At 39.9% G+C, this 115,343-nt stretch carries 122 protein-coding genes and 1 tRNA gene (2 of these 123 only partly in view); 29 read left to right on the forward strand and 94 right to left on the reverse strand.

Annotation, left to right across the window (positions count from 1 at the left end; genetic code table 11):
* From ftsA to CR194_RS08655, 20 genes are all read right to left on the reverse strand, one after another.
* Positions 1-1,271, reverse strand: the 5' portion of a protein-coding gene (ftsA, locus tag CR194_RS08560) for a cell division protein FtsA (protein WP_110609263.1). 19 nt of this gene lie to the left of the window's left edge; the window shows 1,271 of its 1,290 coding nt (coding positions 1-1,271); the start codon lies at positions 1,269-1,271; its stop codon lies off the left edge, out of view.
* A gap of 152 nt (positions 1,272-1,423) precedes the next feature.
* A complete protein-coding gene (locus CR194_RS08565; RefSeq protein WP_110609264.1) occupies positions 1,424-1,774 on the reverse strand; it encodes a small basic family protein in 351 nt (116 codons plus the stop codon).
* A gap of 1 nt (position 1,775) precedes the next feature.
* Positions 1,776-2,474 (reverse strand): DUF881 domain-containing protein, encoded by a 699-nt coding sequence (locus CR194_RS08570; RefSeq protein WP_110609265.1) that lies wholly within the window; start codon positions 2,472-2,474, stop codon positions 1,776-1,778.
* Entirely contained in the window at positions 2,471-3,190 is a 720-nt protein-coding gene (locus tag CR194_RS08575) for a DUF881 domain-containing protein (protein WP_199228150.1), read from the reverse strand. The genes CR194_RS08570 and CR194_RS08575 overlap by 4 nt, the downstream gene beginning before the upstream one ends.
* Positions 3,168-3,953 carry a cell division protein FtsQ/DivIB gene (locus CR194_RS08580; RefSeq protein WP_110609267.1) on the reverse strand — a complete coding sequence of 262 codons (786 nt, stop codon included), beginning with the start codon at positions 3,951-3,953 and terminating at the stop codon, positions 3,168-3,170. The genes CR194_RS08575 and CR194_RS08580 overlap by 23 nt, the downstream gene beginning before the upstream one ends.
* A 136-nt stretch (positions 3,954-4,089) precedes the next feature.
* A complete protein-coding gene (murB, locus tag CR194_RS08585; protein ID WP_110609268.1) occupies positions 4,090-5,004 on the reverse strand; it encodes a UDP-N-acetylmuramate dehydrogenase in 915 nt (304 codons plus the stop codon).
* Positions 5,001-6,113 (reverse strand): undecaprenyldiphospho-muramoylpentapeptide beta-N-acetylglucosaminyltransferase, encoded by a 1,113-nt coding sequence (gene murG, locus CR194_RS08590; protein WP_110609269.1) that lies wholly within the window; start codon positions 6,111-6,113, stop codon positions 5,001-5,003. The genes murB and murG overlap by 4 nt, the downstream gene beginning before the upstream one ends.
* Before the next feature lie 188 nt (positions 6,114-6,301).
* Positions 6,302-7,399, reverse strand: a complete 1,098-nt coding sequence (gene spoVE, locus CR194_RS08595; protein ID WP_110609270.1) for a stage V sporulation protein E — start codon at positions 7,397-7,399, stop codon at positions 6,302-6,304.
* 81 nt (positions 7,400-7,480) lie between these two features.
* On the reverse strand, positions 7,481-8,845 hold the full coding sequence (murD, locus tag CR194_RS08600) for a UDP-N-acetylmuramoyl-L-alanine--D-glutamate ligase (RefSeq protein WP_110609271.1): 1,365 nt from the start codon (positions 8,843-8,845) through the stop codon (positions 7,481-7,483).
* Positions 8,842-9,819 (reverse strand): phospho-N-acetylmuramoyl-pentapeptide-transferase, encoded by a 978-nt coding sequence (mraY, locus tag CR194_RS08605; protein WP_110609272.1) that lies wholly within the window; start codon positions 9,817-9,819, stop codon positions 8,842-8,844. The genes murD and mraY overlap by 4 nt, the downstream gene beginning before the upstream one ends.
* Positions 9,820-9,834: 15 nt before the next feature.
* On the reverse strand, positions 9,835-11,172 hold the full coding sequence (locus CR194_RS08610) for a Mur ligase family protein (protein WP_158282210.1): 1,338 nt from the start codon (positions 11,170-11,172) through the stop codon (positions 9,835-9,837).
* Between the two features lie 13 nt (positions 11,173-11,185).
* Positions 11,186-12,652: a UDP-N-acetylmuramoyl-L-alanyl-D-glutamate--2,6-diaminopimelate ligase gene (locus CR194_RS08615; RefSeq protein ID WP_110609274.1), complete on the reverse strand. Its 1,467-nt coding sequence runs from the start codon at positions 12,650-12,652 to the stop codon at positions 11,186-11,188.
* Positions 12,653-12,726: 74 nt separating this feature from the next.
* Positions 12,727-14,658, reverse strand: coding sequence for a stage V sporulation protein D (locus CR194_RS08620; RefSeq protein WP_110609275.1), 1,932 nt, complete (start codon positions 14,656-14,658; stop codon positions 12,727-12,729).
* A gap of 101 nt (positions 14,659-14,759) precedes the next feature.
* Positions 14,760-16,973, reverse strand: a complete 2,214-nt coding sequence (locus CR194_RS08625) for a penicillin-binding protein (RefSeq protein WP_110609276.1) — start codon at positions 16,971-16,973, stop codon at positions 14,760-14,762.
* A 112-nt stretch (positions 16,974-17,085) separates the two neighbouring features.
* The gene (gene ftsL / locus CR194_RS08630) at positions 17,086-17,457 is read right to left on the reverse strand and encodes a cell division protein FtsL (RefSeq protein WP_110609277.1); all 372 of its coding nucleotides are present in this window, start codon (positions 17,455-17,457) and stop codon (positions 17,086-17,088) included.
* A complete protein-coding gene (gene rsmH / locus CR194_RS08635) occupies positions 17,454-18,407 on the reverse strand; it encodes a 16S rRNA (cytosine(1402)-N(4))-methyltransferase RsmH (RefSeq protein WP_110609950.1) in 954 nt (317 codons plus the stop codon). The genes ftsL and rsmH overlap by 4 nt, the downstream gene beginning before the upstream one ends.
* A 71-nt stretch (positions 18,408-18,478) precedes the next feature.
* Positions 18,479-18,910, reverse strand: a complete 432-nt coding sequence (gene mraZ / locus CR194_RS08640) for a division/cell wall cluster transcriptional repressor MraZ (protein ID WP_110609278.1) — start codon at positions 18,908-18,910, stop codon at positions 18,479-18,481.
* A 637-nt stretch (positions 18,911-19,547) separates the two neighbouring features.
* Positions 19,548-21,182 carry a bacillithiol biosynthesis cysteine-adding enzyme BshC gene (gene bshC / locus CR194_RS08645; RefSeq protein ID WP_110609279.1) on the reverse strand — a complete coding sequence of 545 codons (1,635 nt, stop codon included), beginning with the start codon at positions 21,180-21,182 and terminating at the stop codon, positions 19,548-19,550.
* Between the two features lie 120 nt (positions 21,183-21,302).
* Positions 21,303-21,686 carry a DUF3397 domain-containing protein gene (locus CR194_RS08650; RefSeq protein ID WP_233254285.1) on the reverse strand — a complete coding sequence of 128 codons (384 nt, stop codon included), beginning with the start codon at positions 21,684-21,686 and terminating at the stop codon, positions 21,303-21,305.
* Positions 21,679-22,575, reverse strand: coding sequence for a 2-dehydropantoate 2-reductase (locus CR194_RS08655; protein WP_110609281.1), 897 nt, complete (start codon positions 22,573-22,575; stop codon positions 21,679-21,681). The genes CR194_RS08650 and CR194_RS08655 overlap by 8 nt, the downstream gene beginning before the upstream one ends.
* A 194-nt stretch (positions 22,576-22,769) precedes the next feature.
* Here CR194_RS08655 and CR194_RS08660 point away from each other — a divergent pair, with 194 nt between their 5' ends.
* A complete protein-coding gene (locus CR194_RS08660; protein ID WP_110609282.1) occupies positions 22,770-23,246 on the forward strand; it encodes an N-acetyltransferase in 477 nt (158 codons plus the stop codon).
* A 161-nt stretch (positions 23,247-23,407) separates the two neighbouring features.
* Here the strand turns inward: CR194_RS08660 and CR194_RS20685 are convergent, their stop codons facing one another.
* The 5 genes from CR194_RS20685 to CR194_RS08685 form a co-directional block, all read right to left on the reverse strand.
* The gene (locus CR194_RS20685; protein ID WP_110609283.1) at positions 23,408-23,956 is read right to left on the reverse strand and encodes an RsfA family transcriptional regulator; all 549 of its coding nucleotides are present in this window, start codon (positions 23,954-23,956) and stop codon (positions 23,408-23,410) included.
* Between the two features lie 105 nt (positions 23,957-24,061).
* Positions 24,062-24,808, reverse strand: coding sequence for an enoyl-CoA hydratase/isomerase family protein (locus CR194_RS08670; protein ID WP_110609284.1), 747 nt, complete (start codon positions 24,806-24,808; stop codon positions 24,062-24,064).
* Between the two features lie 272 nt (positions 24,809-25,080).
* On the reverse strand, positions 25,081-26,745 hold the full coding sequence (locus CR194_RS08675) for an outer membrane protein assembly factor BamB family protein (RefSeq protein WP_110609285.1): 1,665 nt from the start codon (positions 26,743-26,745) through the stop codon (positions 25,081-25,083).
* 270 nt (positions 26,746-27,015) lie between these two features.
* A complete protein-coding gene (gene rpmF, locus CR194_RS08680) occupies positions 27,016-27,189 on the reverse strand; it encodes a 50S ribosomal protein L32 (protein WP_110609286.1) in 174 nt (57 codons plus the stop codon).
* 55 nt (positions 27,190-27,244) lie between these two features.
* Positions 27,245-27,754 (reverse strand): YceD family protein, encoded by a 510-nt coding sequence (locus CR194_RS08685; RefSeq protein ID WP_110609287.1) that lies wholly within the window; start codon positions 27,752-27,754, stop codon positions 27,245-27,247.
* Between the two features lie 255 nt (positions 27,755-28,009).
* Here CR194_RS08685 and CR194_RS08690 point away from each other — a divergent pair, with 255 nt between their 5' ends.
* The gene (locus tag CR194_RS08690; RefSeq protein ID WP_110609288.1) at positions 28,010-29,245 is read left to right on the forward strand and encodes a nucleotidyltransferase; all 1,236 of its coding nucleotides are present in this window, start codon (positions 28,010-28,012) and stop codon (positions 29,243-29,245) included.
* Positions 29,246-29,511: 266 nt separating this feature from the next.
* Here the strand turns inward: CR194_RS08690 and CR194_RS08695 are convergent, their stop codons facing one another.
* Together CR194_RS08695 and CR194_RS08700 are read right to left on the reverse strand one after the other, a co-directional pair.
* The gene (locus CR194_RS08695) at positions 29,512-30,555 is read right to left on the reverse strand and encodes a SepM family pheromone-processing serine protease (RefSeq protein ID WP_110609289.1); all 1,044 of its coding nucleotides are present in this window, start codon (positions 30,553-30,555) and stop codon (positions 29,512-29,514) included.
* A complete protein-coding gene (locus tag CR194_RS08700; protein WP_110609951.1) occupies positions 30,527-31,339 on the reverse strand; it encodes a patatin-like phospholipase family protein in 813 nt (270 codons plus the stop codon). The genes CR194_RS08695 and CR194_RS08700 overlap by 29 nt, the downstream gene beginning before the upstream one ends.
* 235 nt (positions 31,340-31,574) lie before the next feature.
* Between CR194_RS08700 and ylbJ the strand changes: the two genes are divergently transcribed.
* Positions 31,575-32,792: a sporulation integral membrane protein YlbJ gene (gene ylbJ, locus CR194_RS08705; protein WP_110609290.1), complete on the forward strand. Its 1,218-nt coding sequence runs from the start codon at positions 31,575-31,577 to the stop codon at positions 32,790-32,792.
* 59 nt (positions 32,793-32,851) lie between these two features.
* Here ylbJ and coaD read toward each other — a convergent pair whose 3' ends face one another.
* From coaD to CR194_RS08750, 9 genes are all read right to left on the reverse strand, one after another.
* Positions 32,852-33,331 (reverse strand): pantetheine-phosphate adenylyltransferase, encoded by a 480-nt coding sequence (gene coaD / locus CR194_RS08710; RefSeq protein WP_110609291.1) that lies wholly within the window; start codon positions 33,329-33,331, stop codon positions 32,852-32,854.
* A complete protein-coding gene (gene rsmD / locus CR194_RS08715; protein ID WP_110609292.1) occupies positions 33,331-33,897 on the reverse strand; it encodes a 16S rRNA (guanine(966)-N(2))-methyltransferase RsmD in 567 nt (188 codons plus the stop codon). The genes coaD and rsmD overlap by 1 nt, the downstream gene beginning before the upstream one ends.
* Before the next feature lie 278 nt (positions 33,898-34,175).
* On the reverse strand, positions 34,176-35,345 hold the full coding sequence (locus tag CR194_RS08720) for an MFS transporter (protein WP_233254286.1): 1,170 nt from the start codon (positions 35,343-35,345) through the stop codon (positions 34,176-34,178).
* A gap of 503 nt (positions 35,346-35,848) precedes the next feature.
* Positions 35,849-36,124 carry a YlbG family protein gene (locus CR194_RS08725; protein ID WP_110609294.1) on the reverse strand — a complete coding sequence of 92 codons (276 nt, stop codon included), beginning with the start codon at positions 36,122-36,124 and terminating at the stop codon, positions 35,849-35,851.
* A gap of 60 nt (positions 36,125-36,184) precedes the next feature.
* Positions 36,185-36,628, reverse strand: a complete 444-nt coding sequence (locus CR194_RS08730) for a YlbF family regulator (RefSeq protein WP_110609295.1) — start codon at positions 36,626-36,628, stop codon at positions 36,185-36,187.
* A gap of 182 nt (positions 36,629-36,810) precedes the next feature.
* The gene (locus tag CR194_RS08735; RefSeq protein ID WP_110609296.1) at positions 36,811-37,047 is read right to left on the reverse strand and encodes a YlbE-like family protein; all 237 of its coding nucleotides are present in this window, start codon (positions 37,045-37,047) and stop codon (positions 36,811-36,813) included.
* 16 nt (positions 37,048-37,063) lie between these two features.
* The gene (gene ylbD, locus CR194_RS08740; RefSeq protein ID WP_158282211.1) at positions 37,064-37,453 is read right to left on the reverse strand and encodes a spore coat protein YlbD; all 390 of its coding nucleotides are present in this window, start codon (positions 37,451-37,453) and stop codon (positions 37,064-37,066) included.
* Between the two features lie 97 nt (positions 37,454-37,550).
* Positions 37,551-38,651, reverse strand: a complete 1,101-nt coding sequence (locus CR194_RS08745) for a CAP domain-containing protein (protein WP_158282212.1) — start codon at positions 38,649-38,651, stop codon at positions 37,551-37,553.
* 137 nt (positions 38,652-38,788) lie between these two features.
* Positions 38,789-39,217, reverse strand: coding sequence for a CBS domain-containing protein (locus CR194_RS08750; RefSeq protein WP_110609299.1), 429 nt, complete (start codon positions 39,215-39,217; stop codon positions 38,789-38,791).
* Positions 39,218-39,620: 403 nt separating this feature from the next.
* On the opposite strand from CR194_RS08750, the gene CR194_RS08755 reads away from it, so the two are divergent.
* Together CR194_RS08755 and ytvI are read left to right on the forward strand one after the other, a co-directional pair.
* The gene (locus CR194_RS08755) at positions 39,621-39,974 is read left to right on the forward strand and encodes a YugN family protein (protein ID WP_110609300.1); all 354 of its coding nucleotides are present in this window, start codon (positions 39,621-39,623) and stop codon (positions 39,972-39,974) included.
* A gap of 297 nt (positions 39,975-40,271) precedes the next feature.
* A complete protein-coding gene (gene ytvI / locus CR194_RS08760) occupies positions 40,272-41,330 on the forward strand; it encodes a sporulation integral membrane protein YtvI (RefSeq protein ID WP_110609301.1) in 1,059 nt (352 codons plus the stop codon).
* A gap of 176 nt (positions 41,331-41,506) precedes the next feature.
* On the opposite strand, the gene CR194_RS08765 is transcribed toward ytvI, so the two are convergent.
* The 6 genes from CR194_RS08765 to cyoE all read right to left on the reverse strand — a co-directional run bounded on the left by CR194_RS08765 (position 41,507) and on the right by cyoE (position 47,038).
* A complete protein-coding gene (locus CR194_RS08765; protein ID WP_110609302.1) occupies positions 41,507-41,968 on the reverse strand; it encodes a DUF420 domain-containing protein in 462 nt (153 codons plus the stop codon).
* A 227-nt stretch (positions 41,969-42,195) separates the two neighbouring features.
* Positions 42,196-42,543, reverse strand: a complete 348-nt coding sequence (locus tag CR194_RS08770; protein WP_110609303.1) for a cytochrome C oxidase subunit IV family protein — start codon at positions 42,541-42,543, stop codon at positions 42,196-42,198.
* A gap of 4 nt (positions 42,544-42,547) precedes the next feature.
* The gene (locus CR194_RS08775; RefSeq protein WP_110609304.1) at positions 42,548-43,168 is read right to left on the reverse strand and encodes a cytochrome (ubi)quinol oxidase subunit III; all 621 of its coding nucleotides are present in this window, start codon (positions 43,166-43,168) and stop codon (positions 42,548-42,550) included.
* 2 nt (positions 43,169-43,170) lie between these two features.
* Positions 43,171-44,925 (reverse strand): cytochrome c oxidase subunit I, encoded by a 1,755-nt coding sequence (locus CR194_RS08780; protein ID WP_408640758.1) that lies wholly within the window; start codon positions 44,923-44,925, stop codon positions 43,171-43,173.
* A gap of 101 nt (positions 44,926-45,026) precedes the next feature.
* The gene (gene coxB, locus CR194_RS08785; RefSeq protein ID WP_110609306.1) at positions 45,027-46,076 is read right to left on the reverse strand and encodes a cytochrome c oxidase subunit II; all 1,050 of its coding nucleotides are present in this window, start codon (positions 46,074-46,076) and stop codon (positions 45,027-45,029) included.
* 38 nt (positions 46,077-46,114) lie between these two features.
* Positions 46,115-47,038, reverse strand: a complete 924-nt coding sequence (gene cyoE / locus CR194_RS08790; protein ID WP_110609952.1) for a heme o synthase — start codon at positions 47,036-47,038, stop codon at positions 46,115-46,117.
* Between the two features lie 514 nt (positions 47,039-47,552).
* On the opposite strand from cyoE, the gene CR194_RS08795 reads away from it, so the two are divergent.
* Positions 47,553-48,449, forward strand: coding sequence for a COX15/CtaA family protein (locus CR194_RS08795; RefSeq protein ID WP_110609307.1), 897 nt, complete (start codon positions 47,553-47,555; stop codon positions 48,447-48,449).
* Positions 48,450-48,494: 45 nt separating this feature from the next.
* On the opposite strand, the gene CR194_RS08800 is transcribed toward CR194_RS08795, so the two are convergent.
* The 3 genes from CR194_RS08800 to glsA all read right to left on the reverse strand — a co-directional run bounded on the left by CR194_RS08800 (position 48,495) and on the right by glsA (position 50,841).
* Entirely contained in the window at positions 48,495-48,968 is a 474-nt protein-coding gene (locus tag CR194_RS08800; protein ID WP_110609308.1) for a Dps family protein, read from the reverse strand.
* A gap of 526 nt (positions 48,969-49,494) precedes the next feature.
* A complete protein-coding gene (locus tag CR194_RS08805; protein WP_110609309.1) occupies positions 49,495-49,779 on the reverse strand; it encodes a YlaN family protein in 285 nt (94 codons plus the stop codon).
* A gap of 129 nt (positions 49,780-49,908) precedes the next feature.
* Positions 49,909-50,841, reverse strand: coding sequence for a glutaminase A (glsA, locus tag CR194_RS08810; protein ID WP_110609310.1), 933 nt, complete (start codon positions 50,839-50,841; stop codon positions 49,909-49,911).
* A gap of 93 nt (positions 50,842-50,934) precedes the next feature.
* Between glsA and CR194_RS08815 the strand changes: the two genes are divergently transcribed.
* Entirely contained in the window at positions 50,935-51,432 is a 498-nt protein-coding gene (locus tag CR194_RS08815; RefSeq protein ID WP_110609311.1) for a peptidyl-prolyl cis-trans isomerase, read from the forward strand.
* A gap of 169 nt (positions 51,433-51,601) precedes the next feature.
* Here CR194_RS08815 and CR194_RS08820 read toward each other — a convergent pair whose 3' ends face one another.
* Entirely contained in the window at positions 51,602-52,915 is a 1,314-nt protein-coding gene (locus CR194_RS08820; protein ID WP_110609312.1) for a PhoH family protein, read from the reverse strand.
* A gap of 130 nt (positions 52,916-53,045) precedes the next feature.
* Here CR194_RS08820 and CR194_RS08825 point away from each other — a divergent pair, with 130 nt between their 5' ends.
* On the forward strand, positions 53,046-53,633 hold the full coding sequence (locus tag CR194_RS08825) for a YhcN/YlaJ family sporulation lipoprotein (RefSeq protein ID WP_110609313.1): 588 nt from the start codon (positions 53,046-53,048) through the stop codon (positions 53,631-53,633).
* Between the two features lie 125 nt (positions 53,634-53,758).
* On the opposite strand, the gene CR194_RS08830 is transcribed toward CR194_RS08825, so the two are convergent.
* Entirely contained in the window at positions 53,759-54,211 is a 453-nt protein-coding gene (locus CR194_RS08830) for a pyridoxamine 5'-phosphate oxidase family protein (RefSeq protein WP_110609314.1), read from the reverse strand.
* A 240-nt stretch (positions 54,212-54,451) separates the two neighbouring features.
* On the opposite strand from CR194_RS08830, the gene CR194_RS08835 reads away from it, so the two are divergent.
* Entirely contained in the window at positions 54,452-54,655 is a 204-nt protein-coding gene (locus tag CR194_RS08835) for a YlaI family protein (protein ID WP_110609315.1), read from the forward strand.
* 69 nt (positions 54,656-54,724) lie between these two features.
* Here CR194_RS08835 and CR194_RS08840 read toward each other — a convergent pair whose 3' ends face one another.
* The gene (locus CR194_RS08840; protein WP_110609316.1) at positions 54,725-55,069 is read right to left on the reverse strand and encodes a YlaH-like family protein; all 345 of its coding nucleotides are present in this window, start codon (positions 55,067-55,069) and stop codon (positions 54,725-54,727) included.
* Between the two features lie 251 nt (positions 55,070-55,320).
* On the opposite strand from CR194_RS08840, the gene CR194_RS08845 reads away from it, so the two are divergent.
* Positions 55,321-55,500, forward strand: a complete 180-nt coding sequence (locus tag CR194_RS08845) for a DUF5325 family protein (protein ID WP_110609317.1) — start codon at positions 55,321-55,323, stop codon at positions 55,498-55,500.
* A 136-nt stretch (positions 55,501-55,636) separates the two neighbouring features.
* On the opposite strand, the gene CR194_RS08850 is transcribed toward CR194_RS08845, so the two are convergent.
* Both CR194_RS08850 and CR194_RS08855 read right to left on the reverse strand, forming a co-directional pair.
* Positions 55,637-56,437 (reverse strand): inositol monophosphatase family protein, encoded by an 801-nt coding sequence (locus CR194_RS08850; protein WP_233254287.1) that lies wholly within the window; start codon positions 56,435-56,437, stop codon positions 55,637-55,639.
* A 193-nt stretch (positions 56,438-56,630) separates the two neighbouring features.
* Positions 56,631-56,819 carry a hypothetical protein gene (locus CR194_RS08855; protein WP_110609319.1) on the reverse strand — a complete coding sequence of 63 codons (189 nt, stop codon included), beginning with the start codon at positions 56,817-56,819 and terminating at the stop codon, positions 56,631-56,633.
* A gap of 253 nt (positions 56,820-57,072) precedes the next feature.
* Here CR194_RS08855 and CR194_RS08860 point away from each other — a divergent pair, with 253 nt between their 5' ends.
* Entirely contained in the window at positions 57,073-57,717 is a 645-nt protein-coding gene (locus CR194_RS08860; RefSeq protein WP_110609320.1) for a YktB family protein, read from the forward strand.
* A gap of 109 nt (positions 57,718-57,826) precedes the next feature.
* Here CR194_RS08860 and CR194_RS08865 read toward each other — a convergent pair whose 3' ends face one another.
* Positions 57,827-58,111 carry a UPF0223 family protein gene (locus CR194_RS08865; RefSeq protein ID WP_110609321.1) on the reverse strand — a complete coding sequence of 95 codons (285 nt, stop codon included), beginning with the start codon at positions 58,109-58,111 and terminating at the stop codon, positions 57,827-57,829.
* A 131-nt stretch (positions 58,112-58,242) separates the two neighbouring features.
* Between CR194_RS08865 and CR194_RS08870 the strand changes: the two genes are divergently transcribed.
* The gene (locus tag CR194_RS08870; protein WP_110609322.1) at positions 58,243-59,730 is read left to right on the forward strand and encodes an aminotransferase class I/II-fold pyridoxal phosphate-dependent enzyme; all 1,488 of its coding nucleotides are present in this window, start codon (positions 58,243-58,245) and stop codon (positions 59,728-59,730) included.
* Positions 59,731-60,090: 360 nt separating this feature from the next.
* Here the strand turns inward: CR194_RS08870 and CR194_RS08875 are convergent, their stop codons facing one another.
* From CR194_RS08875 to CR194_RS08890, 4 genes are all read right to left on the reverse strand, one after another.
* Positions 60,091-60,387: a DUF3055 domain-containing protein gene (locus CR194_RS08875; protein ID WP_110609323.1), complete on the reverse strand. Its 297-nt coding sequence runs from the start codon at positions 60,385-60,387 to the stop codon at positions 60,091-60,093.
* 120 nt (positions 60,388-60,507) lie between these two features.
* Positions 60,508-60,942, reverse strand: coding sequence for a hypothetical protein (locus CR194_RS08880; RefSeq protein ID WP_110609324.1), 435 nt, complete (start codon positions 60,940-60,942; stop codon positions 60,508-60,510).
* Between the two features lie 208 nt (positions 60,943-61,150).
* Entirely contained in the window at positions 61,151-62,278 is a 1,128-nt protein-coding gene (locus CR194_RS08885; RefSeq protein ID WP_110609325.1) for a M23 family metallopeptidase, read from the reverse strand.
* Positions 62,279-62,304: 26 nt separating this feature from the next.
* Positions 62,305-63,222: a polysaccharide deacetylase family protein gene (locus CR194_RS08890; protein ID WP_110609326.1), complete on the reverse strand. Its 918-nt coding sequence runs from the start codon at positions 63,220-63,222 to the stop codon at positions 62,305-62,307.
* Between the two features lie 288 nt (positions 63,223-63,510).
* On the opposite strand from CR194_RS08890, the gene CR194_RS08895 reads away from it, so the two are divergent.
* Complete coding sequence (locus CR194_RS08895) at positions 63,511-65,043, forward strand: glycine betaine uptake BCCT transporter (protein ID WP_110609327.1); 1,533 nt, start codon at positions 63,511-63,513, stop codon at positions 65,041-65,043.
* Between the two features lie 425 nt (positions 65,044-65,468).
* On the forward strand, positions 65,469-65,873 hold the full coding sequence (locus tag CR194_RS08900; protein WP_110609328.1) for a hypothetical protein: 405 nt from the start codon (positions 65,469-65,471) through the stop codon (positions 65,871-65,873).
* Positions 65,874-66,382: 509 nt separating this feature from the next.
* On the opposite strand, the gene lpdA is transcribed toward CR194_RS08900, so the two are convergent.
* From lpdA to CR194_RS08925, 5 genes are all read right to left on the reverse strand, one after another.
* Positions 66,383-67,792 (reverse strand): dihydrolipoyl dehydrogenase, encoded by a 1,410-nt coding sequence (gene lpdA, locus CR194_RS08905; protein ID WP_110609329.1) that lies wholly within the window; start codon positions 67,790-67,792, stop codon positions 66,383-66,385.
* A gap of 3 nt (positions 67,793-67,795) precedes the next feature.
* Positions 67,796-69,106 (reverse strand): dihydrolipoamide acetyltransferase family protein, encoded by a 1,311-nt coding sequence (locus CR194_RS08910; protein WP_110609330.1) that lies wholly within the window; start codon positions 69,104-69,106, stop codon positions 67,796-67,798.
* An 87-nt stretch (positions 69,107-69,193) separates the two neighbouring features.
* Positions 69,194-70,171 carry an alpha-ketoacid dehydrogenase subunit beta gene (locus CR194_RS08915; RefSeq protein WP_110609331.1) on the reverse strand — a complete coding sequence of 326 codons (978 nt, stop codon included), beginning with the start codon at positions 70,169-70,171 and terminating at the stop codon, positions 69,194-69,196.
* Between the two features lie 3 nt (positions 70,172-70,174).
* On the reverse strand, positions 70,175-71,263 hold the full coding sequence (gene pdhA / locus CR194_RS08920; protein ID WP_110609332.1) for a pyruvate dehydrogenase (acetyl-transferring) E1 component subunit alpha: 1,089 nt from the start codon (positions 71,261-71,263) through the stop codon (positions 70,175-70,177).
* A 471-nt stretch (positions 71,264-71,734) separates the two neighbouring features.
* A complete protein-coding gene (locus tag CR194_RS08925; RefSeq protein ID WP_158282214.1) occupies positions 71,735-72,382 on the reverse strand; it encodes a YkyA family protein in 648 nt (215 codons plus the stop codon).
* Between the two features lie 222 nt (positions 72,383-72,604).
* Between CR194_RS08925 and CR194_RS20690 the strand changes: the two genes are divergently transcribed.
* The 5 genes from CR194_RS20690 to CR194_RS08950 all read left to right on the forward strand — a co-directional run bounded on the left by CR194_RS20690 (position 72,605) and on the right by CR194_RS08950 (position 76,938).
* Entirely contained in the window at positions 72,605-72,787 is a 183-nt protein-coding gene (locus tag CR194_RS20690; protein ID WP_110609334.1) for a YjcZ family sporulation protein, read from the forward strand.
* A 131-nt stretch (positions 72,788-72,918) separates the two neighbouring features.
* Positions 72,919-73,500 carry a peptide deformylase gene (gene def / locus CR194_RS08935; RefSeq protein WP_110609335.1) on the forward strand — a complete coding sequence of 194 codons (582 nt, stop codon included), beginning with the start codon at positions 72,919-72,921 and terminating at the stop codon, positions 73,498-73,500.
* Positions 73,501-73,925: 425 nt separating this feature from the next.
* The gene (locus CR194_RS08940) at positions 73,926-74,138 is read left to right on the forward strand and encodes a DNA-dependent RNA polymerase subunit epsilon (RefSeq protein ID WP_110609336.1); all 213 of its coding nucleotides are present in this window, start codon (positions 73,926-73,928) and stop codon (positions 74,136-74,138) included.
* A gap of 3 nt (positions 74,139-74,141) precedes the next feature.
* Positions 74,142-75,806 carry a ribonuclease J1 gene (gene rnjA, locus CR194_RS08945; protein WP_110609337.1) on the forward strand — a complete coding sequence of 555 codons (1,665 nt, stop codon included), beginning with the start codon at positions 74,142-74,144 and terminating at the stop codon, positions 75,804-75,806.
* 172 nt (positions 75,807-75,978) lie between these two features.
* Positions 75,979-76,938, forward strand: coding sequence for a DUF4349 domain-containing protein (locus tag CR194_RS08950; protein ID WP_158282215.1), 960 nt, complete (start codon positions 75,979-75,981; stop codon positions 76,936-76,938).
* 305 nt (positions 76,939-77,243) lie between these two features.
* Here CR194_RS08950 and CR194_RS08955 read toward each other — a convergent pair whose 3' ends face one another.
* Both CR194_RS08955 and CR194_RS08960 read right to left on the reverse strand, forming a co-directional pair.
* Positions 77,244-77,909, reverse strand: a complete 666-nt coding sequence (locus CR194_RS08955; protein ID WP_110609339.1) for a potassium channel family protein — start codon at positions 77,907-77,909, stop codon at positions 77,244-77,246.
* A 613-nt stretch (positions 77,910-78,522) separates the two neighbouring features.
* Positions 78,523-79,074 carry a peroxiredoxin gene (locus CR194_RS08960; protein ID WP_110609340.1) on the reverse strand — a complete coding sequence of 184 codons (552 nt, stop codon included), beginning with the start codon at positions 79,072-79,074 and terminating at the stop codon, positions 78,523-78,525.
* Between the two features lie 210 nt (positions 79,075-79,284).
* Here CR194_RS08960 and CR194_RS08965 point away from each other — a divergent pair, with 210 nt between their 5' ends.
* Positions 79,285-80,124, forward strand: coding sequence for a mechanosensitive ion channel family protein (locus CR194_RS08965; RefSeq protein ID WP_110609341.1), 840 nt, complete (start codon positions 79,285-79,287; stop codon positions 80,122-80,124).
* Positions 80,125-80,207: 83 nt separating this feature from the next.
* On the opposite strand, the gene CR194_RS08970 is transcribed toward CR194_RS08965, so the two are convergent.
* The 17 genes from CR194_RS08970 to CR194_RS09050 form a co-directional block, all read right to left on the reverse strand.
* Positions 80,208-80,456: a YkuS family protein gene (locus CR194_RS08970; protein WP_110609342.1), complete on the reverse strand. Its 249-nt coding sequence runs from the start codon at positions 80,454-80,456 to the stop codon at positions 80,208-80,210.
* Positions 80,457-80,943: 487 nt separating this feature from the next.
* Complete coding sequence (locus tag CR194_RS08975) at positions 80,944-82,068, reverse strand: metal ABC transporter solute-binding protein, Zn/Mn family (RefSeq protein ID WP_110609343.1); 1,125 nt, start codon at positions 82,066-82,068, stop codon at positions 80,944-80,946.
* Between the two features lie 117 nt (positions 82,069-82,185).
* Positions 82,186-83,040: an urease accessory protein UreD gene (locus CR194_RS08980; protein WP_233254288.1), complete on the reverse strand. Its 855-nt coding sequence runs from the start codon at positions 83,038-83,040 to the stop codon at positions 82,186-82,188.
* Positions 82,998-83,612 (reverse strand): urease accessory protein UreG, encoded by a 615-nt coding sequence (ureG, locus tag CR194_RS08985; RefSeq protein ID WP_110609345.1) that lies wholly within the window; start codon positions 83,610-83,612, stop codon positions 82,998-83,000. Before ureG ends, CR194_RS08980 begins: the two co-directional genes overlap by 43 nt.
* 113 nt (positions 83,613-83,725) lie before the next feature.
* Complete coding sequence (locus tag CR194_RS08990; protein ID WP_199228151.1) at positions 83,726-84,412, reverse strand: urease accessory protein UreF; 687 nt, start codon at positions 84,410-84,412, stop codon at positions 83,726-83,728.
* Positions 84,405-84,851, reverse strand: a complete 447-nt coding sequence (gene ureE, locus CR194_RS08995; RefSeq protein WP_110609346.1) for an urease accessory protein UreE — start codon at positions 84,849-84,851, stop codon at positions 84,405-84,407. Before ureE ends, CR194_RS08990 begins: the two co-directional genes overlap by 8 nt.
* An 11-nt stretch (positions 84,852-84,862) precedes the next feature.
* On the reverse strand, positions 84,863-86,572 hold the full coding sequence (gene ureC / locus CR194_RS09000; protein ID WP_110609347.1) for an urease subunit alpha: 1,710 nt from the start codon (positions 86,570-86,572) through the stop codon (positions 84,863-84,865).
* Positions 86,562-86,894 carry an urease subunit beta gene (locus CR194_RS09005; RefSeq protein ID WP_110609348.1) on the reverse strand — a complete coding sequence of 111 codons (333 nt, stop codon included), beginning with the start codon at positions 86,892-86,894 and terminating at the stop codon, positions 86,562-86,564. Before CR194_RS09005 ends, ureC begins: the two co-directional genes overlap by 11 nt.
* A 15-nt stretch (positions 86,895-86,909) precedes the next feature.
* Complete coding sequence (locus tag CR194_RS09010; protein WP_110609349.1) at positions 86,910-87,212, reverse strand: urease subunit gamma; 303 nt, start codon at positions 87,210-87,212, stop codon at positions 86,910-86,912.
* Between the two features lie 250 nt (positions 87,213-87,462).
* Positions 87,463-87,702: a hypothetical protein gene (locus tag CR194_RS09015; protein WP_110609350.1), complete on the reverse strand. Its 240-nt coding sequence runs from the start codon at positions 87,700-87,702 to the stop codon at positions 87,463-87,465.
* A 3-nt stretch (positions 87,703-87,705) separates the two neighbouring features.
* Positions 87,706-89,256: a sodium:solute symporter family protein gene (locus tag CR194_RS09020; protein WP_110609351.1), complete on the reverse strand. Its 1,551-nt coding sequence runs from the start codon at positions 89,254-89,256 to the stop codon at positions 87,706-87,708.
* A 620-nt stretch (positions 89,257-89,876) separates the two neighbouring features.
* Positions 89,877-91,013 carry an N-acetyldiaminopimelate deacetylase gene (locus CR194_RS09025; protein ID WP_110609954.1) on the reverse strand — a complete coding sequence of 379 codons (1,137 nt, stop codon included), beginning with the start codon at positions 91,011-91,013 and terminating at the stop codon, positions 89,877-89,879.
* A 5-nt stretch (positions 91,014-91,018) separates the two neighbouring features.
* On the reverse strand, positions 91,019-91,735 hold the full coding sequence (dapD, locus tag CR194_RS09030) for a 2,3,4,5-tetrahydropyridine-2,6-dicarboxylate N-acetyltransferase (protein WP_110609352.1): 717 nt from the start codon (positions 91,733-91,735) through the stop codon (positions 91,019-91,021).
* 141 nt (positions 91,736-91,876) lie between these two features.
* The gene (locus CR194_RS09035; RefSeq protein WP_110609353.1) at positions 91,877-92,467 is read right to left on the reverse strand and encodes a hypothetical protein; all 591 of its coding nucleotides are present in this window, start codon (positions 92,465-92,467) and stop codon (positions 91,877-91,879) included.
* Between the two features lie 317 nt (positions 92,468-92,784).
* Positions 92,785-93,837, reverse strand: a complete 1,053-nt coding sequence (locus CR194_RS09040) for an HD-GYP domain-containing protein (protein ID WP_110609354.1) — start codon at positions 93,835-93,837, stop codon at positions 92,785-92,787.
* 18 nt (positions 93,838-93,855) lie between these two features.
* Entirely contained in the window at positions 93,856-94,101 is a 246-nt protein-coding gene (locus tag CR194_RS09045; protein WP_158282216.1) for a glutaredoxin family protein, read from the reverse strand.
* A 111-nt stretch (positions 94,102-94,212) separates the two neighbouring features.
* Entirely contained in the window at positions 94,213-95,307 is a 1,095-nt protein-coding gene (locus CR194_RS09050; protein ID WP_110609356.1) for a mechanosensitive ion channel family protein, read from the reverse strand.
* Positions 95,308-95,631: 324 nt separating this feature from the next.
* Between CR194_RS09050 and CR194_RS09055 the strand changes: the two genes are divergently transcribed.
* A complete protein-coding gene (locus tag CR194_RS09055; protein WP_110609357.1) occupies positions 95,632-96,288 on the forward strand; it encodes a potassium channel family protein in 657 nt (218 codons plus the stop codon).
* Between the two features lie 236 nt (positions 96,289-96,524).
* Positions 96,525-97,217 carry an ATP-binding cassette domain-containing protein gene (locus tag CR194_RS09060; protein WP_110609358.1) on the forward strand — a complete coding sequence of 231 codons (693 nt, stop codon included), beginning with the start codon at positions 96,525-96,527 and terminating at the stop codon, positions 97,215-97,217.
* A gap of 366 nt (positions 97,218-97,583) precedes the next feature.
* On the opposite strand, the gene CR194_RS09065 is transcribed toward CR194_RS09060, so the two are convergent.
* The gene (locus CR194_RS09065) at positions 97,584-98,141 is read right to left on the reverse strand and encodes a hypothetical protein (RefSeq protein ID WP_233254289.1); all 558 of its coding nucleotides are present in this window, start codon (positions 98,139-98,141) and stop codon (positions 97,584-97,586) included.
* A gap of 855 nt (positions 98,142-98,996) precedes the next feature.
* Between CR194_RS09065 and CR194_RS09070 the strand changes: the two genes are divergently transcribed.
* Positions 98,997-99,437, forward strand: a complete 441-nt coding sequence (locus tag CR194_RS09070) for an Hsp20/alpha crystallin family protein (RefSeq protein WP_110609360.1) — start codon at positions 98,997-98,999, stop codon at positions 99,435-99,437.
* Between the two features lie 3 nt (positions 99,438-99,440).
* On the forward strand, positions 99,441-99,776 hold the full coding sequence (locus tag CR194_RS09075) for a YppG family protein (protein WP_110609361.1): 336 nt from the start codon (positions 99,441-99,443) through the stop codon (positions 99,774-99,776).
* A 34-nt stretch (positions 99,777-99,810) separates the two neighbouring features.
* Here the strand turns inward: CR194_RS09075 and CR194_RS09080 are convergent, their stop codons facing one another.
* Positions 99,811-100,437, reverse strand: a complete 627-nt coding sequence (locus tag CR194_RS09080; RefSeq protein ID WP_110609362.1) for a hypothetical protein — start codon at positions 100,435-100,437, stop codon at positions 99,811-99,813.
* 49 nt (positions 100,438-100,486) lie between these two features.
* Here CR194_RS09080 and nfsA point away from each other — a divergent pair, with 49 nt between their 5' ends.
* Together nfsA and CR194_RS09090 are read left to right on the forward strand one after the other, a co-directional pair.
* Positions 100,487-101,236, forward strand: coding sequence for an oxygen-insensitive NADPH nitroreductase (gene nfsA / locus CR194_RS09085; protein WP_110609363.1), 750 nt, complete (start codon positions 100,487-100,489; stop codon positions 101,234-101,236).
* Between the two features lie 556 nt (positions 101,237-101,792).
* Entirely contained in the window at positions 101,793-102,257 is a 465-nt protein-coding gene (locus CR194_RS09090) for an S-ribosylhomocysteine lyase (RefSeq protein ID WP_110609364.1), read from the forward strand.
* A gap of 47 nt (positions 102,258-102,304) precedes the next feature.
* On the opposite strand, the gene CR194_RS09095 is transcribed toward CR194_RS09090, so the two are convergent.
* Complete coding sequence (locus tag CR194_RS09095) at positions 102,305-102,730, reverse strand: GNAT family N-acetyltransferase (protein WP_110609365.1); 426 nt, start codon at positions 102,728-102,730, stop codon at positions 102,305-102,307.
* A complete protein-coding gene (locus CR194_RS09100; protein ID WP_110609366.1) occupies positions 102,727-103,245 on the reverse strand; it encodes a YjcG family protein in 519 nt (172 codons plus the stop codon). Before CR194_RS09100 ends, CR194_RS09095 begins: the two co-directional genes overlap by 4 nt.
* A gap of 244 nt (positions 103,246-103,489) precedes the next feature.
* Here CR194_RS09100 and CR194_RS09105 point away from each other — a divergent pair, with 244 nt between their 5' ends.
* From CR194_RS09105 to CR194_RS09115, 3 genes are all read left to right on the forward strand, one after another.
* On the forward strand, positions 103,490-104,050 hold the full coding sequence (locus tag CR194_RS09105; RefSeq protein ID WP_110609367.1) for a phosphatidylglycerophosphatase A family protein: 561 nt from the start codon (positions 103,490-103,492) through the stop codon (positions 104,048-104,050).
* Between the two features lie 130 nt (positions 104,051-104,180).
* A complete protein-coding gene (locus CR194_RS09110) occupies positions 104,181-104,360 on the forward strand; it encodes a hypothetical protein (protein ID WP_110609368.1) in 180 nt (59 codons plus the stop codon).
* Positions 104,361-104,478: 118 nt separating this feature from the next.
* Positions 104,479-104,553: transfer RNA gene (locus CR194_RS09115), tRNA-Val, on the forward strand.
* A 323-nt stretch (positions 104,554-104,876) separates the two neighbouring features.
* Here the strand turns inward: CR194_RS09115 and CR194_RS09120 are convergent.
* From CR194_RS09120 to CR194_RS09170, 11 genes are all read right to left on the reverse strand, one after another.
* Positions 104,877-105,821, reverse strand: coding sequence for an AEC family transporter (locus CR194_RS09120; RefSeq protein ID WP_110609369.1), 945 nt, complete (start codon positions 105,819-105,821; stop codon positions 104,877-104,879).
* Positions 105,822-105,970: 149 nt separating this feature from the next.
* Positions 105,971-106,618, reverse strand: a complete 648-nt coding sequence (locus tag CR194_RS09125) for a GntR family transcriptional regulator (protein WP_110609370.1) — start codon at positions 106,616-106,618, stop codon at positions 105,971-105,973.
* A 451-nt stretch (positions 106,619-107,069) separates the two neighbouring features.
* Positions 107,070-107,873 (reverse strand): carboxymuconolactone decarboxylase family protein, encoded by an 804-nt coding sequence (locus CR194_RS09130; protein WP_158282217.1) that lies wholly within the window; start codon positions 107,871-107,873, stop codon positions 107,070-107,072.
* Positions 107,874-107,937: 64 nt separating this feature from the next.
* The gene (locus CR194_RS09135; protein WP_110609372.1) at positions 107,938-108,732 is read right to left on the reverse strand and encodes an N-acyl homoserine lactonase family protein; all 795 of its coding nucleotides are present in this window, start codon (positions 108,730-108,732) and stop codon (positions 107,938-107,940) included.
* Positions 108,733-108,761: 29 nt separating this feature from the next.
* Complete coding sequence (locus CR194_RS09140) at positions 108,762-109,511, reverse strand: SDR family NAD(P)-dependent oxidoreductase (RefSeq protein ID WP_110609373.1); 750 nt, start codon at positions 109,509-109,511, stop codon at positions 108,762-108,764.
* Positions 109,512-109,538: 27 nt separating this feature from the next.
* Positions 109,539-110,855: a TRAP transporter large permease gene (locus tag CR194_RS09145; RefSeq protein WP_110609374.1), complete on the reverse strand. Its 1,317-nt coding sequence runs from the start codon at positions 110,853-110,855 to the stop codon at positions 109,539-109,541.
* 58 nt (positions 110,856-110,913) lie between these two features.
* On the reverse strand, positions 110,914-111,471 hold the full coding sequence (locus tag CR194_RS09150; protein ID WP_110609375.1) for a TRAP transporter small permease: 558 nt from the start codon (positions 111,469-111,471) through the stop codon (positions 110,914-110,916).
* Positions 111,472-111,556: 85 nt separating this feature from the next.
* Complete coding sequence (gene dctP, locus CR194_RS09155; RefSeq protein ID WP_158282218.1) at positions 111,557-112,663, reverse strand: TRAP transporter substrate-binding protein DctP; 1,107 nt, start codon at positions 112,661-112,663, stop codon at positions 111,557-111,559.
* 98 nt (positions 112,664-112,761) lie between these two features.
* A complete protein-coding gene (locus tag CR194_RS09160; protein WP_110609377.1) occupies positions 112,762-114,177 on the reverse strand; it encodes an aldehyde dehydrogenase family protein in 1,416 nt (471 codons plus the stop codon).
* A 24-nt stretch (positions 114,178-114,201) separates the two neighbouring features.
* Complete coding sequence (locus tag CR194_RS09165; protein WP_110609378.1) at positions 114,202-115,113, reverse strand: NAD(P)-dependent oxidoreductase; 912 nt, start codon at positions 115,111-115,113, stop codon at positions 114,202-114,204.
* Between the two features lie 29 nt (positions 115,114-115,142).
* Positions 115,143-115,343, reverse strand: the 3' portion of a protein-coding gene (locus CR194_RS09170) for a carboxymuconolactone decarboxylase family protein (protein WP_199228152.1). 174 nt of this gene lie beyond the right edge of the window; the window shows 201 of its 375 coding nt (coding positions 175-375); its start codon lies beyond the right edge, outside the window — the gene reads right to left on this strand; it ends in the stop codon at positions 115,143-115,145.

A 115,343-nucleotide genomic window follows, 5' to 3' on the forward strand; every position in this document is an offset into this window, starting at 1 on the left:
AACATATTCGATACTTTCTTTTTCACGCCAGGACTATCTTTAGACTCTTTTTGTTGCTTCGGCTTTTCTTTCCGCTCTTTACGTGGTTCTGCTTTCCCTTCATTGATCGGTTCTAATCCGGTTTCAATTTCTTTTCCTTGAATGCGAACGTTTCGATGTGCGAAAGTAATGAGTCCTACCCCGTTTGTATACTGAGGTTCTCGTACCCCTATATAATCAGGAATAGCTACTCGAACATTTTTTTGAAGGACGTCCCTTGCTAGCTCAAGGACACCCGGCATTTTAGCAATACCACCAGTCAGTACGAAACCGCCTGATAAATCGCGATAACCTAATCGATACACTTCTTTTAAAACTAGCGCGAACATTTCCTCTAAACGTGGCTCAATAATGTTTGCCAGTTGCCATTGAGAGAATTCTTGATTTTGATCACTGCCAATCTCCGAAACTTGGAAAGTCTCATCATCGGAGGCATGATTTACAAAAGCATGTCCATGTGTTGTTTTTACCTTTTCAGCTTCATCTGTGGACGTGCGGAATCCAACGGATATATCGTTGGTGATGTGGTCTCCGCCAACCTGAATCTGGCTCGTCCCTTGTAATGATCCGCCCTCAAACACTGAGACAGTTGTGGAACCTCCTCCCAAATCAACGAGGGCCACTCCTAGACTCCGTTCATCTTTAGATAACGCAACGGATCCCGCAGCCAGAGGTTGTAACACAATGTCTGCCACATGTAGTCCTGCTTTCTCTACACAACGAAGCAAGTTATGTAACATTGTCTTAGATCCAGTGATGATGGTCCCTTCCATTTCAAGACGAACACCGATCATCCCTCTTGGATCATTAATTTCGTCTAAGCCATCGACAATAAATTGTCTTGGAATAACATCAATGATCTCTCTTTCAGGTGGAATGGAAATCACTTGAGCCGCATCAATGACTCTCGTAATATCTTCATCTCCTATTTCCCGGTCGTCACTGGAAACAGCCACGACACCATGACAAGGCTGAAGTTGAATGTGATTCCCTGTTACTCCCACAATCACATGCTTAATACTCAATCCAATCATTCGTTCCGCCTTTTCAACAGCTTTCTTAATTGATTGAACCGTTTCATCAATATCAACAATGGAACCTTTCTTTATTCCTTCAGAGCTAGACTCACCTACTCCGATAATATTTAAAGAACCATTCGTCATTTCACCGATAATGACCCGAACGGATGATGTACCGATGTCTAATGTTACATATGTATCATGATTATTCATTGGCTGGCACCTCCTTTAAAACATACAGTAATAAATTCATACACGCAAAAGCGTTCTTTTCCATTATGGATAGTATTCAACATAGGTTGCTCATTCCCTCTTTTTAAATTGTTTAAAAATCGAGAATCCTTCCACACAATCAAGGTAACTCTTTATTTCGCACGTTTTGTTGTCCATTTAGTCAGCAATATTCGTCGAATGATGGCTATATTGTGAAACAGCCTAACCCCAAATGCAAAAACTGCTGCTAAATACAAGTCTACACCAAGATGCACACCGAGAAAAGCTAAACTAGCTGCTAGGAAGATATTTGTGAAAAAACCTGTGATAAAAACATTCTCATCAAATGTTTTTTCCAATTGAGCTCGTGTTCCACCTACTAGTGTATCAAGAGCCGCCAATACTGCAATAGATAAGTAACTGGCATATTCTTCCGAAATACGTAGATCAGTAAAAAAACCTAATAATAATCCTAGTAAGAGTCCTACAACGGGCAACCACATATTAGGACTCCTCCTGCACAGGTTCCATAAAACGAACCCGGTAATTTTTCTCGTAAGCTGGCAAGGTGACCTCGTCCATAGGCGTAGAAGAAAAGCGCATGTTTTCATAAATGAAAAGTTCATTGGACTGTGAAGACATCATCGCATGATGGATCAATTCTGGATCATCGGCAATCACTTTAATTTCAATTGGAAAGTAACTCAACCAATTGCCATTGACTAACGTTCGTCCATTTGCTTCACGAATGGCAGTGGTTGAAACAATGCGTTCATTTCCGATTGCTATATGCTGCGCACCTTGGATATTCAATTCATTAATTAGTAACCGAAGAAGATAGGCAGGAACAGTTTGAATAGCTCCGCCTGAGTAATTCTCATCAAAAAAGATATTCACTTCAATGAGTAACCCCGGCCCGCTTACTTCTGTTAATCCAGCTTGGTGTTCCAACTCTTCCATCACTTCTGCCATAACTCCCTCAACATCCTCAGTTTGTTCCAGCTGATACAAGATTTCCAAATGCCTGTCCAACTCTTGATTAAGTTCTTGTTGCCTTTCTTTTTCCGTCATTAAAGCCTGCCTAAGTTCACCCATATTTCTCGTATCACGGGAAGAAGGTTCACTCAATGATTGAAATTGAACGGCCACCATGAAGCCAATCACAGTTGTCACACATGCAAATACTAACATTCTATTTTTCATGTGTCTTCCACTCTCTCAGAAAAACGAGGATTTAACATAATTTCACTTAGCTTTTCAATTCTAACTTGAACATTTTCATTTACTAGCTGATCTTTCACGCCGCCAATCAGATTCAGTGATTCATCTAACATTTCTTGATCACCTATCGCCGTTACTTCAAAGGGAGCAAAGGATACTTCACCATCCACTTCAATAACTGGGCCCACACAATGGATATAACTCTGGTGATTAATCCGATGGCCATTAATAGCTACAGCTTCTGCTCCAGCAATAAATAGTTCGTCGACCACCTGTTGAATGTGATGTTCGTGCACGATATAATTATTTGGATTTTCATCTCCGAGAACATAGTCAGCATCTTCTAGCGTGATTTGAATACCTTCCCCTTTTACAGCAACTTCTCCTGTGACCATCCTCAACCTATCAATGTCTTCAACCATATTAAAGTAAGTAAGTTCTTGATTTGAAATGTCTTCCTCAATACCTTTAATACGATTTTGAACTTCTCTTATATCATCCGTCAGTTCTCTGTTAAGTTGCTGTTCATACAGAACATCATTACGCAATTTCTCTTCCTCTTCCCATTGAGACTCAGACAGATATCTTTCATTTCTATCCGTTTCCTTTGCATACTGGAAGCTAAAAGAGATCAAAAAACCACTTAATAACATGACCAATGAAAAAATGACATAATTACCCTTCACTCTCAAGGTCATCTTCCTCCTCGTTTATTTCGAAGCTTTCGAAATAAGGGTTCATGCGCATATGAACAATTCCCGCCTCATCAGGGTCCAATTGTTCAACAACTGAAGGGTAAGAAGAAATTCTATCAGCAAAATTGCTAACGGTTGAGCTGACAATAAAACCGTCGTTCATTAAAATTGTCAGTCGAGACGAATCATTTTCCACAGGGTCCAAAAAGATGTCAGACATTCGTTGACGAATTTCAGATGGTGTTTGACCTAGTTGAGTAACCATTCTTGTGCGAATATCTTCGTCTTCAAAATCTCGAAGAATCGGTGCATCATAGGGGGTGATCCCTTCAGTACCATCTTCGGAATATATTTCCCCTGTTTCTAAGACGGGAAAATAGGAATCTCCATTATGGAAATAAGCAATTCTCTCATACTCATTGATGTCCAACACGATCGTGTTCATCCATTGTCTTGAAACGTCCACCCCGTCAATTGCCTGATGCTGAGAAACCCGCTCAATCACTTCACTTTCGCCGATATTCCACATACTCACTTCATTAAGGAGTTGTGATTCTTCAATGATCCAATCTGATGAAGCGTAGGCATTTCCTTGTACTTCCACTTGTTGAACCTGGCTAAAGGAGCTTTGGAAATAAATGATTAACAACATCAACGTAAAGAAGACTGATACATACAGGATGAGACGCCGATTCGTCCGTTGTTTTCTTCGTTCTTTTAGCTTAGGTATTCTCTCTTCAATTTCCACTACTTTTCTTTCTTTCATGAGTCTTTCCTCCATTGTATAGCAAGGGATCGAACGAGAAAACAGGCATTTTCATAAAACGTCAAAAAGTGACATTTATCCTGTATAGCTTTATGCAGGTATAGTTATAAGTTCCCGGATCCGGTTACCAAACGGGTCAACCAATATATTCAACCTCTGTCTCCATACTGACACCATATTCTCTTAATGCCAATTGTTTGATCTCAGAGATCAACGTTACTATATCTTTCGCCGTAGCCTCACCGGTATTCACGATGAAATTTGCATGCTTTTCCGATACTTTTGCGCCACCTACTGAGTAGCCTTTCAAGCCGAGATCTTCGATAACTTTACCTGCGTGTAACGGTAATGGATTTCGAAACACACTGCCGCAGCATGGATCTTTCCATGGTTGAGTATCTTTTCGATAAGCTTTATTCTTTTGTAACCTTTCGCGAATCTCTGCTGAATCTCCTCTTTTAAAGCGAAATTGAGCTGCAAGACAGATGCCTTGATTTTTTTGTAAGATAGAAGTCCGGTAACCGAAACCAAGTTCTTCATTTTCTATCCAGCGAAATTCTCCAGATGGCATCAGAACGTAAGCTTTAGTGAGAATATTTGATATATCTGTCTGATGAGCTCCGGCGTTCATGAACACCGCACCTCCAACAGATCCAGGGATTCCTCCGGCAAACTCCAATCCTGAGTACCCTTTTTTACTTATGATCGTAGCTAGCTTGATTAGTGAATATCCTGCTTCAACTGTCACTAAATCGCCTTCTTGGTGAAATTCAGTTAAATTATCACCTAATTTAATCACTACCCCATCAATTCCTTGATCAGATATGAGGACATTTGATCCTTTTCCTAAGGCAAACCACGGAAGAGACCTTTTCCTTATTTCTTCTAAACCTATCTTCAAATCCTTCACAGAACTGGGTTCATAGAATACTTTTGCAGGACCGCCAACTTTCCAAGTTGTATGATTCTTAAGCGGTTCGTTCAATCGAACACGACCTGCTTGATGTGACTCAATTACAGATTTTAGCTCATTTAGGACTGACTCCGTCACGAGGCTCCACCTCTTACTTCTTTTATGAGTTTAGCCATGTCTTCCGCTGCATCGGGTTTTCCTAATTTTAACGCGGCATCCTTCATAGCTGACCATGCTTGATCGTTTTCTAAAATCGTATCGATTTCATTCATTAATTTATCAGGAGTGGTGTCTTTTTCAAGAACAACCTTTGCTGCTGCCTCTTTTTCTAGAGAGCGGGCGTTCTTCTCTTGATGATTGTTCGTTACATAAGGGCTAGGAATGAGAATTGAAGGTAGCCCTAACGCTGTGATTTCAGCTAATGTAGTCGCGCCGGCCCGTGCAACTAGAAGATCAACTTCATGTAACACCGCTGGCATGTCATGGATATATGGTACACAGACTAGCTGATCGATAGCTTCTTCTTGTTGCTCAATTTTCTCTTTGACTTTTTCATAATGAGCGTCTCCTGTAACATACAAACATTGATAATTTTTTGTTTTCCAATGATGTAGAGTTTCCATAATCGCATCATTAATTGGCTTGGCTCCTCGACTCCCACCTACAACTAGCACGGTTTTCTTTTCAGGTGATAAGCCTAACTCTTGTAGACGAGGTTTCCCTTTTGGATGAACCATTTTCACCACTTCACTGGCCCGAGGATTCCCAGTCATCACTATTTTATCCTTAGGAAAATAGTGAGCAGAGTCTGGAAATGAAATCGCTACCTTTGATGCATATTTAGCTAAAAACTTATTTGTCAAACCTGGCACGCTGTTTTGTTCGTGAATGATCGTAGGGATGTTCAGTTTTGCCGCAGCATAAACAACAGGCCCGCACACATATCCCCCTGTACCAATGACTACATCTGGTTTGAATTCTTTAATATATGTTTTCGATTGCTTTACAGCTCTTAGAAATCGGACAACGGTTTTCACGTTATCTAATGATACCTTTCGTTTGAAACCTGATATTTTGACCGTTTTTAATGGAATTCCTTCTTTTGGTACAATGGTCGATTCAAGTCCATTTTCCGTTCCTATATATAAACATTCCACAGAATCATCTTGTTTTACTAAATGACGGATTAATGCAATGGCCGGATAAATGTGTCCACCGGTCCCTCCGCCTGATACTAATATTTTCATAATTTCCTCCTCATGTGCAGCTTACGCTATCATTTCTATTTTAACCCAATATAACCGGAATTTTAAGTCATTATTGAATGTTTCTTCTTGATTATTCAATATATCTCCATTTTATACTATGTAATCAAGTCAATTTTGCTTGTAAATGCTTGAAAGTAGCACCTACAGATGTAGATGCTACTTTCCTATTAGCGAATATGGCGACTGATGTTTAATAAGACTCCGATCGTGGTCAGCATTAATGTTAATGAGGAGCCACCATAACTCAGCATCGGAAGCGTAATACCTGTAACAGGCATCAGACCAATGACCACCCCAATATTGATCATCACTTGAATGGCGATCATTCCTATTATCCCTGTAGCAAACAAAGTGCCATATAGGTCAGGAGCGTGAATGGCAATTCGCAACCCTCTCCATAATAAGATGGCAAAACAGACGAGAACGAATGTCCCACCGACAAACCCTAATTCTTCCGCTAATATGGCAAAAATAAAATCAGTTTGAGGCTCAGGTAAATAAAAATATTTTTGTCGACTGTGACCTAACCCTAATCCAAGAATTCCTCCAGGAGCAATGGCAAACAACGATTGAATAATTTGAAATCCGCTTCCTAAAGGGTCTTGCCAAGGATCCATAAAAGAACTGATCCGTTCGAGACGGTAAGGAGCTGAGGCAATCAGCCCGACAAAACCGGCAACACCTACCCCACCTAACCAAAGAAAATGGGAAATTCTCGCCCCTGCTACGAAAATTAACAACACACAAGTCATGACCATCACGGCCCCTGTGCCTAAGTCCGGTTGGAGCATGATTAAACCGAAAGCCACAAAAACTAAACTGAACACTGGAAGTAACCCTTTCTTCCAAGTGGTGATATACTTCTGATTCTCAGAAATATATTTAGCAAGGAACAAGATCATGGCAAGCTTCATGAATTCAGAAGGCTGAATAGAAAAAGCGCCAACTCCAAGCCAGCTTTGAGCGCCCCCTCTCACTAAACCTACTCCTGGAATTAACACGATCACAAGCAAGGCAAAGCATACAATCAATATGATATTTGCTAATCGTTTTAATCTCCAATAGTCAACTTGCACCATAACGAACATCGAAATGAATCCTACTACAACAAAAATTAATTGGCGTTTCAAAAAAAAGTAAGGATCTTGAAAACGATACTCTGCCCAAACTGCGCTGGCGCTGTAAACCATCGTGCTGCCGATTATGACAAGTATGAGTGTCACGACAAACAGGAGAAAATCAGGGGTCGTTCTTACTTTAGGCAATAGACACACCTCGATTCGTCATCACCCTCATAGAGGGTATCTATTACCTATTTCTATGATCAAATTGGACAAACATACCTTCTAATTCTCTTTTGTTATTTCTTCAACCATCCGTACAAATGTCTCTCCGCGCTGCTCAAAGGTTTTGAATTGATCCCAAGAAGCACATGCAGGAGAAAGTAAGATTACATCGTTTGGTTTAGAAGATTCGTAAGCCTTTTTTGTAGCCTCTTCTAACGTATCAACAGTCATGGCCTTTGGAACCCCTGCTTGTTTAGCCGTTTCTGCTAATTTATCTTTCGTTTCTCCATATGTAACAATGACCGATACATGTTTAGCCAGCGACGGAATCAAATCGTCAAACGACAAACCACGGTCTAATCCGCCAGCAATTAAGACGATCGGCTCTTTAAAAGCATTTAGCGCCGTAATGGTTGCCGGAACATTTGTAGCCTTGGAATTATTGTAAAATCTTCTCTGATCCGATTCTGAAACAAATTGAAGCCGGTGCTCCACACCTGAAAACGTCTTTAACACGTGACGAACTTGCTTCACATCTGCACCAGCTAACAAAGCTCCTGCTGCAGCGGCCAATGCATTAGAAATATTATGCTCCCCAGGTAAAGACATTTCGTCTACTTTTATAAGCTTTTCATTAAACACAGTTAGCCAACCATCCACGATGCAAGCTCCATGGGACAGCTGTTTTTTCGTGGAGAAAGGAACTAATGTAGCTCGTCCACTTTTCACCACATCGGAGACAACAGCATCATCAGCATTATAGATAAGATAATCGCTGTCTGATTGGTTTTTGAAAATATTTTTCTTAGCTTTAATATATTCTTCCATCGACCCGTGATAGTCTAAATGGGCTTCTACAAAATTCAATAAAATCGCTATTTTCGGCGTGAAGGTATCAATGCCCATTAATTGAAAGCTGGATAACTCAACAACCATTTCATGTTGAGCAGTTGCGTGTTGTGCTACACCACAAGCTACTTCGCCTATGTTTCCTGCTAAAAGAGGTTCTTTCTCTCCGCCTTTTAACATGTGGCCAACATAAGTTGTCGTCGTCGTCTTTCCATTAGAGCCTGTGATCCCAATCATATCAGCCTCTGATATAAGGTAGGCAAGTTCCACTTCTGTAAAAACAGGAATTTGTAAATTCATTGCTTTTTCCACTAACGGGTGATCATATCTGATCCCTGGATTCTTAATGAGATAATCCAGAGAATCATCAACAAGGTCTTCGGGATGAGAACCACAAACAACCCTTATTCCCATTTCATCTAATTTCTGTGCTTGACCGTTCCCTTCAAAGGGGCTTCGATCATTCACCGTTACGTTAGCCCCTAAGCGATGTAATAACATCGCTGACTCTGTTCCACTTTTAGCAAGACCTAAGACTAAAACTTTTTTATCAGTAAATTTTTTGATCATTTTCATGAAATCCACACCTCTAAGTACACACCTGTGACGGCGAAAATAATTCCGATAAGCCAAAACGTTACGACGACGCGCCATTCACTCCAGCCGGAAAGTTCATAGTGATGATGAAGAGGGCTCATTTTGAATACTCTCTTTCCTCTTGTTTTAAACGAAATGACCTGAATAATGACTGAGAGAGTTTCAATTACGAAGACACCGCCAATCACAACTAACAGCAACTCCATTTTAGTTAAGATGGCAATCATCGCCAAAGCTCCACCTATAGCTAATGATCCCGTATCTCCCATGAATACTTTAGCAGGATGAGCGTTAAATACGAGAAATCCTAGTACGGCTCCTACAACGGCAATGGAAAACAGGGAGACTGTCATCATTCCTGTAAAGTAAGCAAGGATTGCGAATGACCCGAAAGCAATCGCAGCCGTTCCTGCTACGAGTCCGTCTAGTCCATCGGTTAAATTAACCGCGTTACTTGCTCCCACAAGCATCACGATAATTAATGGGAAGTAAAACCAGCCGAAATCAACAGATAACGCGGTCCCCGGTATGTGAATGTCTGTAGAAAGACCGGTTTGAACCAAGACAAAGTATACAACGGCCGAAATGGCCACTTGGCCTAAAAATTTCTGTTTCGATGTGAGTCCTAAGTTTCTCTTTTTCACAACTTTGATATAGTCATCTAAAAAACCGAGTAAGCCAAAACCAACAGTCACAAGAAGAAGCAACCATATTTCAACGCCAACGGAATGGAATTGACTGGCCATGACTAATGAAGATAATACAATTGAGAGAATAATCACAAGTCCACCCATCGTTGGTGTACCTGTTTTCTTTTTGTGAGATTCTGGTCCTTCATCGCGAATGCTCTGACCGAATTTCAATTTCCTTAAAAAAGGGATAAATATGGGTGACAAAAACACCGTTAATAAAAATGATAGTAATAATGTGAATAATAATCCTTGTTCCAACATGAAAGGAACTCCCTCCTACCGACTGTTCAACTCTGTAATGATTTGTTCTAATAAATCTCGATTTGCACCTCTGTACATAATTAAACTAGATGATTCGATGGCTTCAATGAATGTATCAATTGCTTGTGCATGATTCACGAAGTGCTCGCTACTTAGTGTATCGTCATCGATTCTTTTTAATGCCTCTGTTACCCAAAAAGCTTTTTCTCCAATGGTGATCACATCCGTAATCGGCTGATCAAGGAGTGTGGCAAACGTTTCGTGCAAGGTTTTGTCTAAAGGATTCGCTTGAAAACCTTCATCGACGATAATCATTCGCCGTTTGAAATTGTGTAAATGCTTTAGCATGCCTAATGAATATTCCACGTCGCTCTCTTCTACATGGTCGTGGTCGAATAAAACAACAGAGTCCTTTGCCATCCCAATTTGGTCTAAAGCGAGATCTTCTAGGCTGAGGGATTTCAACGCTGAATAAATCTGTTCAGCTCCTATACCTAAATGAATAGCCATACCAATGACAGCTGTTACTTGTTTTACGTGCTGACTGAGCAATAGAGGAATCTCAAATTCCATAAAGATCCCTTCCACTTGAAAGGTGACTGATGGATCTTTCTCTTGAATGTTCTTAACTTTAAACAAGTTGTTCTCATTGAAACCATACATCATCGTATCGGTCTTCCACTCTCGGTGAAATTCAGGTCGGTCGCCGTCAAGCACAATCGTACTGCTCGCTTTCATACCTTCTTCGATAGAGATGGCAAGGGAATCTTTAGCCGATGAATGATCAAATTCGCTGATGATCACAAAACTAGGTTGAAGTAATTGACTCACTTGCGTAATGGATGCTTTTGAACTGGCTGATACTGTGCACAATAAAGCATCCGTTTCCCTTGGCATAGACAAAATCGTTTCTACCACACTGATTTCATCTCCTCTTGAATGATGAGATTCATGAATGGTATAAGAACTTGATAAGACTCGGGCTAAGATTTTTTTAGTCGCTAACCTCGTATAATCTCCTGTCACAGCCACCGTAGCAGGATCCACTTCGAATAGATACTGAGCAGCCATTTGCCGCACAGCTACTTCAGGATCATCAACGAAGAATACAGGGAAACCCTCTGGCAAAGTGCTAGGTAAAGGCATTTCCATCTTCCAAAAGGAAGCGATCGCTCCGTTTTCAATAGCTGCTTCGATTAATTGGTGGCCATCATAGCGTTGCCCTTGAACAGGAACAAAAATTTCCCCTGGTTTCATGCGATTAGCGTCTGAACAGACACCGAGCGCTGTAAAAGTGAAAGAAAAGGACCCTTCGATTCGTTTACAAACAGATTTAATAAGTTGGTTATCCAAGTGGCCAAGCATATTAAGACCGCTCCTTTATCGCTTCTTTAGCAATGAGACGATCATCAAAATCATACGTATGATCCCCAATGATTTGATACGTTTCGTGTCCTTTTCCAGCAATCAAAATCACTTCATTTTCTTCTGCCTGTTGTACAGCTTTATATATAGCTTCTTTTCGGCTGTTAATCACTTGATACTCGTCACCAGTCATCCCTTTTTCCATATCGCTTAAAATGGATAAAGGATCTTCAGATCTCGGATTATCTGATGTTAAATAAACATAGTCTGAAAGCTCTTCAGCAATCGCTGCCATTTGCGGTCGTTTAGAGCGATCGCGATCACCGCCACAACCAACCACTACCGACACTTTCCCTTTTGCAAATTCCTTGATCGTCTCAAGGACATTTTTCAGACTATCAGGTGTATGGGCATAATCAACAATAACATGAAAAGGAGCCTCTGCTTCCACTTTTTCAAAACGCCCCGAGACACCAGGGATGTCAGCCAAGCTTTGTTGAATAGAGGACATTGGCACTCCAGAAGCATACGTGGCAGCAGCCGCCGCCAGTGCGTTATAAACAGAAAATCGTCCAGTCATTTGTAAATGAATGTCGTACTGTTCACTGCCAAGTTGTAGCGTGAAATCGGCTCCGTTCTCGTGAATCTTCACATCAACCGCCCTGAAATCGGCTTGCTCTCCCATCCCGTATGTAAGAACTGGAACGGCCGTCATCGTCTCTAGTTGAGAGAAATAAGGATCATCCAAATTTAACACAGCTACATTCTGATTAGATGCTGAGAAGCTGCTTCCTAATTGAGCAAAGAGAAGTCCTTTCGCCTGAGCATACTTTTCCATCGTCTTGTGATAATCTAAATGGTCTTGTGAAAGGTTCGTGAACACCCCAATATTGAATTCCGTCCCGTGCACTCTACCTAGTTCAAGGGCATGAGAAGAAACCTCCATGGTGACAGCTTCTACTCCTGCTTCCACCATGTGAGCATACTCTTTTTGGAGGACAAGGGATTCTGGCGTAGTATTGGCTACGGCAATCTCCTTCCCTTTGTACTTCATGTACATCGTTCCGATAATGGCTGTTTCCACTTGGTGGTCGCTCATGATTTTATGGATCACGTGAGTCGTAGTAGTCTTCCCATTCGTGCCTGTAATTCCAATCATATGAAGATTGGAACTTGGTAATTGGTAAAAGTGAGCCGATAAAATAGCCATCGTCCGCTTGGCGTCCCGCACTTTAATCATTGGAACATCTAGTGGAAGTTCTTTCTCGACGACCAAGGCTACCGCTCCGGCTTGAATCGCCTTCTCAGCGTAATCGTGGCCATCAACGGTAAACCCTGGTATACAGAAAAAAAGACAGCCTTTCTCCACTTTTCGGGAATCCATTTCCAAACTTTCAATAAAAGGGTTTTCTTCTCCAATATATTTAAACGTCGGTAACACTTCTGTAAGTTTTTTTAACTGTTCCATCTAAAATCCCTCTTTCGTTTCTTGCTGAAATCATTGAAAACATGAAGTTTGCATTTCTCTGTTTCATTTTACTGTTAGTCACTTCGTTTGTCACCCATATAAATTCGAATAGTTGAACCTGCTTGAATGCGCACGCCAGGTTCTGGTGATTGTATAATTACTTCTTCCCCTTCTCCTTCTACATCTAACTTTAATTCATAGTAAGATTCATGAATATCTCGAATGGTCCTGCCGATAAGATCTGGCACTTCCACAATTGGTATATCGCTCCAAGTCTCTTCTTTCTCGATCTGTTCATCTCTTCTCGGTACGTCCATCGCCCTTAAGGAGTCTTCAATAATATTTCCAACGATTGGCGCTGCCACGACCCCACCAAACTGAACAGTTCCTTTTGGGTTATCTACAGCCACGTAGACAACGATTTCTGGATCATCTGCTGGGGCAAATCCGATAAAGGAGACAATATGGTTATTTTCTAAGTATCTCCCGCCTACTGCCTTTTGAGCAGTCCCTGTCTTTCCGCCCACTCTATACCCATCCACAAAAGCCCCCCGACCAGTTCCCTTTGCAACGACGTGCTCCAGTGCTGAACGAATTTCAGCGGATGTTTGTTCAGAGATGACTTGGTTTTTTAAAACAGGTTCGTTCGCAACCAATACTTCGTCGGTTAGTGGATCGATCCACTCTTTCGCCAAAAATGGCTGATATAACTTTCCACCATTAATGGCCGCTGCTACAGCTGCCACTTGTTGGATCGGCGTAACAGATACCCCTTGACCAAAAGCGGTTGTGGCAAGTTCAAGAGGACCTACGGCATCGATATCAAATAAAATCCCTTTCGCTTCTCCTTGCAAGTCAATTCCTGTTTCTTGACCGAAACCGAAATCATCAATGTACTTAAATAAGGTATCTTTTCCTAGTCTCTCTCCTAGAACAACAAATCCCGGGTTACACGAATTTTGGACGACCTCTAAAAAAGATTGTGACCCGTGGCCGCCTTTTTTCCAGCAGCGAAGTCGGTGTCCTGACACTTCGATGAAGCCTGGATCATGAAAATGATCTTGTTCAAGATCGACTTTTCCCTCTTCAAGTGCCGCAGCTAATGTAATTATTTTAAAGGTAGATCCAGGTTCATACTGACTCCAGATCGGTTTGTTTTGGTTGTATATTTCAGGAGGGACTTCTTGAAATTTCTCAGGATCAAACCCAGGTCTTGAAGACATCCCAAGTATTTCTCCTGTTTTCGGGTTCATAGCTATAGCCATGGCACCATCAGGATTATACATGGCCTCTGCTTCATCCAGTTCCCGTTCAATGATGGTTTGAATCGAGGAATCGACCGTTAATTTCAAGTGATTTCCATCAATAGGAGGGGTGTACCTGTCTGCTAAATTTGGCATCCTTCTCCCTTTTGCATCAGAATAAAAGGACACATGGCCCCGGTCTCCCTTTAATAAATCATCATAAAAAAGCTCCAGTCCCGTTAACCCTTGGTTATCAATGCCTGCAAAACCTAATACGTGTGATAAATAATTCCCTTGCGGATAATGTCGACGATAATCCTCGGCTACATAAACACCTTCGATATTAAGTGCACGAATTTCATTAGCTAAATCATTTGATATTTTTCTACCCTCGGGATTTATTCGGACGATGGATTCATTTTTTGTCAGTTTTTCATATGCTTTTTCTGTAGAAATCGTTAAAACATTAGCTAGTTTCTCTGAGGCATCAACAGGATCTACAATTTGCCTTGGAGCGACTAAGACAGAAGGTGCTGTCACATTTGTAGCTAAAATTTCACCGTGCCGATCTAAGATTTCTCCTCGTTTTGCTTCAAAAGGAATATTTCTCCCCCAAGAATCTTCCGCTTTCGCAGAAATGTCATCCCCCATCACAACCTGCACATACCATAATCGTCCGATCATAATTAAGAATAAACAGACGCCGACGATCAATGTATATACGAGTCTTTTCCTCACTGTTACATAAGACACTCGTTTCATTATGGACCTCCTCATAAAGACAATATGGGTTGGTTCACATATATGAAAAAAATGGACAGGTTAGAACCTGCCCATTCTTACAAGTGTCTAGTCGTTAACCATTAATCCATGAAGAACTCTTCTTCCTCTTCTTCTTCATATAGTTCGGAATCATCTACTTCTTCTTCTTCCTCTTCTCCCTCTTCAGAAATTTCCTCATCCTCCAAAGACAGTTCAACAATCATTCGATTTAAATTGCTCATGTCACTCCCAGGCGAAGGTCGCTGCTTCTGAACAAAGCCTACACCATTCACGTCCATACGAATGCCGGTTACTTCACCTAACAGATAAACATTTCTAGCTGACCAATTTGACAGATCCGGTACAAGGGGGGACTCATCATCTGTAAGCAGAATGACTTTTTCTCCATGAATCACCTCTGCCCCTTCAGAGTGAGATTGACGAATAATCTCGTCACCTTCGCCAATTACAGTCACTTTTAAGCCTTCTTCTGTCAGAAAATCACTCACTTCTTCTGGAGATTCGCCTTGATAATCTTCAAGCTCAATCACGTTCTGAACAGACGATACCTCGTCTTCATCAGAAGGAGCAATATTCAAATATTGAAGACTTTGCTCCATCACCTGACGGAAAATCATAGCGACGGGCTCTGACCCTACTTGGTGTGGTTCCAAATCAGGTCTGTCAACGGCTACATAAACGATCACTTCAGGGTCGTCTGCAGGAGCCATACCTAAGAAAGAATAAATAAAGTTCCCATGACCAGTCATATAGCCACCAGAATCTCTAGGTATTTGCGCTGTTCCTGTTTTCCCGGCGACGTCAAATCCTTCTATAGCAAATGGTCGTCCCGTCCCTTCATCAGCACTAACAACCGTTTCTAGAATATCCAATACTTCATTAGCTGTGTCTTCAGAAATTGGCTCACCATTCACTGTAGGTTCACCTTTGTAATTCACATCGCCTGAATCAGAATCAACAATTCGATCGATTACAAATGGCTTCATCATTTTTCCGCCATTTGCAATAGCTGTTGCTGCTTGAATTTGTTGAATAGGAGTAATCGCTGACCCTTGTCCAAAAGCAGTTGTCGCTGCATCAATCGTATATTGTTCTGCAATTAATCCTTTGCTTTCATTAGGAAGATCAATCCCCGTTTCATCCCGGAATCCAAAAGCACTCACGTAATTATAGAGCCTTTCTGGACCTAAATGTTCTAGAGCTATTTTAGAGAACGCCACATTTGAGGATCGCTGAACACCTTCATTATAAGTGATGTCTCCCCATCCTCTTCCTTCATTATGGTCGTTAACCGTCCGGTCGATTACTTCATATGAACCAGATTCAAAGGTATCATCTCCTCGATAGACCCCTTCTTCTATTGCCGCGGCCAAGGTGAATACTTTCATCGTGGAACCAGGTTCAAACCTTGAGGTAACGCTGAAATTTGTATAATTTTCGATGGACTCATATTGATTAGGGTTAAAGCTCGGCCGATTACTCATCCCGAGAATTTCTCCCGTCTTTGCATTCGCAACAATGGCCATCATTCTTTCAGGGTTATATTCCTCATCTACTTGGCTCATCGTTTGTTCTAGTGCCATTTGGATGCGAGAATCAATCGTTAAAAACACGTCGTTCCCGTTTTCAGGTTCTGTAATGAATTCTTCAGCATTGACGAGTCTGCGGTTACGCCCATCTTTTTGGTACGTAATTTCTCCATTCGTCTCTTTCAAGTAGTCATCTAAACTACTTTCCAAGCCCATTCTAGCTACTGACATATCCCGTTCTGTATAACCTATTATATGAGAAGCAAAGGTTTGTTTTGGATAGTATCGCCTAGGGTCTTCACGAAAGAGAATTCCGTCAATCTCAAGATCTTCCACTTCACGTCTTTTTTCATAGCTGATGTTTTTTGCTTTCGCACCTAACTCAACCTGAACCGCATCCCGAGATAATTGATTCTCTAGAGTATCAACATCAATATCTAACACAGGACCTAACTTTTCAGCTGCTTCCTTAGGATCTGTCACATAGCTGTCAAAACGGTCATCCAAGATCGCCGTAATAGTATAGGAAGTAATTTCTTCCGCAAGAACATCCCCATTTCGGTCGTGAATCGATCCTCTATGCCCCTCAATCGTGCGTGACTGAGACCACCTTGTTTCAAGAAGCTCTTCTAAATTTGTCCCTTGTACTTCTTTTGCTGCTTGGATATAAACAAACCGGGAAAAGAGCACCACGATGACTACGGTTATAATAGCCATAAATATAAGTGCCCGTGATGTAACCCGCTTATTTTTAACTTCTTCCATCGATTCTGTCCCCCTCTCTTCTACTAGAAAGGCTCTGTCCTTGTTCAATGTTGAGTGACAAATGTCATGACTCAACACCGACCAAGCCCAGAGCCTTTACAAAAAGGAACGATTAATCATTGCCATGAATGACTTTTACGCTATTATCGTTCAATTCCATCCCTAAATCATTTTGAGCAATATGCAGAATTCTTTCAGGGTCCGACAGTTCCTTCACTTGTAAAGACAGACCGCCATTAATACTTTCTTGCTGAGTGATTTCCGTTTCCGTTTGTTGCATCTCATGATTCAATGAATACATTGTGGCGTAATTTGACAGGATGAGATAGAGCACAAATACCAATGCCATCATAGCCATGGAATAAATGAGCTTTTCCCCTTTTGTAATTCCGCCTTTGAAGACCCGCTCTTGAATGGACTTCGTTTCCCTCTGCCGTTCAGGTTCGAAAGAGTGGTGCATTCTTTTTTCTACTAATGGACTCATCTTTGTCCCTCCCCATGTTCATTTTTTTCAGCGATCCTGAGCTTTGCAGAGTGTGCTCTATTGTTTTCTTCTAGTTCTTGTTCATTAGCTAATATTGGCTTCCGGGACACCAATGTTAATTCCGGTTGAAATTCTTTTGGGATCACAGGTAGTCCCTTTGGTAATTCAGGTAAACTGCTTTTTTTCTTGAACACTTGTTTGCAAATTCGGTCTTCAAGCGAGTGAAAGGTAATCACAGCAATTCTTCCACCTGGCTTTGTTAATTCGATCGCATCTTCTATGGCTTGCTTGAAAACGTTCAGTTCATCGTTCACTGCGATGCGAATGGCTTGGAACGTCCGTTTAGCGGGGTGTCCACCCTTCCTCCTAGCAGGAGCAGGAATGGCATCTTTAATGATTTCCACAAGTTGATACGTCGTTTCAATCGGCGTCTCTTCACGATATTTTTCGATTTTCCGTGCGATTTGCTTTGCAAATTTTTCTTCCCCGTACTTAGAAATAATTTCCATTATTTTGTGGAAATCCCACTGATTCACTACTTCATAAGCTGTCAAGTTCTGCGATTGATCCATACGCATATCTAGTGGAGCGTCGTATCGATAACTAAATCCCCGCTCCGGTTCATCGAATTGAGGAGATGAAACACCTAAATCAAAAATAAAGCCATCCACTTCAGTGATTTCCAACTTTTCCAATTCAGTTTTTATGTTGCGAAAATTATTATGTACAAACTGAATGTTGGCAGAAAAAGCGGCTAATCTTTGTTTAGCGAAATTCAATGCTTTCTCATCTTGATCAAAGGCAATGAGCCTTCCTTCAGAAGAAAGTTCTTGTAAAATTCGTTCACTATGTCCCCCACCACCAAGAGTACAATCCACATAAATCCCGTTCGGCTTGATAGCAAGACCTTTAACGGTTTCTTCTTTTAATACTGTCTCGTGTTCGAACAACAATTTCCCTCCTTTCCATTCTGCCATATTATAGTACCCTTCCCTTTATCCGAAGCCTGTCCCACGGTCATCTATAGTTCAAAATCCACGATGCCTTCAGCAATTTCAGCAAAAGATTCTTCTGATTCTGCAAAATACTCTTCCCAAATCGATTTGCTCCATATTTCAACTCGGTTAGATACACCGATAATGACACACTCTTTTTCCAATTTGGCATAAGAGCGAAGAGTTGAAGCTATATTTACTCTCCCCTGTTTATCCAATTCACATTCTGCTGCCCCAGAAAAGAAAAATCTCGTAAATGCCCGTGCATCTTTTTTAGTAAAAGGTAAGGTTTTTAATTTTTGTTCAAGTTGCTTCCACTCTGATTCTGGATAAACAAATAAACACTTATCCATCCCTCTAGTAACAACGAAAGTGGATCCTAGTTCTTCACGGAATTTAGCAGGGACAATCATCCTGCCTTTATCATCAATATTGTGATGATGCTCTCCCATGAACATAAGGATCCCCCCTCTCCACTTTCTATCACTAATTTACCACATCCCTCCACTTTAAACCACTTAGTTTTTTAAAAAAGATTGAAAACTTGTGGGTAAGTCCATTTCCATAGGAAATAAATGATCAATTTATAGATTTATCCACAATTCTAAAGAGGTATCTAGTTTAGTTCCCCACTATTTTGTAGAGAAGATCTTAAACAGGACACAACAACCCTCAGACGGACTACAAAACCATTAAAAACGGTTAAGCAACAATAAAAAAGAGACATGCGGACTACAGCACCTCTCAAACTGACTACAGAACCTACCAAACGGACTACCGCTCGCCTCAAACCGGCTACAGGATGGCCTACGGGCTACAGCACCTCTCAAACCGACTACAGAACCTACCAAACTGACTACAACTCGCCTCAAACCAGCTACAGGATGGCCTACGGACTACAGCACCTCTCAAACCGACTACAGAACCTACCAAACGGACTACCGCTCGCCTCAAACCGGCTACAGGATGGCCTACGGACTACAGCACCTCTCAAACCGACTACAGAACCTACCAAACTGACTACAGCTCGCCTCAAACCGACTACAACTCAAAAATCGTAACCTAAATAAAAAAAACCGCTGCTCACCGCAGCGGTTATAAATAAATATAGACATGACTTCCAGCCACTTGATCTAATGACGATTCTAAAATACTCTCAAACGATTTTTGGGCTAGATCTTCTCCGTATAAGTTAAGAAATGGATAGATATTTAGATATCTTTCCTGCCAATTTCCATGGGGACTTATTTCTATTTCAATTTGGTCTAGACGACGAAGGTGGGTTTCATTTTTACGCATAAGGTAATCATGAACATTTTTTTCAAAAGTCTTTAACTCTCCGTCGACCTTCGCTTTAAACTGTTCATTAAGCGGGGTCATGCCTTTACCCAATGGTGTCAGCTCCGAAGTCACTTTATTCAACCAGTCTTTTAATTCTTTTTCGGCTTCCGTTAAGACTTTATGTTCATCTACTGTTTTATCTGCTTCGATTAAGCTTTGTTTGACGCTTTCTACACCATTCACCGTAATGCTCTTAAGGTCCAAGTCATATTTCACCAAGCTTTTCTCGGATTTCCTTGTGATGAAAGTCAAGTGAAGTCGAGGACGAACGATGGGCATACACCGATCAAAACAATGAAATACTTCTTTCAAAACTCCCCAATATTTCAATTCGCCAGGTCCAGCAATAAAAGTATGAACAGGTAAGAGAAGGTCTTGCATGACCGGTCTAGTTACAACATTATTACTTAACTGCAACCTGCCCTGTCTCACTTCTTCTACCAGCTCTTTTTCAGTCCATGCCCGCTGACCTTGTTTTTCCTGATAACCCGTTTTCGTTCGCTCTAATAGAAACCGTTGATCTCCTTCGTGAAAAAAGAGGTGAGCGTTACTTTCTTCAATCGATATTGGTTCACCCAGTCCATTTTCTTTGAATTGAGCGGCTTGACTGAGAAAAGCAGAAGTAAAGGAACCATTCTTTTCAACCATGTCAGTAAAGTAGGGGGTTTCGATACTTCTTATGTTCGGATCATGGGCATCCATGAGAACTAAATCCGTCTCTTTAAACAAGCGGTGTAAAATTTTCGCGCACCACTCGGTATACGTAATCTCGTCATTGATATCGTCTATTAAGTCATCATACAACTTTTTCGTAAAGCCCGTTTCATACAGAAACTGAAAAGCCTCTTTCAAAGCCTTTTTCGCTTCTGAAGTATTAATATATCGTTCAGACGCGGAAGTCTTAACGTCATTCCGCTCAGAAATCCGTATTTTTTTTGAGTGATCCCCATCATAAAAATAGGTATGGTTCACTTCATCAATATCGTGATCTTCTCCTGCTATCCAGAAAATAGGAATGACCGGAACTTGTAACTGGCTTTCCAAATTTTTAGCCTCTAAAAGAATAGAGATGATTTTATGAACCGTGTAAAGTGGTCCTGTAAGCATGCCCGCTTGCTGGCCGCCTACAACCGTGACACTTTTAGGATCCTTTAGTCTTTCGATTTGCTGATACGCTCGCTCAGATGGATGAAATTTCTTATTGAAAGCGTGCAAAGCTTCGATCACTTTTTCCCGTTCAAACGTCTTGGACATCAATTCTTTATAACGGGATGCGCTATCTTTATCGGTTAAATCATAATCATAAAAGGATAAAACCGATGGATCATGGTGGATGTATTTATGTATAAACGAATCATTCTCGTAGGGAAACTGCACATTTAGCTGCATATCGATTCAACCTTTCTTTTCTAAACCGGCTGTCTGAGTAAAGTTATTTCGCATACCTAAGAAATTCTGTTTTATTATAACAGAATCTCTGTATTCAACCAATGAAGTTGACTTAATCGGCTAGGACAAGAAAATACGAAAAACCAATCCGTAAACGACAAGGAGTCCATAAGAGAAAAAGAAAATCACAAATTGAAATCGCCAAACGCCTTTTAACACTCTTTTCATTTGAATGTCTTCATACCGTTTCCAATGATAAATAGTGAAGATCACGGCAGACATCAAGAAGAATAGAGCAATATACCAGCCCATCTCGAAATTCCAAATTTCCAAAACGAGAAAATAAACAGAAATGATAAACAAAATCGCCGAACTATCTACGGCCTTCTTCAAAGAATATTGTTTCTTTTTCGTTATTTTCACTGTGACAATGTACACTAAATACAGGCCTAACAAAGGTACAGTCACAAAAGTGGCAACAAACATAGCAGCAAATTCAAGCATTCTCATTTTCTCCTTCTATGTGTTTCACTTCATCATGAAGCTCTTGTATTTTCGGACAGGTTTTCCCGCTCTTTTTGGCCCGATTCAGAATATAGCCTGTTATAGCATCAGCTTCTGTTATGCTCTCTGCTTTCCGATCACTCAGCATCGAAGATTGATTCTCCCTTGTTTGTTGAATAATTCCCATGACATCTTCCCAGGCATTCTCTTCAAAACCTAGAACACTAGCGCCTTCTTTGAAAATGGCATAAACTTCTCTTTTTAATCGTGAATCTTTTAGAAGTTCCCCATTTTTCACTTGGTAAATAAACGTTAACGGATTAATCACTAGATTGACTAATAATTTCTTTTCCATCATACGAGTTGTATCATCGGACCATTCTATTGAAAATGGATCATCACCGGTCAGGAGCTCAAGAAGCAATGGCTGCCACTCTTTTTTCCCGCCTACGATGATTTTACCAATTCCGGTGTGCTTCACTTCAACTGGAGACGTTTTCATTGCTCCGTGTGTGACCACCCCTACGAAGAGAGGGTTGTGGAAGGTCTGTTCGATTGTTTCCATATGCCCCATCCCGTTTTGCAAAAATAACATAGGAGTGTCTGGTGGAACCTTCCCTTTTAAATCGTTCATCACACTAGGAAGTTGAGGTTGCTTAACCGTGACCATGATCAAATCTGCCCAGTTCATGTCAGATAAGTGTATGGGAGAGGCAGCTACTCTGCAGGCTAACGTTTCCTCTTCTCTTTTGTAAGAGAGGCCTTTTAACAGAATCTGTTCAGCCTGCTCTTTCGTTCTAGTAACTAACTGAATCTCGTGTCCAGCTTTTTGCAAATACCCAGATGTTAGCAATCCAATCGCTCCAGCACCTATGACCGTAATCTTCACATCCCCACCCCTTCAAAGGACTTTCTCTGTCCATATTTTAGCATAAGTTAATAATATTCTGACACAAATTCAAAAGAATACGTTTTCATTTTTTGTTTTTTTCAACTATAATGTTTATAGAACATTCCATCAATTACATGTGAATGGTTCAAGTAATAGTACAGATGACTTATGAACTCCGGAGGGGATTTTAAATGGACTCGCATGAAGTAGTACGCTTAAAAGTAAATTTCAAAACATTAGAAGAATTCGAGAATTTCAGAGAATACGGCCAACAAGAACTCTCAATGAAAGAAGACTTAGAAGCAAACATTGTTGAAAATGATAGTGAATCACCCTTTTATGGCATTTATTTCGGAAAAAAATTAGTAGGAAGAATGAGTCTCTATCGAACGGACAAAAAATTTGACCGTTATTTTGACCCGCCACAAGACTACTTGGAATTATGGAAGTTAGAAGTTCTTCCTGGTTATCAAGGAAAAGGCATAGGGAAAGCTCTAGTTGATTACTCTAAAACTGAAGGTCTCCCAGTGAAAACAAACGCAAGACAACGTTCGGATGATTTTTGGTTGAAACAAGGATTTGAACCACTTACTTACCAAACAGATCGAGATAAAGGAGAAAATCCTTACGTTTGGCTGCCTAAAGGAGTATCCGAACAGAAAGATTAAATATTCTTCGCCCACAATAAAAAAAGAGTGGCGTGGAAAGACAACAAGTCTTCCCGCACACTCTTTTTTCATGTTGTACACTATAAATGTAAAACCTGACAAGATGTGAAGTCCAGCTTTTTAACTGTTTTCATTTTGTCTTCGCTTCTGTAATAAACCATTTATGGATGAGTTATTTTTTCTTTTTTGGATGCTCGTTGGAGGGCATGAATCATCAATTGATAATCTTCCCTCACATCGTGGTATGCCTCTTTTACTTCTTCCAGCTCTTTCTTCAGTTCTTCATTTTCTTGCTGAAGCTTGTTAACAGACTCATGAATGGTGCCATCCCTCACGTGGAGTTTTTCTTTTTGCTTTGTCAAGAACATAATCATCTGATCAAACCAAGCTTCTTCTTCATCCATAGAAATCTTCATTCCTGCGATCGTAGAAGGATATCCTTCTGATCCCTTTTGACCAGGGTCGGTCCTAACCTGATGTCTTTTCGCTTCTTTTCTCGCTTTCTTTGCTAACTGAATCGCCGCTTGGTATTTTTTTCTTATAGATGAATTCCACCTGAATCCACATGCCGCTGAAGTGCGTGACAACCTTTCAGCCACCTCTTCAAAGGCAGCTAATTGCGTTCCGCCTTCTCGAATGTGCCTTAACACTGTTTCTGCCAGCAATAGATCTTCATCTTGATTCCATGCATCTTGTCTAATCAATGCCACTCGTTCCCCCTTTCCCTCTCACCCTTTCTATCGTCATCTAATATGTATGCAAGTAGTAGGAAAGATAGACATAATTAAAAGACTAGAAACACACTTATGGTGAATCTATCGCCTAGACTTGAATTTTGCAACTGCTTCATGATGGGCACTGCTTTCCCACAGAATCGCACATCGATCTACCTCTTCATCCATAGCAGCGAATAGCTGTTGCTGTTGCATCTCAGAAAATAAATTCTTTTTATATGATTTCACAACGTTCTTATGCTGAAGCAAGTTTTCACACCAATCGATCACACCTTGCTCATTATCTACCTCTTCATGCACAAATTTAAGTGAAAGCAATTCATTTAAACGATAGATAGATCCAGAACTGAGCATTTGTAATGCATGATGATACCCGACCCTTCTTTGTAATAAAGAGGACCCTCCCCAGCCTGTAGTGATCGCTAACTTTGCTTGAACAAAGCCTGCTTTCCCTTTGCTGTTAGCTAAGGTAAAGTCTGTGGCGCAGGCAATTTCAGCACCACCTCCTATGGCTGGACCATCCAAGTAAGAGACCGTCACCGCCTGCAAAGCGACAATTTTCTTTAACACTCCACACATAGGCAAAAGCATTTTTTTAGCTTCTTCTGCAGTTTGCAAACTGTGAAAGGCATGTAAATCGCCACCACTGCAAAAGGCACCGCCTTCTCCACCAATCCAAACAACGGATACTTCATCGTTCGCAGCTATTTCATCTAAATGGTGATTCATTTGCTCAATGACCTCAAAATCCACCGCATTTTTATACTCTGGACGGTTTAATGTTAGTTTAGCAATTTGATTATCTAAGTAGGTTAACTTGACTTTCATGATCACCCTCCTAATTTCTGTATAGAACCTCGCACAGGCCCCTTGGCTCTGCCCTCATCTTACCAAAACTTATCCACAGTTTAAAAATCTGTAGCTTCCTAAACAATGAAAAAGCTAAACAATTGCTCGGATGGAAGCCAATTCATGTATGGCGTGACTAAGTGAATGTGTAACTAAGAATCGAAAGAATAGAAAGCAACTACGCACAACCGCAGTTGCTTTCCTTTTTCTCTATTACTATTTTCTCATCTATTCAAATACTTCCACTTTCTCTATTTAATCTTCACGTGATGAATCAGTCCACCTCGGCTTGCAAAGATGATACTATCATTATAAATAGCCGGCGAGGCTTCTATGTTGTAATCGAAATTCTTCGTAGTCAACACTTTTCCTGTAACGCCATCGATGATATGTACACTACCCGCAGAGTCCGCTTGGACAAGGTATCCATTACCCTCATCATCATATACATCTACTGCCGAACTCCAGGCATACTGCTCCATATCCCAGCTCCACACCTCTTCACCTGTCTTTCGATCCAATGCCACCATGATTCCCTCATTAGCACTTCTATGGCGAGCAACCGTGAACACAATTAAATTTTCCATGTTTCCCTTACCTAAAACTGGTGTTGCCAGAACGCCTCCATTCACATCTGGATTATAAAATGCTGGATAGCTCTTTTTCCATATTACTTCCCCAGTAAGCCCATGAATTTTTCTGAGATAAGCATGACCATTTTCACCTACAATATCCACTTCAGAACCAGTGTATAGATGGGGCACATCCTCTACCACATCGACAACGATAGATGCGTCAGTATCATCTAATAATGGAAGCCCCCATATCGGATGGTTGTTCTTTAAATTTATTGATAGTATAGAACCTCCATTATCAGCAAAATATGCAATGTTTTTAAAGATCGCTACAGAGTTCTCTACTCCTTGATGATCATTTCCCTCAACTTTATAACGCATGTTGCTGATTGCGGGATCAATTGCAATTGTTCCTTGCTCTTTATTGAAGTCAGTGTTTAAAGCAATATTGTAGAATACGCCGTTTTCGCCGCCTACGACTAACGAGTCGGAATGTCTATTTATCAATGCAGATCCATCAAAAGCCCCCCAATTACGATAAGCAAATTCATCTCGACCAGGGATATAATGAAGTAACTGGCTGTCTATCAAACTAAATATGTAAAAACCGAATTTTTCATGTTGCGGAACCCCATCTCCAAGATATAAAAGGGGATAGCCACGACTATCGATCGACAACGAGCCTTTAATCGGATTTTTAACCGCAATAGGATCCCTCGTTTCTTCTCCTGTTTCTAAATCTAAAAAATACACATGTCCATCAAGAGATCCTTGAATGACTTCTACAAAATCATCCTTTTCTTTGAATTTTTCATCTATATTCATTAGTTGTTTTATTTCGTTATCCCATTTGACAATTGCTGGTTGGCCCGTCCAACCGGCACCTCCACCCCAATCAGGATTAACCCCAGTCCTATAATTCCACTGCTCCTCTAACTCCATTTCCGTAGCACTTATCAATCCATAAGAAGGTGAATCACGTAATGGCCCACCTCTGAACGTTAGAACGCCTTCTACCTCCGTATAAACTTCTGGAAACATACTATCCTCAGGAGTTCGTTGTTCAAGTTCCTTTTCTCCATTGATATCAAAATGAATGTTTTCGTGATGATATTCTTCTATATGTAATGCTTCATAAAGTTCTTCTATAGGTTCTTCAATTTGACCTTCTGCATCTTCTTTCGGTAGTTCGTCTAAACCTTTCTCCACAACCACATTTCTACTTTCCTTCTTATCCACATTTTCTTTATTATTCTCGGAAACGACTACACCTTCAAAATTACTACATGCTCCTCCTATTAAAATCCATGTACAAACAAGTAATAAACTATATTTTTTCACATAACATCATCCTTAAAACACCAATTTTCATCAATGTATCATAAGTATAATGGAAAAATTGTTATAATTTAACATGTGTTACTGTGAAAGTTTTAGCTGTTTTTGTAGAATGAACGAACACAGTTTAGTTCTTTAAAATGGAAAAGCTCTCCACCATAATGAAAGGCAGAGAGCAATACTTACATATACGACGATCTTAGCCACACCTCAAAAATCTATCATCTCTTAAGCAATAAAAAAAACAGGAAGGCTGCCCTCCCTGTTTCGTGACTATTTGCTTGCTACATCGCGTCCTTTATAAGATCCGCACGCTTTACATACGCGGTGTGAAAGCTTCATTTCACCACATTCAGGACATTCAACCATTCCAGGTACACGCAATTTAATGTGCGCACGACGTTGATTCTTCTTTGTTTTACTCGTTTTTCTAAATGGTACTGCCATGAGTCCCACCTCCTTGATGATCATTAAAAATCAGCGAATCCCGGATTCAGGACTGCTATTCTTTGTGAAAAAATTTTTCCAACTCTTTCAAACGAGGATCAACCTTTTCCGTTGTTTCTTCGTCTTTGTCGACTCGTTCCCAGCCTTTTCCAGACGCAGGAGCGGGTCCCTCGTCCTTATCGCTGAAAACACGCATAGGCTTTTCAAGCAAAATGCGTTCTTGAACATAAGGCATCAAATCAACCGTGTCATTCTCTAATTCGTGAACTTCATCATCCTCTTCAAAGGTAGCCCACTCATCTAACTGAAACATTTCAGTGGCATTTATAGAAAAAGGATACTCCACGTCATTCAACGTCCGAGCACAAGGCAACGTCATAGTTCCACTTATTTCAAGCTGAAACGTAACAGCTTGCTTAGTGAAATAAGCGTCACCAGTCACTCTTACAGGAGTAATTTCACGAATTTCACGGTCTAATTCTTTCACTTTACTCATGTCGACCGATTCGTCAATGTGCATTCCCTTTTGTTTAAAGGCAATCAACTGCTGTACCGACCATTTCATTTCAATTCACCTCAAGACAACAAATGTTATTATATCTTTCAAAAAAAGGTTTGTCAAGAAAATCTCTTTACATTTATTATTCTCATTCCTTGATTCCAAACGCGTTAAACCCGTTTAAGAGAATAAGCCAAATAAAGAAAAATCTCATACAAATGTAGATTACCACACTCTAGGTTTCAATGCTAAAGATGAAAACCAAGGAAAACTGTGGTATTTTTTTCATAGTACACAAATTAGAGAGAAGGTGCCACAGTTATGAAAGTTCTAGGCTTAATTGTAGAGTACAATCCTTTTCATCATGGACATTTATATCATTTACAACAATCCATAAAAAAAACCAGAGCTGATGTCGTCATTGCTGTCATGAGCGGTCCTTTTTTGCAAAGGGGAGAGCCTGCCATCGTAGATAAATGGTCGCGAACGCGGATGGCTTTGCAAGGAGGCGTTGATCTCGTGATCGAACTACCAACGATCTATGCAACGCAAAAGGCAGAACTATTTGCTGACGGGGCTGTATCTATTTTACAAGACCTATCTGTAACAGATATCTGTTTCGGGAGTGAAAACGGTGAGATTGAACCTTTTAAGCAAGCGGTGGAATGGTTTAATCATAACGAAGGGAAACTAAATGATCGAATTCAACTACATTTAAAACAAGGAAAAAGCTATCCAAGAGCCTTCTCTGAAGCTTATCAATCATTATCCGCAACGGATCAACTGTTAGACCTTAGCCAGCCGAACAATATCCTTGGCTTTCATTATGTGCAATCCGCGATGAAGCGTGGGTCTATCATAAACGTCCATACAATAACAAGAACAGGTTCAGGCTACCATGATCAAACATTGTCCGACACAAGCATCGCTAGTGCGACAGCCATTCGGGGGACGATGCTAAATGAAGACAAGGGTATTGAAGATGTAAGTGCTTATATCCCTTCCTATACTAAAGACGAATTAGCCAATTATTATTCAGCTAAAGGTTCCTTTCATAGTTGGGAGAGTTATTTCCCTTTTTTACAATACAAATTAATGTCTATTAGTTCTGAGGAACTGAACAAGATCTATGAGTGTGAAGAAGGGTTAGAACACAGATTGAAACGAGAGATCGTTCAATCTCATACTTTCGAAGAGTTTATCGACAAACTAAAGACGAAACGCTATACGAGAACTCGATTGCAGAGACTTCTCACTCATGTCTATTTACAATCGTCCAAGTCATTTGTTAGACAGACGCTAGCTGAGAAAAAACCACCTTATTTACGTGTGTTAGGGATGTCTAATAACGGACGTAAATATCTGTCGTCAATCAAAAAAGATCGAACCATTCCTGTCATTTCAAGAGCAAGCGAGTCGAATCATCCTGCTATGGAAAAAGATGTGATAGCCAGTCAACTGCATGGGTTGATTCATCATCCAACGAAAAGTACATTCATGGATGAGTACAAAGCCATCCCCATCCAATTTGACGAAGAGAAACAAGTATTTCGTTGAGGAGTCATTTCAATACATCGATATGTAAGAAACGAGCGTGCCTCAAAAGTAAAACTTTTTGGGGCACCCTTTAATTTAGCCATTCTATATTCCTCTTGATTCCTCTCGTATTTGTCCTGTTCCGTTAGGTCATACTGCGTAGGTGCTGCGCTGGTAGCACCTGCCTAGGACCATCCGTCCTGCGATCGTCTTGTCCCAACCGCAAGAACCGTCCCCATGGTTATGCTAAAATCCCCCGTGCTTCGCAAGCACAGGGGATTCACGTTTTATGAGAGACTCTCTAAATAATCCAAAGCATCTTGAAAGGTATTCACAGGGACGATGTCCATCTCTGTGCCGATAGACTCTGCCGTCTCAGCAGCACTGGAATAATTAGAACCTTCCACGCCTAGCTCGTCCGGAACGAAGAAAATATCTGCACCTGCTTCATGAGAAGCATATACTTTTTGTTTCACACCGCCAATGCGACCAACATTCCCTTCTTCATCAATCGAGCCGGTGCCAGCTATAGCCCGCCCCTTCGTGATATCTTCTTCTAGCAACTGATTGTATATTTCAAGGGAAAACATCAGTCCCGCTGAAGGACCACCTATTTGATCTGTGTTAATTTCAACATCAGGATCGTGGACTAATTCTCGATCAGTTACAGGGTTAGCAATGCCTACTCCACCCCGATCGCCATCTGGATCAATATCTTCTGGGAAGGGCTCTACAGTAATCGAGACTTGTTCTACCTCATCTTCACGCTCATAGGTGATTTCCACTTCATCCCCTATACCATACTCTCCTAGAAGGGAAAATAATTTATTAGCTTCCAGAACTTCTTCCCCATCAACTGCGATAATCCGATCGCCCATTTCTAATTTTCCCTCTGCATCCATATCAGGAATGATCGACGTGACAAACACACCATAATTCTCAAAATAAGCTTCCTTGTCCGCATGATGATAGGCAACAAGGACGGCAAGCTCTTGGGAACCTGTCATCATCATCATTTGACGATGGTTATATTCTTCGTCTGTTTCTCCTTCTGGACGTATTTGGTCTTCAGGAATTAATTCTCGTCGGTCACTAAACATGGACCATAAATAGTTCACCGTATTTGCTTTTCCCATTCGAATCGTTGTAAGCATAAACGTTCCCTCATAAGCATTTCGATCTTCTACCTCTATGACATCACTGAGGACTTTGGCATCCCCTGGCACGGTAAAATAATAAGGCAATTGAATGAAATTAACTGCGATAAGTATGGAGAATAAAATCACCCACTTTATCAGCGATCTATTTGAACGTTTCGGGGTTTCCCTCATTAGTTGGCTCCTTCCAATCACGAATAAGTTGCAATATTGTAGGGGTCACTTTTTCAGCTTCCCGCTTCCCTTGTTCGATGATTTCCTTCGCTTCAGTAAATTGTGTTGCTGTGTATTCTGTTAAAATCGGTCTGATCATTAAATCTGACTGCATTTCCCGGTAAATCATCATTTCCTTTTCCATAATATCCATGCTTTGCATGATCACATCGTAGATAGATGTTATTTGAGGAGACGAGTTAAAATAGGATACATCCACACCGAAAACCAGATCGGCCCCCATCTCTTTAACGACAGAAACAGGGACACGGTCGATCACTCCTCCATCTACATATAAGCGGTCGTCTATTTTTTCAGGAACGAAGATTCCAGGGATCGCAATACTTGCCCGGACAGACTGAGCGATATCCCCTGTACTGAAAACCACTTTTTTTCCTTTAATCAAATCTGTAGCGACGATATGAACAGGAGGCGATAGATCTTCTAACTTTTTTCCTTGAACGAGCATATGAATAAATTGCTTTGCCTTTACCCCTTTAATAAATCCCATCTTCGGGACGGTAAAATCAAAGATGTATTTTCTTCTAAAATGAAGTGCCAGCCTTTCTAATGTGTCTGGAGAATAACCACTGGAATACAAAACACCCACTAAAGCTCCCATACTACTTCCAGCTATATAATCAATCGGGATTTTCGCCTCAGTCCACGCTTTAAGAACTCCAATATGAGCATACCCTCTAGAACCTCCCGAACCTAAAGCTAATCCTATTTTAGGCCTCATCACATCTCCCCCACTATTTCCAAGCTGATAATTTACAGGTCTAAAATGACTCATTTCAGTATATTTATTTATGGACAAGTGTATGAAATCAACTTTCCCTCTTTTATATATAGAGGAGAAAAAAGAGTTCATTCATCCCTTCCTGTAATTTATTTCATCCTTTTTAGATAAATAACTATTCATCATGAGGTATTTTTCAATGCTTGTGCATGATAATTTGAACTAAAGGAGTCATCACATGTCTCGAATTGATCTGTTCAGAACGTTTCTTTACGGCGTTTCTGCTACATTTATAGCGATATGTTTCATGCTCTTTCCTAAAGAAGCTTATGAAGCTTCTTCTAGAGGCATGACGGTCTGGTGGGAAGTCGTGTTCCCATCTTTACTACCCTTTTTTATTTTATCAGATTTCCTGATTCGATTCGGAGTGGTTTCGTTTATCGGTACATTGTTCGAGCCCTTAATGAGGCCCCTGTTTCGCGTCCCTGGCTCTGGCGGGTTTGTTTGGGCGATGGGTTTGGCATCAGGCTTTCCTTCCGGTGCGAAATACACGACTCGCCTGTGGGAAGAGGGACATATAACGAAAATTGAAGGAGAACGTCTCGTTTCCTTCAGTAATGCCTCAAACCCTTTGTTTATATTTGGTGCTATTGCTGTCGGTTTTTTTCAGAATGCCGCCCTCGGCTTGTTATTGGCCACGGCTCATTATGCAGGGAACTTAATCGTTGGTTTGATCATGCGTTTTCACGGATCTAAACTGGATGAGACTACCACCAACCAGAACAAATCCATATCCATGAAGAAAGCCATTAAAAAAATGCATAAGGACCGCATGAAACAACACGAACCTTTAGGCAAAATGATGGGAGATGCCGTTCAATCATCCATTCATACGTTATTGATGATTGGTGGGTTTATGATCTTTTTCGCCGTATTAAATCAAATTTTAGAGATGATTCACTTTTCTTTGGTATTTCAATTTATCATTTCTATTATACTCAATTGGATGGAAATGCCCAAAGAATTAAGCCCTGGAATCATTGCAGGATTGTTTGAAATCACGATCGGCAGTCAGCGAATCAGCGATGTTTACCAGGCCTCTTTGTTGCAACAAGCAGTGATTACAAGCTTCATCTTGGCATTTAACGGGTTCAGTGTCCAAGCGCAAGTAGCTAGCATCCTAGCCAAGACAAATATAAGATTCTTACCTTTTTTCGTCGCTCGGTGTCTTCACGGTTGCATATCGGCGATCTTAACGCTAATTCTTTTTCAACCTCTGTATACTGATCGAATCCTGGATTCAACTCTTCCTGCAAGTCAACAACCGAGAAACGAAGAGTCTCTCCAAGCTTTTTTGGTTCATATGTATGAGTGGCTTACGACTTATGGTAGTACGATTACGCTCGTATGTCTCTCTGCGTGGATTGTCTTATCATTAACAAAAAAGCTTAATTAGACTGTGAAGGGTAGCGTGAACGTTCTCTACGACTAGAAAGAGGTTCTATCATTTACCTACTATCTGAATTTCGCTTTCAATGCTATCTCTACCTCTGGGGGAACCAAGTCATGAACTGGCGCACCGTATCTTGCCACTTCTTTTACAATGCTTGAACTTAAATAGGAGTATTTATTGTTTGTCATCACAAAAAAGGTTTCAATATTTTCATCAAGTTTCCGGTTGATCGCAGCCATTTGCAATTCATATTCGAAGTCCGAAACGGCACGTAATCCTTTGATAATAGCATTCGCTTTTTTCTCTTTCACATAATCAATTAACAACCCGTCGAAACTGTCAATCTCAACGTTTTCAAGAGATTTCGTGGACTCTTTTAACAATTGAATCCGTTCTTCAACAGTAAATAAAGGTTGCTTTTTTTGATTATTTAACACAGAGACAATGACTTTATCGAACACATTGGCCCCGCGAGTAATAATATCGACATGACCTAACGTGACAGGATCAAAACTACCTGGTACCACTGCAATACTTGCCATTACAATTCCTCCTTTGGACGATTAGTTAAAATGGTTACCGTTGTATCCCCATAAGACTCTTCACGATCAAGTGAATACGAAGTACCATGGTCTGATAGTGAAAGTTTGGATGTATGCTCTAGTACAATGACCCCTCCATCCACTAACAGATCATGTTCATCGATGAAAGAAATTTCCTGTTTTAATTGCTGTTTCGCATAAGGAGGATCAAGAAAGATGAGATCAAACTTTCTCTCTTTTCTATGAATAGCTTTCAAGGCTCTTTGTGCATCGGTTCTAAATACTTCCCCTTTGGATTCTAGTTTGGCTATCTTTAAGTTTAAGTGTATCGTTTCTATTGCTTTTTTATCCCGATCCACAAAAACAGCCTGGTCCATCCCCCGACTGAGTGACTCTATTCCCATCGCTCCACTTCCAGCATATAAGTCGAGCATGACTCCTCCTTGGAAATAGGGTCCGATCATGTTGAAAATAGACTCCTTCACCTTGTCTGAAGTCGGTCTTGTCGTGTTGCCTGGCACACTTTTTAATGTTAGGCCTTTTTTATCTCCACTAATTATTCGCATAAACCTCACCTATCTACTGATTATCGTTGTTCTATCTTATCATAATGGAAAATGATGAAAAAATGAACTCTAGCTGCTTCAACCAAATAAATCATTCGATCAAAGTATAAACTTTCCACATACGTTCATAATAAAGGTAGCAACATGATAATCCATGTTGTGGACAACCGCGGAGAAGACTTACGTTTCCCCATAAGTTCTTCCTCCGGTTTCTCCTCTCCCATTGCTTTGGCTGATCGGGTTTACCGGTCTGCGTAAAAGCAGCCTGTAGTAAATTACTACAGGTTCTTTCTTTTTATATGGACAAAAGGAATCACTTTCCACCAAACGATCGCCACATTCATACATAACAAGACAGTGGAAACGACAAACAAACTGCGAATCCCAAACCCTCCTGCTAACCAACCACCGGCAACTGGTCCTATCATCGTTCCTAAATACATCGCGCTATTAGAAAATCCATACGTTCGACTCTCCATGCCTTCAGGAGAAACATGACGAATTAACGTGTTAATGGAGGGCAGTAAACCACCTAGAGACAACCCTAGTAAAAATCGCAACCCTACAAGTTGCCAGTAATCTTGCACAAAGGCTTGAGGTAACGTCACTAAAGTGGCAAATATCAATGAAATTAACAAGACCTTCTCTGCACCTTTACGATCACTTAATCGACCTAGAATGGGACTTGAAGACATGTTCGCAAATCCCATCACCGACATGACCAACCCAGCATAGAAGGCAACATTTTGACCAGGGGAGAGTTCTTGTACGAAAATGGACAGGAGTGGATTGATTCCGATTAGCGCGCATTGAACAATAAATAAAACGACAAACAAGGAGAAAACAGGCTTGTTGGAGATAATCTTCCTAAAATCTTGTCTTTGTGTTGTCGGCTTTTCGTTGTCTTTTTTTTCAAAGTCTTCATGAACAAAAAACAAAACGATGAGAGCCGCAAATAAAATGGCTATTCCTGTTACATAAAAGATCATCCGAAATCCAATCAGGTCAGCCATGAATCCTCCAAACAGCGGGCCGAAAATACCGCCAGCAACAGCTGAAGCTTGGAGTAAGCCTAGAGCTTGCCCAACTTGCTTCTTCGGTGTCGTAATCGAAATTAACCCGATAGAAGCAGGAATAAAACCAGAGATAATCCCGTTCAAAAACCTTAAAATTAACAGAGACCATGGACCCGTTGCAAATCCCGTTAAAATGATGACAATGGCCATACCAAAACCTGACCGGAGAACCATCAATTTTCGTCCATGCCGATCGGCCAACTTTCCCCAGAAAGGAGAGAAAAGGAAAGCGGATAAAAAGTTAATCCCGAAAATAACCCCGGTCCACCTGCTTATATTGTCATTTCCTGATACTCCTAATTCTTGTAAGTACAAAGGTAAAAAAGGAATAATCATGGTCATGGAACCCATCACAAAAAATTGACAAATCATGAGTATGTATAAATTTTTCTTCCACTTCTTCACTTCTATCCTCTTCTTTCTATAATGCAAACAAAACTGATAAAAATAGTGGCTGGCGTGGATATTAAACAGGAAGTACTCTCATTGTTTTCAAGTGCTATCTACTCGAAAACGGAGTTTAGATCGCTAGTTGGCGACGTTCAATCCTTTTTCCATTCGTGAACGTAACTAAACTCCCTAGTTAACGACGTTTACCCCTTTTTCTCTTTGCGAACGTAGCTAAACTCCCTAGTTAGCGACATTCACCCCTTTTTCTCTTTGCAAACGTAGCTAAACTCCGTAGTTAGCGACGTTCACCCCTTTTTCTCTTTGCGTACGTAGCTAAACCCCCTAGTTGACGACGTTCACCCCTTTTTCTCTTTGCAAACGTAGCTAAACTCCGTAGTTAGCGACGTTCACCCCTTTTTCTTTTTGCGAACAACTTGTCCGGATAACAAATCTAAAAAGAAAAACCTTCAGAGGTACTCTGAAGGCTAAATTCCCATTTTATAATCGTCCTTCTTCGCCTTTTGAGGCACTGAATTTTGATATTCTGTCTTGATCCAAGGACGCATAGACATAGATACTTTCTTCACAAAATGAAAAGACTGCAATTTATTCATTGTTTCTTCTGCTCGTTCTTCATCACAGTAAAGAATGACATACTTCATTTTTTTAGATACGTAATGGATGTTGCCGAAACGTTTAATTTGTTTCACTTGTTTCAATGATTGAACCCAAACGGCTAATCCGACACGACCTCTAACCATAGAAAATTCTCCTTTACTAGCACTTTAGTAATAACATTTATGCAAGGATATAGCTTCAAGTTAGCCGCATCCACAACTGCCGCCTGAACCACATCCACCAGCACATCCACTGGATTGGTCAAAAAATGGATTGCCAGTAGGTACTTTTATTTCAGTAGAAACACTATGGGCAATAATTGCACTTACTTCATTGAGCATACTCTCTAATTCTTTTTCACTCGCCTTATATTCAGCAATCAACGGGTGTGTATCAACCTTTCGTTTATATTCACGGACTTCAGAAGTAATTTTACGAAAATCAGGGTGATACTTCCCAAATCTTTGCACTTCCTCATATTGTTCTTTTAATCCGCTAAAATGTCTTAGCATGGATTGAGCTTCACTATTTTGCTGTACCTGTTTTTTTATTTCTATATAGTTAATGAAAACATCCGAAGAAAGGATGATTTCGCTAAAATCATGGGACTCTTGGAGAATATTTACATCAGTCATAGTTGTCACCATCTTTTAACACCTCCACTGTATAAGTATACCACGAATCACCATGGGAACGAAACTTCGGAAAGCGAATAAACTCACACTAATTTAGTCTCTTCGGTGTTCGTCGGTAACCTGGACGATCAGCAAAGCCCTCTTGGGAGATCCCCTTTTAAGTATTTTTTTTCAAAATAAAACAGGCGACGAAACTATGTTTCGTTCACCTGTCTCATCATTTCAATCATCATCATCGCCAGATTCATATTTTTATGAATCTGTTCCATTCTTTGTGGTAACGTCTTCCCGAAATACACATTTGCTTCTTGAACCATTTGCTTTAATAGATCTGGATCTCTCCCTAATTTTCGATACCAAGCAGGATGTAATCTCAAGTATTGGTGAAGCTCGGACTTGGAACGAATCACTTCATAAACTTCGGGTCGCATAGACTCCCTCCTCTAACTAATCTTCCCAAAATGAGAAAGGAGACTGCTGTTCAGGTCTTGGAGGCGGTTCTGGTGTTTGCTGTTGCTTGAATTGACTTACCAACTCCTGAATAGACCCTACAACGGTACTGAACTGAGCCAAATGATGTTGTACATCATTTAAATTCATTTTCTTTAGCATACCTAAGAGATCAACGTCACCCGCTTTATCTTCCGTTTCGCCTTCCGTCTCCTTCTCTTCACCAGTCCCTTCTTCCTCGCCACTGGGTTTGTATGATTCCCAGATGTCGTCTTCTTCTCCAAACAACATCCACTCTTCAAATAAATCTTGCAACGTCTTATCACCTGAATTCACGTCTCTTAATACATAAGGGTTTTCTTTCACAAAAATTTTAAACTTCTTCACATCCGGATGTAAGGATTGACTCACTTCCTTCACCTCTCTCATATCACTGCCATTTACTACATCATAATTAAATGGAGAGAAAGGTGTGCGCCTATTTTTATCTGGGTGTAATAAAATTTTGTGTGTAATAATCTTCGTAAACCCCAGCCCCTAAATGAGTCAGATCTTCACTTAAGAGGTTAACTCTATGCCCTTCGCTGTTCAACCATCCTTCTACAGCAGCAATGCCATCCACGTACCTTGCTGCGATGTTTTCAGCAGCCATTCTATAAGATACATCATCACTCTCTAACCGGTCTTTAAGTTCCCCGTGATTGGGAGAAGTATGAGAAAAGTATTCATTGTCAAACATATCTTTGCTATGATAATAGGCTGTTTCTGCCGCCTCGCTATGCCAGCTCAAGAGATCCAATTCATGTCTTTCTCTAATCTTATTACTTAAATCAAAAATTTGTCTTGCTTGGCTTTCATCCCATTCCTCTTTTTCTTCACCAGTTAACTGTTCTTTTTCGGGAAGCTCCCCCGTGTATTGCAAGGAATACGGTCTATGTGTAAGAAGGACTTCATCATTCAAATACCTTACTGAAGATAATTGGTTCGTAAACGTGTCAAAATATAACTGCGCCCACACCCCATCTTCTATTTGAACAAGTGGCCTTGATCGGAGTTCTGTCTCTGTTAGTGTAAACGTATAGGATGAGAGACCCTGTGTCACCGTTTGTTCCGAATCAAAAGAGTAAATGTCAGAAACTGTCTCATACTCTTCATTTATTCCCATATCTTTTAACTGGACAGCTTCACTATTAGTGAAAGCTGTAACGACTCCCTCTTCTGATATACCAAATTGTTTGTACCTATCTTCAAATTGATACACATGCCAGTCATATCCATAGGGAGTAACGTCCACTCGATCCGGGTCGCCTAAATCATCGACAAGCTTCTCTTCCTCTTGACCGATCCATTCATGTAAATCTCCCTCTGAACTACGGAAGACTTCATTGCTCTCGTTTTCATCCGTATTCTCTTCTTCTTCCTCATCCGGAGCTAGAAATTCTGATTCTGCCTCGAAGTTCGGCTCCAGTGTCAGTTGAAGTTCAGGTCTATCCTCTGTGGACAGCTCATCTAACAAATCATATCCTATATAAGCTACGCTTAAAAAGACGATAAATGTAATTAAAAATGCGAGGAACGGCTTCATTCCCGTCACCCCTTTCCTATATGATGATACTCCATTCAAATTCATCTTACCTGTTTTCAAAGAAAAATGAAAAGAGAAGACCTTATTCATACGTTCGAAGGCCTTCTCATGATGCTTTATTTAATTATAGACTGAATTTAATGGTGGTATTCAGGACGTTCTGATATTTCTGTTAAAGCAATCGCTGCATTATGCTCCGTTGACGTGTGAATAGCCAAATCACCTAATGAGACGATCCCGACTAACTGGTTCCCTTCAACTACGGGCAACCGTCTGATTTGATTTTCTGCCATCAGTTTCGCAGCTTCACCTACCTCCATATCAGGAGTGGCTGTAAATAGGTGATCACTCATGAGCTCTTCTAATGAAGAAGAGTTAGGGCGTTTTTCAGCTACACCTCTCACAACAATATCACGATCTGTAATCATCCCTAGCAGTTGACGTTCCTGGCAAATAGGTATTGCCCCTACATTTTGTTCTTTCATTTTCACGGCCGCTTCATAGACGTTGTCTACTGGAGAACACGTATCTACTGTTTCGGTCATGATATCTTTTAATGTGGTCATCGTTAATTCCTCCTTTTCAGATTCATTTATATCCTTTCCTTTAAACCCAGAAAATATTTTTCCATGTTTTAACGTGGTATCGTTGCAACGGGAGTGAATTCGTAATATTATAAGGAAGAGTTAATAAATTCTCCATGGATTCGGAGTATTTATTTAATAACTTTAGCGGAATTTCTAACGAGATGAATCTTTTTGAACAAAACCATTTAAACATGCCATTCTTTCTTAATTATTTCTCTGTATAACCTGTTGTTGATGATCTAACCGTTCTTACATTGATCATGTTAGTTTTGTCAAAAGTAAAATGTTTTACTAAAACATATAGAAAAAACCATTTCTCATCAATTACAGCGTCTTACAGACAAAAAACAAAAGAAAGATCGATTTCTAGGAGGTAATAATTATGAAGTTTCAAGAATCTGGACTGGAAAGTCTAATCATTGAATTCCAAGTTTTAGAAGAAATTATGGAAGAAGCAGGGTTTCATAACCAATACGATTATGAGCGTATCACGTTTGATTATAAAATGATTGATCAAGTTCATGATGATGTTTATTATTTGCGCGTTCCTGCTCACGTGGAAGACGGTGAAATTCCTTCGCCTCACGCAACAGTTAAGATGATGGTTCCATATGTAGGAAAACATTACTACCCGCATGGTGTCGAATATGACGAAGAATTTCCGAAAAAGGTCATCGATAAGTGTAATAAAAAAATCGAACTTATTTTCGAGAAAATTAAAAGCGAAGCCATTTAATTTCAAACATTTCTACATAGAAGGATGAAAATCTTGGCTTGATGCTCTTCACTCCAAGAGGCTTACTGTCCGTAAATACGGATAAAAGATTGTCTTGACAATCATCCGCTTTCGATACAGTCAATTTAGGCCTCATTTAGCCTAGTGTCTCTATCGAAAGCTTTTTTTTACACCTTTTTATTTGATACTACTCTACCTTTCTAAAGTGACGTATGTTCATCAATCATAAAAAATTTTCCTACTATAAATGATTTAGCTGCGTCGTCATTCATAACGAAACGAGAAAGGGGCATTCCGTTGACACCACAGACAAAAAAGAAATATTTCTACATAGCTTTAGGGATTTTAGTTACTGCCCTGTTCATCTATTTCGTTTTACCTGTATCTATCCCACTTATTTTAGCGCTAATCACAGCATTATTTTTATCGCCAGTAGTCAATGGTTTAGTGAATAAGGCAAAGCTTTCCCGAAGTCTAGCAGTATTTATCATCTTTATCTCATTCTTGCTATTGATTGCTCTCGTTGGATATTTTACGTTTACGAGAGCCTTGACACAATTGAATTCATTCGTAGAAAATCTACCTATGACCATCAATGAAATCAATCTCGCTTGGATGTCTTTATTAGAAAATTTGCGTCTTCAGTTCGATCAGTATTCTGCAGATATTGTGAAGGAAATTGATGCAGCTGTAACAACTCAGCTATTGGAAATGAGAGACCGATTGCAAAACATCAATATTATAGGTTACGCTACGAGTATTTTAGTCAGAATACCATCCTATATTGTTTCTTTTCTTGTGTATTTAATTGCATTGTATTTGTTCCTTCTAGATTTACCTAGACTAAAGACGAAATTATTTACATACATGTCTGAAGAAACAGCTAAGAAAGTTAGTTTTATGTCGGGTAGATTGTCATATGTGATATTCGGATTTTTCAAAGCTCAGTTCCTTGTCAGTATTATCATCTTTATCGTCACTTTCATCGGACTATGGTTTATCGCACCAGAAGTAGCGTTAATCATGTCCATCTTCATTTGGTTAATTGACTTCATTCCAATTATCGGCTCGATCGCCGTCCTTGGTCCGTGGGCAGGCTACCATTTAATCGCAGGAAATACGGCCTTGGCTGTTCAACTATTAGTATTAGCAGCCGTGCTATTAACAATTAGAAGAACCGTAGAACCGAAAGTAATGGGACACCATATCGGTTTATCTCCTTTAGCCACACTGATCTCACTATACATTGGTTTAATGCTCTTAGGCGCCGTAGGGTTCATCGTCGGACCACTTGCTGTCATTCTATTTACAAGCGCGCGCGAAGCAGGAATCATTAAAATGAATGTCAAAATTTAACAAGCGTTCAATATACAAAGAAAAGACAACTCCTACCCTGTAATCGGTGTAGGAGTTGTCTTTTCTAAATTCCGCTTAGAATGACGTGAATTGTTTTAATTGCAGCATGGAACCGATTGACCCCACAGAGTACAGAAAAACCTTCGCCCATAAACGAAGGTTTTTCTCAATTACACTTAAATTGTCCCTAGAATGGCTCGAAATAACTGCGTTGTTTCTCCTGGAGGATAAATGATGTACAACAAGAAGTAAACGGCGATCCCAGTCGTCGCAGAAATAAACCATATAATCGATGTGTAAGGTCCTAATTTACGATGGATCGATAGATTATTCTTGTATCCTGAGACCAACTGAATGATCCCTAGAACAGCCGCAATCGTTGCCATGGAAATATGAAACAGTAGAAAAATTCGATAATACGTCTCCACATCTTCAGGCCCTCCGAAGGCCGTACTGCCAATAAAAAATGTTTTAGATAAATATGTAGCAAAGAAAACTGAGGCAAGAACGGCTGCCCAAAACATCACTTTTCTATGAGCATCTATCTTCCTCTTTGCGATCAAATACCATCCTACCGCAACAAATATGGCACTCAGCGCAATAAAAACGGTACTTATAAATGGCAAAAACGTAGCCATATTTCCCACTCCCTCTATTATCTTTAGCTTTGTAAGAGATTCACTAAAAGTGAAGGAAAAGCTCCCCTTGATTCACATAAGATTTCCCTCAAAGCTACTCCCCCGAAAAATTTAGTCAATTCATGATAATACGTTCAATGTGAAACAATCACACAAACCACATTATATATGAAAACAAAAGCTCATTTCAAGAAAAAGTACCTCCTTAGTGGGAGGTACTTTTTAACTTAATATTTAACTACACCTATTAAGAGCATCAATGTCGCAACAGTTAAAGCTGCCACGAATAATCCAGACCAAATCATAACATTGACCCAGCCTGTGCCTTTCGCATTCATGTGCATGAAGAAATAAAGCTGAAGAATCACTTGCACACTCGCTAAAATCAAAATAAATGGAATGGCAAATCCGCTTGGCACAGCATCACTTGCTATGGACAAAAATGCCATTGAAGTAATGAAGATCATAAACACAAAAGAGATAAGCTGCGTTCTCATCTCATTTTTCAGTTTTCGTTCTGTACTTTTTGATGGTTTCCCTTGAAGAGGAGCACTAGGATCTACATGAGAGCTCATTTGATCAACCTCCTATTCCTAATAGATATACAACAGTGAAGATAAACACCCATACAACATCAATAAAGTGCCAATATAGTACTGCTGTATAAAATTTAGGTGCATTCGTTAACGTTAATCCTGATTTTCTGTAACGAATTAACAAGACAGTAATCCATGATACACCGAAAGCTACGTGGGCTCCGTGAGTACCAACGAGTGTGTAAAAAGATGAAGCAAATGCACTCGTGGTAAAACCTAACCCTAGATGATAGTACTCATAGAATTCGTAAATTTCAAATCCTAGGAACGCAACCCCTAAAAGGACGGTTGCCCACATCCACATGAGAAGTCCTTTGTAATTCCCTCGCTTCATGTTAATAACTGCGAACACACTCGTTAAACTACTTGTTAAAAGGATCATTGTCATAATGAACACGAGGTCCAAGTGGAACAGATCGCTTGGTCCCGGACCGTCGACAACCCCATCACGAAGTCCTAAATACGTACCGAACAAACTACCAAACAGGACGGTTTCCCCACCAAGGAAAAACCAGAATCCTAAATATTTATTTCTGCCTTCCAGTGTCGCCTTCTCCGGATTCGGAGGAAGGGTGTGTTGTTCTACCGCTTGATGATCAGCCATAATTAACCCTCCTCCTTGTCACGTTTAATTGCTTCAACTGGGATATGATATCCATGATCCTCTTTAATAGATCGAACGAACATGGCACCAAAAGTGATCGCAAACCCTACAATTGTCAGAGGATGAACTAAATAAATCAATCCGAATGCTGCAACGACAAGACCTAATGACATAACTACCGGTAAGATCGTTCCGTTCGGCATATGAATGTCTTCTAAAGGTTCCGCAGCTTTCATTTTTCCATCACCTTCGTACTTCTCATGCCAGTAAGCGTCTAACTCACGAACTAACGGAGTTTGCGCAAAGTTGTACTCAGGAACTGGTGTTGGTGTCGTCCATTCTAATGTACGACCATCCCATGGATCTGCCACGTTTGTGCGATTCTTAGTGGAAACGAAAATACACACAAGTAGCAAGATAAAGGCGACTGTCATAAGGAAAGCACCCATTGTACTAATAAAGTTCATACTATCTAACCCTTGACCTGGAAGGTATGAAGCCACACGACGAGGCATACCCATCAAGCCTAAGAAATGCTGAACAAAGAACGTTAAATGGAAACCGATTAAGAATAACCAGAAGAACCATTTTCCTAACGTTTCGTTTAAACGATAACCGAACATTTTTGGCCACCAGTAGAATGTACCGGAAAAGAGACCAAATACTACCCCTCCAATAATAACGTAGTGGAAGTGGGCTACAACGAAGTACGTATCATGGAACTGATAGTTCGCAGCACTTGTTGCAAGCATAACACCTGTTACCCCACCCATAACGAAGGAAGGAAGAAACCCTAAGGCAAATAAATTGGCTGTTGTAAATTGAATACGTCCGCCCCATAGGGTTAACAGCCAGTTGAATATCTTGATCCCTGTCGGAACGGCAATCGCCATCGTTGCAACAGCGAAAATTGCGTTAGCTACTGGACCCATACCTACTGTAAACATGTGGTGAGCCCAAACCATGAATCCTAAGAAACCAATGATTAACGTAGCGAATACCATCGCGGAGTAACCAAATAATCTCTTTTTAGCAAATGTTGCCAGGACTTCTGAAAAGATCCCGAAAGCAGGAAGTATTAAAATATAAACTTCAGGGTGACCAAATATCCAGAATAAATGTTGCCAGATAATGACATTTCCGCCGAAGTCAACGGCAAAATACGTTGCTCCAAAAAGTCTTTCTAACATTAATAATAATAATCCAATTGTTAAAGCTGGGAATGCGAATAAAATTAACATGGAAGCCACGAAAGAACTCCACGTAAATAATGGCATTCTCATCATGCTCATTCCTGGTGCTCTCATATTAATAATCGTTACGAGGAAGTTAATCCCCCCAATAAGAGTACCTGCGCCACCGATTTGTAGACCTAGAACATAATAATCTAGACCGTGACCTGGAGATTCACTAGACAACGGAACATATGCTGTCCAACCGGCATCTGGAGCGCCTCCGACAAACCAACTGACATTCAGTAAGATTCCTCCGAATAAAAACAGCCAGAAACCTAAAGCGTTTAAGAAAGGAAATGCTACGTCACGTGCTCCAATTTGGAGCGGAATGATAAAGTTCATAAAACCAAATAAGAGAGGCATGGCTGCTAAGAAAATCATTGTCGTTCCATGCATCGTTAATAATTCATTAAAAGTTTGCGCCTGAACAAATGTAAATTCAGGAAACATGAGCTGAATACGCATTAATATTGCTTCCAAGCCACCCAAGGCGAAGAAAAATGCTCCCCCGGCCAAATACATAATCCCAATTTTCTTGTGATCGACCGTGGTCAGCCAGTCCCAAATAACATTTTTAGACTGAGCCTTTTCATAAGACACGTGTTCATACCCCCTTTTACTACCTATTCTTCTTCAAGTATTTTTAATTCGTTGAGATATTCAATAAGTGCAGCCATTTCTTCATCATTAATTGCCTCATGATCAAAGTTAGGCATTTCATTGCCAGGCTTGTATTCTTGTGTATCTCGTAACCATGCTTCTAAATTCTCGTCAGTAGGATCCATATAACCTGCGAGAACTTCTCTTTCCCCATAGTTCGTTAAGTTAGGTCCGATATTTCCGCCATCATCTCCAACAGCATGACAACTAATACAACTTTGTTCGAAAACACCGCGACCATCAACAGCTACTTCGCCTTCTGGCTCTGTCACATTGGATGGTGGTTCAGCCATGTTACTAGCCCATGTTTCAAAAGTATCTGGATCAACGGCAATGACTTTAAAGTCCATTAACCAGTGGGAAGGTCCACAAAGTTCTGTACATTTCCCCATGTAAACACCTTCTTCAGGTGCTTCGAACCACATATCATTTTGAATGCCTGGAACATTATCTTGCTTACCAGCTAAGGCTGGAACCCAGAATGAATGCTGAACATCACTTGATTGAAGTTCAATAATAATCCTTGTATCTGTCGGGATATACATATCTTGCCCTGCTGTGATGTCATAGTCAGGATATGTGAACTCCCACCAGAATTGGTGAGCCATAACTTCCACTACTACGTGGTCCATCTCTCCATCTTCACTTTCTTCTCCCTCTTCATTAACACTCACATCTGCAAGCGTGAACGTGTCCATCACGTTCGGAATCGCTAACATTAACAAGAGCAAGATCGGAATTGTCGTCCAAATTGTTTCTAACGTTCGATTCCCGTGCACTTGTTTTGGAATATGAGTATCGCCTGGACGTTCTCTGAATCGATAAAGAACAAAAATGTAAATTGCAAATACGATAACAAGAACGAAGATCATAATATACAAGCTGAGCTGGATTAAGGAATATTGCATTTCTGCAACCGGACCTTGTGGATCAAGAGCAGATAAATTCTGCACTCCACAACCAGACATCAGCAAGATGAGAGATAATGGAAGTAACCGCCATAAATACTTCATCTCGTCACAAACCCCTCTTTCTGTACTGAATATATTTTTTAAAACATGTGAACGATAACCATAAGCACAAACATAACTGTTAGATAGTTAAGCGAATAGATAAACATATGTTTGGCCCATTTTAAATCATCTTTCATTTTCAAACCGGCTAAACCAAGAACTAGCCAGCCTCCTCCTAATAAAATAGCAGCTGTTGTATAAACGACACCGAAATCGGCCACAAATAACGATACAGGAATTAATGCAGCGATATACCAAATGATTTGGCGTTTCGTAAGTGCAAACCCTGCTACGACAGGAAGCATTGGTATTCCAGCCGCTTTATATTCATCCGCCCGCTTCATAGCAAGTGCCAAGAAGTGAGGTGGCTGCCATACAAACATGATTAAGAACAGAGCCCATGCAAATGGGTGTAATCCTGGATCTATAGCTGCCCAACCAATAAGCGGAGGAACTGCTCCAGCAAAACTGCCGACAATCGTATTTAGTGTTGTCGTTCTCTTCGTCCACATCGTATATAAAACGACATACGTGATCAGCCCAGCAACCCCTATCACTGCGGCTACGAAGGTGGTCATTGCAAGAAACGCTGTACCGCCTATGGATAAAGCCAAGCCATACGTAAGCGTTTGTTTCCCCGTCAACTGACCATTCACTGTAGGGCGTTCTTTCGTTCGCTCCATTAAGTGGTCAATATCGCGGTCAATGTAATTATTTAACGCACACCCACCAGCTATAATCAATGCTGAGCCAAGTAAAGCTAGAAAAGCATTTAAAGGGTCAGCCCCTAAAGTCGTACCTGTATAATAAGCTGCCAAATATAACCCTGCAAAAGTGGTAATTAAATTTGACATGACGATCCCCGTTTTGGAAATGGCAAGATACTCCCGCCAACTTGCTTGTTTGCTTTCTTCGACTGCATCCACATGTTCGAACGTATTCACTGATGAAATTGTGGTCATTTTACTCAATTCGTTCACCCCCCTAATGTGATCATCTTTCCATAATCAAACCATGTTTCTTTATTTAAGTCTAACCTTTTGCACCTAAATCTTTAGAAAAATAAGTAAAGGATTAGTAGAGAAAATACTATTCTCTGAAAACTTCAACAAAAGAAACGAAAGTTGATAAAGAATAAACTTAAGTCATCCATTCACATTATAAAGCAAGATTCAGTGATTTTCATCACATTTTTTTGATAAGTTCTCCTAACCTTTACTTTTAGTGAGAAAAAAGTCGAAATCCACCTTTGCACTGTAGCTATATTATATAATAGATGTTGAATCGATTGAAAGTAATTTTTCTGGAAGTCCCCATAAGATCTGGCAAACAAGTTCCGTTGACTTTTTTACAAAGAATTCATAAAATGAAGGTCGAGTTCTTATTTCGCAAAGGATAGGTAGATAATTTTTTAAAATAACTTTATTATACATTTTAAAGTAAAATGTATTTAAATAGGAGAAAGACGGTGGAACGATGCTTCGATTTCTAAAAATATTTGGTGTAATGACAACGTTCGGAATGCTCGTTGTGATTATTCAAGGGGCTCTCGTCACGCAGACAGGATCAGGAGATGCTTGCGGCGCAGAGTGGCCTCTATGCTATGGACAACTCATTCCTGAGGATCCTACGATTCAGACATTGATAGAATATACCCATCGTCTCGTATCAGCGATCTTAGGACTTATGGTCATCATACACGCCGTTTGGAGTTGGATTTCTCTTCGCCAGATGAAAGAAACGAAATTATTTTCTATTTTAGCCGTAGCATTTATTATTTTCCAAGGTCTATTAGGGGCAGCGGCCGTTGTTTGGGGACAATCGGATGCGGTCATGGCGCTTCACTTTGGGTTCTCATTAATCTCATTTACAAGTGTATTATTGTTGACGATCCTCGCCTTCGAATACGGTAAAGATAAATCTTACACTGCACCATCGATGACTTCAGGAATGAGAAAATATTTTTATTTCACATTAGCTTACGTTTATGCTGTTGTATATACAGGCGCTTATGTGAAACATACAGAATCTGGCGCTGCTTGTGGTGGTTGGCCTCTTTGCAACGGCCAACTGATTCCCGAGTTAGAAGGAAGAACGCTGATTCAATTTGGCCATCGGGTGGCTGCAGGGGTTCTTTTCTTAGTCATTATTGGATCGTTATTTATGATTTTGAAGAACTACAGAGGTGAAAAAACTCTTGCTTATTCTGTGATTATTAGTTCGATATTTATTACTTTGCAAGTTATAAGTGGAGCGTTTGTTATTTTCACTGGTTTCACATTAAATGCTACACTCACTCATGCCTTCCTTGTAAGTCTTTTGTTCGGTTCTATCAGTTACACAGCGTTACTAGCATACCGTTCCCAAAAATAGCACGCATAGAAAAAGCTGGCCTTTTATAGGCCAGCTTTTTCTGATTTATTTACCTAAGAATGCCCGAAGCATCCATGTATGTTTTTCAACCGATTGACGAATTTCAATTAGCATGTCCGCTGTAGTTTCATCATCTGCATCCTCTTCTAAAGCTTCCACATCTTCTTTTAACTCTTTAGCTAGTTGATCAAAGTCACTGATCAACGCTCTCACCATTTCCTCTGAATTTTTGTCCCCTTCTGCTTCTGCAATCGTCGATTGATTAAGGTATTCCTTCATCGTTGCGACCGGCTTCCCTTTTAATGCCAGAAGGCGTTCTGCAAGCTCATCAATATGACCTGCCGCTTCGTTGTAGAGCTCTTCAAATTTCTCGTGTAACGTGAAGAAATGTGGTCCTTTTACATACCAATGATAGTTGTGCAACTTTACAAACAACACGTTCCAGTTTGATACTTGACGATTAAGAATTTTTGCTGTCTTCTCATGTGCCAATTCGATCAACTCCCTAAGTAAGTTCATTTCTAGTGCGTTCTATACAGTGGAAAAGGGATCCCCCTAGACCCTCCTCCAACATAAATTATAGCGAAAGGATTGGAGAATTCCAAGAGAATGAGCATATTGTCACAGGACCGACAAATTCGATTGAGCATAGAAAGCATTCACAAGAGGGTAATAGTTTTTGATAATTAGAAACACAAGGAGAACAGGACTAGGGGTTCTCTCTATGGCGGTTGCGAAAATTGTCGAATATTGTTATGCGAACGAATACTGAGGCTATACAGCGTAACTTCAACTCTCTACGAAATGAACTTCGAACCTATATAAACGAATTGGCGTTCTATACGATTGAACTACGATTCTATATGAACTAATTGTCCTTCTATAAGATCCAGATCCGATTCTATCAGACCTATGTTTCTAATTTCAGCATAGAACTATGAAATTTGTGCATAGACTCTCTATTTCACCTCTCCCAAACTAACATTACGCTCAACACAAAAAAACCAAGCACACAGGAATCTGCGCGCTTGGAAAGGAACTATTTTTACTTTCTGTTCATAGAAGCTTCATGGAGAGATGATAATTCCTTTTCCAATTGCCCTAACAGTTTCTTGCCATCCTCTTCATTAACAAGGTTTAATCGAATAGCAAAGTCAATTTCTCGTGATAAACCGAACATTTGAGTATCTAAAACCTCTTCATAAAGCGGACATTGAGGCATCGTTAGATTGGTCATCTGAACTTCAATAAGCTTTAATATTTTTTCCGCATCTTCTTTAAGAAGGGCATAAGCTTTCTCGCTTTGTTCGGATAGGGTTTCAATTGACATGCGAATCCCTCCTGTTCATCTATATGTCACTCTGTCTATACTTGAAATAACTAATTCTTCATATCATTGTATCTCTTCTTATATTATCTGTTCTGTTAAAAAAATGCAACAGATCGTTTAGAATCACGTTTAAAAGATACTTAAATTATATCGTTGTGATAACGTTTCTAGTAATTTCATGCCGGCAATACTATTTCCCTTCTGATCTAAAGCAGGACCGTAAATACCAATTCCCGGTCCATAAGGTACAGCCGCCATGATTCCCCCTGAAACACCACTTTTAGAAGGAACGCCTACTTTAATGGCAAATTCACCAGAAGCATTATACATGCCACAGGTAACCATAAATGTTTTGATGATTCGTGCGATATGAAGAGGGATGATTGGACGTTCGGAAGAAACATGGCGTCCTTCATTAGCAATGACATAAGCCATTTTAGCTAAATCATCACAACTAACTTCGATCGCACACTGTTTCGTGTACAATTCCAAGAGAAGTTCAATATTCCCGTCTACGACATCATGCTGTTTTAGAAAATAAGCAAGAGATCGATTCAAATAAGCCGTATCGTATTCCGATTGAGCAATCTTCTCATTATATTGAATCGAAGTGTTCCCCGTCAATTCATGAATAAATGATAGAAGCCTCCCTAGTTTCTCATCAACTGTGCTCCCTTGGATCATATTAGTCACTGCTAAAGCTCCGGCATTAATCATTGGATTTAGCGGCTTTGACGGACTGTGGGTTTCCAGTTTAATAATTGAATTAAACGGATCTCCTGTAGGCTCTTTCCCCACTTTGGCAAACACCCCCTCCTCTCCAATATCCATGAGTGCAAGGGCCAAGGTGATAACCTTGGATATACTTTGAAGTGTAAACATTTCCTGCGTATCTCCAGCAGACGCACAAGTTGATCCTCCTTCATAAATCGCTAAGGAAAGGGTTTCGGGATTAGCGTCACTGAGTGCAGGAATATAATCTGCGACCTTCCCGTATTTCGTAAAGTGAAGGGCTTCTTTAACCATGACATTTAACGCTTCTGAATCTCGACAAATACTCATAAACTTACCTCCAAATAGATCTCATCCGTTCAATTAATGACAAACATCTTTTTCACCTCTATACTGTAATGGAAAGGAGAGTGAAAGTAAACGATGTCATCTATGATTGTTTCCATTAGAGGTTTAGTTAAACACCCGATTACTCTAGATCCTGGGGTGTGGATTTTCGATGATCGGAAGGTAGATTTGAATACATATTTTCTTGAGGAAAGAGAAGAAGGATATGATCCTTCCTTCGAGCAAATGGGCCGCGCGTGGGACCAACAGCGACAAATGGGGGCCAAACCCCAGTCTAACGGCAATCGAATCCACGTGGACAAGAAAGACTTAACAGAGAAATCTCTTGGAGTTCCATTAGCCCCCTTTTTAGAGAACGCATCTCCACTGTCTCATAGTGAGAGTGTACGTTTCGTGCGCCATGGTGAGTATGAAGATTTTAGTTGTTCCTTAGAAGAAGCAAAAAAATCCATTTTAGGCTTCTCCCATAAAGGCAAGCCATTGAAAGAAAATGGACCGATTCACTTTTATTATGACGACGGTTCAAACTATGATCATCCCGTCACTCATATTGAATCAATTATTGTTGAGTAATAGAGCGGTGTCCAAAAGTCAGACTTTTGGACACTTTTTTCAATCGCTTTTTTACTTTTGCTTAATAAATATTTCTTTACTTGTATTCAAAAGAAATGTCCCAGCTCGACTTTTCCTTAGAGAGACGCGCTTACTCCCTCAAAGTATTTTGTTAAAACAGAGTCGGCGTTTATAGTAAATCCGCAGCTAATTGAGCCAACCCCGAACGTTCTCCCTTTTCCAACTTAATGTGTCCTGATTCAGATAAGTGCTTGAATCTTTCTGTCACATACGTCAGTCCATTCGTATACTCATCCAAATATGGGTGATCAATTTGCTTAGGATCTCCCATTAACACAATTTTACTTCCCTCTCCTACTCTTGTCAGAATCGTCTTCACTTCATGTTTCGTTAAATTCTGTGCTTCATCAATTATGATAAATTGGTCCGGAATGCTTCGCCCTCTAATATACGTTAAAGCTTCTACTTGAATGGATGACATTCCCGCGAGAATTTGTTCTAATTCAGCCGCTTTATTTGTGTTGAACAGAAATTCCAAATTATCATAAATCGGTTGCATCCACGGACGAAGTTTTTCTTCTTTTTCTCCTGGAAGATATCCGATATCTTTTCCCATTGGAATGACTGGCCTTGCAACTAACAATTTTTTGTATCGATTTAAATCCTCCGTCTGGTAAAGACCCGCAGCTAATGAGAGCAACGTTTTCCCTGTACCTGCTTTCCCTACCATCGTCACTAGAGGAATATCTTCACGAGTTAATAATTCCAGAGCCATTTTTTGCTGAACATTTCTTGGTTTGATCCCCCAAGTCGCTTCGAATTGATTAACAAATAATTGAAGATGGGTCCCTTTGAGGTTCATCACCGCCAACGCTGATCGAGTACCATTAGAACTATCTTTGAAAATGTAAAAATGATTTGGATATTTGTGTTTCGTTTGGATATTATCTATCGGGATCTGTTTCTTTTCGAAGAGCTCATCCATTTTCTCAGGTTCAAGCCAACTCTCTTCATACCCTTGATACATTCGGTCAAATTGGACAATTCGATCAGATAGAAAATCTTCTGAACGTAATCCAAGAGCATCGGCTTTCACTCTTAATAGAGCGTCTTTACTAACGAGGACGACAGAACGGGTCTTCTCTAAACTTAAATTAAGTGCGACGGCAAGGATTCGATTATCATTTGTTAATTCAAAGAAATGTTTTTTCATTTGATCAAACGTTCGATGATTTAACTCTACGACTAATGATCCTCCATTAGGTAGTTTAACTCCTTCGTGTAGCAACCCTTTGCCTCGCAGGTCATCTAACAAACGAGCTACCTCCCTAGCATTTCTACCAATTTCATCCATATACCGTTTTTTTGAATCTATTTCTTCCAGCACAACGGCAGGAATAATCACCTCATTTTCTTCAAAAGAATAAATTGCCAAAGGATCTTGCAACAGGACATTCGTATCGAGAATGTAAGTTTTAGCCAATTGGTTCCCTCCCAATAATAAATATATTCAAGCTGGAACGTGGGGATGATTATATTCTATTCAAACAAGTATATTCATGATCACGATAACAAAGACTAAATCTAAATATTATAGAGAGTGAGGGTGACAAATGAGCAAAAATGTTGTTATGACTATATTATTAAGCAGCTTAATCATAGCAGGGTGTCAGACAAATGGAGACAATGGAAACTCCTCCAATACAATAGAAGGACAAACGACCGATGGTTCACGTCAAGAGCTTCAGTCATTCAACGAAGTGGCAGATCATTTAGCAGAACTTGCTGTCAGAGTCCCGGAAGTAAATCATGCAACAGCAGTTGTGTTAGGACCTTACGGAATCGTTGGGATTAATGTTGATGGGGATCTAGATCAATCCCATGTAGGCTCCATTAAATACCAAGTAGCCGAAACCTTAGCAGATGATCCCTATGGGGCCAACGCTGCTATAACAGCTGATCCTGATGTCGTGAATAGAATAGCAGACATGCAACGAGAAGTAAGAGACGGACAGCCTTTAGACGCGATAGCAGATGAATTCGCGGCTATTTTTGGACGAATCCTTCCTGTTGTCCCAACGGACGAACATTTGACTGAAGACCCACTAGAATCAAATAGTAAAGATCCTTCAAATGAAAACCGCAAAGAGCTTGAAGATACTCAGCGGAAACAAAGCAAAGGAAAAGTGGGCACACACTAGAGAGCTTTGTTTGAAATGATGGCGTTTAAAACGTCATCGTTGATTTATAAATGTGCATATGAACGATCCTAAATAGTAAAAAAAACGATGCTTACATGTCAAAAACATGCAAAGCATCGTTTTAATTATTTTTTCATTGCGCTCATCACTTGATTATCTAACTTCTCGGCCGCTTCTTTGTCGTAAGTTTTCTCATATTTTGGCTCTGTCGTAATTCTTGCGCCATAAAACATGACATCACGAACTTCTGCGACTGAAATTTCGATTAGTGCTAATTTCAGAGGAACATCTTCCATTTTTTCACTCAATACCTTTGCCTCTCCTGTAATGGAGTATGTTGAACCAGCCCCAACTACAGTCAAAGTAACAAGGGGTTGTTTCTTTAGGTTTTCTACAATACGTGACCGATTGTCTACGGAGAACCTCACATGTGTTTCGTCTGATGCATATACCCATGAAATGGCATTCACATTTGGCCCACCTGTTTCGTGATCAACCGTTGCAATGGTAACGTAGCGTTCTTCTCTTAAAAGTGGCAGGAGCTCTTCTGTTAATGTTGTTTCAACTTGATTAGCCATTTGTCTAAACGCCTCCTTTTTCATCCTTACAGTTATACTATACCTATATTTCGTATATCTTAAAACCATTCTAACAAAATTGGAGCGTTTTTGTTGGAAAAGTTTCCTTATAGATTGTCATACCACGGACAAGGAACCTTATACCATGAAATAGATTCCGAAAGGTCTATTAAAAAAGGGTTACCACTCATGTTATACTGAATAAGAACGATCGAATCTATTATATTGAAGAGGTGCGCTATGAGAGTAAAATGTGTGATTTGCGACGTTGTAGAATCAATAGACAATGATTTACCCTTAGCAAAGAAACTTCGAAACAGACCTATACACACTTATATGTGTGAAACTTGCCATAGCAGGATTGAAGACCGAACAATGGAACGGAAAGACACAGGAAAATTCAAAGAAAACAAACCACAAGAAGAAACAGACGACTATATTTAGCATTTTTGGCTAAATCATCAAAAAAGGCTGCCTCTAAAAGTAATTTTAGAGGCAGCCTTTTCTTTGTTATCAGCCATTTTCTTCATTTGCTTCTTCTCGTTTATGTCGGCGAAGTTGTAATTTATAAACACCTAAAACCAATGCTGCAATAAACAACGATTCAATAATCGGTAACGTTAAAGCTAACAGAGTAATAAACATATTCCCAAAAAACATGACCGCATAAATTACAACATTTTTAAGTAAAGGAAGCTTTCGGGCGAATCCTAAATTAAAGACTAAAATACTTAACGCATTGATGATTACGTACATAATCCAAAAAGCCATTACAAAATTATTCGGGTCTGTCGCGCCTAGCCACTGGGCAAGGGGGGACATATCAGGTGCGGGTGTTGCGGTACTGGCAAAAAACATTTACGTCACTCCTACATATGTATAAATTCATGTCAAAATCATTCACGACTATTATTGATAGAAAGGTATTAGCCTTAAAGTGTCTGAATTCAAGCGCCTACTTTGCATTAATATAGAGCTTAGAATCGAACTAAAAGTAACTTTAACGTTCCGATTATAGCACACGTTGAAGGTGATTTGAAATAAGATCGATTTTTTCTTTTTTTGTTAAGCGTTTTCCGTTACACTAGTAATCAAGGAGGAGATGAAATATGAAATCATTCGACATACCCCTTTTCATCTTTGCTATGCTCGGCACAATTGGAATGATGGGGATTGGAATTTCATTTGCTCAAACAAGTTTCCTGATGTTTTTCAGTTTCCTTGTTTTGACTCTCGGTGCTGTGTTTGCAGGATTTAAAAGAAAAAAACTTAAACAGCAAATGAACTAACGTACACTAGATAGATCAGTGACTACTAAACAAAGGGTTCCTAAAGTTATGCTTTAGGAACCCTTTGTTGATTTAATTAAGTTGACCAACAACTAACCTATAGTCCGCTAATATGTTCTAGAAAGCCATTTCACAACTATTGTTTGTTATCCTGGTTATAAATCGTGTTTATTATTTCATCATGAATCCAAGGATTTGCCGCAATAAGTGTATCTTTTTCAAGGAAATTCAGTGCTTCTCCCCTGAAATTCGTTGCTTTTCCTCCTACTTCTTGAAGCAATGCGTATCCCCCGGCAATATCCCAAGGGGCAAGATTAAAGCTGATATAAGCATCTAGTCGCCCAGAAGCTACGTAAGCCATTTCCAGCGCTGCGACACCGTAAGAACGAATCCCTCTTGAAGAATGAACAAGCTTTTCTAGCCGTCTGTCTTTTAGCATCCAGCCTGCATTAAAACTCAATATCGATTCATTCAGAGCATTTTTCGGCAGTTTTGGAAGAGGTTCCCCGTTTAAATAAGCTCCATTACCTTTAAATGAAGAGAATAACTCGTCTCTCATGACATCATAAACGAATCCTATGATGGGTTCGCCCTCTAGGAAGATTCCAATTGAAATGGCAAAATTGCTTTCCTGGTGGACGAAATTAATCGTTCCATCAATAGGATCTAAAATCCACACAATTCCTGAAAGATCTTTGATTTGTTCAAATGATCCCTCTTCTCCCATTAATCTGTGAGTTGGGAACGTTTCTGATAACTTTTCGAGAAAAAACGCCTCGACATTTTTATCTACATCGGTCACTAGGTCGTGCTGATGAGCTTTCGTATTTACCGCGAAAGAGCCTTTCATTTCTTTCTTTATGTATAAAGCAGCTTCACGAATCCATTCTTCAGCTTGCTGTTTTACTTTCTCTAAAGTTTCCACTTCTTTAGTCACAGTGATCATCCCCTCATTGAGCTCATTATGTATTTTAAGGTATATCATAATTGATGTGAAATCTGCAAATATATGTCCTTAACTGCTCTGAAAATAAGCAGCTGACGTTACCATTGCTTCTTTTATAATTAAGCAACGTAAGGCCGAACCAAAAAAAGTGAACCTCGATAAAGGTCCACTGGAAATTATTTTTTTATGCTTCTAATCGAAGCCATTCGTTTCTTAATTTATCTAGTTTTGTTTTACTGACAATGACTTGGTCCTGTTCATTGGCTTGAATAGCATCGAATAATGTTTGGAGTTCGTAGTCAATCTCCAGTTTCAAGACTGGGATACGTTTCTCCCCATCTCTTCTTTTAAGTGTTTGAATGACCTTCTCCATGTTCCGCACCCCTTTTCTCTCAAGTATCTGTCTTTTCCTAGAACAGACCAACAATCCTGAATAATGAAATTAGTAGTTACCACTACAATATGTTATTTATCCGAATTTTGCAACTATTTTTAATTGTTACTTTTATTATACCTCGTTTCTCATGTTTTAAAACCTAATTGAGAAGACAAAATTCATCTTTCTTTTTAAAAATGGTCATATTTGATAAACTATTGAGGAATATGAGGAAGGAGTACGAGAACAAATGAAATTTACTGGTTTTTCTTCAGAAGATTTTGATGTATTTGCTGTAGAAGGTTTGGATGAGCGTATGGAGGCTCTCAAACAGACGATTCGTCCAAAATTAGAAGGGTTAGGTGAGCATTTCGCCTCTAGATTATCAGATAAGACAAATGAAGATATGTACCACCATGTCGCCAAACACGCTAGACGGAAAGTGAATCCTCCTGACGACACATGGGTAGCTTTCGCTAACAGTAAACGAGGCTATAAGAAGTTGCCTCATTTCCAAATAGGTCTTTTCGGAAGCCATGTCTTTGTATGGTTTGCCGTCATTTATGAGTCTCCAGTGAAGGAAGAATTAGGTCAAGTGTTCAAAGACCAATTAACCGACATAAAAAAACAAGTACCGGAATCTTTCTCGTGGTCTGTTGATCACACGAAGCCAGAAGTGATTCCACATAATAATATTTCTAATGAAAAATTAGAAGAAATGTTTGAACGTCTCTCAACAATCAAGAAAGCTGAGTTGCTGTGTGGTCTCCAAATCGATTCAGACGATCCCCTATTAAAAGATGGCGATAAGTTAGTGAATAAAATTGAGGAAGTATTTGATACATTAATGCCTTTATACGAAACATCTATGCGCATTTACGAAGAAAAGGCTTAACTAAAAGGCGGTTTCTTCGAAAAAGACACATTCGATTTCAACATCGAATGTGTCTTTATTCATGTCCGCCCTTCTAAAGCGGAATTGCTACTTTCTTTACGGCATTTACTTATCTAGATGACATTTTGATTTTTTTAGAATGTTGGCTTTCTCTTGCTTCTTTAACCACATGATAAGGTGATTGTGTTGTCTGCTCTTGATAATCTTTAAAGTGTTGTTTCTCCTCAGACTTTGAAGGGACAATTTTTTTGAATTGTTGATACCTCTTTAGTAACAAATCTCGGTCCACTCCCTTTCCGTAAGCTTGATCTATTGCTTCATAGAAATGAACCACGTCAACAATTTCTTCCTTCGTCCAATCCATTGTGATTGGAATGTTTATATCATTCTTCATGCCTGCCTCCTTGAATAATTTCTTTCAAAGTTTGAATCTTTCTGTTATACTTCATTTTGTTTAAACTCGGAATACTACTATTCTTAATGCTATTTACCAAGAAGATTTTATCATAATTAGAGGTGAATTTGTTGTCTTATAAAGAACGTCAAGTAAAAACCCCCTTATTCGATGGGCTCTTAAAGCATTCTCGCTCATCACCTGTACAATTTCATATTCCTGGTCACAAACATGGAGAAGGGATGGACCCTGAATTCAGAGAATTTATTGGACCGAACGCCTTGTCTATCGACTTAATAAATATTGCTCCCTTAGATGATCTACACCATCCTCATGGAATGATCAAAGATGCCCAAAATTTAGCTGCCGAAGCCTTTGGCGCTGATCATACATTTTTTTCGGTGCAAGGAACGAGCGGGGCCATTATGACAATGATTATGTCCGTCTGTGGTCCTGGAGAGAAAATACTTGTGCCTAGAAATGTTCACAAATCCATTATGTCAGCGATCATTTTCGCCGGTGCTACACCCATCTTCATTCATCCTGAATTAGATGATACATTGGGAATCTCTCACGGAATTACAGTGCAATCTGTGGAGAAAGCACTGCAAACGCACCCTGATGCGAAAGGATTACTCGTTATTAATCCAACCTACTTCGGAGTTTCTGCTAATTTAGAAGAAATTGTGAAGATTGCTCATTCATTTGATATTCCCGTTCTTGTAGATGAAGCGCACGGTGTTCACATTCATTTCAATGACAACTTGCCACTATCAGCAATGCAAGCCGGTGCAGATTTAGCTGCCACGAGTGTTCATAAACTAGGTGGTTCTTTAACGCAAAGCTCCGTCTTGAATTTGCAAGGGGATCGGGTCTCGTATTTGCGAGTGCAAAGTATTATCAGTATGCTGACCACCACATCTACATCGTATATCCTGTTAGCCTCTCTTGACGCTGCCAGACGGCATTTAGCGATGAACGGAAAGGAATTACTTGATCAAGCTATCGATTTAGCCGAAGACGCCAGAGTCGAGCTTAATCAAATTCCAGGTATTCGCTGTCCTGGAAAGACTATTTTAGATGAGAAAGCAATTTACGACATGGATCCCACAAAACTGATTATTTCCATCAAAGAATTAAACATTACTGGGTACGAAGTTGAAAAATGGCTTCGAAACCATGCAAATATAGAAGTTGAACTGTCTGACTTGTACAATATTCTCTGCATCATTACGATGGGTGACACGAAAGAAACCATTCAGAAACTCATTGATGCTCTAAGTGAACTGTCAAGAGAATATTATCGATCTAATCAAGAAACAAAGCCAGCCATTCAAGTGCAAGTACCAAATATCCCTATTCTTTCTTTGTCACCAAGAGATGCTTTCTATGCAGAGACTGAAGTCATCCGATTAGACCAGTCAGCAGGAAGAACGAGTGCAGAATTTATTATGATCTATCCACCAGGAATTCCGATTTTTATCCCTGGAGAAATTATAGAACAAGAAAACTTAGATTATATTTATAAAAATATGGATGCTGGCCTACCTGTCCAAGGTCCAGAAGACCACACGTTAACCAATATAAGAGTGATACGCGAAAGACGAGCGATTATTTAATTTAGACTAAAAGGTTGCCTCAAAAGATGTTACTTTTGAGGCAACCTTTAACTTACAATTCTATTTCCCTTTGGATTCCTCTTGTTTTTGTCCTGATTTGTTGGGTCATGCTGCGTAGGTGCTGTGCTGGTAGCACCTGCCTAGCACCACCCGTCCTGCTACCTTTCATTTCCTCTTGATTCCTTTCGTTTTCATCCTGATCCGTTGGGTCATGCATGCTGCGTAAGTGCTGCTGTGCATCTCAACCGCAAGAACCGTCCCCCTGGTTACCCCCCCCCCTGATACCAAAATCTATAGTTAGCTAGACAGACAAAAAGCGTTCAGCTATCGATAGCTGAACGCTTTTCATAATTAATACCGTTAGTATTGATTCTCCAGAACCGTTGTTGGTAAGGCTGATTTAAAGAATTCACACAGAGCTTCTGCATCTTGTTCATTGTTCACACGGAATACTTTCTTCAAATAATCCACGTCTTCCAAGTCTTCCCTGCTTAAAAGAACCGACCTTCCTGATTGCATACATGTTATGAGTGGCTTTCCAAAAAACAAGTTCGTATAGACGATGCCAAAATCATACCTCGACTGTTCCGTTGTCATCCCGACAAACTGCACATTCACCCGTTCCGTCTCGTCATAAAGCCGCTCATAAAGCTCCATGAAAACCATCCCTCCTTTAAGTCGTTCTTTTAATTATACAAAAATTCTGTCAATTTAGCAATTCATAAGTCTTTTGCCTAAAAAATCCTATGAAAGGACAGGTAAAATCTCACGAAACCCTTAAAACAACGATCGTTTTGACTCAATGAAATGTACTAATTCATTAGCAAAAATCATATCTTGCTTTGTAAACTTGTAGTCGCTGTCTATGAGGCGAATAGTGATAACATAAACCAGCTCTTCCTGTTCGTAAATTGGTAAGAATAACACATGGGCTCGATCCTTATGAATATAACTCACCGCATGGAGCTGACTTCCAAAGAGAAAACCTATTCCAAATTGCTTCTGCTTTTCTGTTAATCCCTTAATCCCTAAAGCATAAATCAAAGAAAGCTGGTTTTCTTTATACGTATGAATGGTCAACGTCACTTTTTTCTTGCTAATCGCATGAATCGTTTTTAAAACACGTACGACGAAATCATCTCTGTTCTTCGCATAATCATATGCCAGACCTATTTCCAAACGCAGTTCATCTAGAAAGTCAGATTTATTCATCAGAACAATCACCACCATATTTTAAATGTCACGAAACTCTTATTCCACTGGGTCAGTTTATCATAATTTTCAACCAAATCATGTCGGCTTTTGTCTAATCCCTCAAAAAAAATAAATATGCTTTTAAAATGAGTCCTTAGAAAGTATAAAAAAATAAACGTAGAAGGAATTTTCCTCTACGTTTATTCCATGAAAAGCCAATGCGTAATTACCATAATTCTCGAAGAATGTAAGATGTTTCTTCTAGAGTAAATGGTTCCCAAAACAACTCACCATAAATGAGTAAATCTTTATGCAAGTGAAGACCACCATCATCTTGATTCATGGCATGACTTGTACCGGAATTACCAACAAATCCAATAACTGTCTCTTCGTCTACTTCTTGTCCTAACTCAAGTTCTTCTGGAATCGAGTCAAGATGTGCAAAACGAATCATCACACCGTTTTCGTATTGCACCCATACTTGTTGACCTCTTAGACGATCAAAAATATATTCAGGTGTAAAGCCAACTTCGGCAGCTAACTCTAAATCTTCGTCCCGAACTTCATGAGATGGGTAATCTTCAAAGTCATCATCAACTCGAACGACAACTCCCTCTGCCATAGCGTATATAGGCGTGTCCGTAGTGATTTCTGTACCTGAGGCAAAATCGTACCAATCAATTCCTTCATGCTCGCCATTGCGATAGTCTCTCGGTGCTCCTGGCAAATGACTTTCTACTGTGCTGACCGAAGCACCTTCAATTGGTGTTTGTAAAAAGGACAAGAAGTCAACCATCTCTTCAGGTGAAAAAGAGTGAATATCTACTTCCTCTTGGCCATAGTCTCCCCATGCTTCTACGACGTTTTCTTCCCAATGAACGAGTAAAGTTGAGCTACTCTCTTCATACTCGTATTCAGTCTCGAGACCTTCTTCAATAAAGGCCTTAGACACATAAGGATTCCCTTCGTCATCTTCCATAACAAAGACTTCATCAGAATCAAGATATACCCCATTTACCTCTAATACTGGTACTTCGTATACGAGATAGAATTCCCGGTCATTCATCGTGATGGTCAAAGCTTTATTCACGTCATCATATTCATATTGACCACCTAAAACTTCTGTTAGTTCATCAACTGAAACAAAAGGGTCCTCATAATCTTCAAATGTATAGGTAGAGAATTCTTCATATTGTTCTTCAGTAGACTCTTCTTCCTCATTGTTTTCTTGATGTTCTACTGTATTTTCGTTTATAGCGTCATCGTTACTTTCTGTCTCTTCCTGGTGATTGTTTTGAGCTTGGCAGGCTGTCATCACCATAGTAACAGCTAACATTCCTATTAATTTCTTCATTAGTAAAGACCTTCCCTTATTTAAAACTATTTTATTGATGCTGGATCGACGATTTCGTAACCTTTCTCTCTTAAACCTTCAACAATTCCTTCCAAAGCCTCCATCGTAAACTCACGATCATGCATGAGTAAGTTGGCTCCATTTGTTAAAAGCTCTGTTTCTACCATAATTGTTTCTAGCGCTTCTTTTTCCATATAATCTGGATCGAAGTCATAACCATACGTCCAGTTCATCCACTGCATATCTTCTTCTTCCATCAGTTCTTTAGAGTAATCAGTGTTCACACCAAACGGAGCACGGAAAAATCGTGGACGCTCACCAATCACTTCTTCAATTAGATCGTTTAATGCAACAATTTCTTCGTATTGCTCTTCTTCGCTTAAGTCACTTAAGTTTGGATGGTTCATCGTATGATTCCCTATTTCAAATCCCATGTCGTAAATTTCCTGCAACTGTTCTTTTCCTTCATCAGACTGTATGAAATGACCATTCACAAAAAAGATTGCCCCTGCGTCTAACTCTTGTAAAATACTAGCCATTTCAGGTCCGTGGTTGTCTGGTGCATCATCGATCGTGAGAAGAACCACTTCTGCGTCGGCGTCGTCAATAGGTCTAACCGTTGGACCGTCCATTTCGTACATAGGTTCTGTATCTGCTTCAGCCGTTTGTTCATCGTTATTTTCTTGATCGCTGTTTTCTTGATTGTTATTTTCCTCAACGACATCATTAGAATTGTCGTCATTTATGGAATCATTATTTTCAGTTGCCTGATTATTTTCATCTGGCTCAGTATTGTAAGAACTATCAGTAGAAGCGTTATTCGTATTTGATGCTTGATCATCCTGATTTGATGCATTATCATTAGCATCTGAATTTCCGTCTCCGCACGCTGCCAGGACAGCTGCTAATAGCACCGTCATACTTATGTATTTTACTTTCTTCATCATTATCCCTCTTCCACTGTTTTTCTATTTATTTCCCTTTCAAACTTTACCATATTTAAGCTGAAAATTGAATCATTCTTCTAGCCCACTTTCCCTCATGATCAATAAAACAGTAAAGTGTACTCCACAAATAATTGAAATTTGAGTAGCGCCGACAAGATTCGGGAAATATAGACATGATTTGACACGATTATCTTGACCTAGGCTAAAATTAAAGTACAATAGAAACGTTGCTTTTTTATTCAGACACTTATTGAAATATAAAAACTTGAAAGGATGGATGATCTTGTGAAAAAACTCACACCAGTATTTATGATTTCGTTTGTTATCGCATTAGCATTTATTATTTGGGGTGTTATCGCTCCAGAAAATTTAGAAGCCGTGACCGGTTCCATTCAAAATTTTATTACAGCCCAGTTTGGATGGTTTTATTTACTTGCAGCAACTGGCTTTCTAGCTTTTGCCATTTATCTTATATTCAGCCCGTACGGAAAGATTAAATTAGGAAAAGATGATGAAGAACCAGAATACAATTACTTAACTTGGTTTTCCTTCCTATTTACTGCAGGGATGGGTATTGGACTCGTTTTTTGGGGCGTCGCTGAACCGATGTACCATTTCTTTGAACCTTCTCCCGCTGCAAACGTGGAAGGCGGATCGATGGAATCTGCAGGAGCAGCCTTAAGGTATTCCTTTTTCCACTGGGGCTTACACCCTTGGGCTATTTACTCTGTCGTAGCCTTGACTCTTGCTTATTTTAAATTTAGAAAAGGTTCTCCAGGAGTTGTAAGTGCAGCATTCAGACCGTTACTAGGAGACCGTGTAGACGGCGGAGTAGGTACAACAATCAATGTCATTGTAGTGTTTGCTACTGTGTTCGGTGTTGCAACGTCACTCGGTTTTGGTACGGCTCAAATTGGCGGTGGGTTATCTGATGTCTTTGGCTTCGATAACACAACGAGCTTACAAATGATCATTATTCTTGTTGTAACCGTTTTGTATATGATCTCTTCTCAAACAGGTCTTAACGTGGGAATTAAAATCTTAAGTAAAACTAACATTTATTTAGCCGTTATTTTGATGTTGTTTATGCTATTCTCAGGTCCAACGAACTTTATTATGAATTCATTTACGCAAACATTTGGTAGCTATGCGCAAAACCTCGTGTCTATGAGTTTTCAATTAGATACGTTTAACTTGGAATCTACGTGGGTTGAAGGTTGGACGATCTTCTATTGGGCATGGTGGATCGCATGGGCTCCTTTCGTAGGTACGTTTATTGCTCGTGTTTCCCGCGGTCGAACCATTCGTGAATTCATTATCGGTGTCATTGCAGTACCAACTGTTTTTGGAGCACTGTGGTTCTCTGTATTTGGTGGTACTGCCATTAACTTAGAGTACATTCAAGGCGTCGACGTTATCGGTGTCATGGATGAACAAGGGATGGAAACCGCATTATTTTTTGTACTACAACAATTCAATTTTGGATGGGTCATGTCGATCATTGCGATTCTGTTGATCGCTTCCTTCTTTATTACATCTGCTGACTCGGCAACATTTGTTTTAGGTATGCAGACAACAAACGGAAGCCTTAACCCTCCAAATAATGTGAAATTTGTATGGGGGATTATCCAATCAGCTACAGCAGCTGTCTTGTTATTATCCGGTGGTTTAGATGCACTTCAAACTGCAGCCATTATTGCTGCTTTCCCATTTGTGATTATCATGATCTTTATGATTATCAGTTTAATGATGTCTCTGAAGAAAGAAAAACTTCCTCTTAAAAGGAAATTTAGAGAAGACCGTTATTCTGATCAATAAAAATGAAAACTCCCCTTGTTGTTAAACATTGCCTGGTACACTAACCAAAACACATGTGATTTCACATCACATGTGTTTTTTGTCGTCTTTTCAGTTCGGCTGGAAATCCCTCTAGTTTGGCTGGACGCCTGCTTGTTTCGGCTGGACACCCCAATAGTTCGGCTAGACGAGTCTCTGTTTGGGCTGAACGCCCCTCATTTAGAATAAAATTATTTCTCGAATTTATTTGACAATTATCGAAACATTTCCCTTCGCCCACTCGTCTAATCTATTAGACAAGAAAAACCAATATTACGTAAGAACTTCCTTATTCCTATCAGTTTTCAATTATATAACAGTTTGATTACGAACCACATTTCCTTTATCGACCATGGTACGATTAGTTCTAGATAAGCAGGATCCTTTTCAGAAGGGAGCACGAACGGATGAGTCGCATGTTACTTATAATTTTTATGTCCTCATGTTTTTACTTAACAAGCTGTGGATCTCAAGCAATTGTTTCTAATTATCCGTTTCTAGATACAGACGGAGAAGAAGACACCGCAGTTACCATATTATTTTCCGACGACCATGACTATAGTACTGAAAATAATTACTATGATGCTCTCATTGACGTTCAGCAAAAACATCCAAATAAACTCTCTAATGTTAATATCGTTTCACAAACCGACACAGAACTGGTCCAATTTTACGAAATAGAGCAGTTTCCGACCTTGCTGTTAGTAGACGATTTAGAGGTGATGTTACGCATTGAAGGTGAAAAGGATGTCACATCTATTTATAGCAAACTAGACTCAACCGTCAAAAAACAACAAGAAAGATCTTCATAATCGCCTGAAAAGGCCTCTCAATCGTCGAGAGGCCTTTGTTGTGTATAAAAACTATAATGATTAGAGAGCCGTGCTAATTTCAGCATAGAACATTGAAATTTATGCATAGGAGTTCTATTTTCGTGCTTAGCCTCGCTAGTTTTGTGCTTGTACCTTTTCGTATTTGATCTCCACTTGACAATCAAAAAGGCATCTAGTTTAGAGTTTAGGTGCGCACAATTTTGTAGAGATGATCTTTAAACGGGACACAACAACCCTAAGACGGACTACAGCACCTCTCAAACCGACTACAAAACCTACCAAACCGGCTACAGGAAGGCCTACGGACTACAGCACCTCTCAAACTGACTACAAAACCTACCAAACCGACTACAACTCGCCTCAAACCGGCTACAGGAAGGCCTACGGATTACAGCACCTCTCAAACCGACTACAACTCAAAAATCTACAGTTGCCTAAATCATGAAAAAAACCTTGCTGCAAAAATGCAACAAGGCTCTTTAAATCTATTATTTTACAATGTGGATCGGCATGCCTAAAGCAACTTCTGCTGTTTCCATTGTAATCTCACCTAATGATGGGTGAGCGTGAATGGTTAACGCTAAATCTTCGGCTGTCATACCTGCTTCAATTGCTACACACGCTTCAGAAATCATATCAGAAGCATTGTGACCGGCAATTTGAACGCCTAAGACTAAACCGTCTTCTTTGCGTGTAACCATCTTCAAGAATCCTTCAGACTCATTCAATGATAGTGCTCGTCCATTCGCTTGGAATGGGAATTTAGAAGCAACAACGTCATATCCTTCGTCTTTCGCTTTTTGCTCTGTAAGACCAACACTCGCAAGTTCTGGTCCAGAGAAAACAACTTCAGGAATAGCTGTATAGTCAATCTCAGCAGGTTCTCCAGCGATCGCTTCAGCTGCTACTTTTGCTTCATATGAAGCTTTGTGAGCTAATGCTGGGCCAGCTACGATATCGCCAATAGCAAAGATGTTATCAGCAGATGTACGGCACTGTTTGTCGATCTTTACAAGACCTTTGTCGTCCATTTCCACGCCAGCTTGTTCTAGTCCAAGCTCTTCCGTGTTTGCACGACGCCCAACTGTTACAAGAAGAACATTTCCTTCGAATTCTTCTTCTTTCCCTTTAACTTCTGCTTTCACTTTCACGCCATTGTCTGTTTCTTCCATTTCTTGCGCGAAAGCTTCTGTTTTAATGGTTACGCCAGCTTTTTTTAATCGCTTAGCAACCAATTGGCTCATTTGCTTTTCGAAACCTGGAAGAATGGATTTCGTTCCTTCAAGGATCGTTACTTCAGAACCTAGGTTAGCATAAGCAGAACCTAATTCAATTCCGATGTAACCTCCACCGATGACAACCATTTTCTCAGGTACTTCTTTAAGGCCAAGTGCTCCCGTAGAAGAAACCACTTTATCGCTCCATTTGAATTTCGGTAATTCAATTGGAGAAGAACCTGTTGCAACGATACAGTTTTTAAACTTATATGTTTGGGAAGACTTGTCGTCCATGATCTTCACTGAAGAATCATCAACGAAGTAAGCTTCGCCCTTAACGATCTCCACGTTGTTTCCTTTAAGAAGTCCTTCAACGCCACCTGTTAATTTTTTAACCACAGACTGTTTCCAATCTTGGACTTTAGTGAAGTCTAACTTCACTTCACCGACAGAAATTCCCATTTCGTCTGAATTTCCTGCATTGTGGTAACGGTGTCCAGCTTCAATAAGGGCTTTAGATGGGATACACCCAACGTTTAAACAAACGCCACCCATGTTTTCTTTTTCAACGATTGTTACTTTTTGTCCTAACTGAGCGGCACGAATCGCTGCTACGTATCCTCCAGGACCAGAACCAATGACTAGCGTATCTACTTCTTCCGGAAAATCTCCTACTACCATAAATTATCCCTCCATTACGAGTAATTGTGGATCATTTAACAAACGCTTAATGTGGTTCAACGCATGTTGTGCTGTTGCACCATCAATAATACGATGATCGAAGCTTAATGACAAGGCTAAAACTGGAGCAACAACCACTTCTCCATCTTGAACAACTGCTTTTTCTGCAATTCGTCCAAGGCCTAAGATCGCTACTTCAGGGTGGTTAATAACTGGCGTGAACCATTGGCCACCTGCAGAACCGATATTTGTGATAGTTGTAGAAGCACCTTTCATTTCATCAGAAGAAAGGGATCCTTCACGTGCTTTCGTTGCTAGTTGGTTGATTTCATCAGAAATACTGAAGATAGATTTGCGGTCTGTGTCTTTTACTACAGGAACCATTAATCCTTTTTCAGTATCAGCTGCGATACCAATGTTGAAGTAATGCTTGTGAACAATTTCTTCTGTTGAATCATCTAGAGATGTATTCAAAATTGGGTATTCGCGAATAGCAGATGTCAAAGCTTTAACGACATATGGTAAGAAAGTAAGCTTCACGCCTTTTTCTTCTGCCACAGGTTTGAATTGCTTACGGTGAGCGACAAGATCAGTAACGACGATCTCATCCATAAGCGTCACGTGTGGAGCTGTGTGCTTGGAATTTACCATTGCTTTTGAAATGGCTTTACGGATCCCAGACATTTTCTCACGTGTTTCAAGTTCTTCATTTGCTGGCTTGTAAGCAGCAACAGATTTTTTCTCTTGTTTAGCAGCTGGCTCTTGTGAAGCTTCTGCCTCTTCTTGAGATGAATCAGCTTGCTTGCTGTCTCCAGAAAGGTAAGCGTCAATATCGTCTTTCATCACACGGCCGTTTTTACCTGAGCCTTTGACTTTACGAATGTTGACGTCTTTCTCACGAGCATATTTTCTAACAGATGGCATCGCAATGACACGACTGTTCTCATCCACTTCTTCCTCATCAGATGAAGAAACTTCTTCTTTGCTTTCTTCTTTTGACTCTTCTTTAGGAGTAGACTCCTCTTTTGATTCTTCTTCTTCGTCATCGCTTCCGTGAGCTTCCGCAGGTTGTTCAGCATCTGTTTCAAAGGAGATGATCACTGTTCCTACTTCTGTTACAACGCCTTCTTCAACGTGAATCTTCGCTACTTTTCCGTCAACGGGTGATGGAATTTCAACGACTGCTTTATCATTTTGCACTTCACATAAAACGTCATCTTCTTTAATTTCGTCGCCTTCTTTTACTTCCCACTTAACGATTTCACCTTCGTGAATTCCTTCGCCAATATCAGGAAGTTTAAACTCATATGCCATGTTAATGCCTCCAATTCTTTATCTTAATTAAAAGAGAACCAAGGAGGAATGATGAAATCACTTCTCCTTGTTAAAAGTTATCTACTATTAAAATTCAATGACTTGCTTTGCTTTTGCTACGATGTCTTTATGATTTGGCAACCATACATCTTCTGCAGAAGCAAATGGGAAAATCGTATCTGGAGCAGTCACACGTAAAACAGGAGCTTCAAGACTAAGAATCGCTCTCTCGTTAATTTCTGCTACCACATTTGCTGCAATACCCGCTTGTTTTTGTGCTTCTTGCACAACAATAGCGCGATTTGTTTTTTCTACAGATTCAATGATTGTTTCAATATCAAGTGGACTCACTGTACGCAAATCAATGACTTCTGCTGAATGGCCGTCTTTTTCTAAAGCTTCAGCAGCTTTCAATGAAGCATGTACCATAGCACCGTAAGTGATAATTGTCACGTCAGATCCTTCACGCTTTACTTCTGCTTTACCTAAAGGCAATGTATATTCTTCTTCCGGAACTTCTTCACGGAATGAACGGTATAATTTCATATGCTCTAAGAACACAACAGGGTCATTGTCGCGAATAGCAGAAATCAACAATCCTTTTGCATCATAAGGAGAAGATGGAATAACTACCTTTAATCCAGGAGTTTGCGCCATTAAGCCTTCTAAGCTGTCTGCGTGTAATTCAGGAGTCTTAACTCCTCCGCCAAATGGTGAACGGATCGTTACAGGGGCGTTATACGTTCCGCCTGAACGATATCGAACACGAGCCATTTGTGCTGCAATCGCATCAAATGTTTCGAATACGAAACCGAAGAATTGAATTTCCATGACAGAACGGTAACCAGTCACACTTAACCCTGAAGCTAAGCCACCGATCCCAGATTCGGCTAATGGAGTATCAAAGACACGGTCTTCACCGAACTCTTTTTGCAATCCTTCCGTCGCTCTGAAAACACCGCCGTTTTGGCCAACGTCTTCACCGAACACAAGAACTTTTTCGTCGTTCTTTAGTTCATTTCGCATTCCATCTGTTATTGCTTGAATCATCGTCATTTGCGCCATAGCTTACTTCGACTCCTTTGCTTTGTATTCTTCTAATTGCTCCTGTAGATTTGCTGGAAGCTCTTCACCCATGTTTTCTATAAGATCAGATACTTTTTGTTTAGGAGCGCCGTCTGCTTTTTTAATGGCAGCTTTAATATCTTCTTTAGCTTGTTCAACAATTTTATCTTCTTCTTCTTCTGTCCATAAATTTTTGTCTTCTAAGAATTTACGGAAACGAACTAGAGGATCTTTCTTTTCCCATTCGCTATCCTCTTCAGAAGTACGGTATCTCGTAGGGTCGTCCCCTGCCATGGTATGAGGTCCATAACGATACGTTAAAGCTTCAATTAATGTTGGACCATTGTCTTTCAACCCACGTTCACGAGCTTCTTTAGTGGCAACATAAACAGCTAAAATATCCATTCCATCTACTTGCACGCCGTGAATACCAGCGGCAACAGCCTTTTGGGCAATAGTCTTCGCAGCTGATTGCTTTTCAACCGGTACAGAAATGGCAAAACGGTTATTTTGCACAACAAAAATTGCTGGAGAGTTAAATGCACCTGCAAAGTTCATTCCTTCATAGAAATCACCTTGAGAAGCTCCACCGTCACCAGTATAAGTGATTGCTACAGCATCTTCTTTGTTTTTCTTAAGGCCCATCGCTACACCAGCAGTTTGAGTGATTTGTGCACCAATGATGATTTGCGGCATCATAACACGAACACCTTCTGGCATTTGTCCACCACCAAAGTGGCCACGTGACCATAAGAATGCTTGGTCTAAAGGAACTCCATGATAATGAATTTGTGGAATATCGCGATAACCAGGTAAAATCCAGTCTTGTTTTTCAAGAGCAAATTGTGACCCAATCATTGAAGCCTCTTGTCCTGCAACTGGAGCATAGAAACCAAGACGTCCTTGACGATTTAAAGAGATAGCTCGTTGATCCCAAATACGCGTGTACACCATGCGGGTCATCAATTCTTTTAGTTCCTCATCAGACAATTTAGGCATAGCCTTTTCGTTTACGACTTTCCCTTTTTCGTCAAGAATCTGGAACGTTTTGAATTGGTCTTCAATTTTTTGCAATTCTTTTGTTTTTTCCATGAATCTTTTCACCTCATCCTTTCATATCATCCAAGTCATTAATTACTTCGTTCGCTTGAACCACTCTTCATTAAAGTACCCAATTAGGGTTTTTCCATGTGATTCGACACGTTCATTGCATACCATAGTGATTGTATTCCCCTTCATGCTAAAAATAATCCTTCAATCGAAGCTAAAAGCGTCAGACTGTAGCAATCAAATTTAAAAAGGAATGATACAACTCTCTATTTACGTTTTCTAGTTTACACGAGACTAAACGGATTCGTCAACGCTTTTGAACTTGATTTAATCGTTTTCTCATTTGTTCATGTTGTTAATAAATTCACAAATAATCCTAGAACTGTTATAGAGTTATTTTTTGTCTGTTATACTTTTATCGTAATATTGTTAACAAAATCGAACAAGGGCACTTTCCGTCGTTTACATAAATAAAAGAAAGGAGACGACCGCCTCCTTTCTCACATTTAATTCTTATTCAAAAACGACATTTAATTCTGCCGCTTCATAAAATTCCATTTTCGCATCATTGTACTGATTCGTTAATTCGTTAAATTGCTGGTTTAATTCAGTAATCTCGTTATACAACTCGTTAACTGAATCATGCTGTTCTTGAAGTTGTTCTACTTCCACTTCTTCATCTTTAGCCATTTCATATAACTGAATGTCTTGATCAATGGAAGTCATGTAAGCTTCATGCAGTTCTTGATACACTTCGTATCTCTCGTTCATCGTGTTCACTAAATTTTCCGCTGCTTGACGCTCTTCTTCTTCTTCAATGTCTTCAACATGCTGTTCTGCCTCTTGGAAAATAGAAAAAGATTCTTCAATTAATTCTTTTTCCTCATCCATTAGCTCTCTTCTTTGTTCTGCCGATTCAATCGCTTCATCTGCTAACGGTTCAATCTCTTCAACGGAAGAAAGTGTTAACATTTCTTCATAAAGAGCGACTTCATTTTCTTCTGCGCTGGTTAGCGGTTCTTGCTTAGCCTCGATTTCCTGCTCGATTTGAACAGATTCTTCGAGATGTTCATACATCTCTTCAGCTGGCTGATCCCCAAAACATGCAGTGAAAATAGCCAATGTCGCGGCTAGTACGATAAATAAATAGATCTTTTTCAAAAAAGCCCCTCCTAAATTCATTCGTTCGACAATTTCATCATTCCTTTATCAAAATACCTTATTTTAGAGGTTTTTACAAGAATTTTTTCTTTTCTAAACAGAAAATATTCCCATAAAAATTACGAAAACCTGGGTATTCATCCATTCCATACTTCGGCTTCTGCATAGCATGATATTACGCCGCAGAGAAAAGCGGTGGAAAGATCAAAAGGAGGCATAATTATGTATGGACATTACGATGGCCAATGTTGCGACCCTTGTGGTTTCGGCCAACAACAATACGGTTACGGACATCAACCTCAAGTAGCAGGTGTGAGTTCTTGTGGCGGTGGAAAGGGATTTGCCCTTATTGTCGTTCTCTTCATCCTGCTCATCATTGTAGGAGCGTCTAAATATTACGGCTAATCTCGCAATGAATTTAGAGAGAATGAATCAAAAAGGTTCATTTTCTCTTTTCTTTCTTTTGAAAACTGTTTATGATGATAACAGAACAATGCGCGTAGTTTTGCCCATTGATACTTGAAAGGAGACTAATCATGCTTACGATGGATGATATTATACGTGAAGGACACCCTACTTTAAGGAAAACAGCTGAAGAAGTAGAGGTTCCTTTAACTTCAGAAAATAAACAGTTACTTGAAAAAATGATGGAGTTCCTTGTACATAGTCAAGATCCGGAGATCGCTGAACAGTACAAACTTCGACCTGGCGTCGGTCTTGCGGCACCACAAATCGGCATCAGCAAACGAATGGTTGTAATGAGAACAACGGATCAACAGGACGAATTGGTGGAATATGCATTCGTAAATCCTAGAATCGTTAGCCATTCAGCTGAAACCACCTATTTAGAAAGTGGCGAAGGTTGTTTATCCGTTGACCGCGAAGTTTCTGGCATTGTTCCCCGCTACGCTAGAATTAAAATTGAAGCCTATGATTTAAATGGAAACAAAGTCGTTAAACGGCTTCGCGGATTTTTAGCGATTGTTTTCCAACATGAATTGGACCATTTAAACGGAATTATGTTCTACGATCGCATAGATGAAAATGACCCGTTTAAAAAACCACTTCCCCCTCAAGAAGTGATAAAACGAAATGAATTAGATGAGCCCCTCTCCTAATTAAAGGAGAGGTTTTTTAGCGCCATGGAAATAATATCCACACAATTTGTGTGCCTGAGTAAAGCATACTAATAGGAAAGTTGCGTGGTTCAGATTTATTGGTTATATACTCCTGTTTTTCATAAAAAATCCGTATAAATGCTCACTCATTGAAACAAGAGTCTTGAATTAAAAGGTAGGAGGGTTTAAAATGTTGAAAAGGTGGAGAGAACGATTATTGAAAAGATACCGGTTATTATTACCGAAACATTTATACGTATAATTCACTCATCCTTCTTTCCTGGACGAAGTTGAAAGAAGGATTTCCCTTTGTGATTGCATATGTTAAATGACTTATTGACCGTTTTTCCAACGCTTATTAAATAGGATCAGATGCTAAAAATCCTATATTTTAAAATAAAAGATGAATTAAAGGAGAGGTTTACATGGTTTTTAAAGTATTTTATCAAAAAACATTGGATGAAGTCCCTGTAAGAGAACGAACAAAGACTCTTTACATGGAAGCAGAAACAGAAGAGGAAGTGCGAAAAAAATTAACAGACCGTCGATACAACATCGAATTTGTGACCCCATTGTCTGATAAGGCTTTAGCATACGAGAAAGAAAATAATGAAGATTTCCGATTGGAGCAAGCTTAACCGATGAAAGCAAAAAATCATCAAGCAGCTATTTTTGCCCTCGGGGGTCTGGGCGAAATCGGAAAAAATATGTACGCTGTTCAATTTCAAGATGAAATCATCATTATCGATGCTGGGATTAAATTCCCAGAAGATGAGCTTCTTGGTATTGACTACGTCATTCCTGATTACACGTATTTAGTTAAAAATGTTGATAAAATCAAAGGCCTATTCATTACACACGGGCACGAAGACCACATCGGTGGTGTTCCTTATCTTCTAAAAGAGATTAACGTGCCGATTTATGGTGGGAAGTTAGCCTTAGCATTGATTCGCAATAAACTAGAAGAGCACGGATTACTTCGTACAGCTCAACTAAATGAAATTGGTGAAGATGACGTCATCAAATTCCAAAAAACATCTGTATCGTTCTTCAGAACAACGCACAGCATTCCTGATTCTTACGGAATCGTCGTGAAAACACCTTCAGGCAGCATTGTTCAAACAGGTGATTTCAAATTTGATTTCACGCCCGTCGGAGAACCGGCCAATTTATCAAGAATGGCTAAAATCGGTGAAGAAGGTGTTCTTTGTTTGTTGTCAGACAGTACAAACAGTGAAGTTCCTGGCTTTACTATGTCTGAACGCAAAGTGGGCGAAAGCATTGATGCTATTTTCAGAAAAGTTGACGGTCGTATCATCTTTGCAACGTTCGCATCTAATATTTACCGTCTTCAGCAAGCTGTTGAAGCTGCGGTCAAGTATGGTCGTAAAGTAGCTGTATACGGTCGAAGCATGGAGTCAGCCATTCGAATTGGTCGGGAACTAGGGTACATTAAAGCACCTGAAAGTACATTTATTGAAGGATCTCAACTAAACAAAACACCGGCTGATCAAGTATTAATTTTATGTACAGGCAGTCAAGGTGAACCAATGGCGGCACTTTCACGTATCGCTCACGGTACTCACCGTCAAATTCAAATTATTCCTGGTGATACAGTCGTTTTCTCCTCCTCGCCTATTCCAGGAAACACATTAAGTGTAAGCAAGATTATTAACCAGCTTTTCCGTGCCGGTGCTGAAGTTATTCACGGATCATTAAATGATATTCATACCTCAGGTCACGGTGGACAAGAAGAGCAAAAGCTCATGCTTCGACTTATGAAGCCAAAGTATTTCTTGCCTATCCACGGTGAATACAGAATGCTTAAGAAACACACAGAACTTGCGCAAGATTGTGGCGTCCCTGAAGAGAACTGTTTCATCATGGACATTGGTGATGTTCTTGCTCTAGACAAAAATGAAGCCGGTCTTGCAGGAAAGATACCATCAGGATCGATTTATGTAGATGGAAATGGCATCGGTGATATCGGAAACATCGTGTTGCGCGACCGCCGTATTCTATCTGAAGAAGGTTTAGTCGTTGTTGTTGTCAGCCTGAACATGAAAGAATTCAAAGTGGCCTCAGGACCAGACATCATTTCAAGAGGGTTTGTTTACATGCGAGAATCCGGTGACTTGATTCATGAAGCGCAGAAGAAGCTCGCTATCCATTTAAATGGACTTATGGAGAACAAAACAACGCAATGGTCAGAAATCAAGAACCAAATCTCAGATACTCTAGGACCATTCCTTTATGAAAAAACAAAGCGTAAACCAATGATCTTACCGATCATCATGGAAGTATAATAAGATTACGAAACAAGCAGGCTTTGATGGCCTGCTTGTTTTTTTGTGTCTCATCCATTGGGTTTGGTGTAACTTCCTCTCTTATTCCTCGTCTAACATGGAAAGAGTTGTAAATATTGTAGCCCTAGGATAAGTAATTGCTACACGGGGAAAAAACGAGGAGGCGATGAGATTGATTTTGAAGAAGCGAACCTTTGCTAAATTAAGTCTGCTACTATTTCTTTCTTTATTCACTTTGTTTGCCTGCAGTAATCAAAGTGAAGATAACAGTTCCCCCGAGATGATGGATGCGAGCAATAATTCTAATGACGCTGGTTTTACTGAAGCAGAAGAGTACGATGACGCTGACATGGATGTTACTAGGGAAGAAGAGGGTACGGACGCTGATCCCTCCTCTACCACGCAGATGGTGATTTATAATGGAGATGTAACAATCGAAGTCAACGACTATGATCAAGCCCAGAGCCGCATTCAAGACGAAGTGGATCGTCTAGGCGGGTTCACAGTAGAATCTTCTATGTATCAAGAGGGTGAGGATGAACAACGAAGGGCCACATTGGTCGTAAGAGTGCCTCAAGAACATTTTCACTCCTTCCTTCATGAACTGGAGTCAACAAGCTCCAAAGTATTAAATAAATCTACTTACGGTCAAGACGTTACTGAAGAGTTTGTCGATCTTCAATCTCGATTATCTTCCAAAGAGATTGTGGAAGAACGCCTGCTTGCTTTTCTTGAAGAAGCGGAAAATACAGAAGACTTACTGGAAATTTCTCGAGATCTTGGTGAAGTCCAACAAGAGATCGAACGGGTCAAAGGCAGAATGGATTATTTGGAAAATCACGTTGCCTTATCGACTGTCACCATCCAAATCTATGAACGTGCCGTCAATGTTCCCGGTATTCAAGACCGAGAGTCCCTGAATACAATGCAACACGCCCAAAGTTTGTTTATGGATACGATAAACGTGCTAATAACGATGTTCTCTAGATTATTTGTCTTTCTTGTAGGCTTGTCGCCTGTGATTCTCCCAATTGCCATTGCGGGCATAGTGATATATTTTGTGCAAAAGCGACGTAGAGGCGAAAGGAAAGTAAATGAGTCCACTTCCAAAGAGCAGGAGAAGAAAGATTAGCTTGTTACGCACAGCCGAATGAATCTTTTCGACTGTGTTTTTCATTGGTTGGTAGGAATCATATTGGGTGGCGGCATGACGTGGGGGTCTGGTGGGTCATGATGCGCAGGTGCTACACCGGTAGCACCTGCCTAGCATGACACAATGCAAAACAAATAATCTACTCGCAAAAAAGACCTCACACCAGTAAGACAGAGAACTTTCAAGTACGTTATTAACATTTAGATCCTGGACAAATCATAAAAAAAGGTCTCACCAACAAGGCTATTAACCCTAATAACCATTGGGACACCTTCAGTTCATGATTAATCATCATCAAATAAATCTTGTTCCATTCGTGTAATATCTTTATCCGCGCCGATGACGATAATAATATCATCTTTCATGAGATGTTCTGTAGCTGCAGGCGAAACGTTGATATCTTCGCCACGCTTGATCGCCATGATGTTACAGCCGTATTTAGCTCGGATATCTAAATCTATCAATGATCGTCCATCTACCGCTTCTCCAGCTTCGAGCTCGACAATGCTGTATTCTTCTGAAAGCTCTAAATAGTCGAGAACATTTTTAGAGACAATATTATGAGCGATTCGGATGCCCATGTCTCTCTCAGGGTGAACCACTTTATGAGCACCTATTTTATGTAACACCTTTTCGTGGTAATCATTCTGGGCTTTCACAGTGATGTGGTTAACGTTTTGCTCAACAAGCATTAATGTCGTCAGAATACTAGATTGAATGTTATCACCGATGGCTACGATCACATGATCAAAGTTTCTAATACCTAAACTTTTCAATGTGTTTTCATCTGTCGTATCTGCTACAACAGCATGGGTTGCTATCGAGGCAAACTGATTAACCTTGTCTTCGTTTGTATCAATGGCTAGGACTTCCATCCCCTGCTCACTTAAAGCTTTGCAAATACTTCCGCCAAAACGCCCTAAGCCAATTACGGCAAATTGTTTTTTCATCGTGATCCCCCGGTCCTTATCTGTAAACTTCTCTTCCTATCATACAGACAAATTCTTCGATGTTCAATTGATATACCTAAACATATGAATGACTGTGATGAATTAAACGGGGTGCGGGCTACAGAACCTCTCAAACCGACTACAGAACCATTCAAACGAGATACAACAGGCTCCATACGGAATACACATCGGCCAACGGGCTACAGCTCCTCTCAAACCGAATACAGAACCTCTCAAACGGGGCACAACAAGCTCCATACGGAATACACATCGGCCAACGGGCTACAGCTCCTCTCAAACCAGCTACAAACCCACTCAAACCGAATACAGCCCACACCAAACCGACTACAGATCATACTTCAGGCTACAGACCCTCCCAAACTGGCTACAAAACCTCTCAAACCGACTACACTCCACCTCAAACTAGCTACATATCCGCCTAAGGGCTACAGAACCTCTCAAACGGGCTACACTACCATCCAAACCGACTACACTCCACCTCAAACCGGCTACAAATCCGTCTATGGGATACAGAACTTCTCAAACCTCGCCTAGACAGCAAAAAGCTTAGCAGCACATAGGCTACCAAGCTTTTTAGATTCTCTTATTCAAATTACACTTTTAGTGTTTCTTGACCTGGCTTCCAGTTTGCTGGGCAAAGTCCACCAGTTTGAAGAGCTTGAAGAACACGTAATGTTTCTTCAACGTCACGACCAATGTTGTTATGGTTAACAACAGAGTACATTAACTCACCTTCAGGGCTGATGATGAATAATCCGCGAAGAGCTACACCCTCTTCTTCAATTAAAACACCGTACTCGCGAGCGACTTGGTGGTTCGTATCCGCTGCAAGTGGATAATCTAATTTTCCAAGACCGTTATCATCGCGGTCCGTATTGATCCATGCAAGATGGGTATGAATTGTATCTGTTGAAACACCGATTACTTCGGCATCTAAATCTTCGAACTCATCATAACGGTCACTTAAAGAAGTGATTTCCGTTGGACATACGAATGTGAAGTCCATTGGGTAAAAGAAAAGAACGGTCCACTTATCTTGCTTCATGTTCTCTTCTAGGCTTACTTTTCCAAATTCTTTGTTTGCCATTACTGCATCCATTTCAAATCTTGGTGCTTGTTTAGCTACCATGCGCTTTTCTGACATGTCTAAATCCCTCCACATATATTGTTTCTGAACAACAGTGATTATTATAAAATACTCACTACCCCTCGTCAACCATGACGATCTTGTTTTCCCGACTATTTCTATCATGCCCACTCTCCACGTCAGTAAACTTAATAAGTTTAAGGAGAACGGTCATTGTGGTAAACTCTACTGTATGCAAAAAACTACACCTTGGAAGGAGCAATACATATGCAAGCATGGATTGAGTCTATTAATTGGACGGAGATTGGAACGAAGGCTCTAACTGTTGGTCTCCAATTAATTGCTATTTTAATCGTATTTTTTATCATCCGAGCGATCGGTCGGAAATTTATCTCTAGCAGCTTTGCGAAAATGAGCACGCAGAAAAATGTCTCTGAAGGACGAGTAAAAACGTTGGAAAGGCTCGTAAACAACATTTTCTCATATATACTGCTGTTCATTTTAATCACATTAATTGTTGGGATCTTTGAGTACGATGTCACAGCCCTAATCGCTGGTGCCGGTATCATTGGACTTGCCATTGGTTTTGGAGCACAAGGCTTAGTTAGCGACGTGGTAACTGGATTTTTCATTCTGTTAGAAAAACAAATGGAAGTCGATGAATATGTCACAGTAGCAGGATTAGATGGGATTGTGGAAGAAGTAGGTCTTCGGACAACGAAAGTGAGAGGCTTTGATGGGACGGTGCATTTCATTCCTAACCGCGAAATAGGCAGTTTAAGTAACCACTCTCGTTCCACAATGCGAGCACTAGTGGATATGAGCATTAGTTATGATGACAACATTGATGAAGCGATGCTCGTCATGCAGCAAGCTTGTGACAGGGTAGCTATGGAAGACGACCTCATCAAAGAAGGTCCTCATGTCGTCGGCGTTCAGAACCTTGGAGATAGCGACGTGGTCATTCGCGTCATCGCTCAGACTGCGAACATGGAACAATGGGGCGTAGAGCGAAGATTAAGAAAAGCGATGAAAGAAGCTCTTGATGCTAACAATATTGACATTCCATTTCCACATCAAGTGTATATTAATAAAGACAAAGCTTAATAAGAAAACGATAGCCTAGAGCTAGTCACGGCTAACTTAAACGAAAAGGACCCGACATTGTCAGGTCCTTTTCTTTCTGTTTTCTATCTTGATTGCAGCGATTGGTCCACACGTTGGCACACTTCGTCCGCAGTTAACCCTTGTGCTGAAATGACCGCTCCATCCGTTGTTGTATCTGCCATACCCATCATATTCTCCTGTTGTCCAGAAACGACACAACAATCACACCCTGAAGCATCTTCTTCATTTTGCAGAGCTACAACTTCGTGTCCTTGTGCTTGCAAGGCTTCCTCTACATCCGTTAAAGCTGCTTCTACACCGATTCTTGCCATAATGATCGCCTCCTAAATGTATTTCAACCTTTAGTATGAGCCTAATTATTAAGGTTATACAAAAAGGAGCTGATTGTCTTTTTCTTAAGCAAATTGAGTCTTGTAAATTTAGCCATTACCATTCTAATGAATTTTTATAATTGTGATTAATCTCTCACCGTAAACTATACACACCTCTATTAGATAAGAGTCAACTTCCTATCTTCATTAACCATTCACGCAATTTAGCTTATGGATTGTTGTCATTAATAAACTTCATGATTTTCTTCAATTTCCTCATTTTTCTTGGATCAGAAAAAATTAGAAAACACGATATAGAGTGGGAAAATGACACCAGAACCTACCAGTTAAAAGAACAAATTCCCACAATGTGACTCCAAATTGGTTTGCTTTGGTGTAAAAAAGCTTAGCTTGAGTTTTACGGTAAAATGTTGGTACTACCCCTATGTAAAGTTGTTATTATTTCTGACAAAACAATTCTAAATATTTATTTTAAAGCTTTCTCTAATGTTTCAATATTCTGCTCCATTAATTCCACGTAGTTTTGATCTTCTTTCCGTTGGTCTTCTGTTAAAGATTCCATGTTATCGAAATACAGTTTTTCCGCTCCAATCTCGTCTATCAGCATATCTGCTACAGGAATAGAGTAGTTGCGTTCAAACACAATGTACTCTATATCCTTCTCCGTGGCTAATGCAATCAAATCCTGAATTTCCCGCTGGGAAGGCTCATTCAGCGGAGAAAAGCCGGTCACAGGTACCTGCTCAAATCCATATCGATCCGCCCAATATGTATAACCGGCATGGGCGGTAAACAGTTCCTTTCTTTCAGCTTTTACTGCTACTTCCTGAAATTTCTCATCCAAACGTTCCAGATCTTCTTTTAGATCCGCAAAGTTCTCTCTGAAAAAATCTTCTTCCTCTGGCTTCAATTCTATCAATGCTTCACTGATGTTTTCTGCCAACTGGATAGACCGTATGGGATCGATAAACACATGCGGGTCTCCCGGTCCGTGGTCGTGCCCTTCTTCCCCGTGGCTGTGATGATTATTATCGTCATGATCATGCGCATGGTCGTGGTCATTTTCTTCGTCATTATGTGAGTGATTATGATCATTGTCGTCATGCGAATGGTCTCGGTTATCATCGTGGGAATGATCATGATGGTGTTCTTCGTCCTCATGTGCATGAGAATGGGACGTTTCGTCGATAAATTCAATACCTTGCGAAGCTTTAACCATGTTTACATCCTCTTCTTCCAATACGTTCACAGCTGTATCAATGAAACCTTCCATTCCTCCACCACTGTAAACAAAGGCGTCGGCCTCAGCCAGCCGGGTCATCAAACGCATCGGGGGTTCATATGTATGAGCATCCACTCCAGGAGGAATAATGTTTTCGACATCCACATGCTCCTGCCCAATTTTATTAATAAAATCTTCCAATGCAAAGATCGTTGTATATATCTCCACCGGCTCCACTTCTTCTGAATTGCCACTCTGCGCCTGTTCCTCCCCCTTCTCATCCAATTCATTTGTGTCATTGTTTTCCGAAGTGCCGCAGGCAGAAAGCAGCAGAAGGCCTGCGCCTGACAGCATTAAACAGGCTTTCATTATAAATCCTCCATTTCAATAAATATGAATATATTCTATTTCTTTATTTAATAGAAAAAGCCACGAGTATCAATGGTTTCTTTTAAATATACGACACATATCTCATTATTCCATTGGTTAATATTTTCGCCACTGGATGTTTTCTCTATGAAGTAAGTTGCTGCGGATGTAATCATGTGCTTTATAAATCAATTCCTCTAAAGTTTTCGTGCTGTGAGCAAGTATTCTCAGCATAAATCCTTTTACCGGAAGCTCTGAAATTCCAAAACGAGCTTCCAGATTCATTGTGTTTAATCGTTCATATACGATGTTTATAAATTTTTCATCTACACTATCATGCAGTACTAACAACATGCCAGTATGTGAATAGCCTTCCATTTGCATTAATCCACTGATACTTTCATCCGGTTCCAAAAAAAGATGATCAAAAACAACAAGCCTTTCATTTTTATATACTTTCAGCATGGAACGGATCCAGTCATAGCTGAACGACCGTCCATCTTCTGCCCAGCCGGGAGTCATCATATCACTGTAAATAAGACGAGCTCCTTCTTTCATATGAACATCCGTCTCCTGCACAAACCGCGCCTGTTCGTAAGCAATGAGCGGATCCGGCATATATTCAACAAGGCTGTTTTCTTCCATATGAATAGAAGTTTTCTGCACTACGGGCTTTTTCGGTGTTTTATACACTTTTGTGTGTGATTGTGTCGTAACAGAAAGTTCCGCTTCCCTTGCAGCTTGTATTTGCGTTGTATAAACGTCTCCATCCACATATCCCCCGCCCACATGGATCATGTAGACGGAAGGAGCGTTTTCATCCAAGTATACAGGACGCGTGAGTTTTAGTGCGCCTTCATAGTAGCAGTGAGACAAAATGGTCCTTTCTGCTTTTTTCACTGCTTTTATTTCCATTGCTCCTGTCAGACTCATGACTCCAGTCCAATAAGCAGTGCCTCTTCCCTTAACCATGTAACGACATCATTCACCCCTTCATTGTCCTTCAGGTTTGTGAAGATGAATGGTTTGTTTCCACGTGCGTTCTGTGTATCGTACTTCATCACTTCTAGACTTGCGCCGACGTATGGAGCGAGGTCTGTTTTATTAATGATAAAAAGATCCGACTTAATCATACCCTGTCCGCCTTTACGCGGAATTTTTTCCCCTTGGGCCACATCGATAATATAAATAGAAAAATCAACCAGCTCCGGACTGAAAGTAGCTGCAAGGTTATCTCCTCCACTTTCAACGAAAATCAGTTCCAGGCCGTCATGCCGCTCATGTAATTCTTCGATCGCCGCAAAATTCATAGAAGCATCTTCCCGAATCGCCGTGTGAGGGCATCCTCCGGTTTCTACCCCAATCACCCGGTCTTCTGGAAGCACACCATTTTTCATCAGAAACTGTGCGTCCTCTTTCGTGTAAATGTCATTCGTCACCACAGCCATGCTGAGTTCTTCATGCAGTGCACGCGTCAATTTTTCTACAAGCATCGTCTTCCCCGCTCCAACAGGGCCTCCGACTCCAATTCGAACTGTACTCATGTTATCGCCTGCTTTCCTTTTTATTTTTTAAGCTATACTTCTTTTAGCTGTAAGTTGGTTTGAAAATTAAGACAGGTATCTAACTTCACCTTGGAAGGGTAACAGAACTGTTACTAAGACATAAAAATGCGTACGTGCAGCCGTTCATGCTTCATCTGTGCTATTTCAAGTCCGGGGCTTACTGCAGCCAGATCTTCCTCAGACAGCTCCATGATTTTTCTTGTACTTTCTTCGATCACAGGCTGGATTTCCACCAGCAGCTTCTGTCCATTGGTCTGTCCAAGCGGGATACCTCGGACAGCATTCTGAACAAGGGAATTAATCGTTGAAAATAAATATGTCTGCAGCGCCGTATGCTTATCTACTTCGAGATGAAATGCGACTGCTGAAAAAACAAGGGCTGAATGTCCGTAAGCTTTTTTTTCTTTCATATTCTTAATATATTTTTCCAGAATCGGTTCGGGGTAAAGTTCGTAGCAGAGCTTTGCCATCCGTTCCCCCATCCGCTGATTGCCAAGCCTTGTTTCTTTAGAGAGACAGGACGCAAACAGCAGCTCGTCCAGATGAAAAAAAGCTGCTTCGTTTTTTTCTTCCAGTGCTTCCCTGGCAAGGCGGCAGGCAAGTCCATCTACATATACCAGCTGCTTTTGCAGGTAAACATTCAGCGCTTCAGAAAATGTTTGCTTGTCTTTAATAACTTCTTCCTGAATGTAAGTTTCCAGCCCGAAAGAGTGTGAAAAAGCCCCGGAAGGAAAATTGGAATCGCTGAATTGCAAAAGCGGCAGCAGTCGGTTAATCATGAGAATGCCCAATATGACGGAATGCTTTTCTCACTTTACGATTTTCTCTCTTATAAGGAATTTCAAGCTCTTTAAGAAGTTTTTCCACCAGGTAATCATACTGGACAAGCATCTCTTCTCCCTCAAACTGTGCTGGAAGATGACGGTTGCCAAGCTGATGTGCAATATCCCCCATCTGTTGTATGGAAATCGGCTGAATGGCCAGCAAATCATCTTTTGTAACACTTACAACGATCATGTTATTGTCATCTTGAAATAAAATATCTCCATCTGCTAGTTCTCTGTTTTCCGGAAGCCGGATACCAATTTCTTTTCCATGATCCGTGGTCACTCGCTGAATCCTTTTCACCAGCTCATCGCTTTCCATGTAAACGCGTTCTAAGTGGGGGGGTTGCTCGGTTGTTGTGGATAGATTGCCTACTATTTTCTCAATTATCATATGCCTTCACCTCAAAATAAAAAATACCGCTGACCCATAGGAACTTCTTCTACAGGATCACAGATAATGACGTTGCCGTCTACTTTCACTTCATAAGTCTGGGGATCCACTTCGATTAGTGGAGTTTCTCCGTTTAACTTCATAGAAGCTTTCGTCAGGTTCCTCGTGTTTTTCACTGGTTTTACTAGTTTTTCAAGACCTAGTTCCTTCTTAATGCCGGCTCTTTCCGCCGCTTGGGAAACAAATGTTATGGATGTCTGATGTTTGGCTTTTCCAAAAGATGAAAACATCGGACGGTACAGGACCGGCTGCGGTGTAGGGATGCTTGCATTTGGATCTCCCATTACACTATGTGCAATCATACCTCCCTTTATAATTAACTCAGGCTTTACACCGAAAAATGCAGGATCCCAAACTACAAGATCAGCGAATTTCCCTTTTTCAATAGAACCTATCTCGTCAGACATTCCGTGCACAATCGCGGGATTAATCGTATATTTGGCAATATATCTCTTCACCCGATGATTATCCCCTACTCCTTCATCCCCTGCCATATTTCCGAATTGTTTTTTCATTTTATCTGCTGTCTGCCATGTACGGCTGATTACTTCTCCGACCCGTCCCATAGCCTGGGAGTCAGACGAAATAATACTAAAGACCCCCATATCGTGAAGAATATCTTCTGCAGCGATCGTTTCTTTTCTTATACGGGAATCGGCAAATGCGATATCCTCTGGTACACTCGGGTCCAAATGGTGGCATACCATCAGCATATCCATGTGTTCCTCCAATGTATTTACGGTAAAGGGTCTTGTGGGATTGGTGGAAGAAGGGAGAATGTTCGGTTCTCCTGCCGCTTTAATAATATCGGGTGCGTGACCTCCTCCAGCTCCTTCTGTGTGATACGTATGGATTACGCGACCGTCAATTGCAGCGAGCGTATCTTCTACAAACCCGCCTTCATTCAGAGTATCTGTATGTATAGCTACCTGCACATCATATTCATCCGCAGTACTCAAGCACGCATCAATCGCTGCGGCTGTTGTTCCCCAGTCCTCGTGGAGCTTCAAGCCTACTGCTCCTGCTTCCACCTGCTCTGCTAGGGCTTCTTTTCCGGAACTATTTCCTTTTCCAAGAAAACCCAGATTCATTGGGAACTCTTCCGCAGCCTCCAACATTCGGTGAATATTCCATTTTCCTGGCGTACAAGTGGTAGCATTTGTTCCGGTAGCGGGCCCTGTACCGCCTCCTACCATTGTGGTAACTCCGGAAGAAAGAGCCGTTTCAATCTGCTGTGGACTCACAAAATGAATATGAGCATCCATGCCGCCTGCAGTTACGATTTTTCCTTCCGCGGCAATGACTTCTGTAGAAGCACCTATTACAATATCAACCTTGTCCATCAATAACGGATTGCCTGCTTTTCCAATAGCCGTGATTCTTCCATCTTTTACACCGATGTCAGCCTTATAAATACCGGTATAATCAACAATAATGGCGTTTGTGAGTACGAGATCCACGCTTTCTTCCCGAAGAGCCAGCGGGTGCTGGCCCATTCCGTCCCGGATCACTTTCCCGCCTCCAAATTTTACTTCATCACCGTATACTGCATAATCTTTTTCAATTTCGATAAATAAATCTGTATCTGCAAGGCGTACAGCGTCCCCGGTTGTTGGACCAAACATGTCCGCATACTGCTTTCTTGACATTTTAAAACTCATCCGCAGCTTCCCCCTTCTGTACAGCTCCATTCACTTTATTCTGGAAACCGTAGATTTCCTGCTTTCCAGAAAAAGAAACAAGATGAATTTCCTTTTCATCCCCAGGTTCAAAGCGCACCGCTGTTCCTGCAGGGATGTTCAGGTGCTTTCCGAAAGCCTTTTCCCGGTCAAAATGTAGGAAACTGTTTGCTTCATAAAAATGAAAGTGGGATCCGACTTGTATGGGCCGATCCCCGCGGTTCAGCACTGTTACTACTACCGGCACCTTATCTGCATTGCAAATTAACGGTTCTTTTTTCAAAATATATTCACCTGGTATCATCCAGTTCTCCTCCTTTTACTGTATGGGATTATGTACCGTAACGAGTTTGGTTCCGTCAGGAAAAGTTGCCTCAACTTGAATATCCTTAATCATTTCCGGAATTCCTTCCATTACGTCTTCGCGCGACAAAATGGTTGTTCCAAACTGCATCAGTTCCGCCACAGACCTTCCTTCACGTGCACCTTCAACCACTTCATAGGTGAGAATGGCTACAGATTCAGGATAATTAAGTTTCAATCCTTTTGCTTGCCGTCTTCTTGCTACATCGGCCGCCGTAACAACGAGCAGTTTTTCCATTTCTCTTGATGTCAGCTTCATAACCGTGCTCCTTTCTTTACAGTTGCATGAGCTCCAAGCATTACGCATCCAACTTCTTTTTTCCCAAAGTCAGCCTGGACAACTGTAATAAAATCCTTTAAAAAACATCCATTAAAGATAACTGAGACTTATTAATACGCTCTTCATATTTTATTAAATACAGAATTGACAGAATATTAGTATACTATAAATCGCAGTAAAACAGCGAAGAAAATCTTCTGCTTTTCTATTAAGGTAAAGATTATTACGGTTATTCCGTTGCTTTTTTCTTATCCAGATAGTATTCCACCCATGGTCGTACAGCAATATATAGACCCCCAATAACGAGCCAGGAAAAAGCAAGATAGGTCCATCCTGTAAAAAAGGCGAGGCTATACGTATAGCCAGTTATAAACATTACACCGGGAAATGCAAAAATCAAAACAAACGTCAAACCAATAGCCCATCTTGTAACTGATTTTGTATCTTTTTTCAGCTGTTTATCTCTCATTGCTTAAACCACCTCACTTTTCACTTCAACTGGGTCTCCAACATCTACAACCTCTTCATCAAAGCTCTTGAATTCATCTTTCATAGCTTCGAAATCAAATTCTTCATTCGCAAGCAGCGCATGTCCAATAGCTATCGTACCGCTTACTGCAAAAACAGTCAGATTGCCAGCGAGCATCACATGTAATTCTTGCAATGCTGCTACGCTGATGGCTCCCATTGTGAAGTAAGCCGTACTAAACCATACAGAAACTCCGGAAATCATTCCTAATAATGCACCGTAAAAACAACCACCATTTGTGGCTCTTTTCGAGAGAAGTCCGAGCGTCAGCGGAATAACCGCCCCACTTATAAAAATACCCATTGCCATATAAACAAATCCCAGTCCGATACCTATCTGGAGCAGTCCTACTGCAAGAACGCCCATTCCGAGACCCGTGCTGAGCGTAATCAGACGGGAAACTCTTAACGTCTTTACACTTCCTGCAAGTGGATTAATCGAACGGCGATAAATATCCGTAACGACAATATTTGTAATTGCTGTTAGTTCTGCTGCCCCCGTGGACATTACCGCCATAAAAAGCATTACCAGAAAGAGAATAGACCCTGTCGCTCCGAGAAGATGCTCTGCCATCATCGGAGCAGAGGCATCAGGATCACCTATATTTAAACCAAGCCCTGCCGCTGATACACCGAGAAAGGTCGCAATCGCAAAAGGAATCGCAAACCAGGCAAGACCTCCATAGATATACGCCTTGGACGCAGCTCCGTCTTTACTTGCGATCGCCCGCTGCCAGTACGACTGGTCCACGAACACCGCACCGAAATTCCCGATAATATTAATGATGCCGAACATTAAACCAGAGATGGAAGCCATCGTAATCATTTCCGAAGATGCAGGCATGGAAGCAAGTCCTTCATATACTGTTTCTACTCCAAACTGTACGTAGACAACTGTAGCAAAAATGGTAAGAATCACAAAAATCATGACCGTGTTGAGATAGTCGGCAATAAAGGAAGCTTTCAATCCGCCGATCATCGTGTAGATCGTAAAAGTTAATGGAATCAGTAATGCTGCTGCATATATATTCATTCCTGTTAATGAATTTAACGCCAACGCTCCACCAAGGATCACCATCGCCGTTACAATAATATTTGTCATTAAAGCAAACATCATCATAAGCCGGTGGTTCTTTTGATCAAAACGCTTTCCGATAAATTCTAAAAATGTGTGCGCTTTGGGTGCTTTTCGCTTCAAATGCAGTGCCACAATCGCAAAAAGCAGTACTTGAATACATGCTCCGGCTGCGTACCAATAAGGCCCGCTGATCCCGTATTGAAACCCCGTGGAAGAAGACATCATCAATGTTGCAGCCCAGGTCCAGGCAGCAATAATAGAAGCACTTGCCAGCCCTACCCCCACGTTCCGGCCGGCAGTACTATACTGCTCAGCAGTCATTTTGGTTTTTCGTCTCCACTGCATGATCAGTGTCAAACTTATAAAAAACACTCCAAAAATTAACAAAATCATATAGCCTGTCATTGACGTTAACATTATTTTCCTCCTGTTTTTTCTAACAATACTATTATTCCTATAATTGTTAGATAATTTCCACACTTCAATAAAACGAAGTATACAGGCGGAAATTTGGTAATTCAAAGCATTTGTAAGGTTATATAACAATCTTTTTCGCGTGAATATTCTCTATTTACGAAAGAAAACGCTTACAAAAATTACCTTTAAAATAGCTTATATTCTTAGGGGAAGAAGAAAAACAGCAGATAAAAAACGTTGGAAAATACCTTTTTTATTCTTAGTAAAAAATATAGAGAAAATAGATTAAAAGTGATCTTTCTTAAAGTTTTTTTAAGAGAATCTTAAAAGTAACCCTCGTGATTTATAAATTTTGATCGAGTTCTTTTTTTAAAGACTCGCATTGTCTTCGATTAGTTGATAACGTTTATTCTTGCTTGCCCATTTAAGGACTATAGTTAGACATTTAACGATTTGAAAAACACGAGAATTATAGGAACACGTTCCCCATAAACTCCTCCTCATGCTCACGCAATGGGCATGTGATTTTTACGCTAGGGATAAAACAACGATATAAAAAAACATGCGATTTCACTTAAGAAATCACATGTTTTGCCTGTGAAGTATTCTGCATTTGCCCGTTACTTACTAGCTAGAAACTCCGTCAAATAATTTACTGCAACGGACAGGGCTTTTTCGTCTGGGTTCAATTTATTGGAATGGAGTCCGTGCTCACTGTTCACCCCAAGCCAGAACATGACACCTGGAATTTCTTCTAGAAAATAGCCGAAATCTTCTCCCGTCATCGCTTTATCACAATCTTCGAACGTCACATGCTGAGAATTCTCAGCGCTCTGGACAAACGCCTCAGTCAAGTCAGCGTCATTGAAAACTTGGCAATAATTCGCTCCGTAGTCAATGGAGAGTTGGCATTGAAAACTTTCTTCAATCCCTCGGGCCATTCCTTCGATTCGTGATTTGATTTCATTCATAGACTCAATGGACAATGTGCGGATCGTCCCTTCTATTCGAGCCTTTTCAGCGATAATGTTTTGTTTTGTCCCTGCTTCTATTTTTCCAATTGTCACTACGGCAGAGTCAAGCGGGGAAATATTTCTTGCTACGATGCTTTGCAATTGGGTCACATAATGACTCGCTGCAACGACCATATCTTCAGTGGCATGAGGGTAAGCCGCATGCCCGCCTTTACCAAGAAAATCAATAAATAACTCACTCGTGTTAGCGAAGAGAATCCCTGGTTTCGTAGCGACCGTTCCAACTGGTAACTCGGGAGCAATATGGAGTGCGTACATTTCTTCCGGCTTCCAAGTCTGAAATTCTTCAGAAGCAAGAAGTGGTTTCGCTCCACCTGGTCCTTCCTCTGCCGGTTGGAAAACAAAGACGATGTTTTGCTTAGGCTGATTGACAGCAAAATGTTCAACCAAAGCCATCCCAATCGTCATATGAAAGTCATGACCACAGGCGTGCATCATTCCGTCGTGCGTAGATGAAAAAGGAAGGGATGTCTCTTCTACAACTGGAAGACCGTCTATGTCTGCTCGGTAACCGATCGTTTTCGTAGGCTGACTTCCTTTGATTTTCACTAACACACCTGTTTTCCACGTTTTCATCTGTAAATGATCTTGTGGACAGGCTTTTATCACGTCTAAAATAAATTGCTGTGTCTTCGTTTCTTTGAAACCGGGCTCTGGAATTTGATGAAGCGCCCGGCGTCTAGCCACCAGGCGCTCCTGCAAATTGTGATCTTGTTGATTCATATCGATCACTTATTAAGCTTTCTTAGTTCTTGCTTGATTTCCGTTTTGCCTTTTGTACGATCGTCAATTTCTTTAATGACTTTCGCTGGCGTTCCAGCAACAACCGTGTTAGGCGGTACGTCTTCTGTTACAATTGCTCCAGCTGCAACAACTGCACCTGCTCCAACTGTTACACCTTCAAGGACAACAGCGTTCGCTCCAACGACAACACCGTCTTCTACGATAACAGGTTTAGCAGAAGGTGGTTCAATGACACCAGCCAATACAGCGCCTGCTCCAATGTGACAGTTCTTTCCTACAGTAGCTCTTCCGCCAAGGACAGCGTTCATGTCGATCATCGTTCCTTCTCCAACGACTGAACCGATATTGATGGAAGCACCCATCATGATCACCGCTGAATCACCAATTTGAACCTGCTCACGAATAAACGCGCCTGGCTCGATACGAGCGTGGATATTTTTCATATCTAACAACGGAATCGCAGAGTTGCGACGATCGTTTTCAACAACGAAGTCTTCCACTTTTGACTCGTTATCTTTCAACGCTTGCTGAATGTCTTTCCACTCACCGAAAAGAACACCCGTATTCCCTTGAATAAATGATTTCGTGTTTGAACCGAAATCGATTCCGTCCAAGTCACCTTTAATATGTACTTTTACTGGTGTTGATTTCTCACTATTTGAGATAAAGCTAATGATTTCATTTGCATCCATTTGTTTCATGAATAATTCCTCCTTCAAATCTTAGAACTCCTTTTCATCATAGACATTTCAACAAAAAAATGCAATGGAAGAGGCGTCTAGAAATGACAAAAAACACGAAAACCGGCTTCTTGGCTGCCGGTTTTCTCATCGTTTATCTATTCATTGTGAAAATAACCCTTTTTCTGTGAACCAAACGACTTGGATCGTCGATTGTTCATCTGCTCTTTCGATCATCAATTCATGATCGCCACTTTCATAAATCTCATTCCAATAGCCGTCCATTTCGTTTACCCCTTTATGAATCGCTTGTTCATCAGCAAGCTCGTCCAAGTCTTTTCTTACTTGCTCTGGGAGGGCATCTCCCCTAACCGCAATGGCTACAATAGTTTCCGTTTCTGGACCCGTAAAATAAGTCGCGTGATCATATATGTAATAAGGGCCGCCTTCAAAATATCCTTCTTCCAATGGCTTTCCTTCGATCTCTATGATTGTTGCGATGGACTTACCAAGGTCTGCACGTGCAAAATCTACGAAGTCTGTTCCTTGTCCAGAATCATTCATTTCAAGATGGAATGAATCACTTTCGGTTATATGCGTGAGTTCTTCTCGATTGTTTTCTTTAAGAACTGCCTGTTGGGCCTTGTCCGATTGATGGCTCAAGACAGTTATAGTATCTACACTGAACATGAAGCTAGATAATAACAGAAAGACTAAAACAACAGAAAAAAGAACATTTTTATGTATCATCATAGCTATACCCTCTCCATCTCATTTCGTATTGTAATATAATTGTAACATTAAAGAAATATAAATGAAATGGTGTTTTTAATATTCTGATAAATGGTCAGGTAAAATGATAGAAAGGGTTTAATACGCCGGACAAACCTCGGAACGGCGGAGCTCTTTTGTCCCTTTTTTGCTTGTTTCGAGACAAACCTCAGTACAACGAGGTTCGTTTGTCCCCTTTATCCTTCCTAAAATCGAAAGAAACGCATCCACAAATCAAAGATCTATTATTTCCTAAAAAGCGAAAAAAACCAGACACCTAAGCGTCTGGTTTTGTGAAACTATGAAAATACTTTTGTAATAAATACGGTTGTCTCTCTCGCTAAATCGACTTCGTCGAAAAGGAAATCGTCGCCGTTTTGCCAGAACGTACGGACAATAGGGCGTTGGGGGAGTCCTTTATGCTGACCGGTGACAACACCGATTGCCCCGGTATTTAATTTCACTTGAGTCCCTGACGGATAAAAGGCGATACAACGAAGAAATTTCCAGACAATGCTATGGTCATACCGAACATTTGTCAGACCCATGATCTGTTCACAAGCTTCATGAGGGAACATTCCTTTCGCTTGCTCTCCGCGAGAGGTGAGATGATCATAATCATTTGCCACAGCCACAATTTTTGCTAAGAAATGAATGTCATTTGACTCCATTCCCCTTGGTTCACCAGATCCATCGACGTTCTCGTGGTGGGTTAAAGCGATATGGGCAGAAAGTGTGCTAATGTCAGCCGATTTTCTTAAAAGATTAAACCCTTTCCACGAATGATGCTTCATGAGCTCATCGTCGCGATCGTATCCGACGGGAATATCTTTTTTTCGAACACTTCCAACCAATTTTCCAATATCGTGTAACAATGCTCCTGTAGCTAATTCCTGAATGCGTTTTTTATTTAAACCTACTTGCACCCCTACCATGACTGACATGATACATACGTTTACTAAGTGTACAAATAGCTGATTATCCTTCGTGCGAATATCCGTCAGGTGGAACAACACATCGGAATTCACCATCACTTCAGCAATCATTAGGTCAACCACGTCACTGATTGCCTTCCCGTCAAGGGGTTTGTCTTGCTGGATGTATTGAATCGAATGGGCCACAGCTGAGACGGCTTTTCTTCTCGTCGTTTCAGACACCACTTCTTCTACTTCCACATCTTCAAACCGATCGTCCTTGACGAATAACGATGAAACCCCCATCTGACGCAACTTAGAAATTAATCCAATCGTTAATGTGACTCCCTCGTTCAAGAGAATTCGACCATCACTGGCAAAAATATGTCTGCCTAGTTTTTCACCTTGTTCCACTTTATCAATAAATACATATCTCATTTAACCGCCCTCAAAATTTCATTTTCCAACATGTTCTTCAACAATCGATTGAAGATTCTTCTTATGAAAACCAATCACTTGGTGTTCTCCGTATAATGTCAGAGGCGTTCCGATAGGATTAATGGACTTCCATTCTGAAAAATGCCCCTCATTTTCCGAAATATTTCGCTCATCCACTTTCATCCTATGTTCATGTAAAAACGCAATCACTTGCTCACAATAAGGACAGCCTTTACTAGTATAAACAATGACCTCTCCGTTCACCTGCACCACTCCCACCTGATAGGACTATATATTTAGTTTACTACAGATGATTCCGATCAACTCCCTTTTTCTAAAAATACTTCAGTGGAATTTAGGCATGGGTAATAAGTCTTATAGTTGTGATTTTGATTCAGGTTGTTTAGGTTCTGTTTTCTCTGCATGATCATCCATATGAATACGTCTCGTAGGGTAAGCAATAGACACCCCTTCTTCTTCTAAGATCGACATGATTTCTAAATTTACTTCTTGTTTAATTTCCATGTATTCCGTCCATAGAGTTGATTTCGTAAAGAAATAAAGAAAAATATCAAGACTGCTTTCGTTAAACTCACTGAACCGAACAATGATCAGTTCTTGATCGATATCGTCCCTTTCTCTGAGCATCCCTTCAATCCGGGCCACGCAAGTATCCATCTTCTTTCTAGGGGTTAAATACTCAACACCTAAATTAAAACTAATTTGTCTTTTGCCCATTTTCGACCAGTTCTCAATCGGCTCATTGGACAAAGTTGAGTTAGGTACGACGACCAATGAATCAGAAAAGGTTCTGATTTTTGTACTCCGAAAGGTAATATCTTCTACAAAACCGTTAACAGACGGTGTTTCAATCCAGTCGCCTAAAGTGAAGGGTTTCTCCGTAATAATAATTACTCCTCCAATAAAGTTGCTAATAGAATCTTGAGCAGCAAGGGCGAAGGCTAGTCCGCCTATACCAAGACCTGCCACAAATCCATTCACGTTATACCCCCACAGATCAGCAATAATGCTAAGAGACATCACCACGATGGCAAAGCGAATCAGTTTAGAAAGAAAGGGTAACAAGATTTGATCCACTTCAATTTCCAATTTCTTACCCACTCTAGTAAAGAGAGCTGAAGAGGAAGCAGAAAGGTTAAACAGCCCCCAGGCAATATGGAAAATAATCAATGACTGTAAAATCCTCATCACAGAAACGTCATAGGTGTGTGGAAAAGGAAGATAAACAAAAGCTGCATAAATACCGAGCACGACGAAAAAGGATCGCAGCGGTCGTTCAAAGGCGAGCAGCACATTCGTCACCACATGCGTCGGTGCTTTATTCGCTACACTTAAAATCAATTTAAAAACATACGTCGTGAAAATTTTTCTGAACACTAAAAATAACAAAAAGATCCCTAATGCTATTAATAGTTCTCCCCAAGTGAAGGTATAGATCCAATGATTCATAAAATACTCCTTTTAAGTTAGCTTTAGATTCAGGTAGTTTCAGATGAAAAAGAACTCTCTATTCCTAAGAGAGTCCAAGTCTACATTCAAGAACATAAGTGCTTTTTAGTCCTATGTAAATTAAGAGCAGAACCGTAATAAGAAACGATAGTAACAGGACAGAAAGATGCAACATACCATAACTGTCACTCCATAATATCGCACTGACTACAGGACCATTCCCCAATTATTAAGAATCTACGTCTTTTTTTATATTAACTTGAATATTTATGACTGTAAATGATATACTTTGTCATCATAATAGATATAAAGAAGGTACCTGAGATGAAAAAACAATTTGCAATTATCGGCTTAGGTCGATTCGGCACAAGTATTTGTAAAGAATTATATCATATGGGTCACGAAGTGCTGGCCATCGACAAGGATGAAAAAAAAGTCGAAGAGGCTAATCAATTTGCTACCCATGCCATCTACGCAGATGCAACGGACGAAGCATCCCTTATAAAAATTGGAATTCGAAACTTCGAACACGTTATTGTAGCGATCGGTGAAGATATTCAAGCAAGCATATTATGTACCCTCCATTTAAAGGATTTAGATGTCCCGAAAGTATGGGTAAAAGCTCAGAACAGTTACCACCATAAAGTATTGGAAAAGATCGGAGCAGATCGCATTTTCCACCCTGAGAAAGACATGGGAAATCGTATTGCCGAGTTTTTAACATCTGAGAAAGTATTAGATTACATTGATTTATCTGCCGACTACAGCATTGTCGAAATTTTGGCAACGAAGAAAGTGAACGGTAAATCGTTAATCGATCTAGATGTTCGCGCCAAGTACGGTTGCACCGTCTTAGCCATTAAACAAAAAGGGAAAGTAGACGTGACCCCGAACCCTAATGACCCACTTCACCAAGGTGACATTTTCGTCGTCATTGGAAATAAAAGAGATTTAAGGCGATTCCAAGAAGGGGCTCTTTAATAATCGAATGATAATAGAAGGATTCTTTGCCAGGAATGGCACTACAAGCACTTATTTAGCTTTCTACTATACCAACAGTAGAAAGTTTTTTAACTTTACAAAATTGTCAAACTTTTTTAATGATAGCGGTTTCATTTCTCTTATCTACGTGGTTTAATATATTTATAGGGAGTAACATCTTGTACCATTGAACATCATTTCACTAAATTCCAACCACACTTTGGGGGTGCTAATGTATGAATGCCATTGAATTAAATAATGTAGTCAAACGTTTTTCGAACGGCTCTGATATGACGTTATTGTTTGAAGATATGAACTTAACCGTTCGCGAGGGGGAACTCGTTGTTATATCAGGCGAAGAAGGAATAGGTAAATCAACACTTTTACGAATGATCGCGGCCATGACACCTGCGAACAAAGGATCCGTCCAAGTTTTCGGTGAAGACTTAGTAAGTATTAGAAAACGCACGGAATGGCGCTTAGCAAACATCGGCTACATTAATGACGAAGGCTGTTTAATGCCTTATTTATCGGCTAAACAAAATCTGTTAGTCGGTTTAAAAGAAGAAGATCCTCAGTACGCCGAACGAGAAAAAGAAGCGAAAGCCATTTTAGCGGATCTCGGCTTTTCTGAAGATAAATTCAAAGAGTCCATCGAAGGACTAGATGATAAACATCAAATGCTTGCGACCATTGCTCGCATCCTAATGACCAGTCCGAAGATCATTTTAGCGGATGAACCGACGAAAGAGTTAGAAGGTGAAGATGGCGCAGCAGTCCTTGACAAGCTACTCCATTTCGCTAAAAAACAAGGATCAACAGTCATCATTGTCACGAACGATCCTTCCATCCATCATTTAGCTGACCGTCACTTCACAGTCAGTAATCGCCAATTAGTTGAAATTGATAAGGATGAACAAGTTCATTAATCACAAACAAAAGCCCACAAAGGATGTGGGCTTTTCTCGTGTTCGCATATTGGTTAGCGTGGATCAGGAGCCGTTTGAACCACTGTACATAATGGCTAAAATAGTTAGAACCGTATATGTAATAACAACCGCCCCTGCGCCAAAAAGTAATAAGATAATCGCAGCTTTTTGGACTTTTCCCATTTTCATCACACCTTTTCATTTATCTGGTATACCGTAGATAGATTATCGAACGCACCCTTCATCCATGCCATTCATTGGCCCATTCATGTTGAAGGTGACTTGTCTGTTATATCAACGTGACTTCATTTATAGCCTATATGATTTAAAGACTACTTACAAAAATATTTTCTTCGCTAAAATTCATTATGCCAATAAATTCACAAAAAAGAAAGACATGAAGACCAAGGTAGCCGCTAGAAGAAAACTTCCATGCCAAGTAAGGCGTTTAGTGAGACCTTGTCCAAGGTTTTGTTCACGTAATTCATCGATCGTCTCGTTTAACACTTCAGTTAAATAACTGGACCTCCCTTTTCTTTTAATCTTTAAATGTATGGTGTTCTTCGATTCATCATTCATGGGGGACTCATCCCAGCTGAATGTTATTTTTTCATTGGTCTCTGGCAGTAAATAATCGAAGGGATTCTCATCTTCCTTTTGGTCTTTTGAAAACGTGACATGATAGAACTGGAAGTTCTTTTCGAGACTCTCTTCTACCTGTTCTTTTGACGTGTTATAAATGACTAAATGCTCTCTGCCTCTTATGAATATGAGAGCGGAGAAAATAATAATGAAAATGACAGCGGTTTGTAGAGTAAAGTATTCTATGAAGATGTCTCGGTCAATATAAAAGAGTATCCCCGCTCCCACGAATGCCAAGACTGAAATACTCCAATGATTTTTATAATAAACTCCTTGCTTCATCCTCATCTGAATCCATTCAACCAGTCCAGTAAAATAAAAAATAATAAGCGGTATCAATAGGCTAACATACATCTGGAAACCAACCTTTCTTATGAGGACTTCTTTGCTACTAACTTAGCGGCAGGTTAACGACGTTCAGATCATACACTTAACCTGTTCGTCGCTTATCTCTCATGTTAGCTACGTTCATGCCCTCTTTCTTACGTTGAACGTCGCCAATCTCTCATGGTAGCTTCGTTCAAGCCCTCTTTCTAAGCTGTTCGTCGCCAATTTCCTATGTTAGCGACGTTCATGCCCTCTTTCTTACGTTGAACGTCGCCAATCTCTCATGTTAGCTACGTTCATGCCCTCTTTCTTACGTTGAACGTCGCCAATCTCTCATGTTAGCTACGTTCAAGCCCACTCTCTTCGTTGAACGTCGCCAATCTCTCATGTTAGCTACGTTCATGCCCTCTTTCTTACGTTGAACGTCGCCAATTTCCCATGTTAGCGACGTTCATGCCCTCTTTCTAAGCTGTTCGTCGCCAACCTCTCATGTTAGCCACGTTCATGCCCTCTTTCTTACGTTGAACGTCGCCAATCTCTCATGTTAGCTACGTTCATGCCCTCTTTCTTACGTTGAACGTCGCCAATCTCTCATGTTAGCTACGTTCAAGCCCTCTTTCTTACGTTGAACGTCGCCAATCTCTCATGTTAGCTACGTTCAGGCGCGCTTTATACGCTGTTCGTCGTCAATCACACTAATTTCCGCTACTTTCCAATCATCTTTCGCTTAAATTAAGCGATGCGCCCACTCAACTTGGCTGTCGGAAACATATAGTAATACAGGATAAATCGTGCCGAGGGGTGATCATAATGAGCGAGCGTAAAAACAGGGATATTCAACCGATTCACGAGAAACCTTTTGGGGATATTTTACATTCAATGGATAACTTTTTCAATCAGGCGATTCAACACTTGCACAGTCCGAAGACGATCCCCGTTTATCAATATGAAACACGAGATCAGTATATTATTGAGGCTGAATTGCCGGGTATCAAGAGAGAGCAAATTAGATTAGATATTTATCAAAACTACGTTAAAATTGGCGTTCATAACGAATCTTTCATTGAAAAAAAAGACGATACTAAAAGGAGCTTGGAGCAATCTCTTCGATATCAACGGGCCGATCGGATTGTGACTCTTCCCTTTGCCGTCAATGAAGAAGATGTAAAAGCGAGTCTATCTCAAGGGTTGTTAACGATCCGGATTCCAACCAAACGTAAGAGAATTCCAATTGACACGAAGGAGGTGTAAGAAATGTTCTTTCAACGTCCACAATCTTATCAACCATACGATTATCAACCACCCTATCATACACCGCCGCACCATTGGCATGGGCATCAACAGCCGCCTTTTTATCAGCAAGGGCCCTATCAAGGATATCCTCCTCAATATCATCAACAACAACCAGGAGGATACCCAGCACCATTTGCTCAGCAGAAACCTGCGTCCAAACTAATGAGTGCTTTTCAAACGAATGAAGGAAAATTCGACTTTCAAAAAGCGATGACGACGATGGATCAAGTCGTCAAGACAGCCAATCAAGTCTCCCCCTTCGTGAAACAAGTAGGCAGCTTTTTCACAACGAAATGAATATATTAAAAGGAGACAAATAGGTCTCCTTTTTTTACATTGCTTGTATTGTGATATAGGAGAAAATCAGAAACCCAGCTAAGAGCAACGCCCCATGCCATTTAAGACGTTTTTGAACGTCTTTTTCTGCCCCTCTTTTGATTAGAGTCTCTCTCAAATCAAACCACTCGTTCTCCAATTCACTTGGCACCTTCCTTTGCAGTCGCACATGGACAGTATGAGCGAAATCGCTATTTAAAGGAGACACATCCCAATCGAGATTAAGCTTTTCTTTCGTATCTTCCAAGACGTATTCTATCTTTTTGCTTTGCTTGTTTATCTCTTTTGATACGCGCCCTTCATATGCTTTTAACTTATCATCAACCACTCCCTCTACCTCTTTTCCAGATGATTGATAAACAGTTAGATGATAAACACCTGAGATTAAAGAGGAAATCATGTAAAACATTAATACAATACCTATCGCAATAACTAACCAGACCTGATCAGATAAGTATGTGAAACTTAGGTAAATCAAAGTTACAAGCCCTATTCCCCCCAATAGATGTTGAATCCAGGGGAGTTTTTCTGAAACGCCATGCTTTCTGATCTGGAAGAACCGTACAATCCCTTCCACAAACGCAATAAAAAACGGGACAATTGTCAGCCATACGAAAAACATTTAAACACCTCTAAGTTATGATAAAATAGTCGCTAAGGAGTTGATAGCAATGAATGAAACGATGAAAACCATTCTAAATCACCGCTCGATTAGAAAATTCAAGGATCAACCTTTAGCCGAACAAGAAATTGAACAATTGGTTCACGCAGCGCAAATGGCTTCCACTTCTAGCTACATACAAGCCTACAGCATCATTGGCGTTGAAAATAAACAAACGAAAGCAGAATTAGCCACACTTGCAGGAAACCAACCTTATGTAGAACAAAACGGACATTTCTTCGTGTTCTGTGCCGACCTTTACCGGCATACCGTCGCGGCTGAAATGGAGGATCTCGAAATCACACCGGCTATTGAATCCACTGAAAAATTCATGGTTGCCGTCATTGACGCCTCTCTCGCAGCACAGAATGCAGCCGTCGCCGCAGAGTCTCTCGGTCTTGGAATTTGCTATATAGGTGGCTTACGAAACGAAATTGAAAAAGTTTCAGAACTTCTTCAATTGCCTGAATACGTGATTCCTTTATTTGGGATGGCCGTGGGGGTGCCTGATGCTGAAACAGATCAGAAGCCACGCCTGCCGTTAGAAAACGTGTATTATAAAGAAACGTACCCGAATGAAAAGCAGAAGGTTCAACAAGGACTTGAAAACTATAACGAGACGATTTCAGCTTATTATCATGATCGAACCGATGGAAAACGAAGCGATCGTTGGACGGAGCAAATGTCAAATATGTTAAAAACACCTCGTAGAATGCATATGAAAGATTTTGTTCAAGGTAAGGGCTTTATGAAATCGTAGTACTCCAGAGATACTTCATTAATGATAAAGTGTGCCTTTGTAGGACTGACACTTACTGTTAATCTTTAGTTTTGGAAGTTTCAAGACTAAGAATTAACATTTCGGCTTTGTTTGTCTCTTAACTCGTAGATTCGAGACTAACTTTCTAGATTCCTCTTCTGTTTGACCCGTATATCGTCGTTGCGAGACTAAGTATTAGGATCTCTTTTCTGTTTGTCTCGAATCTGGCCTATTCGGGACTAACTTTTCAGGGTCCTGCTTTGTTTGTCTCGAGTCTGGCAGGTTTCAAGACTAAGTATTCACAGTTCTACTTTAGTTTGTCTCGCAACTCGCTCTTTCGGGACTAAGTATCGATTTTCTCCCTCTGTTTGTCTCTCAACTCAACGAGGCAAAATTAATTTCGCTCCCCCCTAATTAACTCTTCCCCAACTTTCATCATAAATAAATAATATATACGTTTATCATATTCCTTTTGCAGACACTAGGTTTACTGATATACTAATGCTATGTTTATTATAAAGACAGAATGTTCTCACAATAGAAGGAGGATTTATTGATGACGAAGAAGATGAACGTTGAAAGCTTTAATTTAGACCACACGAAAGTCAAAGCTCCGTATATTCGCCTTGCTGGAACTACTGAAGGAGCGAAGGGGGATACGATTTACAAGTACGACCTGCGCTTTTGCCAGCCCAATAAAGATCATATGAACATGCCTGGACTCCATTCTTTGGAACACATGATGGCTGAATTCAGCCGCGATCACCATTCTCAGATTGTCGACATTAGTCCAATGGGATGCCAGACAGGTTTTTACCTTTCAATTATTAATGATGAAAGCTATGATAACGTCATCGAGCTAGTTGAAAAAACGCTTAATGACGTGCTAAAAGCAACTGAAGTCCCTGCATGTAATGAGGTTCAATGTGGTTGGGCCGCTTCTCACTCCTTAGAAGGAGCTAAAGACATTGCGAAAGAGATGTTAAATAAGAAAAACGAATGGCGAGAAATATTCGCCTAATCAATCCCAATACAACAAATGAGCACCCCTCTAAAGGGTGCTCATTTTCATAATTGTTTCTGCATGGTCACATGCAAAATATTCGCATCGTAAAAAGTGTCAGATACGGTTTCATAACCTAGCCGTTTGTAGAAGTCCTCAGCTTGAATTTGAGAATTTAGCTTCAATAGTTCTAACTCATTTTCACGAGCGACTTCTTCCATTTTATTAATAATTAAAGCGCCTATCCCTCGACTACGGTCGTCGGATAACACGCACACTCTCTCAGCCTTAGCTGTCAGGTCCATAACGCGCATTCTTCCTGCTCCAACAGGTCGTTCCTCTTCGTAAGCCACAAAATGAATCGATGCCTTTTCTTGATCGTCTACTTCGATTTCCTCAGGGACACCTTGTTCAACAATAAACACTTGCCGCCGAATGTTGTAAACATCTTTCAGCTGCTGTTCTGTGCCCGCTACTTCTACACGGATCATTGATCGTTTTTACCTAACAGGAACGTTTCATAAACGGTCCACGTGCCGTTCTCTAACTGATAAAGTAATGAGAAGCGATCTATCGTTTCTTCATGGTTAATTGTTTCCAATTCAAGACGCCCAATCACATCAGACAATTCATCGTAATTCATTTCCTGACCTATCGTAATATGAGGAACAAAGGCATGCTCCAACTTTTTCTCTAATGTGCCTGAATTTAGCTTTTCATGTAATGAAGTCAATTCGGCATTTTCTCGCACTTTCATATAGATCGTGTTGGTCACCGGATAAAAGGAACTATATTTATACACGCCCAATGTGAACGGAACCGATTGCTCAGCAACTTTTCTAAGGTGAGTCACTAGTTCACTAGCTTTCTCTTCTTCCATTTCAAATGGATCTTTCAGCGTCAAATGAGGTGGAACTTTCGCATACTTTGTGTCATACCTCTTGCGATAGGAGTTCGCAATATCCTGTAATTTTTTTGATGGAAAAACAGCAATTCCGTATTTCATTTTATTTCCTCCTCTAGTTCATTACATTTATTATATAAGTATTGAATTTCTATTCATCATAATATACTTCTTCATTCAATTCAAAAATCCTTTAAAATATAAAACGTTTTCATAAAAAAGCACGATATTTCGACGTAAAGCTGACCTGCGTTTAATTGAGAAAACTCCTCTTAGACGGAATTTTCCTTAAATTATGCTAAAATGGTAGAATAATAGAAAATACATCATCTTAGGAGTGAACCATATGACAAAAAAACAACCGATCCACTGTCATGTCGTGGAAAATGCAGCACGTAATCTTCTGAAAGAGCGCGGAGTGTCCATCGAGGCCATCGCACAAATTGTATATGATATGCAGATTGAATATAACGAAACGCTGGACATGCATGACTGTGTCGAAAGCGTTAATGCAGTTTTGGAAAAAAGGGAAATTCAGCACGCTGTTCTAGTAGGTGTTGAACTGGATAAATTGGCTGAACAGAAGAAACTTTCTGAACCGCTCCAATCGATTGTGGAAATGGATGAAGGCCTTTTCGGAGTCGATGAAACGATTGCCTTAGGTTCCGTTTTCGGTTACGGAAGTATTGCCGTGACGACCTTTGGCTATTTAGACAAAGAAAAAGTAGGGATTATTAAAGAGCTAGACTCTGACCATACAGACAAAGTTCATACATTCCTTGATGATCTCGTTTGCAGCATTGCAGCAAACGCCTCGAGTCGTCTTGCCCACCGCATCCGTGATCGTGAAGAGAAACTACGGGAAGAAGAAATTGAGCACCGAGATCAAGAAGAACGAATTGGTTAATTCACTGAAAGGGATTGGGAACGCCTGAAAAGGTGGTCCAATCTTTTTTTCGTTCATCTTCACTTGATTCTTTTTATTGGGAGTGGTATTCTTTCTAGCAATGAGTGTACTTTTATGAGGTGAAAAAAAGATGGCAAATAAACCGAGATGGATTTATTGGAAGCAAATCTTCACGTCTAAGTTTCAAGCAAGCTGCCTCAAAGCCAAAATTGAAGATAATTGGATCAATGGCTACGAAGTGGGCCCCCTCGTTGAAATTCGAAAATTAAAAGACGATCGCTATGTCGTCCGCTATACATACGACGAATAAATCAACTGGAAAATTCTCTAACCTAATTTTCTAAAATCTATTGACTTCAGATCATTTTTCTTATATATTAATACTTGTCGCAACAAACACTGTTACGCGTACAACCATCATTACATAAGGGCTGTTAGCTCAGCGGGAGAGCACTTGGTCGACAACCAAGGGGTCACTGGTTCGATCCCAGTACAGCCCACCATACATACATGTTTAACCTCTTGTTTGAAAACAAGAGGTTTTTTATTTTGGATTTATTAGATGTTTACCATGAAAATGAACTGGGTTATTAGGGTGTCCCTTTACATTGAGTAAGGAATACCTGCCATAAACCAAAAGCTTTCCGAAGTAATGGGTAGCGTGATTTTACTCAGTAGTAAACCACATAGCTAACCAATAGACAATTCTCAAAACGCTTATCTCATGCGCATTAAAGGTTAATTATATTAAAGAGTCTTGTAGGTCTCTGCGATCAAATTTCAATAGAAACAGAAATTAATTATAAAACATTAGTCAATTACTGCATTATAATAAATAAAAAGATAAATAGCCGATGAGAGGGACTACAAGAAGAAATAAAAAGACTGTAGCAATAATAACAGTTATAGCAGCTTGAACATTCCCTTTATAATTTTCAAATAAGACGATTGCTAAAAGAAAAGATGGCATGCCAGATTGAATAATGATAACTTGTTTAATGATTAATGGAGCGTCTTTAAAGGAAAGAATGATTAGAGCGATGAATGGTAATAAGATGACTTTCGTTGTTACTACTACCAATATGAATTTACTATAATCCCGCTTTATTAGATTAAATGATTTTTTATCCCATTCTCCAATCAATAATCCGATATATATCATGGCTAGAGGAGCTGAGAGTCCAGCTAAAATTTCACTTAGATCCATAACAAAGTTTATTGGAGAACGATCATTAGATAACATGATGACACTAATGAGTAATGTCACAAACGGCATGTTGAAAAGAGATTTCATTTGATATAATTTAAATTTATCCGGTTGCAATAACATTACCCCAAGAGAAAATACTAGCATCATCGAAGACGCATCATAAAAAGCTGCAAATGCTCCAGCTTCTCCCCCTAACATGATAGCAAGAAATGGAATTCCAATAAAACCAGTGTTTCCCAACCCTGAAAGGACGGCTGCTTGCCGAGAACTAAATGAGGAGTAATTAAAGGCACGCGTCAAACCATACCCTAACAACATTCCTATGATATTCAGCAAGAATCCCATAAAAAATACCGTACTTATTAATGACCAAGTTTGTTCATCTAAAACTAAATTAAACACACTTTGGATCACAACCCCAGGTAACGCAAGGTTAATGACGATAAAAGAAACAAACTTTTTCACATGATTGGTTACAACTAGCCTTTTAGAAATGAAAAATCCTGCAATAGCAATCGTTGTAAGTAGTAACACGGGATTTAATAATGTGATTAAATTCAATAGTCATGTTACCTCCAAATTCCACCATTTCCTTTTGTTTATTATGCTATCAACTTAAGAAATAAAATGGATTCATTTAACAGTTGTTTCTAGTATAAGAGAGTTAATTTCGACTAGTTTATGTCTAAAAATAAAGAGTGACAACAACGTTAAGATAACTTCTTTAATACAGATAAAGCTCTTGTTTTTTTATCAAGTAACACATCTTCAATTTTTGATTTATCTTTATTTACGATGATCAAATAAATATTTCGATACTCTTTTATAGATTTCATTAAACTCTCTGGGTGCGATAATGTAATATATCGGAATGTCGTCCATTGTTTATTAAGCTTGTCATATAAATCGAGTAACACTCTATTATTGGAGATCTCAAATATTTTTTCGTGGATTTCTTCGATATAATCGAAGCTAATTCTAAAGTCTTCTTTACTAATAGAAAGCTCAACTTTATTCAACAAATGATCGAGCTCTTTCACTTTATCATCTGTATCTGTGGAATCTATCCCCTTACATACGGCATACCGCGTCAATTCATAAACAACATCGTAAAATTCTTCAATTTCAGAATAAGAGTATTTTCGAGCAAAAACACCTTTCCTTGGTACTCGTTCAACAATCCCTTGATTCTCCAAAATATACAAAGCTTCTCGAATTGGTGCTCTACTTGTACCGTATATTTCAGTGAGTTCTTTCTCTAAAAGCCTTTCCCCTGGAGATATTTTACCTTCAACAATTTGAGTAGTAATATGATCGGCAATTTTTTGAGATAATGTATCATTCGCTATAGGATTCAATTTATAACCCTCCTATTCTTAAAAAATATTTTGGTAGTGTTCTAAGATTAGAAAATCCATATACTTTTATTAGGTTATGTAAATAACTGTTGTTGATTTCAGAGACTTCCTCGAGACTCTGATTCACAGGTTAGACAGTCAGCACCCTCTATAAAAGTAACCGTGAGTGCGAAGGTAGTGAAACGGGAGTCGATGTCTCCTTTGTGCCTTTTGTTTGGACTAGGAAACATCACCCTCAATAAACGGAAGACTATATAAAACAGAGTGAATCTGGCTGTAAAACACTTTTCCAATGCTCTTGTGGTTTCTAAAGCGGCTCGAGGTTTGCCGGTAGGACGTACGCGGTTATTTTTCTCCATCCACACTCGCTGAAAACAATCTATTTTAATAGTATAAAGAACCTAAGCTAATGTAAATAGTCAAACCACGTTATCTGCCAGCTACTCCACCATTATTTCTCCCTAAGTTGTAATACCTTCTCTAAAATTGGAACACTAGTTGTAGCTGCATGAATCCCTAAGGTACTAACCAATTCAAATACTTCCGTAATCTCTTCTTTACTTGCACCAAATTCAAGAGCATTCCGAATATGCATTCTCATCCCTTTTTCGTTTAAATGCGTACTAGCTGAATCCACTGCTAAAGAGACAAATTGTCTCATTTTTTGTGTGAGTTGCCCATGTTTTAAAGGGACGGTGGATAGCCCTAAATATGCTGAAAAAATTTGTGGACTTAACCGTAATGGAGCATCCCATATTTCATCCCAATAGCCATGTTTCTCTATAAAACTATTCTTCATCTTTAGCTGTTGCTCACTTAAATCTTGAGAAACGTTCATGCCTATTTTTTCAAGTTCATCTATTAATATAGGGCCCCCAAAGTGAAAGGTCTGCATCCCAAGAAGGCTTGCTATTTCAATGACTTCCAATATTTCTTCTGTGGTAGCACCATACTCTAAAGCATTTTCCATATGTGCTTGCGTTCCAGGTTCATACATATGTGTTGCAGAAACATCAAAAGCAATATAAATAAGTTCTTTATCCTTCAGACTTATATGTTTTTTTTCAAATGGCACTAATGAGAAATCTAAATATTGTTCAAGAAAATAGGGATCAAGATTTAACATACTACTCCAAATGCCCTCTGACCAGTAACCTCTTTTATCTCTAAATTTTTGTTTGATTTGCTCTTGGAGTTCCAAGACTTCTTCATTTTTCTTATGGATATTTTCGGATTCATGTCGGTATTCTTTCATATTTTTCCCACCTTTACTTAGTATAGGTAAATTTATATATACAAGTGAATAATTGTATGTTTTTTCATTTAATACGCACAACCAACCCTTCCAAATCATCGCTATATTTCGGGAATTTTTTCATGACTAGAGGGTCATGCCCAGGAATAATTAAGTTTGGGTCGTCAGATAAATACCTGACCATATCAAATGATTTATACATATTTTCTAGATCATGAATAGTTGAAAAAGGCCTTTCAAGATTTAAATTCTCATAATAATGTGCTGCATCTGAAGCCAGAACAACTCTTCCTATAGACGTTTCTACTGTCACAATTTGCAAGCCAGCTGAATGTCCACCAGTTTTATAAACATTTACTCCTGGAAATATCTCTTCATTACCATCCACGAACTTTAATTTGTTTTTTAAATTCTCTCTTACTAAATAGACAACATCTTCTGATTCAATATGATTTAAAAACATTGGTTTTGACGCATATCTTCCTGTCCAAAATGCCATTTCTGAATCTTGTACAACGAATGTTGCATTAGGATAGCTATCCAAATTTCCGATATGATCGTAATGCATATGAGTAAGGATCACATGCGTTATATCATTTCCGTTAATGCCAATATCTCTTAAAGAATCTACTGGAGCACGAAGAAACTCTCTCCCTCTCTTGTTTCCTACTTTTTCAGTAAATCCAGTATCTACTAAAATCGTATGTTGATCTGATTTAATTAACCAAACGTAATAATCCATTGGCATAGATCGATCTTCATGTATGTCATTGTAGTGTCCATAAAAATTATCTTTTGCTTTTGCTTCTCTGGTTGCGTATCTTATGGCAAAGACTTCATAATCATTAGCACGATTCATCACTACCAACTCCTTTGAGTCAATATCGCTTATACTGTAAAACCGCCATCTGTTACAAGCACCGTTCCTGTTATCCAATCAGAATCAGAAGAAGCCAAAAAGACAACAGGTCTAGCTACATCGCTGTATGTGCCCAACCTTTTAAATAACGTTTTATCTATTCGCTTTTTTAGAGACTCCTCATTAGCATTGACATTTAAGAAATCTCCATCTATTGGTCCTGGTGCTATTGCATTCACATTTATATTATAAGGAGCGAGATCTGTCGCTAATACTTTGGTCATGGAGTTTATCCCACCTTTAGACGCGGCATAAGCTGTTCCACCCGGTAGACCATTCGTTGCCGCTACAGAACTAATATTAATGATTTTCCCTTGATTATTTTCGACCATCATCTTTGTAAAAGCTTGAGTGACTAGAAAGTATCCTCTTAAATTAACGTTCATTAACTTGTCCCAATCATCTAATTCATAATCAAAAATATGATTATATTTCAAAAATCCAGCATTGTTAACTAAAATATCAACTTTAGTAAATGTCTCTTTTACATAGTCTGCAGTATGAGAAATGGAAGAAGGATCACTAACATCCATCTCAATAGCATGAACTGAATTCGTTACTTCAGCTTCAATTATATTCACGGTTTTACGCAACTCTGTTTTATTTATATCTGTTGCAATGACTTTGGCTCCTTCTCTAGCAAAATGTAAAGATATTTCTCTGCCTAAACCACCACCAGCACCAGTAACGACAGCGACCTTATCCATTAATTTTTTCATACACCTTCTCCTTTTGAAGTATTTAGATCAATTTGCCCGTAATGAAGGTAACCAAGTAACTATTTCCGGGAACAGGATCAAAATAATCACTGCAATCATTTGGATGACAACAACATTGATGACCGATTTATACACTTCTTTTAAAGTAACTGAAGAAGGTATAACTCCTTTGATTGTAAATAGTAACATTCCAAATGGAGGGGTCACATTTCCAATACTTAAACAAATTAATGCTATAATACCGAACCACACGAGGTCATAACCCAATACTGCAACCACAGGAACAAATAACGGGATCGTAATCATGACGATAGACATAGGTTCAATAAAAGTGCCTAATAATAGGATGACGAGCAACATAAAAATGATCGTGACTATAGAAGGAATGTCGAGAGCTAAAACCACACTAATTAATCCTCTCGTTGCTCCAGAAAAGGCAAGTAACTGACTAAAACCCGCAGATGCGGCAAGAATTAATAGAATCATGCTACTAATTTTTAATGTTCCAAGCACAGAGTTCTGAATCATTTTTTTATTAAATCGACCATAAAACATAGGTAATATAATCGACCCTAAGGCACCAATAGCGGCTGATTCTGTTGGGGTTGCAATTCCAAAGAAAATTAATCCGAGAACAGTACCAATTAATAGGACTGCGGGTAGAACATATTGGATTAATAATCTGATTCTTTCCTTCCATGTTGAATTATCTATTTCATATCTTGGTGCTAAGCTTGGATTCTTCACACCTAAGAAAATGTAATAAATTAAGAACATGACCGTAATCATTAAACCTGGAAGAATACCAGCAATCAGTAAATCCCCAACCGATATTTGCCCTACACTACCTAACAAGATCGTAACAGTACTGGGGGGAATGATAATGGCTAATGAACCTGCAGCTAAGATAGGTCCAATAATCATTTTAATGTGATAACCTCTTCTTAACATTTCAGGAGTCAACGCTGATCCTAGCATGGCTGCATTCGCAACTGCTGAACCACTAAGGGCTGCAAACATTGTACCTGTAATATTGGCTAATATACTAAGTCTGCTGGGGAGCTTTCCTAATAATTTCGAGATCACATCTAACATTTTTAGAACTAAACCTGAATGAAATAATACCTCCCCCATTAATATAAATAACGGAATAGGTGTAATACTAAAAGAAGTCATTGAACTAAAAGCGCTGTTGACTAAATTCATAGCGCCAGATGAAAAACCGATAAATATAGTAGATAAAATAATGTTGACTGTAATAAATGCGAAAGCGATTGGGACTCCTATTAAAACAAAAAATATGAGTAATACAAAAAACAATAATATAATTGTGTACCACTCCATAAATTAACCCCCCATCATATGTAGTTCATGTGATCGTCATTTTGTCTTATGATCGGTTCTATTGTAATAAGTTATTTACTTGCTCCAAAGGATCTTCCTCCTCAATCTTCTCTTGAATACCAAAGAGGTTTGTGATGATCATGACTAGAAATCTAACAATTAGGAAAAAGAATCCAATAACCATTGGAATGTAAAGCGCGAATCGAGGCCATGGAAAGCTTCCCATGTTTACCGTTCCGTTGTTATAGTGATTGAGTGTAATATTAAAGCTAAACCAAAAGTATATGGCACATGCAACTCCAGCGATAATAGACACTAAAATGGTATTAAACCTCAACGATTTCCCTTTAAGCTTGTATGTGAAAATATCGACGATAATATGTGCGTTTTTTCTTAAAACCCATGGAGCGGCTAAAAAAACTGTCCCTAACATCAAGTAACTAGCCAATTCATTTGTCCATAAGATAGAATTATTAAATATCGCTCTGCTTCCTACACCAATGCAAACTGTCAACAGCATCGAGATGAGAAAAACACCTGAAATAGTTAATAAAATGTTTTCTAACATGGTCACATAACGATTAACTACCTTAGTCACTTTTTTGAAGATATCCATATTTATATCACCTCTTTAAAGGAAGAGCTCTCCTTCGAATAGTTGTATTCATTCTATTGAGGAGAGCACCTCAATTAGTTAAGATCTATTGCTTGAAATATTCTTCCATTTCTTCGATATTATCGACTCTTTCGGCCAACCATGCCCACGAGTTCTCTTCAACTAACTCTTCGAATCGATCAGCATCTTCCAACTCGACATATTGAACTCCTGCCTCTTCCATTTCAATACGTTCTTCTGCCAAAATCTCTTCAACCATATCTCGAGATTCTAAATAAGCATCAATAGCAGCATTTGTAATAATTTCTTGGAGATCCTCAGGTAAGTCATTCCATACATCTAGATTGGCTAGTATCATTTGGTCTGCTTCATTAAAGTAAGGCATAATTTGGCTTCCCGTAATTTCCTGTGCGCCTAATTCTGGCAAGGCGTAATTTGTCCATGCATACCCATCGATTAATCCTCTTTCTAATGAACTATAAATTTCCCCTGCTTCGAGAGCAATAGCATTTGCTCCTACAGCTTCGATTACTGGTACATAGTTTGCTGTTCCACGAATATCCAAACCTTCAAAATCAGCCGTGGAATTTACTTCAATATCTTTACCAACGTGTAAAGCAAAGTTCCCTTTACCAGCTCGTCCAATTGCTTTTGTATTCATCTTTTCTTCGTGGAATCGACTGATATATTCGATACTGCCTCTTTCCACTTCTTCCTCATATTCAAGTTGAGAAAAACTAAGACCTAATACTTCTGGCACTACGTCTGCATAATATGAACCAGCGACCCACCCCATATCAACTGTACCGTTTTGAACAGCTTCCCCTTGAGTAAATGGCGGTATTGCTTCAGGTCCTCCCACATAATCAATCTGGATCCTACCATCACTTTCTGCTTCCACAATTTCGGTGAAAATAGGAAAACTTAGCATTTGTGGGTTGTCTTCGTCAAGAGAAAGGACAACGCTGAGCGTATATGTTTCTCCGTCATTTGCAGGCTCATTCGCATTTTCGTTCTCATTTTCGTTTTCATTATTTGCATTCTCGGCAGCAACATTCTCATTTCCATCATTAGAATTTTCACTTCCATTTGCTTCATCTTCATTGCCTCCACATGCAGACAACAAAAGTACGAACAATACTCCAATGACCATTAAAGTTGCCCATTTACTTTCCTTCATAAATCTACCCATAATAAGATTTCCTCCTTTTAATAAATACATATTTAAATTAAAATCTTAAATAAATAAGTAAACGCTTTCATAAATCCAAATAATTTTGCTCGTTCACTTTATAAATTCATCACTACAGTTTTAATCTCCGTCATTTCGTCCATTGTAAATTTCGGGCCTTCTCTACCTATTCCACTATTCTTCACTCCCCCGTAAGGCATTAAGTCTGCTCGATACGTGCTTCCATCATTGATAATCACACCTCCCGTATGCAATTTCTTAACAGCATACATCGCAGTATCTATGCTGCTAGTATAAATTCCGGATTGAAGGCCATAGTCACTATTATTAGCCGCTGTAATCGCCTCATCTATGTCAATAAAAGGAAGAAGAATCATGACAGGACCAAAGATTTCCTCGCATACGACTTTCATTTTTGCATTTGCTTTAGAAATGACTGTAGGCTCTATAAAGGCTCCATCTTGTTTTCCGCCAACAAGTAATTCTGCACCCTCTGCGACGGCTTCATCAATCCAACTTTTAATACGATCCGCTTCTGCTTTACTAATTAGTGGTCCAATACCAGTCTCTTCATCTAATGGATTTCCCATTTTAACTTTTTTAACTTCTTCGATCAAAATCCTTTGAAAAGAACCCATGACTTCCTGATGAACATAAATACGTTGAGCAGAAATACAAGCTTGTCCAGCGTTAGACAATCCCCATTTTGCTAAAGATGTTGCCGCTTTCTCAATATTGGCATCTTTACAAACGATATTGGGAGAATTATTACCTAACTCTAATGAAACATTTCTAAATCCACTTTTTTCTTTTATAAACATTCCTACTTTCGGCCCTCCAGTAAAGGTATATTTGTCAATTCTTTTATCCTCTAATAACCAATTACCTACCTTAGATCCTGGACCAGTGACTAAATTTAGATAGCCCGCTGGCAAACCTGCTTCTACTAAAATATCGAATAGCATGTGAGCATTTATTGGTGTATCTGAAGAAGGTTTCCAAACGATTGTATTTCCTGCAGCGATAGCTGGACCTAATTTATGACAAGCTAAATTGAGTGGTACATTAAACGGTGTGATGGCACAGACAACCCCAACCGGGACACGGATATAAAAGCCGAATTTATTCTCACTATCAGGACTTGCTGATAAGGGAATAACTTCTCCACCAACTCGTTTCGCTTCTTCCGCTGACAACATTAACGTTTGAATTGCCCGATCCACTTCTACTCGTGCCTCACGAATTGGTTTACCAACTTCTTTAGCAAGAACGTCAGCTAATGTTTCTTTTCGTTCTTTAACGAGATCTGACGCCCGTTTAAGTATTTCATACCTTTTATAAGGAGATAAAGAATCCACCTGAAACGTTTCATACGCTATCTTTATCGCATGTTTTATATCTTCTTTAGAGGCAACAGAGATATGACCGATCGTTTCGCCAGTAAATTTATTTTTTACTTCTGTCGTTTCCTCAGTCACATGATTATTGACGCCAATTCTAAGCCCATAATTCATTACATACACCTCCTCTCCCTACTTTTACTCTCCGTCTAATTCTCCCACTTCAATATCAGCCCATTTTTCAAAGTGATTGATAATTCTCGTATAGTCTTCTTCTCCATTTCCTTGAGTAATCGAATAACGCCAAAAATGAGTAATGTGTTGACCTAAAAACATAGGTACTTCCATTTTCTCAGCTAATTCCATACACAATTTCATGTCTTTATAAGCTAAATTCGTCGAAAATCCATAATCAAACTTTCTATTAATCACAGATTTCTTAAATTTATCTTCCGTAGCTGAATTTCTTCCACTACTTACATTTAAGATGTCAATCATTGTATTAGGATCTAACCCAGCTTTTACACCTAAAACCATTGCTTCAGAAGTCAGTGCTAGAGCAGAAGAAGAAAGTAGATTATTAATAACTTTAATAACTTGACCTTGTCCAATTTGATCACCAGCATACATCACCTTGCTTCCGATCAGCTTTAACATTTCATAGTGTTCCTCAAACAATTTTTTTTCTCCAGCAACCATTAAAGCAAGGGTTCCTTTTTCTGCACCAGAGACACCCCCACTTACAGGTGAATCCAAAACTTTAATCCCTTTCTTAAGAAAAGCTTCTCCAACTTCCGCAGAAACATCTTTTCCAGAAGTGGATAAATCAATATACGTACTCACTTTGTTCCCGGAAATAATTCCATCCTCTCCCAACGCTACTTTTTTCACTACTTGAGGAGTTGGAAGACTAACTAAAACGATATCCGCCTGATCGGCCACATCTTTTGGAGAACTTGCAATGCCCACGTTATCTTCTTTAAAATCATCTAATATTGAGCGATTAATATCGTATAATTTTATTTCGTATTGATTTCTTATTAAATGCTTTGCCATATGGTACCCCATATTACCTAAGCCAATAAATCCTAAGACTTTTTTACTTGTCATCCTTTTCCCTCCAAAACGGTCCCAAATTTTTAGTCATTTAAATCTTTAATCACTTCATTCGCCACTCGAAAACTATCTACAGCTGCCGGAACCCCACAATAGATAGCTACTTGAAGTAATATTTCTTGTACTTCCTTTTTAGTGACACCATTACGCAAAGCACCAGCGGTATGAATTTTTAATTCGTTAGGACGATTTAAGGCTGCCAACATGGCAATATTAATCATACT

It is taken from the genome of Salipaludibacillus keqinensis (assembly GCF_003226325.1).
Lineage (GTDB): Bacteria > Bacillota > Bacilli > Bacillales > Salisediminibacteriaceae > Salipaludibacillus > Salipaludibacillus keqinensis.

Bases quoted from the DNA above. Each gene is read 5' to 3' on its own strand.
- CR194_RS08565 (WP_110609264.1), bottom strand. From the start codon at position 1,774: ATGTGGTTGCCCGTTGTAGGACTCTTACTAGGATTATTATTAGGTTTT.
- CR194_RS08570 (WP_110609265.1), bottom strand. From the start codon at position 2,474: ATGAAAAATAGAATGTTAGTATTTGCATGTGTGACAACTGTGATTGGC.
- CR194_RS08575 (WP_199228150.1), bottom strand. From the start codon at position 3,190: ATGACCTTGAGAGTGAAGGGTAATTATGTCATTTTTTCATTGGTCATG.
- CR194_RS08580 (WP_110609267.1), bottom strand. From the start codon at position 3,953: ATGAAAGAAAGAAAAGTAGTGGAAATTGAAGAGAGAATACCTAAGCTA.
- murG (WP_110609269.1), bottom strand. From the start codon at position 6,113: ATGAAAATATTAGTATCAGGCGGAGGGACCGGTGGACACATTTATCCG.
- murD (WP_110609271.1), bottom strand. From the start codon at position 8,845: ATGAAAATGATCAAAAAATTTACTGATAAAAAAGTTTTAGTCTTAGGT.
- mraY (WP_110609272.1), bottom strand. From the start codon at position 9,819: ATGTTGGAACAAGGATTATTATTCACATTATTACTATCATTTTTATTA.
- CR194_RS08615 (WP_110609274.1), bottom strand. From the start codon at position 12,652: ATGGAACAGTTAAAAAAACTTACAGAAGTGTTACCGACGTTTAAATAT.
- CR194_RS08620 (WP_110609275.1), bottom strand. From the start codon at position 14,658: ATGAAACGAGTGTCTTATGTAACAGTGAGGAAAAGACTCGTATATACA.
- CR194_RS08625 (WP_110609276.1), bottom strand. From the start codon at position 16,973: ATGGAAGAAGTTAAAAATAAGCGGGTTACATCACGGGCACTTATATTT.
- ftsL (WP_110609277.1), bottom strand. From the start codon at position 17,457: ATGAGTCCATTAGTAGAAAAAAGAATGCACCACTCTTTCGAACCTGAA.
- mraZ (WP_110609278.1), bottom strand. From the start codon at position 18,910: ATGTTCATGGGAGAGCATCATCACAATATTGATGATAAAGGCAGGATG.
- bshC (WP_110609279.1), bottom strand. From the start codon at position 21,182: ATGCAGCTAAATGTGCAGTTTCCCTACGAGAATGATTCGTTTATACAT.
- CR194_RS08650 (WP_233254285.1), bottom strand. From the start codon at position 21,686: ATGCTTGAATTTGCTGCTATGTTTGTTGCCACTTTTGTGACTGTACCT.
- CR194_RS08660 (WP_110609282.1), top strand. From the start codon at position 22,770: ATGGACTCGCATGAAGTAGTACGCTTAAAAGTAAATTTCAAAACATTA.
- CR194_RS08670 (WP_110609284.1), bottom strand. From the start codon at position 24,808: ATGAAAGTCAAGTTAACCTACTTAGATAATCAAATTGCTAAACTAACA.
- rpmF (WP_110609286.1), bottom strand. From the start codon at position 27,189: ATGGCAGTACCATTTAGAAAAACGAGTAAAACAAAGAAGAATCAACGT.
- CR194_RS08685 (WP_110609287.1), bottom strand. From the start codon at position 27,754: ATGAAATGGTCGGTACAGCAGTTGATTGCCTTTAAACAAAAGGGAATG.
- CR194_RS08690 (WP_110609288.1), top strand. From the start codon at position 28,010: ATGAAAGTTCTAGGCTTAATTGTAGAGTACAATCCTTTTCATCATGGA.
- CR194_RS08695 (WP_110609289.1), bottom strand. From the start codon at position 30,555: ATGAGGGAAACCCCGAAACGTTCAAATAGATCGCTGATAAAGTGGGTG.
- ylbJ (WP_110609290.1), top strand. From the start codon at position 31,575: ATGTCTCGAATTGATCTGTTCAGAACGTTTCTTTACGGCGTTTCTGCT.
- coaD (WP_110609291.1), bottom strand. From the start codon at position 33,331: ATGGCAAGTATTGCAGTGGTACCAGGTAGTTTTGATCCTGTCACGTTA.
- rsmD (WP_110609292.1), bottom strand. From the start codon at position 33,897: ATGCGAATAATTAGTGGAGATAAAAAAGGCCTAACATTAAAAAGTGTG.
- CR194_RS08720 (WP_233254286.1), bottom strand. From the start codon at position 35,345: ATGATTTGTCAATTTTTTGTGATGGGTTCCATGACCATGATTATTCCT.
- CR194_RS08725 (WP_110609294.1), bottom strand. From the start codon at position 36,124: ATGGTTAGAGGTCGTGTCGGATTAGCCGTTTGGGTTCAATCATTGAAA.
- CR194_RS08730 (WP_110609295.1), bottom strand. From the start codon at position 36,628: ATGGTGACAACTATGACTGATGTAAATATTCTCCAAGAGTCCCATGAT.
- CR194_RS08735 (WP_110609296.1), bottom strand. From the start codon at position 37,047: ATGCGACCCGAAGTTTATGAAGTGATTCGTTCCAAGTCCGAGCTTCAC.
- CR194_RS08745 (WP_158282212.1), bottom strand. From the start codon at position 38,651: ATGAAGCCGTTCCTCGCATTTTTAATTACATTTATCGTCTTTTTAAGC.
- CR194_RS08750 (WP_110609299.1), bottom strand. From the start codon at position 39,217: ATGACCACATTAAAAGATATCATGACCGAAACAGTAGATACGTGTTCT.
- CR194_RS08755 (WP_110609300.1), top strand. From the start codon at position 39,621: ATGAAGTTTCAAGAATCTGGACTGGAAAGTCTAATCATTGAATTCCAA.
- CR194_RS08765 (WP_110609302.1), bottom strand. From the start codon at position 41,968: ATGGCTACGTTTTTGCCATTTATAAGTACCGTTTTTATTGCGCTGAGT.
- CR194_RS08770 (WP_110609303.1), bottom strand. From the start codon at position 42,543: ATGAGCTCTCATGTAGATCCTAGTGCTCCTCTTCAAGGGAAACCATCA.
- CR194_RS08775 (WP_110609304.1), bottom strand. From the start codon at position 43,168: ATGGCTGATCATCAAGCGGTAGAACAACACACCCTTCCTCCGAATCCG.
- CR194_RS08780 (WP_408640758.1), bottom strand. From the start codon at position 44,925: ATGTATTTGGCCGGGGGAGCATTTTTCTTCGCCTTGGGTGGCTTGGAA.
- coxB (WP_110609306.1), bottom strand. From the start codon at position 46,076: ATGAAGTATTTATGGCGGTTACTTCCATTATCTCTCATCTTGCTGATG.
- cyoE (WP_110609952.1), bottom strand. From the start codon at position 47,038: ATGACCACAATTTCATCAGTGAATACGTTCGAACATGTGGATGCAGTC.
- CR194_RS08795 (WP_110609307.1), top strand. From the start codon at position 47,553: ATGCTTCGATTTCTAAAAATATTTGGTGTAATGACAACGTTCGGAATG.
- CR194_RS08800 (WP_110609308.1), bottom strand. From the start codon at position 48,968: ATGAACTTACTTAGGGAGTTGATCGAATTGGCACATGAGAAGACAGCA.
- CR194_RS08805 (WP_110609309.1), bottom strand. From the start codon at position 49,779: ATGTCAATTGAAACCCTATCCGAACAAAGCGAGAAAGCTTATGCCCTT.
- glsA (WP_110609310.1), bottom strand. From the start codon at position 50,841: ATGAGTATTTGTCGAGATTCAGAAGCGTTAAATGTCATGGTTAAAGAA.
- CR194_RS08815 (WP_110609311.1), top strand. From the start codon at position 50,935: ATGTCATCTATGATTGTTTCCATTAGAGGTTTAGTTAAACACCCGATT.
- CR194_RS08825 (WP_110609313.1), top strand. From the start codon at position 53,046: ATGAGCAAAAATGTTGTTATGACTATATTATTAAGCAGCTTAATCATA.
- CR194_RS08830 (WP_110609314.1), bottom strand. From the start codon at position 54,211: ATGGCTAATCAAGTTGAAACAACATTAACAGAAGAGCTCCTGCCACTT.
- CR194_RS08835 (WP_110609315.1), top strand. From the start codon at position 54,452: ATGAGAGTAAAATGTGTGATTTGCGACGTTGTAGAATCAATAGACAAT.
- CR194_RS08840 (WP_110609316.1), bottom strand. From the start codon at position 55,069: ATGTTTTTTGCCAGTACCGCAACACCCGCACCTGATATGTCCCCCCTT.
- CR194_RS08845 (WP_110609317.1), top strand. From the start codon at position 55,321: ATGAAATCATTCGACATACCCCTTTTCATCTTTGCTATGCTCGGCACA.
- CR194_RS08855 (WP_110609319.1), bottom strand. From the start codon at position 56,819: ATGGAGAAGGTCATTCAAACACTTAAAAGAAGAGATGGGGAGAAACGT.
- CR194_RS08860 (WP_110609320.1), top strand. From the start codon at position 57,073: ATGAAATTTACTGGTTTTTCTTCAGAAGATTTTGATGTATTTGCTGTA.
- CR194_RS08865 (WP_110609321.1), bottom strand. From the start codon at position 58,111: ATGAAGAATGATATAAACATTCCAATCACAATGGATTGGACGAAGGAA.
- CR194_RS08875 (WP_110609323.1), bottom strand. From the start codon at position 60,387: ATGGAGCTTTATGAGCGGCTTTATGACGAGACGGAACGGGTGAATGTG.
- CR194_RS08880 (WP_110609324.1), bottom strand. From the start codon at position 60,942: ATGAATAAATCTGACTTTCTAGATGAACTGCGTTTGGAAATAGGTCTG.
- CR194_RS08885 (WP_110609325.1), bottom strand. From the start codon at position 62,278: ATGAAGAAATTAATAGGAATGTTAGCTGTTACTATGGTGATGACAGCC.
- CR194_RS08890 (WP_110609326.1), bottom strand. From the start codon at position 63,222: ATGAAGAAAGTAAAATACATAAGTATGACGGTGCTATTAGCAGCTGTC.
- CR194_RS08900 (WP_110609328.1), top strand. From the start codon at position 65,469: ATGAGTCGCATGTTACTTATAATTTTTATGTCCTCATGTTTTTACTTA.
- lpdA (WP_110609329.1), bottom strand. From the start codon at position 67,792: ATGGTAGTAGGAGATTTTCCGGAAGAAGTAGATACGCTAGTCATTGGT.
- CR194_RS08910 (WP_110609330.1), bottom strand. From the start codon at position 69,106: ATGGCATATGAGTTTAAACTTCCTGATATTGGCGAAGGAATTCACGAA.
- CR194_RS08915 (WP_110609331.1), bottom strand. From the start codon at position 70,171: ATGGCGCAAATGACGATGATTCAAGCAATAACAGATGGAATGCGAAAT.
- pdhA (WP_110609332.1), bottom strand. From the start codon at position 71,263: ATGGAAAAAACAAAAGAATTGCAAAAAATTGAAGACCAATTCAAAACG.
- CR194_RS20690 (WP_110609334.1), top strand. From the start codon at position 72,605: ATGTATGGACATTACGATGGCCAATGTTGCGACCCTTGTGGTTTCGGC.
- def (WP_110609335.1), top strand. From the start codon at position 72,919: ATGCTTACGATGGATGATATTATACGTGAAGGACACCCTACTTTAAGG.
- CR194_RS08940 (WP_110609336.1), top strand. From the start codon at position 73,926: ATGGTTTTTAAAGTATTTTATCAAAAAACATTGGATGAAGTCCCTGTA.
- rnjA (WP_110609337.1), top strand. From the start codon at position 74,142: ATGAAAGCAAAAAATCATCAAGCAGCTATTTTTGCCCTCGGGGGTCTG.
- CR194_RS08955 (WP_110609339.1), bottom strand. From the start codon at position 77,909: ATGAAAAAACAATTTGCCGTAATTGGCTTAGGGCGTTTTGGCGGAAGT.
- CR194_RS08960 (WP_110609340.1), bottom strand. From the start codon at position 79,074: ATGTCAGAAAAGCGCATGGTAGCTAAACAAGCACCAAGATTTGAAATG.
- CR194_RS08965 (WP_110609341.1), top strand. From the start codon at position 79,285: ATGCAAGCATGGATTGAGTCTATTAATTGGACGGAGATTGGAACGAAG.
- CR194_RS08970 (WP_110609342.1), bottom strand. From the start codon at position 80,456: ATGGCAAGAATCGGTGTAGAAGCAGCTTTAACGGATGTAGAGGAAGCC.
- CR194_RS08975 (WP_110609343.1), bottom strand. From the start codon at position 82,068: ATGAAAGCCTGTTTAATGCTGTCAGGCGCAGGCCTTCTGCTGCTTTCT.
- CR194_RS08980 (WP_233254288.1), bottom strand. From the start codon at position 83,040: ATGGTTAAGGGAAGAGGCACTGCTTATTGGACTGGAGTCATGAGTCTG.
- ureG (WP_110609345.1), bottom strand. From the start codon at position 83,612: ATGAGTACAGTTCGAATTGGAGTCGGAGGCCCTGTTGGAGCGGGGAAG.
- CR194_RS08990 (WP_199228151.1), bottom strand. From the start codon at position 84,412: ATGATTAACCGACTGCTGCCGCTTTTGCAATTCAGCGATTCCAATTTT.
- ureE (WP_110609346.1), bottom strand. From the start codon at position 84,851: ATGATAATTGAGAAAATAGTAGGCAATCTATCCACAACAACCGAGCAA.
- ureC (WP_110609347.1), bottom strand. From the start codon at position 86,572: ATGAGTTTTAAAATGTCAAGAAAGCAGTATGCGGACATGTTTGGTCCA.
- CR194_RS09005 (WP_110609348.1), bottom strand. From the start codon at position 86,894: ATGATACCAGGTGAATATATTTTGAAAAAAGAACCGTTAATTTGCAAT.
- CR194_RS09010 (WP_110609349.1), bottom strand. From the start codon at position 87,212: ATGAAGCTGACATCAAGAGAAATGGAAAAACTGCTCGTTGTTACGGCG.
- CR194_RS09015 (WP_110609350.1), bottom strand. From the start codon at position 87,702: ATGAGAGATAAACAGCTGAAAAAAGATACAAAATCAGTTACAAGATGG.
- CR194_RS09020 (WP_110609351.1), bottom strand. From the start codon at position 89,256: ATGTTAACGTCAATGACAGGCTATATGATTTTGTTAATTTTTGGAGTG.
- CR194_RS09025 (WP_110609954.1), bottom strand. From the start codon at position 91,013: ATGAATCAACAAGATCACAATTTGCAGGAGCGCCTGGTGGCTAGACGC.
- dapD (WP_110609352.1), bottom strand. From the start codon at position 91,735: ATGAAACAAATGGATGCAAATGAAATCATTAGCTTTATCTCAAATAGT.
- CR194_RS09035 (WP_110609353.1), bottom strand. From the start codon at position 92,467: ATGATGATACATAAAAATGTTCTTTTTTCTGTTGTTTTAGTCTTTCTG.
- CR194_RS09040 (WP_110609354.1), bottom strand. From the start codon at position 93,837: ATGAGATATGTATTTATTGATAAAGTGGAACAAGGTGAAAAACTAGGC.
- CR194_RS09050 (WP_110609356.1), bottom strand. From the start codon at position 95,307: ATGAATCATTGGATCTATACCTTCACTTGGGGAGAACTATTAATAGCA.
- CR194_RS09055 (WP_110609357.1), top strand. From the start codon at position 95,632: ATGAAAAAACAATTTGCAATTATCGGCTTAGGTCGATTCGGCACAAGT.
- CR194_RS09060 (WP_110609358.1), top strand. From the start codon at position 96,525: ATGAATGCCATTGAATTAAATAATGTAGTCAAACGTTTTTCGAACGGC.
- CR194_RS09065 (WP_233254289.1), bottom strand. From the start codon at position 98,141: ATGAAGCAAGGAGTTTATTATAAAAATCATTGGAGTATTTCAGTCTTG.
- CR194_RS09070 (WP_110609360.1), top strand. From the start codon at position 98,997: ATGAGCGAGCGTAAAAACAGGGATATTCAACCGATTCACGAGAAACCT.
- CR194_RS09075 (WP_110609361.1), top strand. From the start codon at position 99,441: ATGTTCTTTCAACGTCCACAATCTTATCAACCATACGATTATCAACCA.
- CR194_RS09080 (WP_110609362.1), bottom strand. From the start codon at position 100,437: ATGTTTTTCGTATGGCTGACAATTGTCCCGTTTTTTATTGCGTTTGTG.
- nfsA (WP_110609363.1), top strand. From the start codon at position 100,487: ATGAATGAAACGATGAAAACCATTCTAAATCACCGCTCGATTAGAAAA.
- CR194_RS09090 (WP_110609364.1), top strand. From the start codon at position 101,793: ATGACGAAGAAGATGAACGTTGAAAGCTTTAATTTAGACCACACGAAA.
- CR194_RS09095 (WP_110609365.1), bottom strand. From the start codon at position 102,730: ATGATCCGTGTAGAAGTAGCGGGCACAGAACAGCAGCTGAAAGATGTT.
- CR194_RS09100 (WP_110609366.1), bottom strand. From the start codon at position 103,245: ATGAAATACGGAATTGCTGTTTTTCCATCAAAAAAATTACAGGATATT.
- CR194_RS09105 (WP_110609367.1), top strand. From the start codon at position 103,490: ATGACAAAAAAACAACCGATCCACTGTCATGTCGTGGAAAATGCAGCA.
- CR194_RS09110 (WP_110609368.1), top strand. From the start codon at position 104,181: ATGGCAAATAAACCGAGATGGATTTATTGGAAGCAAATCTTCACGTCT.
- CR194_RS09130 (WP_158282217.1), bottom strand. From the start codon at position 107,873: ATGAAAGAATACCGACATGAATCCGAAAATATCCATAAGAAAAATGAA.
- CR194_RS09135 (WP_110609372.1), bottom strand. From the start codon at position 108,732: ATGAATCGTGCTAATGATTATGAAGTCTTTGCCATAAGATACGCAACC.
- CR194_RS09140 (WP_110609373.1), bottom strand. From the start codon at position 109,511: ATGAAAAAATTAATGGATAAGGTCGCTGTCGTTACTGGTGCTGGTGGT.
- CR194_RS09145 (WP_110609374.1), bottom strand. From the start codon at position 110,855: ATGGAGTGGTACACAATTATATTATTGTTTTTTGTATTACTCATATTT.
- CR194_RS09150 (WP_110609375.1), bottom strand. From the start codon at position 111,471: ATGGATATCTTCAAAAAAGTGACTAAGGTAGTTAATCGTTATGTGACC.
- dctP (WP_158282218.1), bottom strand. From the start codon at position 112,663: ATGGGTAGATTTATGAAGGAAAGTAAATGGGCAACTTTAATGGTCATT.
- CR194_RS09160 (WP_110609377.1), bottom strand. From the start codon at position 114,177: ATGAATTATGGGCTTAGAATTGGCGTCAATAATCATGTGACTGAGGAA.
- CR194_RS09165 (WP_110609378.1), bottom strand. From the start codon at position 115,113: ATGACAAGTAAAAAAGTCTTAGGATTTATTGGCTTAGGTAATATGGGG.